Origin of the sequence: Paracoccus amoyensis (genome assembly GCF_014490725.1) — a bacterium.
Lineage (GTDB): Bacteria > Pseudomonadota > Alphaproteobacteria > Rhodobacterales > Rhodobacteraceae > Paracoccus > Paracoccus amoyensis.
Genome location: NZ_JACOQL010000001.1, coordinates 55493 through 170835, shown reverse-complemented (window position 1 = coordinate 170835; position 115343 = coordinate 55493). Strand labels below are relative to the sequence as shown.

106 protein-coding genes, 3 tRNA genes and 2 pseudogenes (2 of these 111 running past the window's edge) are annotated in these 115343 nt (G+C 60.9%); 46 read left to right on the top strand and 65 right to left on the bottom strand.

Translation table 11 applies throughout. The features are described from left to right. The 7 genes and pseudogenes from H4P12_RS00840 to chvE form a co-directional block, all read right to left on the bottom strand. Positions 1 to 1429: the 5' portion of an aldehyde dehydrogenase (NADP(+)) gene (locus H4P12_RS00840; RefSeq protein ID WP_187791703.1), read on the bottom strand. The gene continues 77 nt to the left of window position 1, outside the view; 1429 of the gene's 1506 nt are visible here — the first part of the coding sequence; the start codon lies at positions 1427 to 1429; its stop codon lies off the left edge, out of view. A gap of 9 nt (positions 1430 to 1438) precedes the next feature. After that, a complete protein-coding gene (locus H4P12_RS00835; protein WP_187791702.1) occupies positions 1439 to 2353 on the bottom strand; it encodes a Gfo/Idh/MocA family protein in 915 nt (304 codons plus the stop codon). Continuing rightward, entirely contained in the window at positions 2353 to 4095 is a 1743-nt protein-coding gene (araD, locus tag H4P12_RS00830; protein WP_187791701.1) for an L-arabinonate dehydratase, read from the bottom strand. The genes H4P12_RS00835 and araD overlap by 1 nt, the downstream gene beginning before the upstream one ends. Before the next feature lie 9 nt (positions 4096 to 4104). Further along, positions 4105 to 5094: an AraD1 family protein gene (gene araD1, locus H4P12_RS00825; protein ID WP_187791700.1), complete on the bottom strand. Its 990-nt coding sequence runs from the start codon at positions 5092 to 5094 to the stop codon at positions 4105 to 4107. A gap of 3 nt (positions 5095 to 5097) precedes the next feature. Next, the gene (gene mmsB / locus H4P12_RS00820; RefSeq protein WP_187791699.1) at positions 5098 to 6291 is read right to left on the bottom strand and encodes a multiple monosaccharide ABC transporter permease; all 1194 of its coding nucleotides are present in this window, start codon (positions 6289 to 6291) and stop codon (positions 5098 to 5100) included. A 15-nt stretch (positions 6292 to 6306) separates the two neighbouring features. Then, positions 6307 to 7826, bottom strand: a pseudogene (gene mmsA / locus H4P12_RS00815) (multiple monosaccharide ABC transporter ATP-binding protein). 51 nt (positions 7827 to 7877) lie between these two features. Beyond that, positions 7878 to 8933 carry a multiple monosaccharide ABC transporter substrate-binding protein gene (chvE, locus tag H4P12_RS00810; RefSeq protein WP_187791698.1) on the bottom strand — a complete coding sequence of 352 codons (1056 nt, stop codon included), beginning with the start codon at positions 8931 to 8933 and terminating at the stop codon, positions 7878 to 7880. Positions 8934 to 9058: 125 nt separating this feature from the next. Here chvE and H4P12_RS00805 point away from each other — a divergent pair, with 125 nt between their 5' ends. Beyond that, on the top strand, positions 9059 to 10009 hold the full coding sequence (locus H4P12_RS00805; protein ID WP_187791697.1) for a LysR substrate-binding domain-containing protein: 951 nt from the start codon (positions 9059 to 9061) through the stop codon (positions 10007 to 10009). Here H4P12_RS00805 and cysW read toward each other — a convergent pair whose 3' ends face one another. From cysW to H4P12_RS00785, 4 genes are read right to left on the bottom strand one after another with little or no spacing between them, the layout of a single operon-like run. Further along, positions 10010 to 10849, bottom strand: coding sequence for a sulfate ABC transporter permease subunit CysW (cysW, locus tag H4P12_RS00800; RefSeq protein ID WP_187791696.1), 840 nt, complete (start codon positions 10847 to 10849; stop codon positions 10010 to 10012). It abuts the gene before it with no gap. Continuing rightward, the gene (gene cysT / locus H4P12_RS00795; protein ID WP_187791695.1) at positions 10846 to 11703 is read right to left on the bottom strand and encodes a sulfate ABC transporter permease subunit CysT; all 858 of its coding nucleotides are present in this window, start codon (positions 11701 to 11703) and stop codon (positions 10846 to 10848) included. The genes cysW and cysT overlap by 4 nt, the downstream gene beginning before the upstream one ends. Continuing rightward, positions 11700 to 12698 (bottom strand): sulfate ABC transporter substrate-binding protein, encoded by a 999-nt coding sequence (locus tag H4P12_RS00790; RefSeq protein WP_187791694.1) that lies wholly within the window; start codon positions 12696 to 12698, stop codon positions 11700 to 11702. The genes cysT and H4P12_RS00790 overlap by 4 nt, the downstream gene beginning before the upstream one ends. Beyond that, positions 12695 to 13804: a sulfate/molybdate ABC transporter ATP-binding protein gene (locus tag H4P12_RS00785; RefSeq protein ID WP_187791693.1), complete on the bottom strand. Its 1110-nt coding sequence runs from the start codon at positions 13802 to 13804 to the stop codon at positions 12695 to 12697. Before H4P12_RS00785 ends, H4P12_RS00790 begins: the two co-directional genes overlap by 4 nt. A 213-nt stretch (positions 13805 to 14017) precedes the next feature. On the opposite strand from H4P12_RS00785, the gene H4P12_RS00780 reads away from it, so the two are divergent. Then, entirely contained in the window at positions 14018 to 15196 is a 1179-nt protein-coding gene (locus tag H4P12_RS00780) for a serine hydrolase domain-containing protein (RefSeq protein WP_187791692.1), read from the top strand. Here the strand turns inward: H4P12_RS00780 and H4P12_RS00775 are convergent. From H4P12_RS00775 to H4P12_RS00730, 10 genes are all read right to left on the bottom strand, one after another. After that, complete coding sequence (locus H4P12_RS00775) at positions 15193 to 15951, bottom strand: TIM barrel protein (protein ID WP_187791691.1); 759 nt, start codon at positions 15949 to 15951, stop codon at positions 15193 to 15195. The genes H4P12_RS00780 and H4P12_RS00775 overlap by 4 nt on opposite strands. Continuing rightward, positions 15948 to 16601, bottom strand: coding sequence for a 3-oxo-tetronate 4-phosphate decarboxylase (gene otnC, locus H4P12_RS00770; RefSeq protein ID WP_187791690.1), 654 nt, complete (start codon positions 16599 to 16601; stop codon positions 15948 to 15950). Before otnC ends, H4P12_RS00775 begins: the two co-directional genes overlap by 4 nt. Then, complete coding sequence (gene otnK, locus H4P12_RS00765; protein ID WP_187791689.1) at positions 16598 to 17851, bottom strand: 3-oxo-tetronate kinase; 1254 nt, start codon at positions 17849 to 17851, stop codon at positions 16598 to 16600. The genes otnC and otnK overlap by 4 nt, the downstream gene beginning before the upstream one ends. Positions 17852 to 17910: 59 nt before the next feature. Next, positions 17911 to 19308, bottom strand: a complete 1398-nt coding sequence (locus H4P12_RS00760; RefSeq protein WP_187791688.1) for an NAD(P)H-dependent oxidoreductase — start codon at positions 19306 to 19308, stop codon at positions 17911 to 17913. Between the two features lie 12 nt (positions 19309 to 19320). Continuing rightward, positions 19321 to 20826, bottom strand: coding sequence for a tripartite tricarboxylate transporter permease (locus tag H4P12_RS00755; RefSeq protein ID WP_187791687.1), 1506 nt, complete (start codon positions 20824 to 20826; stop codon positions 19321 to 19323). 14 nt (positions 20827 to 20840) lie between these two features. Next, positions 20841 to 21353, bottom strand: a complete 513-nt coding sequence (locus tag H4P12_RS00750) for a tripartite tricarboxylate transporter TctB family protein (RefSeq protein WP_187791686.1) — start codon at positions 21351 to 21353, stop codon at positions 20841 to 20843. An 87-nt stretch (positions 21354 to 21440) separates the two neighbouring features. After that, complete coding sequence (locus H4P12_RS00745) at positions 21441 to 22436, bottom strand: tripartite tricarboxylate transporter substrate binding protein (RefSeq protein WP_187791685.1); 996 nt, start codon at positions 22434 to 22436, stop codon at positions 21441 to 21443. A 62-nt stretch (positions 22437 to 22498) separates the two neighbouring features. After that, the gene (locus H4P12_RS00740; protein WP_187791684.1) at positions 22499 to 23560 is read right to left on the bottom strand and encodes a 4-hydroxythreonine-4-phosphate dehydrogenase PdxA; all 1062 of its coding nucleotides are present in this window, start codon (positions 23558 to 23560) and stop codon (positions 22499 to 22501) included. Between the two features lie 177 nt (positions 23561 to 23737). Beyond that, positions 23738 to 25456: a dihydroxyacetone kinase family protein gene (locus tag H4P12_RS00735; protein ID WP_187791683.1), complete on the bottom strand. Its 1719-nt coding sequence runs from the start codon at positions 25454 to 25456 to the stop codon at positions 23738 to 23740. Then, entirely contained in the window at positions 25449 to 26393 is a 945-nt protein-coding gene (locus H4P12_RS00730) for a sugar phosphate isomerase/epimerase family protein (protein WP_343069743.1), read from the bottom strand. The genes H4P12_RS00735 and H4P12_RS00730 overlap by 8 nt, the downstream gene beginning before the upstream one ends. 209 nt (positions 26394 to 26602) lie before the next feature. Between H4P12_RS00730 and H4P12_RS00725 the strand changes: the two genes are divergently transcribed. Further along, positions 26603 to 27298: a GntR family transcriptional regulator gene (locus H4P12_RS00725; protein ID WP_343069742.1), complete on the top strand. Its 696-nt coding sequence runs from the start codon at positions 26603 to 26605 to the stop codon at positions 27296 to 27298. Between the two features lie 3 nt (positions 27299 to 27301). Here the strand turns inward: H4P12_RS00725 and H4P12_RS00720 are convergent, their stop codons facing one another. Genes H4P12_RS00720 through H4P12_RS00710 form a run of 3 tightly spaced genes read right to left on the bottom strand, consistent with a single transcriptional unit; the run spans position 27302 to position 29902 of the window. Further along, a complete protein-coding gene (locus tag H4P12_RS00720) occupies positions 27302 to 28570 on the bottom strand; it encodes a cytochrome P450 (protein ID WP_187791681.1) in 1269 nt (422 codons plus the stop codon). Continuing rightward, positions 28567 to 29640, bottom strand: coding sequence for a sulfotransferase family protein (locus H4P12_RS00715; RefSeq protein WP_187791680.1), 1074 nt, complete (start codon positions 29638 to 29640; stop codon positions 28567 to 28569). The genes H4P12_RS00720 and H4P12_RS00715 overlap by 4 nt, the downstream gene beginning before the upstream one ends. A gap of 10 nt (positions 29641 to 29650) precedes the next feature. Continuing rightward, a complete protein-coding gene (locus H4P12_RS00710) occupies positions 29651 to 29902 on the bottom strand; it encodes a hypothetical protein (RefSeq protein WP_187792502.1) in 252 nt (83 codons plus the stop codon). Here H4P12_RS00710 and H4P12_RS00705 point away from each other — a divergent pair. The 7 genes from H4P12_RS00705 to H4P12_RS00675 all read left to right on the top strand — a co-directional run bounded on the left by H4P12_RS00705 (position 29891) and on the right by H4P12_RS00675 (position 39140). After that, on the top strand, positions 29891 to 31081 hold the full coding sequence (locus H4P12_RS00705) for a hydroxymethylglutaryl-CoA reductase (RefSeq protein ID WP_246448766.1): 1191 nt from the start codon (positions 29891 to 29893) through the stop codon (positions 31079 to 31081). The genes H4P12_RS00710 and H4P12_RS00705 overlap by 12 nt on opposite strands. Beyond that, on the top strand, positions 31078 to 31995 hold the full coding sequence (locus H4P12_RS00700) for a UbiA family prenyltransferase (RefSeq protein ID WP_187791679.1): 918 nt from the start codon (positions 31078 to 31080) through the stop codon (positions 31993 to 31995). Before H4P12_RS00705 ends, H4P12_RS00700 begins: the two co-directional genes overlap by 4 nt. Next, positions 31992 to 34445 carry a PEP/pyruvate-binding domain-containing protein gene (locus H4P12_RS00695; RefSeq protein ID WP_187791678.1) on the top strand — a complete coding sequence of 818 codons (2454 nt, stop codon included), beginning with the start codon at positions 31992 to 31994 and terminating at the stop codon, positions 34443 to 34445. The genes H4P12_RS00700 and H4P12_RS00695 overlap by 4 nt, the downstream gene beginning before the upstream one ends. Beyond that, the gene (locus tag H4P12_RS00690; RefSeq protein WP_187791677.1) at positions 34438 to 35538 is read left to right on the top strand and encodes a BtaA family protein; all 1101 of its coding nucleotides are present in this window, start codon (positions 34438 to 34440) and stop codon (positions 35536 to 35538) included. Before H4P12_RS00695 ends, H4P12_RS00690 begins: the two co-directional genes overlap by 8 nt. Further along, positions 35535 to 36863 (top strand): diacylglycerol/polyprenol kinase family protein, encoded by a 1329-nt coding sequence (locus tag H4P12_RS00685; protein ID WP_187791676.1) that lies wholly within the window; start codon positions 35535 to 35537, stop codon positions 36861 to 36863. Before H4P12_RS00690 ends, H4P12_RS00685 begins: the two co-directional genes overlap by 4 nt. A 185-nt stretch (positions 36864 to 37048) precedes the next feature. Then, positions 37049 to 37705, top strand: coding sequence for a hypothetical protein (locus H4P12_RS00680; RefSeq protein WP_187791675.1), 657 nt, complete (start codon positions 37049 to 37051; stop codon positions 37703 to 37705). Beyond that, positions 37698 to 39140 (top strand): AMP-binding protein, encoded by a 1443-nt coding sequence (locus tag H4P12_RS00675; protein WP_187791674.1) that lies wholly within the window; start codon positions 37698 to 37700, stop codon positions 39138 to 39140. The genes H4P12_RS00680 and H4P12_RS00675 overlap by 8 nt, the downstream gene beginning before the upstream one ends. A 224-nt stretch (positions 39141 to 39364) precedes the next feature. Here the strand turns inward: H4P12_RS00675 and H4P12_RS18980 are convergent, their stop codons facing one another. Continuing rightward, a complete protein-coding gene (locus H4P12_RS18980) occupies positions 39365 to 39499 on the bottom strand; it encodes a hypothetical protein (protein WP_281390343.1) in 135 nt (44 codons plus the stop codon). A 323-nt stretch (positions 39500 to 39822) separates the two neighbouring features. On the opposite strand from H4P12_RS18980, the gene H4P12_RS00670 reads away from it, so the two are divergent. The 10 genes from H4P12_RS00670 to H4P12_RS00625 all read left to right on the top strand — a co-directional run bounded on the left by H4P12_RS00670 (position 39823) and on the right by H4P12_RS00625 (position 50348). After that, a complete protein-coding gene (locus H4P12_RS00670) occupies positions 39823 to 40851 on the top strand; it encodes a substrate-binding domain-containing protein (protein ID WP_187791673.1) in 1029 nt (342 codons plus the stop codon). Positions 40852 to 41017: 166 nt separating this feature from the next. Further along, positions 41018 to 42283 carry an ABC transporter substrate-binding protein gene (locus tag H4P12_RS00665; RefSeq protein ID WP_246448765.1) on the top strand — a complete coding sequence of 422 codons (1266 nt, stop codon included), beginning with the start codon at positions 41018 to 41020 and terminating at the stop codon, positions 42281 to 42283. A 92-nt stretch (positions 42284 to 42375) separates the two neighbouring features. Further along, on the top strand, positions 42376 to 43335 hold the full coding sequence (locus H4P12_RS00660) for a carbohydrate ABC transporter permease (RefSeq protein ID WP_187791672.1): 960 nt from the start codon (positions 42376 to 42378) through the stop codon (positions 43333 to 43335). Further along, positions 43335 to 44168: a carbohydrate ABC transporter permease gene (locus H4P12_RS00655; protein ID WP_187791671.1), complete on the top strand. Its 834-nt coding sequence runs from the start codon at positions 43335 to 43337 to the stop codon at positions 44166 to 44168. The genes H4P12_RS00660 and H4P12_RS00655 overlap by 1 nt, the downstream gene beginning before the upstream one ends. A gap of 4 nt (positions 44169 to 44172) precedes the next feature. Next, complete coding sequence (locus H4P12_RS00650; protein ID WP_187791670.1) at positions 44173 to 45180, top strand: ABC transporter ATP-binding protein; 1008 nt, start codon at positions 44173 to 44175, stop codon at positions 45178 to 45180. Between the two features lie 78 nt (positions 45181 to 45258). Beyond that, on the top strand, positions 45259 to 46044 hold the full coding sequence (locus H4P12_RS00645; RefSeq protein ID WP_187791669.1) for a ThuA domain-containing protein: 786 nt from the start codon (positions 45259 to 45261) through the stop codon (positions 46042 to 46044). After that, positions 46044 to 47099: a Gfo/Idh/MocA family protein gene (locus H4P12_RS00640; RefSeq protein WP_187791668.1), complete on the top strand. Its 1056-nt coding sequence runs from the start codon at positions 46044 to 46046 to the stop codon at positions 47097 to 47099. Before H4P12_RS00645 ends, H4P12_RS00640 begins: the two co-directional genes overlap by 1 nt. Before the next feature lie 169 nt (positions 47100 to 47268). Then, positions 47269 to 48162: a putative selenate ABC transporter substrate-binding protein gene (locus H4P12_RS00635; RefSeq protein WP_187792429.1), complete on the top strand. Its 894-nt coding sequence runs from the start codon at positions 47269 to 47271 to the stop codon at positions 48160 to 48162. A 4-nt stretch (positions 48163 to 48166) separates the two neighbouring features. After that, positions 48167 to 48829, top strand: a complete 663-nt coding sequence (locus H4P12_RS00630; RefSeq protein WP_187791667.1) for an ATP-binding cassette domain-containing protein — start codon at positions 48167 to 48169, stop codon at positions 48827 to 48829. Beyond that, positions 48810 to 50348: a PhnE/PtxC family ABC transporter permease gene (locus H4P12_RS00625; protein WP_187791666.1), complete on the top strand. Its 1539-nt coding sequence runs from the start codon at positions 48810 to 48812 to the stop codon at positions 50346 to 50348. Before H4P12_RS00630 ends, H4P12_RS00625 begins: the two co-directional genes overlap by 20 nt. Here H4P12_RS00625 and H4P12_RS00620 read toward each other — a convergent pair. Further along, on the bottom strand, positions 50345 to 51610 hold the full coding sequence (locus tag H4P12_RS00620; protein ID WP_187791665.1) for a glutamate-5-semialdehyde dehydrogenase: 1266 nt from the start codon (positions 51608 to 51610) through the stop codon (positions 50345 to 50347). The two genes, H4P12_RS00625 and H4P12_RS00620, sit on opposite strands and share 4 nt — an antisense overlap. A gap of 101 nt (positions 51611 to 51711) precedes the next feature. Between H4P12_RS00620 and H4P12_RS00615 the strand changes: the two genes are divergently transcribed. Further along, the gene (locus H4P12_RS00615) at positions 51712 to 52179 is read left to right on the top strand and encodes a DUF1203 domain-containing protein (protein ID WP_187791664.1); all 468 of its coding nucleotides are present in this window, start codon (positions 51712 to 51714) and stop codon (positions 52177 to 52179) included. 147 nt (positions 52180 to 52326) lie between these two features. Here H4P12_RS00615 and H4P12_RS00610 read toward each other — a convergent pair. The 3 genes from H4P12_RS00610 to H4P12_RS00600 all read right to left on the bottom strand — a co-directional run bounded on the left by H4P12_RS00610 (position 52327) and on the right by H4P12_RS00600 (position 53735). After that, positions 52327 to 52403, bottom strand: a tRNA-Asp gene (locus tag H4P12_RS00610). Positions 52404 to 52430: 27 nt separating this feature from the next. Beyond that, a tRNA-Asp gene (locus tag H4P12_RS00605) sits at positions 52431 to 52507 on the bottom strand. A gap of 127 nt (positions 52508 to 52634) precedes the next feature. Further along, positions 52635 to 53735 (bottom strand): anhydro-N-acetylmuramic acid kinase, encoded by a 1101-nt coding sequence (locus H4P12_RS00600; RefSeq protein WP_187791663.1) that lies wholly within the window; start codon positions 53733 to 53735, stop codon positions 52635 to 52637. Between the two features lie 56 nt (positions 53736 to 53791). Here H4P12_RS00600 and tyrS point away from each other — a divergent pair, with 56 nt between their 5' ends. Both tyrS and H4P12_RS00590 read left to right on the top strand, forming a co-directional pair. Continuing rightward, positions 53792 to 55036, top strand: a complete 1245-nt coding sequence (gene tyrS / locus H4P12_RS00595; protein ID WP_187791662.1) for a tyrosine--tRNA ligase — start codon at positions 53792 to 53794, stop codon at positions 55034 to 55036. 126 nt (positions 55037 to 55162) lie between these two features. Further along, positions 55163 to 55315, top strand: coding sequence for a hypothetical protein (locus H4P12_RS00590; protein ID WP_187791661.1), 153 nt, complete (start codon positions 55163 to 55165; stop codon positions 55313 to 55315). Positions 55316 to 55380: 65 nt separating this feature from the next. Here the strand turns inward: H4P12_RS00590 and H4P12_RS00585 are convergent, their stop codons facing one another. The 6 genes from H4P12_RS00585 to H4P12_RS00560 all read right to left on the bottom strand — a co-directional run bounded on the left by H4P12_RS00585 (position 55381) and on the right by H4P12_RS00560 (position 60889). Further along, a complete protein-coding gene (locus H4P12_RS00585) occupies positions 55381 to 56346 on the bottom strand; it encodes an SPOR domain-containing protein (RefSeq protein ID WP_187791660.1) in 966 nt (321 codons plus the stop codon). Positions 56347 to 56413: 67 nt separating this feature from the next. Beyond that, entirely contained in the window at positions 56414 to 57049 is a 636-nt protein-coding gene (gene upp / locus H4P12_RS00580) for a uracil phosphoribosyltransferase (protein WP_187791659.1), read from the bottom strand. Continuing rightward, complete coding sequence (locus H4P12_RS00575) at positions 57046 to 58005, bottom strand: adenosine deaminase (protein ID WP_187791658.1); 960 nt, start codon at positions 58003 to 58005, stop codon at positions 57046 to 57048. Before H4P12_RS00575 ends, upp begins: the two co-directional genes overlap by 4 nt. Then, a complete protein-coding gene (locus H4P12_RS00570; protein ID WP_187791657.1) occupies positions 58002 to 59189 on the bottom strand; it encodes a phosphopentomutase in 1188 nt (395 codons plus the stop codon). The genes H4P12_RS00575 and H4P12_RS00570 overlap by 4 nt, the downstream gene beginning before the upstream one ends. A 9-nt stretch (positions 59190 to 59198) precedes the next feature. Further along, complete coding sequence (locus H4P12_RS00565; RefSeq protein ID WP_187791656.1) at positions 59199 to 60479, bottom strand: thymidine phosphorylase; 1281 nt, start codon at positions 60477 to 60479, stop codon at positions 59199 to 59201. Beyond that, positions 60476 to 60889 carry a cytidine deaminase gene (locus H4P12_RS00560; protein WP_343069762.1) on the bottom strand — a complete coding sequence of 138 codons (414 nt, stop codon included), beginning with the start codon at positions 60887 to 60889 and terminating at the stop codon, positions 60476 to 60478. Before H4P12_RS00560 ends, H4P12_RS00565 begins: the two co-directional genes overlap by 4 nt. A gap of 106 nt (positions 60890 to 60995) precedes the next feature. Here H4P12_RS00560 and H4P12_RS00555 point away from each other — a divergent pair, with 106 nt between their 5' ends. Continuing rightward, on the top strand, positions 60996 to 63275 hold the full coding sequence (locus tag H4P12_RS00555; protein WP_187791655.1) for an NADP-dependent malic enzyme: 2280 nt from the start codon (positions 60996 to 60998) through the stop codon (positions 63273 to 63275). A 395-nt stretch (positions 63276 to 63670) separates the two neighbouring features. Next, entirely contained in the window at positions 63671 to 65560 is a 1890-nt protein-coding gene (locus H4P12_RS00550; protein WP_187791654.1) for an AMP-binding protein, read from the top strand. Positions 65561 to 65595: 35 nt separating this feature from the next. On the opposite strand, the gene aroA is transcribed toward H4P12_RS00550, so the two are convergent. Next, positions 65596 to 66927, bottom strand: a complete 1332-nt coding sequence (gene aroA / locus H4P12_RS00545; protein ID WP_187791653.1) for a 3-phosphoshikimate 1-carboxyvinyltransferase — start codon at positions 66925 to 66927, stop codon at positions 65596 to 65598. 115 nt (positions 66928 to 67042) lie between these two features. Here aroA and H4P12_RS00540 point away from each other — a divergent pair, with 115 nt between their 5' ends. Beyond that, positions 67043 to 67717 carry a DNA alkylation repair protein gene (locus tag H4P12_RS00540; RefSeq protein WP_187791652.1) on the top strand — a complete coding sequence of 225 codons (675 nt, stop codon included), beginning with the start codon at positions 67043 to 67045 and terminating at the stop codon, positions 67715 to 67717. Here H4P12_RS00540 and H4P12_RS00535 read toward each other — a convergent pair. Further along, complete coding sequence (locus tag H4P12_RS00535; protein ID WP_246448760.1) at positions 67705 to 68226, bottom strand: hypothetical protein; 522 nt, start codon at positions 68224 to 68226, stop codon at positions 67705 to 67707. The genes H4P12_RS00540 and H4P12_RS00535 overlap by 13 nt on opposite strands. A 120-nt stretch (positions 68227 to 68346) precedes the next feature. On the opposite strand from H4P12_RS00535, the gene moaA reads away from it, so the two are divergent. Continuing rightward, entirely contained in the window at positions 68347 to 69360 is a 1014-nt protein-coding gene (gene moaA, locus H4P12_RS00530) for a GTP 3',8-cyclase MoaA (RefSeq protein ID WP_187791651.1), read from the top strand. A 55-nt stretch (positions 69361 to 69415) separates the two neighbouring features. Here moaA and ispG read toward each other — a convergent pair whose 3' ends face one another. The 5 genes and pseudogenes from ispG to H4P12_RS00505 all read right to left on the bottom strand — a co-directional run bounded on the left by ispG (position 69416) and on the right by H4P12_RS00505 (position 73287). Continuing rightward, positions 69416 to 70549 (bottom strand): flavodoxin-dependent (E)-4-hydroxy-3-methylbut-2-enyl-diphosphate synthase, encoded by a 1134-nt coding sequence (gene ispG, locus H4P12_RS00525; protein ID WP_187791650.1) that lies wholly within the window; start codon positions 70547 to 70549, stop codon positions 69416 to 69418. A gap of 78 nt (positions 70550 to 70627) precedes the next feature. After that, complete coding sequence (locus H4P12_RS00520) at positions 70628 to 71278, bottom strand: thiamine diphosphokinase (RefSeq protein ID WP_343069741.1); 651 nt, start codon at positions 71276 to 71278, stop codon at positions 70628 to 70630. 11 nt (positions 71279 to 71289) lie between these two features. Next, positions 71290 to 71502: a DUF2842 domain-containing protein gene (locus H4P12_RS00515; protein ID WP_187791648.1), complete on the bottom strand. Its 213-nt coding sequence runs from the start codon at positions 71500 to 71502 to the stop codon at positions 71290 to 71292. Positions 71503 to 71578: 76 nt separating this feature from the next. Beyond that, positions 71579 to 72870 (bottom strand): annotated as a pseudogene (locus H4P12_RS00510) (adenylosuccinate synthase). 183 nt (positions 72871 to 73053) lie between these two features. Beyond that, positions 73054 to 73287: a SlyX family protein gene (locus H4P12_RS00505; protein WP_187791647.1), complete on the bottom strand. Its 234-nt coding sequence runs from the start codon at positions 73285 to 73287 to the stop codon at positions 73054 to 73056. 52 nt (positions 73288 to 73339) lie between these two features. On the opposite strand from H4P12_RS00505, the gene hisS reads away from it, so the two are divergent. From hisS to hisG, 3 genes are read left to right on the top strand one after another with little or no spacing between them, the layout of a single operon-like run. Continuing rightward, the gene (gene hisS / locus H4P12_RS00500; protein ID WP_187791646.1) at positions 73340 to 74821 is read left to right on the top strand and encodes a histidine--tRNA ligase; all 1482 of its coding nucleotides are present in this window, start codon (positions 73340 to 73342) and stop codon (positions 74819 to 74821) included. Further along, positions 74821 to 75879, top strand: a complete 1059-nt coding sequence (locus tag H4P12_RS00495; RefSeq protein WP_425498200.1) for an ATP phosphoribosyltransferase regulatory subunit — start codon at positions 74821 to 74823, stop codon at positions 75877 to 75879. Before hisS ends, H4P12_RS00495 begins: the two co-directional genes overlap by 1 nt. Next, positions 75876 to 76559 carry an ATP phosphoribosyltransferase gene (gene hisG, locus H4P12_RS00490; RefSeq protein WP_187791644.1) on the top strand — a complete coding sequence of 228 codons (684 nt, stop codon included), beginning with the start codon at positions 75876 to 75878 and terminating at the stop codon, positions 76557 to 76559. The genes H4P12_RS00495 and hisG overlap by 4 nt, the downstream gene beginning before the upstream one ends. A gap of 64 nt (positions 76560 to 76623) precedes the next feature. Here hisG and ftsY read toward each other — a convergent pair whose 3' ends face one another. From ftsY to H4P12_RS00460, 6 genes are all read right to left on the bottom strand, one after another. After that, positions 76624 to 77658, bottom strand: coding sequence for a signal recognition particle-docking protein FtsY (gene ftsY / locus H4P12_RS00485; RefSeq protein ID WP_187791643.1), 1035 nt, complete (start codon positions 77656 to 77658; stop codon positions 76624 to 76626). Between the two features lie 109 nt (positions 77659 to 77767). Next, positions 77768 to 79378 (bottom strand): glucose-6-phosphate isomerase, encoded by a 1611-nt coding sequence (pgi, locus tag H4P12_RS00480; RefSeq protein ID WP_187791642.1) that lies wholly within the window; start codon positions 79376 to 79378, stop codon positions 77768 to 77770. 19 nt (positions 79379 to 79397) lie between these two features. Further along, complete coding sequence (gene pgl, locus H4P12_RS00475; protein ID WP_187792426.1) at positions 79398 to 80069, bottom strand: 6-phosphogluconolactonase; 672 nt, start codon at positions 80067 to 80069, stop codon at positions 79398 to 79400. 2 nt (positions 80070 to 80071) lie between these two features. Beyond that, entirely contained in the window at positions 80072 to 81532 is a 1461-nt protein-coding gene (gene zwf, locus H4P12_RS00470) for a glucose-6-phosphate dehydrogenase (RefSeq protein ID WP_187792425.1), read from the bottom strand. A 63-nt stretch (positions 81533 to 81595) separates the two neighbouring features. Beyond that, entirely contained in the window at positions 81596 to 82135 is a 540-nt protein-coding gene (locus H4P12_RS00465; protein ID WP_187791641.1) for an RSP_2648 family PIN domain-containing protein, read from the bottom strand. After that, positions 82135 to 83328: an RSP_2647 family RNA methyltransferase gene (locus H4P12_RS00460; protein WP_187791640.1), complete on the bottom strand. Its 1194-nt coding sequence runs from the start codon at positions 83326 to 83328 to the stop codon at positions 82135 to 82137. The genes H4P12_RS00465 and H4P12_RS00460 overlap by 1 nt, the downstream gene beginning before the upstream one ends. Positions 83329 to 83507: 179 nt before the next feature. Here H4P12_RS00460 and edd point away from each other — a divergent pair, with 179 nt between their 5' ends. After that, positions 83508 to 85310, top strand: coding sequence for a phosphogluconate dehydratase (gene edd / locus H4P12_RS00455; protein WP_187791639.1), 1803 nt, complete (start codon positions 83508 to 83510; stop codon positions 85308 to 85310). A 27-nt stretch (positions 85311 to 85337) separates the two neighbouring features. Here edd and H4P12_RS00450 read toward each other — a convergent pair whose 3' ends face one another. Together H4P12_RS00450 and H4P12_RS00445 are read right to left on the bottom strand one after the other, a co-directional pair. After that, positions 85338 to 86915: a class I SAM-dependent methyltransferase gene (locus H4P12_RS00450; RefSeq protein ID WP_187791638.1), complete on the bottom strand. Its 1578-nt coding sequence runs from the start codon at positions 86913 to 86915 to the stop codon at positions 85338 to 85340. A gap of 79 nt (positions 86916 to 86994) precedes the next feature. After that, entirely contained in the window at positions 86995 to 87861 is an 867-nt protein-coding gene (locus tag H4P12_RS00445; protein ID WP_187791637.1) for a LysR family transcriptional regulator, read from the bottom strand. Between the two features lie 137 nt (positions 87862 to 87998). On the opposite strand from H4P12_RS00445, the gene H4P12_RS00440 reads away from it, so the two are divergent. Both H4P12_RS00440 and H4P12_RS00435 read left to right on the top strand, forming a co-directional pair. Then, on the top strand, positions 87999 to 88229 hold the full coding sequence (locus tag H4P12_RS00440; RefSeq protein WP_187791636.1) for a DUF1127 domain-containing protein: 231 nt from the start codon (positions 87999 to 88001) through the stop codon (positions 88227 to 88229). 162 nt (positions 88230 to 88391) lie between these two features. Then, positions 88392 to 89291, top strand: a complete 900-nt coding sequence (locus tag H4P12_RS00435; protein WP_187791635.1) for a DMT family transporter — start codon at positions 88392 to 88394, stop codon at positions 89289 to 89291. On the opposite strand, the gene H4P12_RS00430 is transcribed toward H4P12_RS00435, so the two are convergent. From H4P12_RS00430 to H4P12_RS00400, 7 genes are all read right to left on the bottom strand, one after another. Next, positions 89288 to 89752 carry an arsenate-mycothiol transferase ArsC gene (locus H4P12_RS00430; RefSeq protein WP_187792424.1) on the bottom strand — a complete coding sequence of 155 codons (465 nt, stop codon included), beginning with the start codon at positions 89750 to 89752 and terminating at the stop codon, positions 89288 to 89290. The genes H4P12_RS00435 and H4P12_RS00430 overlap by 4 nt on opposite strands. Before the next feature lie 7 nt (positions 89753 to 89759). Beyond that, positions 89760 to 90239 carry a UPF0262 family protein gene (locus H4P12_RS00425; protein WP_187791634.1) on the bottom strand — a complete coding sequence of 160 codons (480 nt, stop codon included), beginning with the start codon at positions 90237 to 90239 and terminating at the stop codon, positions 89760 to 89762. Then, complete coding sequence (gene hisD / locus H4P12_RS00420) at positions 90236 to 91549, bottom strand: histidinol dehydrogenase (RefSeq protein WP_187791633.1); 1314 nt, start codon at positions 91547 to 91549, stop codon at positions 90236 to 90238. Before hisD ends, H4P12_RS00425 begins: the two co-directional genes overlap by 4 nt. Before the next feature lie 78 nt (positions 91550 to 91627). Beyond that, positions 91628 to 92131, bottom strand: a complete 504-nt coding sequence (locus H4P12_RS00415) for a GNAT family N-acetyltransferase (protein WP_187791632.1) — start codon at positions 92129 to 92131, stop codon at positions 91628 to 91630. Beyond that, positions 92131 to 92607 carry a DUF2948 family protein gene (locus H4P12_RS00410; RefSeq protein WP_187791631.1) on the bottom strand — a complete coding sequence of 159 codons (477 nt, stop codon included), beginning with the start codon at positions 92605 to 92607 and terminating at the stop codon, positions 92131 to 92133. Before H4P12_RS00410 ends, H4P12_RS00415 begins: the two co-directional genes overlap by 1 nt. 3 nt (positions 92608 to 92610) lie before the next feature. Continuing rightward, positions 92611 to 93882, bottom strand: a complete 1272-nt coding sequence (gene murA, locus H4P12_RS00405; RefSeq protein ID WP_187791630.1) for a UDP-N-acetylglucosamine 1-carboxyvinyltransferase — start codon at positions 93880 to 93882, stop codon at positions 92611 to 92613. Further along, entirely contained in the window at positions 93882 to 94064 is a 183-nt protein-coding gene (locus H4P12_RS00400) for a hypothetical protein (RefSeq protein WP_187791629.1), read from the bottom strand. Before H4P12_RS00400 ends, murA begins: the two co-directional genes overlap by 1 nt. A gap of 135 nt (positions 94065 to 94199) precedes the next feature. On the opposite strand from H4P12_RS00400, the gene H4P12_RS00395 reads away from it, so the two are divergent. Further along, positions 94200 to 94274 (top strand) — tRNA-Thr (locus tag H4P12_RS00395). A gap of 293 nt (positions 94275 to 94567) precedes the next feature. On the opposite strand, the gene pdxR is transcribed toward H4P12_RS00395, so the two are convergent. Next, complete coding sequence (pdxR, locus tag H4P12_RS00390) at positions 94568 to 96037, bottom strand: MocR-like pyridoxine biosynthesis transcription factor PdxR (protein WP_187791628.1); 1470 nt, start codon at positions 96035 to 96037, stop codon at positions 94568 to 94570. 126 nt (positions 96038 to 96163) lie between these two features. Here pdxR and H4P12_RS00385 point away from each other — a divergent pair, with 126 nt between their 5' ends. The 11 genes from H4P12_RS00385 to H4P12_RS00340 all read left to right on the top strand — a co-directional run bounded on the left by H4P12_RS00385 (position 96164) and on the right by H4P12_RS00340 (position 106844). Next, positions 96164 to 97165 (top strand): TRAP transporter substrate-binding protein, encoded by a 1002-nt coding sequence (locus H4P12_RS00385; RefSeq protein ID WP_187791627.1) that lies wholly within the window; start codon positions 96164 to 96166, stop codon positions 97163 to 97165. 98 nt (positions 97166 to 97263) lie between these two features. Continuing rightward, on the top strand, positions 97264 to 97821 hold the full coding sequence (locus H4P12_RS00380; RefSeq protein ID WP_187791626.1) for a TRAP transporter small permease: 558 nt from the start codon (positions 97264 to 97266) through the stop codon (positions 97819 to 97821). Continuing rightward, a complete protein-coding gene (locus tag H4P12_RS00375; RefSeq protein ID WP_187791625.1) occupies positions 97821 to 99161 on the top strand; it encodes a TRAP transporter large permease in 1341 nt (446 codons plus the stop codon). Before H4P12_RS00380 ends, H4P12_RS00375 begins: the two co-directional genes overlap by 1 nt. Before the next feature lie 16 nt (positions 99162 to 99177). After that, the gene (locus H4P12_RS00370; protein WP_187791624.1) at positions 99178 to 99573 is read left to right on the top strand and encodes a nuclear transport factor 2 family protein; all 396 of its coding nucleotides are present in this window, start codon (positions 99178 to 99180) and stop codon (positions 99571 to 99573) included. A 35-nt stretch (positions 99574 to 99608) separates the two neighbouring features. Next, positions 99609 to 101000 carry an NAD(P)/FAD-dependent oxidoreductase gene (locus H4P12_RS00365; protein WP_187791623.1) on the top strand — a complete coding sequence of 464 codons (1392 nt, stop codon included), beginning with the start codon at positions 99609 to 99611 and terminating at the stop codon, positions 100998 to 101000. Between the two features lie 12 nt (positions 101001 to 101012). Further along, a complete protein-coding gene (xsc, locus tag H4P12_RS00360) occupies positions 101013 to 102797 on the top strand; it encodes a sulfoacetaldehyde acetyltransferase (protein WP_187791622.1) in 1785 nt (594 codons plus the stop codon). Between the two features lie 108 nt (positions 102798 to 102905). Then, the gene (locus H4P12_RS00355; RefSeq protein ID WP_187791621.1) at positions 102906 to 103922 is read left to right on the top strand and encodes a YeiH family protein; all 1017 of its coding nucleotides are present in this window, start codon (positions 102906 to 102908) and stop codon (positions 103920 to 103922) included. 166 nt (positions 103923 to 104088) lie between these two features. Beyond that, the gene (gene pta, locus H4P12_RS00350; protein ID WP_187791620.1) at positions 104089 to 105072 is read left to right on the top strand and encodes a phosphate acetyltransferase; all 984 of its coding nucleotides are present in this window, start codon (positions 104089 to 104091) and stop codon (positions 105070 to 105072) included. Between the two features lie 59 nt (positions 105073 to 105131). After that, a complete protein-coding gene (locus tag H4P12_RS18640; RefSeq protein ID WP_246448756.1) occupies positions 105132 to 105341 on the top strand; it encodes a hypothetical protein in 210 nt (69 codons plus the stop codon). Then, on the top strand, positions 105341 to 106429 hold the full coding sequence (locus H4P12_RS00345; RefSeq protein ID WP_246448755.1) for a sulfite oxidase: 1089 nt from the start codon (positions 105341 to 105343) through the stop codon (positions 106427 to 106429). The genes H4P12_RS18640 and H4P12_RS00345 overlap by 1 nt, the downstream gene beginning before the upstream one ends. Before the next feature lie 10 nt (positions 106430 to 106439). Continuing rightward, positions 106440 to 106844: a cytochrome C-552 gene (locus H4P12_RS00340; RefSeq protein ID WP_187791619.1), complete on the top strand. Its 405-nt coding sequence runs from the start codon at positions 106440 to 106442 to the stop codon at positions 106842 to 106844. An 83-nt stretch (positions 106845 to 106927) separates the two neighbouring features. Here the strand turns inward: H4P12_RS00340 and H4P12_RS00335 are convergent, their stop codons facing one another. After that, positions 106928 to 108421 (bottom strand): alkaline phosphatase, encoded by a 1494-nt coding sequence (locus H4P12_RS00335; protein ID WP_187791618.1) that lies wholly within the window; start codon positions 108419 to 108421, stop codon positions 106928 to 106930. Between the two features lie 37 nt (positions 108422 to 108458). After that, the gene (locus H4P12_RS00330; RefSeq protein WP_187791617.1) at positions 108459 to 108722 is read right to left on the bottom strand and encodes a hypothetical protein; all 264 of its coding nucleotides are present in this window, start codon (positions 108720 to 108722) and stop codon (positions 108459 to 108461) included. Positions 108723 to 108981: 259 nt separating this feature from the next. Between H4P12_RS00330 and H4P12_RS00325 the strand changes: the two genes are divergently transcribed. After that, entirely contained in the window at positions 108982 to 109149 is a 168-nt protein-coding gene (locus H4P12_RS00325) for a hypothetical protein (RefSeq protein ID WP_187791616.1), read from the top strand. Positions 109150 to 109384: 235 nt separating this feature from the next. On the opposite strand, the gene iolB is transcribed toward H4P12_RS00325, so the two are convergent. The 5 genes from iolB to H4P12_RS00300 all read right to left on the bottom strand — a co-directional run. Then, complete coding sequence (iolB, locus tag H4P12_RS00320; protein WP_187791615.1) at positions 109385 to 110194, bottom strand: 5-deoxy-glucuronate isomerase; 810 nt, start codon at positions 110192 to 110194, stop codon at positions 109385 to 109387. A 185-nt stretch (positions 110195 to 110379) separates the two neighbouring features. Beyond that, positions 110380 to 111291, bottom strand: a complete 912-nt coding sequence (iolE, locus tag H4P12_RS00315; RefSeq protein ID WP_187791614.1) for a myo-inosose-2 dehydratase — start codon at positions 111289 to 111291, stop codon at positions 110380 to 110382. A gap of 9 nt (positions 111292 to 111300) precedes the next feature. After that, positions 111301 to 113136 (bottom strand): 3D-(3,5/4)-trihydroxycyclohexane-1,2-dione acylhydrolase (decyclizing), encoded by a 1836-nt coding sequence (iolD, locus tag H4P12_RS00310; protein ID WP_187791613.1) that lies wholly within the window; start codon positions 113134 to 113136, stop codon positions 111301 to 111303. Next, the gene (locus H4P12_RS00305; protein WP_187791612.1) at positions 113133 to 115055 is read right to left on the bottom strand and encodes a bifunctional 5-dehydro-2-deoxygluconokinase/5-dehydro-2-deoxyphosphogluconate aldolase; all 1923 of its coding nucleotides are present in this window, start codon (positions 115053 to 115055) and stop codon (positions 113133 to 113135) included. The genes iolD and H4P12_RS00305 overlap by 4 nt, the downstream gene beginning before the upstream one ends. After that, positions 115052 to 115343, bottom strand: partial view of a TIM barrel protein gene (locus H4P12_RS00300; protein ID WP_187791611.1) — the end only. It continues 497 nt past the right edge of the window; only the last 292 of its 789 coding nucleotides appear in the window; its start codon lies beyond the right edge, outside the window — the gene reads right to left on this strand; it ends in the stop codon at positions 115052 to 115054. Before H4P12_RS00300 ends, H4P12_RS00305 begins: the two co-directional genes overlap by 4 nt.

Genomic DNA, 115343 nt, shown 5'->3' with positions numbered 1-115343 from the left:
CCATCGTGCCAACGCTGGTTGCACCGAAATTCGTGCTGGCCGGATAGGGGCCGCCGTGAACCATGGCATCGGCAACCTCGACCCCCGTGGGCCAGCCATTCGCCAGCACCCGGCCTGCCTTGCGTTCCAGGACCGGCATCAGCCGAGCGGCCAGCGGGATGTCGGCATCATCCATTTGCAGGGTCGCGGTCAGTTGCCCCTCCAGCCCGCGTGCCAAATCGATCATCTGGTCGTCATCCTTGACAGTGACGATCAGACCCATCGGGCCAAAGACTTCTTCGCCAAGCGCATGGTCGCGCAGAAAGTCATCGGCGGTCGTGCGATAGACGTTCGGGCGGGCATTGCGCCCATGGCTTTCCGTTCGCGTCACGGTCGCGGCCAGATCGCCAATCCGCCCAGCCCCGTCACGATAGGCCTGCGCCATATCATGGGTCAGCATGACCTGTTCGGCCACGGCGTCTGACGCCCTCGCGGCGGTATCGACAAAGGCGTCGGCGCCGTCTGCCGGCAGAACCAGCAAGCCGGGATTGGTGCAGAACTGACCCGCGAAAAGCGTCAGACTGCCGACCCAGCCTTCTGCGATTTGCGCGCCACGGGTGGCCAACGCCTCGGGCAGCACAAAGCAGGGATTGATGCTGCCCAATTCGCCATAAAACGGGATCGGCTCGGGCCGTGCCGCGCACAGATCGAACAATGCGCGACCGCCCCGCAGGCTGCCGGTAAAGCCAACGGCCTTGATCAGCGGATGTTCGACCAGCGCCTTGCCCACCGCGTTGCTATCCCCGTGGATAAAGGAAAAGACGCCCGCGGGCATACCGGTTTTCTGGATGGCCGCGTGGATGGCTTCGGCGATGATTTCACCCGTGCCCGGATGGGCCGGGTGGCCCTTGACGACGACAGGACAGCCCGCCGCCAGCGCAGATGCCGTGTCGCCACCTGCTGTTGAGAACGCCAGCGGAAAGTTGGACGCACCAAAGACCGCGACCGGGCCGATCGGGCGCTGGATCAGACGCAAATCAGGACGTGGCGGCTGGCGATCCGGCAATGCACCGTCGTGTCGGCGATCCAGATAGTCGCCATCCCGGATATGCTGCGCAAACAGGCGCAACTGCCCCGTCGTCCGGCCGCGTTCGCCCTGCAACCGCCCGGCAGGCAGCCCGGATTCCTGTGTCCCGATTTCGGTCACATCATCGCCGCGTGCGTCGATCTCATCCGCGATGGCATCCAGAAATGCGGCCCGTTCCGCCCGGCTGGTATAGCCATAAACCTCGAACGCCTGCTCGGCCGCCCAAACCGCGCGATCAACCAGCCCCTCGTTGCCCGAGGCGAATTCATGCACCGGACCATGAGCTGGCGAGGATGCGAAGGTCTTGTCCCCGTCGATCCATTCGCCTGCGATCAGATGTTTCCCTTTCGGAGTGTAGGTCATCGTTCTTCCTTAGAATTCAAAATCTTCGACTGTGTTTCTGCGGCCAAGCGTGAAAGCATCGGCGACCAGAACCATGGGGGACAGGTCAACGTCGCAACGCTTTTCGCCGATCAACTGCGCCATCTGCGCGTAAAGCGTGGGATATTCCGCGCCCAGTATCTTGTCGTCGCCCTCTACCGCCTTGCCATCGATTTCCAGCTTGTTGCCGCCATTGCGCAGCGCAAGATGTCCGCCATCGGTGACAAATTCCATGTCCCATGTCTGCGGGCCTTGCTCGCGGAAATCAAAATCGGCGGTGATATTGCCGCTGAATTGCAACCGCGCGGCAATCGGGGCCTGACGGTTGCCGGGAATGTCGATTTCGGCGCCTGTCAGGTAGATTGGCATAGGCAGAATTTCGGTCAGGATCGAGGTGGCGTTGATACCGGGGTCAAAGACGCCCATGCCGCCGGCCTCGAAGATCCAGTCCTGACCGGGATGCCATTTGCGCACATCCTCGCGCCAGATCACGCGGCCTTCACGGATGGTCCGGTCGGCTAGCCACGCTTTCGCGCTGGCGACGCCATGAGCACAGCGCGAATGCCATGTCGCAAACAACGACACGCCCTGCGCCCGCGCCAGATCATGCAGGATATGCACCTCGGCCAAGGTGGCGCCCGGAGGTTTTTCCAGCATCACATGCCGCCCGGCCAGCAACGCGGCCTGCGCCGCCTGAAAGCGCGGAACGGGTGGCAGGCACAGGCTGACGGTGCCGATGTCGGGGCGTGCCGACAGCATATCTTCGATGCTGGTAAACGCCTCGACCCCATCGACCTTGCCGCTGCGCGAAACAGTGGCCGCCAGTTCCCAATCCGGACCACCCGCAATCGCCGGGACATGCTGATCCACGGCGATCTTTCCAATGCCGACAAGCGCGATCTTCATCAGTGGCTGTCCTTTCCGACGTCATTGCCGCGACATCCTTTCAGGAAGTCCAGATCGGCCCCGGTATCCGCCCCCATCACATGGGCCTGATGCAACCATGCGTAACCGCCGGTCGGTTGGTCGGGCAGCGGCGTCCATTCGGCCAGCCGCGCGGCCAAGTCCTCGTCGCTGATATCCAGATGCAGGCGGCGGTTCGGCACGTCCAATTCGATCATGTCACCGTTGCGCACCACGGCCAACGGGCCGCCCGCCGCAGCTTCCGGGCTGGTATGCAGCACCACCGTGCCATAGGCGGTGCCCGACATGCGCGCATCGCTGATCCGCACCATGTCGGTGATGCCCTTTTTCAGCACCTTGGGCGGCAGCCCCATATTCCCGACCTCGGCCATCCCCGGATAACCCTTGGGGCCGCAATTCTTCATCACCATGATGCAGGTTTCGTCGATATCCAGCGCATCGTCGTCAATCTTCGCCTTGTAGTCGTCGATATCCTCGAACACGACGGCGCGACCCCGATGGGTCAGCAGATGCGGACTGGCGGCGGATGGTTTCAGCACCGCGCCATTCGGGGCAAGGTTGCCGCGCAGCACGGCGATACCGCCCTGTTGGGTCAACGCCTTGTCGGCGGGCAGGATGACATCGTCGTTCCAGTTGACGACATCCTTGACCTCATCCCAGATGGTGTCGCCGCTGACGGTCAACGCATCCTTGTTCAGCAAGCCCGCCTCGCCCAGACGTTTCAGAACGACGGGCAAACCACCGGCATAGAAGAATTCCTCCATCAGGTATTTTCCTGACGGCATCAGGTTCACGATGGTCGCCACGTCGCGCCCGCAACGGTCCCAATCATCCAGCGTCACATCAACACCAACCCGACCCGCAATCGCCAGCAGATGAACAACCGCGTTGGTCGAGCCGCCAATCGCGCCATTCGTGCGGATCGCATTTTCAAAGGCGGCTTTCGTCATGATGTCCGACGGCTTCAGATCATCCTTGACCATCTGCACGATACGGCGCCCCGACATCTGCGCCATCACGCGGCGGCGGCTGTCCACCGCCGGGATCGCGGCATTGCCCGACAGCGCCATGCCCAACGCCTCGGCCATGCTGGCCATGGTGCTGGCGGTGCCCATGGTGTTGCAGGTGCCCGAGGATCGGCTCATCGACTGCTCGGCCTCGAGAAATTCGTCCTGCGTCATCTCTCCGGCCTTCACGGCCTCGCTGAATTTCCACAGATGGGTGCCGGACCCGACACGTTCGCCACGGAAATAGCCGTTCAGCATCGGACCGCCCGTCACGACAATCGAGGGCACATCGCATGACGCCGCCGCCATCAGCAGGCTGGGCGTTGTCTTGTCGCAGCCGACCATCAGCACCGCGCCGTCGATGGGCTGTCCCCGAAGGGTTTCCTCGATCGCCAGGGCGGCCAGATTTCGGAACATCATCGCCGTCGGGCGGAACGTGTTTTCGGAAGCCGAGAACACCGGAACCTCGACCGGGAAGCCACCGGCCTCCCAGATGCCCGCCTTCACTTTTTCCGCAAGTTCGCGCAGGTGCCCGTTGCAGGGCGTCAGGTCCGACCAGGTGTTCATGATGCCGATGATCGGGCGGCCATCGAACAGGTCATGCGGATAGCCCTGATTTTTCAGCCAGCCACGATGATAGATCGTGTCGCGGGAATTGCCGCCATACCAATGCTGTGAACGCAGCTTACGCGGCCAGGGTGCGGGGGTGAAAGTCATGTCGATTTCTCAAAGGGCAGAGACGGCGACCGGGGCCGCGTCATTTGGCAATTGGCTCAGGCCGTTCTGCAAAGGCAGGCCGAACGCGTCGCAGGCAATCTGAAACTGATCGCCAGGCTGCACGGTCACACCATCCGCAAAGGACAGCGTGGCGGTGCCGAAGAAATGCACATGCACATCGCCGGACCGGCGAAACAGGTCATATTTGAAGTGATGATGTTCCAGATTGCCCAGACTGTGCGACATGTTCGCCTCGCCCGACAGGAAAGGTTTTTCCCAGATCACCTTGCCATCGCGGATCACGCGGCTGGTGCCTTCGACATGTTGGGGCAGATCACCGATCAGCATTTCGGGGCCAAAGCTGGCGGGACGCAGCTTTGAATGGGCCAGCCACAGGTAGTTGCCGCGTTCGGTCACATGGTCGGAAAATTCGTTGCCAAGCGCGAAGCCAAGGCGGAACGGCGTGCCATCCGCACCGATCAGATAGATGCCCGCAATCTCGGGCTCTTCGCCCGCATCCAGCGCGAAACCGGGCGAGGTCAGATCGGCACCGGGCGCGATGGCGGCATAGCCATTCCCCTTCCAGAACCATTCCGGCTGAACGCCAACCGCGCCGTGATCCGGCTTGCCCCCTTCCAGACCCATGCGGAACATCTTCATGCTGTCCGTCAGATCGTCGGGATCGGCCTTCTTGTGCATCGAGTTGCGGGTGGCGGCCGACCCCAGATGGGTCAGCCCCGTTCCCGTCAGATGCAGATGCGCGGGATCGGCATGATCCACCGGCAGCAGCATCCGCCCTTCGGCCAGTGCGGCGGCCAGATCAACGGCTGCACCCTGCCCGCGTGCGGCAATTTCGGCGGCCAGGCTGCGGCCCGCATCAATCGCGGCCTGCGCCAGCTCAACCGTCGTGGACACACCCGGCACCAATGTTGCCGTGTCGCCCTGACGCACCGCGACCGCGCGGCTTCCATCGGGCAGTTTCAGTTGCGACAGCAGCATCCTTCAGCCCTCTTTGTTCTTGTTGTAGACGTCGAAGAAAACAGCAGCCAACAGCACCAGCCCCTTGATGACCTGCTGATAGTCGATGCCAATCCCCAGGATCGACATGCCGTTGTTCATCACCCCCATGATGAACGCGCCGACCACAGCGCCGACGATCTTGCCCGACCCGCCAGCCATCGACGCGCCACCGATGAAGACAGCGGCGATCACGTCCAGCTCGACCGCGAAGCCCGCTTTCGGCGTCGCTGTGTTCAAACGCGCAGCATAGATCAGGCCGGCCAGCGCAGCCAGAACGCCCATGTTCACAAAGGTCAGGAAAGTCAGGCGTTCGGTGCGGATGCCCGACAGCTTGGCTGCCTTGGCGTTGCCGCCCACCGCATAGACCCTGCGGCCCAGCGTCGTGCGTTCGGTGATGAACACATAGATCACCGTCAGGATCACCATGGACAGAAGCACGTTCGGCAAACCGCGGAACCATGCCAGCTTCCATGTCACGAACAGCAGGGCGGCGGCGACGATGGCGTTGCGCAGGATGAACAGGCCCATCGGCTCATCCTCGATGCCGTAACGCGCGTTGCGGGCGCGGGTGCGCATGCCCAGCCAGACAAGAACCAGCACGGTGACGAGGCCGACCGCCATCGCCAGGACATTCGGTTTTCCGACGCCGAACAGGTCGGGGATGAAGCCGTTCGACAGCGCCTGAAAACTTGCCGGGAAGGGGCCGATGGACTGGCCCGCCAGCAGCCATAGCGAAAGCCCGCGAAACACCAGCATTCCGGCCAGCGTCACGATAAAGGACGGAATGCGCCAATAGGCCACGAAATAGCCCTGCGCCGCACCGATGATGCCGCCGCAGATCAGACAGGCCACGATTGCCACCGCAACCGGCCAGTCCCAACTGACGATCATCACCGCAGCCAGCGCGCCTACAAAGCCCATGACCGATCCGACCGACAGGTCGATATTCCCGCCCACGATCACCAGCAGCATGCCAAGCGCCATGATGATGATATAGCTGTTTTGCAGGAACAGGTTGGTGATGTTCACCGGTCGCAACAGCGTGCCGCCGGTGACGATCTGGAAAAAGACCATGATCGCGATCAGCGCGAATAGCAGGCCGTATTCGCGCATATGCTTCGCGATATAGGCACCGATTCCGGTGCCGGTGTCCGAGGCGCTTTCGGTATGTGCCATAGCCGCCTTCCTCCCTTATTCTCTGACGATCAGCGACATGATGGCCTCCTGACTGGCCTCGGCCCGGGTCAGTTCGCCGACAAAGCTGCCTTCATTCATGACATAGATCCGGTCGCACATGCCCAGCAGCTCTGGCATCTCGGACGAGATCATGATGACAGCTTTGCCCGCCGCGCTAAGATCGTTGATGATATTATAGATTTCGTATTTCGCGCCGACGTCGATCCCGCGTGTCGGTTCGTCCAGGATCAGCAATTCCGGATCGGTGAACAGCCATTTGCCCAGGACCACCTTTTGCTGATTGCCCCCCGACAGGTTCATCACCTTCTGGAACACCGTCGGCGTGCGGATGCGCAGCGATTTGCGGTATTTCTCGGCCACCTCGGTTTCGCGGGCATCGTCGATGACGCCGCGCTGCGACACGCCTTTCAGATTGGCAAGACTGGTGTTGCGGCGAATGGTTTCCTCCAGGATCAGGCCAAGCGTCTTGCGATCTTCGGTCACATAGGCAAGGCCCGCGTCGATGGCACGGTCCACGGTGCTGACATCGGCAGGCTTGCCATGCATCAACACCTGCCCGCTGATGTCGCGGCCATAGCTGCGGCCAAAAACGCTCATCGCAAGTTCGGTGCGGCCTGACCCCATCAACCCGGCGATACCGACGACCTCGCCTGCGCGGACGTTCATCGACAGGTTCTTGACGACCTGCCGTTCGCGCTGTTCAGGATGCCAGACGTTCCAGTCCTTCACTCGAACACCACATTGCCTGCCCGGCTTTCGCGTTCGGGATAGCGATGCGCCATGTCGCGGCCAACCATGTCGCGCACAATGCGATCTTCGGTCAGTTCACCGCCGCGCGCGTCGATGGTGGAAATCGAGGCGCCGTCGCGGATCACCGTGACCGTATCGGCGACGCGGCGCACCTCGTTCAGTTTGTGGCTGATGATGATCGAGGTGACGCCCTGTGATTTCAGTTCCAGCAGCAGATCCAGCAGGGCCTGGCTATCGGATTCCGACAGTGCCGCCGTCGGTTCGTCAAGGATCAGCAGGCGCACGTTCTTGGACAGCGCCTTCGCAATCTCGACAAGCTGTTGCTTGCCCACCCCAAGGCTGTCAACACGTGTGCCCGGTGTTTCACGCAGCCCCACCTTGGCCAGCAGACCTTCGGTTTCGCGGAATGTTTCGGGCCAGTCGATGACGCCATGGGACGCGCGTTCATTGCCCAGAAAGATATTCTCGGCGATGGTCAGCAGCGGGATCAGCGCCAGTTCCTGATGAATGATGATGATGCCGCGATCTTCGCTGTCGCGAATGCTGCGAAAGGCGGCCGTTTCGTTGTCATAGACGATATCCCCGTCGTAACTGCCATGCGGATAAACACCCGACAGCACCTTCATCAACGTGGATTTACCGGCGCCGTTCTCACCACAGATCGCGTGAATTTCGCCCTCGCGGACGGCGATACTGACATTGTTCAGCGCCTTCACACCCGGGAATGTCTTGGTGATATTGCGCATTTCCAGAAGTGTGGACATGGCGGACTCCGTCGGTCAAAGGCCGCCCGCGCGGGGCGGCCTTATTGCCTGTTATTTCAACTGATCTTCGGTGTAATAGCCCGACCCGATCAGCACGGATTCGATGTCGCCTTTTGTCACCGGAACCGGCTGCAGCAGATAGGAGGGAACGACCTTGACGCCGTTGTCATAGGTTTCGGTGTCGTTGATTTCCGGCTCTCCGCCTTTCAGCATCGCATCGACCATGCCCACGGTGACTTTCGCCAGTTCGCGGGTGTCCTTGAAGATGGTCGCATATTGTTCATCGGCGCGGATGGATTTGACCGACTGCACTTCGGCGTCCTGCCCCGACACGATCGGCATCGGCATGTCGCCCGAGCCGTAGCCCACACCTTTCAGCGACGACAGGATACCGATGGACAGCCCGTCATAGGGCGACAGCACGGCCTGAACCTGCTTGTCGGTGTAATTGGCCGACAGGATGTTATCCATGCGGGCCTGTGCCGTCGCCGGATCCCAACGAAGCGTGCCGACGGTATCCATGCCCATCTGCCCCGACGGGATCACGACCGAGCCATCGTCGATCAGCGGCTGCAGAACCGACATCGCGCCATCATAGAAGAAATAGGCGTTGTTGTCGTCCGGGCTGCCGCCGAACAGTTCGACATTCCACGGCTTCGTGTCCGGGAAACGCTCTTTCAGGCCGGCGACCAGCGTGTTTGCCTGTTCGACGCCGACTTTGAAGTTGTCAAAGGTCGCATAGTAATCGACATCCGGCGTGTCGCGGATCAGGCGATCATAGGCGATGATCTTGATGTCGGCGGCTTTGGCATTGGCCAGCGCGTTCGACAGCGTCGTGCCGTCGATGGCGGCGATCACCAGCACATCCACGCCTTTGGTGATCATATTCTCGACCTGCGCAAGCTGGTTGGGAATGTCATCTTCGGCATATTGCAGATCGGTGTCATAACCAGCTTCCTGGAACTGCTTGACCATGTTGTTGCCATCGTCGATCCAGCGGGCCGAGGACTTCGTCGGCATCGAGATCCCGACGGTTTCGGCCATTGCACCAACGGCGCACCAAGACACACCGATCGCAAGCGCGATCGCGGCGGTATTCAGCTTCATCAGTATAATCCTCCCTGCGCAGCGTCTTTGCGCCTGCGGTTCCCTTGTTAGGTGGCGCGAAGACTAGCAATGGAAGTTCATATCGGTAAAATGAAATTTTAAGCCATCCGTATATCAAGGATGATATGTCAAATTTCCGCCTTGCCCTGAAGCCCGCACAGTTGCGCCTGATCGACCAGATCGACCGCCACGGTCAATTGCAGGTCGCCGCCGATGCCTTGGCCATGACACAGCCCGCCGCATCCCGCATGCTGGCCGAGGTCGAGCGGCAAATCGGCTCGGCCTTGTTTCAACGCACACCCAAGGGAATGGAGCCGACCGAATTTGGCGTATCCTTTCTGCGCCGCGCCCGCGTGATCCTGCGCGAAATGGAGAGCATCGCCACCGATATGCGCGATCTGCGCGAGGGCTATGCCGGCGCGGTTCGGGTGGGGGCGGTGACAGGTCCGGCCGTCAGCCATCTGGTTGCCGCCGTGCGCCGCGTGAAGCAGGAAGCACCGGAAGCCCAGATCAGCATCGACGTGATGCCATCCCGTGAGCTGCTGAAACAGTTGACCGCAGGAGAGATGGACTTCGTCCTTGGCCGCATCCTGCCCGAATATGACAGCAAGGCGTTCAACATCCTGCCCATGCACGACGAAAAAGTAACCATGATCGCGCGTGTCGGCCATCCGCTTGGCCGTGCATCTGTCGTGACGCTAATGGAAATGGTCGGCCATGAATGGGTGCTGCAACAGCGCGGATCGCCCATCCGCGAAGCCACCCTGGCGGCCTTCGCGGGCGTCGGACTGGCCGAGCCGAAGAATATCATCGACAGCCCCTCGATGCTGCTGACCATCGCCTATCTGGCGCAAAGCAATGCCATCGCCGCCGTCTCGGATGAGGTTGCGCAACTGCTGATCCAGCCGCCGATCTCGGCCAGGTTCACGGTGCTGAAAACGGCGCATGACCTGCGCGTGCCGCCCTATTACCTGCTGGATCTGGTGCGCCGTCCGCTGTCGCCCTTGGCCCTGCGTCTGCGGGAAGAGTTGGTGACCATGTCGCGTCGCCCGATCCTTGATCTGACGACGCGCTGATCAGTCGCTTTTGGTGCGCCCCTCGACCAGGGTTTTGATCAGCATGGTCACCAGCGCCAGCAAGGTCAGCGTCGAGGCCGCCGCAAACGCACCAACGATGTTCAGATCATTGAACAGCAGCTCGATCTGCAAGGGCAGTGTATTCGTCTGCCCCCGGATGGAACCCGACACGACCGAGACGGCGCCAAACTCTCCGATCGCGCGGGCGGATGCCAGAACCGCGCCATAGACCAGCGCCCAGCGGATATTTGGCAGCGTCACCAGCCGGAAAATCTGAAATCCCGACGCGCCCAGCGTCAGGGCGGCCTGTTCCTGTTCCGACCCTTGCGCCTGCATCAGGGGCAGGACTTCGCGCGTCACGAAGGGCGCGGTGACGAACAGCGTGACCAGCACGATCCCGGGCAACGCGAACAGGATCTGGATATCGGCATCTGCCAGCATTGGCCCAAGCAGCCCCTGACGACCGTAAAGCAGCAGATAACAGACGCCCGCGATGATCGGAGAGATTGAAAATGGCAGCTCGATCACCGTCAGCAGCAGCTTGCGGCCCGGAAAGGTAAACCGCGCGATCAGCCACGCCGCAGCAAGACCGATGACGATATTCACCGGCACGGTGATCAGCGCGACCAGCGCCGTCAGCCAGACCGCATGCAGCGTGTTCGGGTCAAGGATGTTTTGCGCAAAGACGCCAAAGCCATCGGCCAGCGCACGCCAGAAGATATAGATCAGTGGCACCACGATGATGACGGCAGTGACCGCGACCGCCAAGCCGATCAGAAGACGGGAAGCGGTCTGTTTTTCGCGTGGCGCCAGCGCACCGGGGACGACAGCCGGTTTCACGTCACACCCCCTTTGCGCTGCATCCGCGATTGAAGCCAGTTCGACAGCGCCAGCAGGATCAGCGCAATCAGCATCAGCGTCAGCGCGATTGCGGCGGCCCCGTTGTAGTCATATTCCTCTAGCCGGATCATCGCCAGAAGCGAGGCGATTTCGGTCTTCATCGGCAGATTGCCCGCGATGAAGATGACGGCGCCAAATTCGCCCAGCGAACGGGCAAAGGCGATGGTCGCGCCGACCAGAAAGGCCGGTTGGATCGCCGGAAAGATCACCCGGCGAAAGATGGTGAAGGGCGACGCGCCAAGGCTGCGGGCGGCCTCTTCGACCGCCGGATCGAGGTCCTCCAGAATCGGCTGCACCGTGCGCACGACGAAGGGCACGGATGTAAAGCTCATCGCGATCGCGACGCCCCAGATGGTATAGACGACGCTGATCCCCGCCGGGGCAAGGATCGACCCATACCAGCCATTCGCGGAAAACAGCGCGGTCAGGGACAGACCAGCCACCGCCGTGGGCAACGCAAAGGGAATATCCATCATCGCGTCCAGCAGCCTGCGCCCCGGAAAGCAATAGCGGGTCAGCACCCATGCCATCAGCAACCCATAGGCCGCATTGAACAGCGTTGCGATTGCGGCCGCCGTCACGGTCAGCCGCAGCGCCGCCAGGGTGCGCGGCGAGGTCACGATTTCCCAATAGCGGACAGGGCCGATTTCCGCCCCTTTCAGCACCAGCGCCAGCACGGGCAGCAGCACGATGATGCCGACATAGCTAAGCGTCAGCCCCATCGTCAGCCCAAAGCCGGGAAGAACGCGCCGCGTTCTGCCGCTGCGAGGTATCGCGACCGCCACCGAGGTCATTGGTTCACAAAGACCTTGTCCAGAATACCGCCTTCGGCGAAATGTTCGGCCTGCGCCTGATCCCAGCCACCAAAGACATCATCGACGGTCACCAGTTCGACTTCAGGAAATTCCGATGCGAATTCGGCAGCGATTTCTTCGTTGTTCAGGCGATAGAAATGCTTGCCCAGAATGCGCTGCGCTTCGGGCGTATACAGATAATCCAGATAGGCCTTTGACACGTCTTCTGTGCCTTTGCGTTCGGCATTCTCGGTCACGATGGCGACCGGAAATTCAGCCAGAACGGACAGCGATGGCGTCACGCGCTGAAATTTCTCATCGGCATATTGCCCCGCAATGCCTCCGGTTTCGGCCTCGAAGGTGATCAGCACATCGCCCAGACCACGTTCGGCAAAGGTCGCCGTCGCAGCGCGCCCGCCAGTGTCAAAAACCGGCACGTTGGCAAAGATCTTGCGCACGAATTCCTGCGCCTTTTCCTGATCGCCACCATTCTGTTTCAACGCATAGGCATAGGCTGCCAGATAGGTGTAACGGGCGTTGCCGCTGGTTTTCGGGTTCGGAAAGATCACCTGAACGCCTTCCTGCGTCAGATCGTCCCAATCCTCGATCCCCTTCGGGTTGCCTTCGCGGACCAGAAAGGCGGGCAGCGAATAATAGGGCGAGGCTTCGTTCGGGAACGCCTCGCGCCAGTTTTCATCAACCATGCCGCCCTCGGCCAGCACGTCGATATCCGTTACTTGGTTGAAGGTGACCACATCGGCTGGCAAGCCTTCCAGAATGGCGCGGGCCTGTTTCGACGACCCGGCATGGGATTGCTCGACCTCGACCGTGCGGCCGGTATCGGCCTGCCACTTGGCGGCAAAGGCCGGATTGATTTCAGCGAACAGTTCGCGGGCAACGTCATAGGACACGTTCAGAATGGAATCGTCTTGCGCGAAGGCCGGGCCGGACAGGCCAAGGATCAAAGCAAGCGCAGTCGTCAAACGGGTTTTCACAGCCGGTTCTCCTTGAGGGCGTGAGGTGTTGTTTCTGCGGCAACCGGGCTGGATGCGCGCTGCGACGCGAGGCCGGGGAATATCTGTCCCGCGACCGCGCAAAGGCTGACATTCATGCCGGTTTCCAGCCCGTGACCGTCACGACGCGGAACCTCGGCTTCAATGCGACAGCCACTGTCGGATTCGGCCACCACGCGCAGCAGCGCGCCGGTAGAGCTGATTTCTGTCAGGTGAAAGGGCGCCGCCGGATCGGCAACAGGTTGAATATCGGCGGGGCGCAGGAACAGCGTGGCAGGCCCTTCGGGCAGGGCACGGCGCGGCAGCGCGGTCAGATCAAAGCCTGCAGCCTCGGCCCTGCCCGCCTTCATCACCACCGGCAGTTCGACCGTCAGGCCAAGGAAGCGGGCGACAAAGGGCGTCGCGGGGTGGTCATAGATCTGATCCGGGCGGCCGATCTGTTCGATCACGCCGCCATTCATCACCACCACACGGTCGGCCAGCTCAAACGCCTCTTCCTGATCGTGGGTGACGAAAATCGTGGTGATGCCGGCGCTGTCATGGACGCTGCGCAACCAACGGCGCAGATCACGGCGGACCTGTGCGTCCAGTGCGCCGAAAGGCTCATCCAGCAGCAATACGCGCGGTTCAATCGCCATGGCGCGCCCCAGTGCCACCCGCTGACGCTGACCGCCCGAGAGTTCAGACGGATAGCGATCAGCCAGCTGCGAGATTTGCAGAAAGGTCAGCAGGCGCTGAACAGTTTCGGCGATCTGTGCCTTGCCGGGGCGCTGCGCACGCGGCAGAACGGTCAGGCCAAAGGCAATGTTTTCGCGCACCGTCATATGCGGAAACAGGGCGTAGTGCTGAAACACCATGCCGATCTTGCGCTGCGCCGCCGTTTTCAGCAGCCAGTCCTGCCCTTCAAAGGACAGATTCCCGGCATCGGGCCAGTCCAACCCGGCGATGATCCGTAAAAGTGTCGTCTTGCCCGACCCTGATGGCCCCAGAAGCGCGATCAGTTCGCCCTTGGCAACGTCCAGATCAATACCGCGCAACACCTCGGTCTGGCCAAAGCGGCGGGTGATATTCGACATGGCAAGCGACATGATGCGTCCTTTGTGACTTGGCTGAACAGTTAACAACCGCCCATCCCCTTGCCAAGGAACGGCGATTGGCGACCTTTGGCCAGAAAAGAGAATATTATTCTATGCCGATACTGCGGGCTTGCGCCTTGCTGAAAGTCGCTACAGCTTGCCGTTGATTGCGGGCCGATTTTCGCCTTGCCTCGGCGTGGCGGCCCTGCCCGAAAGGAAGCCAGAATGCCAGAGAACTTGTCGATCAATGACCACGCCCTGACCGATGCGGAACCGAACATCACGGTGCGCATGGATGCTGCCATCGACCTTGCGATCAGGGAAAAGCGCATCGTTGGCGCGGTGGTGCTGATCGCCCGAAATGGCAGAGTTTTCTATCGCCGCACCGCCGGGATGAATGACCGAGAGAATGGCATCCCGATGACCGAGGATGCTGTTTTCAGATTGGCCTCGATCACCAAGCCCATCGTAACTGCGGCGCTGATGAAGCTGGTCGAGGATGGCCGGGTCTCATTGGATGATCCAGTCACAAGATTTCTGCCGGATTTCCTGCCCAGGACGGCGACAGGCGACACCCCCGCCATCTCCCTGCATCAACTGCTGACCCATACATCCGGCCTTAGCTATGGCTTCATCGAACCCGCAGGCAGCGAATATGAACGGCTGAATATATCTGACGGGCTGGATCAGCCGGGATTAAGCCTCACGGAAAATCTGGACCGTTTGACACAAGCCCGATTGGTTTATGATCCGGGCAACGGGTGGCGCTATTCGCTGGGCATGGACGTGATCGGTGCGGTGATCGAAAAAATGACCGAACTGCCGCTGTCACAGGCAGTCCGTCAGATCATTCTTGACCCGCTGGGCCTGACCAAGACCGATTTCATTGCGCCGGCAGGGGTTGCGCTGGTCACGCCTTATCGTGATGGCAGCCCGGCCCCCCTTCGGATGACCGAGCAGACGGATATCTTCACGGGTGCCAGTTTCGCGCGTTTCGATTTGGGTCGCGCGCTGAACCCACGATCCTATCCATCCGGTGGCGCGGGCATGATCGGGACTGCCAGTGAGATTTTGCGCTTTCTGGAAGTGATCCGGCAGGGTGGCGGCCCCATCCTGAAGCCCGAGACGGTCACGACCATGATGGCCGATCAGGTCGGCCCGCAGTCGCAGACCCAGGGTCCGGGTTGGGGCTTTGGCTATGGCTGGGCGGTTCTGGTCGATCCCCGGGCCGCGCATACGCCCCAATCGGTGGGCACGGTCCAATGGGGCGGTGCCTATGGTCATTCGTGGTTCATCGACCCGGTGCAAAATCTGACGGTGGTTGCGTTGACCAACACCGCCTTTGAAGGCATGGGCGGCAAGTTCGTCTTTGACATCCGCGATGCGGTTTACGCCGAAAACTAGACTGCCCGCAGCAGGTCCAGCCAGCCCAACGAAGCATCTGTCGGTCCGCTTGGTTTATATTCTGCACCAAGCGGGCGATCCCAGCCAAGATCGCGCAGCACGCCCACGATATGGCGATAGTCCACCTCGCCATGGTCGGGCGGGCCACGATCGGGAACGGCGGCGATCTGGACATGTCCGATCAGTGGCAGCAGTTTTTCCAGCCGCCGCGACAGATCGCCTTCCATGATTTGCAGATGATAGCAGTCAAACATCAGCCGCAGGTTGGGCTGGTGGGCCTTGATCATCAGATCGGCGGCCTGCGCCGTTCCGGCCAGAAAATAGCCCGGTGCGTCATAGCGGTTCAGCGGCTCGATCAGGATGGTCAGTTCGGGCGCTGTCTGACAGGCATAGGTCAGGTTACCGATAAAGATGGCGTCCGCCACTGCGCCTTTGCCATACCCCGCCATGACATGAATTGCGCCGCAGCCGATCGCGCGCGCATAGGCGATGGCGCGGTCGATCTCGGCCCGGGCCTCGACCTCTCGGCCCGGCAAAGCGGACAGGCCATTCTCGCCGGGTTTGCCGCGATTGGTGTTCAGGCCCAGCATTGCCAATCCGGTTTCATCCAACGCGGCTTTGACCGCTGCGGGATCAAAATCATAGGGCCAATGGCATTCCACCGCGTCGAAGCCCGCGCGATGCGCGGCGCGGATCGCATCGGGCAAGGGCAGATCGGCCCATAGAAAACCCAGATTGGCGGAAAATCCGGTCACGCGTCCCCCCAAGCCATGTCGTGCAGTTTAACCAACGCCTCAACCTGCTGTGGGTTCAGCATGTTGGGCGTTGTCCCGCGCAGAAGCAGGGCCAGACGCGATGTCGCTTCCAGTTCTTCAATCGCGTTGCAGGCGCCCTCCAGATCCAGACCTGCAACAACCGGGCCGTGATTGGCCAGCATCACAGCGGATCGTTTGCCCGCCAAACCGCGCACCGCATCGCCGATGGCCGGATCGCCGGGGCGGAAATAGGGCAGCAGCCGCACCCGGCCCAACTGCATGAAGGCATAGGGCGTGATCGGCGGCAGAAAATCATCTTCATTCGCGCCGGGCAACGTGGACAGCGCGACCGCGTGACAGGAATGCAGATGCACCACCGCCGCCGTCCGCCCGCGCGTGTCATAGAACGCGCTATGCAAGGGCATTTCCTTGGTCGGACGGTCGCCGCCGATATGATGGCCCTGCGCATCAAAGCGCGACAGCCGCGCCGGATCCAGCCGCCCGAAGCTGGCGCCGGTGGGCGACACCAGCAGCCCGCCATCTTCGGTCCGGGCCGAGATATTGCCGGTTGATCCGCCCGTCAGGCCACGATCGAACATCGACCGGGCAAGGTCGCACATCTGTTCGCGCAGGCGTGCGTCAGAACTCATCCCTCATCGCCCAGCATGCGGGCAGCCTTGTCGAAGAAGTCCCTGGCCCCGAAATTGCCGGATTTCAGCGCCAGAACCAAATCCTCGCCCGCACGGATCGCCGGCACGCCGGGGTCGATCTCGGGGCCGATTTCCAATTGGCTGATGCCCAACCCTTCCACCACCGCACCGGATGTCTCGCCGCCCGCCGTGATCAACCGCGTCACGCCGCCATCCACCAGATAACGGGCAACATCGGCAAAAAAATCCTCTAGCGCATGTGCGACGGTTTCCGTGCCATATTCCGACTGAATCGCGCTGACCGCCTTGGGGTCGGCCGAGGAATAGATCAGCGGCACGCCGTCCTGACCCAAGGCCCATTCGGCGGCATCGATCGCGCTGAAGGTTTCGGCCAGAATTTCGCGCGGATCAATTTCCAGCGCCGGTTGGCCCAATCCGATATGATGGGCCACCTGTCCCCGCGTCGCCCGCGAGCATGACCCTGACAGCGCCACGACACGCCCGACCTGTCCTTCCCAGACCGGGCCTTCGGGCGACAGCAACCCCTGACGCCGGAAGTTATCGGGCAGGCCAAGCGCGATGCCGGACCCGCCTGTCACCAGCGGCAGGCCATCCACCGCGCGGCCAAGGGTCAGCAAGTCATCGTCGCGGATGGCATCGCAAATGACAAACGGATTGCCCGCGTCCGCTTCGGCATCCAGACGTTCGCGGACGGCATCGGCACCCTGCCAGATCGTCGCGGCGTTTACGTGGCCCACGCCAACCGTGCTTTGGATCGCCAGCCAGCGGCGCAGGTCGGCATCGGTCATCGGTGTCAGCGGGTGGTTTTCCATGCCGCTTTCGTTCAGCAGCTTGTCACCGACAAACAGATACCCCTGATAGATCGTGCGCCCCGTCGCCGGAAAAGCCGGGCAGAAGATCACGCGGTCGGCCTCTAATTCACGCGCCAAAGCTTCGGCCACGGGACCGATATTGCCTTCGGGCGTGGAATCGAAGGTCGAGCAGTATTTGAACAAAATCTGCTGGCAGCCCTGATCCTGCAACCACTCCAACGCCTCCAGCGACAGGCGCACGGCCTCTTCCACGGGCAGGGATCGCGATTTCAGTGCGACGATCCCGGCCTCGACATCTGGATCGGCGGGATCGGTCGGGGTGCCGCTATATTGCACAGTCCGCATCCCGGCCTTGACCAGCGTGTTCCCCAAATCGGATGAGCCGGTGAAATCATCTCCGATGCAGCCAAGCAGCATATTCTGTCCTTTTGCTAAAGCGTCGCCCTGGATCGGCCCACCCTGTGCCAGTCAGCCGATCAAGTCCAGTCGCCCGGCGCAATCGCATCCTGCATCCGGCGCAGACGCAGCAGTTCCGATGCTTCATCCAGATCGACATCGCCGCACAGGATCGGCTGCCCGGCTGGCACGTCGCGCAGAAGCGCACGCCCCGCCGCCAGGTAATAGGGGATCGGCGCATCATCGGTGACAGGCCGCGCAGGCGTCATCCGGCCCGAGACCTTCGCGATGCTGTGGTGATGCCCTTCAGCGTGCAACACCGTCCCGGCTTTCAAATCGGCATCGGCAAACGCGGTCAGGTCGATCACCGGGCGTGGCTTTTCTGCGCCCGACGACGCGCCCAGACGCGCGACCTCGAACACGGTCGTCGCGGCTTCCAATCCGAGCAGGTGACGCGGCAGGCCGATCATGGCCGTGCGACCATTTCGCGCAACGACATGGCCTTTTTCTCGCAGCATGTCCCATGTCTCATCATCGCGACAGGTCACGGTGACAAATACACCGCCGGCAAAGCTGGGTTCACCCGGCAGGCGCAGGCAATGGAACACATCCAGCACGGCGGGCTTGTCCAATACACCGCCATTTTCGCGGACCGCCATCAGATCGGCGACCTCGGTGATCCGCGCAATCGGGGCATGCAGATCGGCACGGTCGGGATGCAGGCCAAGAGCGTTGGCAACGACCGTCATTTCGCACAGATCGGGAACGGCACGTTGGGGCAAGGCTGCGGCGATCCGGGCGCGTGTTTCCGTCACATCCGTCCAATCGCGGGCTTTCGCGTCAATCCAATCCGCAAACCCTGCCACCGACACGGTTTTGCCATTGCTTGTGATGCTGTCCATCGCGGGATCAAAGACGAAATCATATTCGCTGGATTTACCGGCTGCCACGATCTCAAACCCGATGGCTTCGGCCCATGTCGCAAGGCCGATCAGCAGGCTGGGCTGATCGCCGTCCACGGGTGACACGACACGCCCCCGTTCGCTCGCAAGCCGCGCAAGGATCGGTCCGATCACGCTGTCGGTTTCCTTGGTCACCATGATGACGTGCTTGTCAGCCTCGATCGCAAGGCGGGCGTGGCGGGCACCTGCCTCGGGGTTGCCGGTGGCTTCCAGCACCACGTCGAAGGGCAGATCGGCGACCACCGCCAGATCGGCGGCGGCGATGGATTGCCCGGCCTGCCACGCGATGCGTGCGGCGGCGGTGTCAGCGCATTCCGCGATCAGGGCGGCGCCGACGCCGACCGAATGCAGCGCCCGCGCGGCGATGCCGATTTCGCGGTCCACCGCAATCCGGCAGCTTAGCCCCTTCACATGACGTGCCTGGGACAGAAAGCTTCGCCCAAACCCGCCGGTCCCGATAATGGCGCATTCGACCTGACGGGGGTCGCGCCCCTGGAAATAACGCAGATGGTTCATCGTCGCCCCCGTTTATTCGACCGGCATTTTGCGGCGCAGGCGTCCACCCAGTTGCAGCATCTTGGGCAGGATCAGCAGCGCCAGCCCCAACACCATGATCGAGCTGACCAATGTGTTGGAAAAGAAGATGCCCAGCGATCCGTCCGACAGGACCATCGATTGATGGAACGCGTTTTCAGCCTTGTGGCCCAGCACCATGGCCAGAACCAGCGGCGCCAGCGGATAGTCCAGCCTGTTGAACATATAACCGACCAGTCCGAAGACCAGCACCAGCCACAGATCGAAGGTCGAATTCGACACCGTATAGGCGCCGACAAAACAGATCGCGACGATCATCGGCCCGATGATGGCAAACGGAATGCGCAGCAGGGCCGCAAACATCGGCACCGTCGCCAGCACGAGGATCACCCCCACGATGTTCGAGATATACATGCTGGCAATCAGGCCCCAGACGAAATCGGGCTTGGTCGCGAACAGCATCGGACCCGGTGTCAGCCCCCAGATCATCAGCCCGCCCATCATCACCGCCGCCGTGGCCGAAGATGGCACGCCAAGCGCCAGCATGGGCAGCATGGCGCAGGTGCCTGCGCTGTGGTCTGCGGTTTCGGGGGCCACGATTCCTTCGGGGCGACCGGTGCCGAAGGGTTGCCCCTTGCGGGACGCCTGCCGGGCGATGCCATAGCTCATGAAGGATGCCGCCGTCGGGCCGCCGGGCGTAATGCCCATCCAGATCCCGATCAGGCCGGAACGGATCGTCGTGGCCCAATAGCGCGGCAGTTCCCTGATCGTGCGTAGCACGTCGCGCAGGTCGATCCTGGACGATACGCCACGGAAGCGCAGCCCTTCCTGCACGGTCGACAGCAATTCACCAATGCCGAACAGACCGATCACGACAACCAGAAAGCTGATCCCGCTTAGCAATTCGTCATAACCGAAGGTCAGGCGAACCTCGCCCGTCACGGTATCCATGCCCACGGTGGACAGGATCAGACCGGTCGCCAGCGAGACCAGCGTCTTGGCGGGTGACGCGCTGCCCATGCCGATAAAGGCTGCGAAGGCCAGGAAGTAGACGGCGAAATATTCGGGTGCGCCGAATTTCAGGGCAAAGTTGGATGCCCAGCCGGCCAACAGCGTGATGACGATGATGCCCAGCAACGCGCCGATCCCGGCCGACATGAAAGCCAGCGTCAGCGCACGGGTGGATTCCCCTTTTTGCGCCATCGGATAGCCGTCAAATGTTGTCGCGACCGAACTTGGCTCACCGGGGATATTGAACAGGATCGACGTTGTAGATCCCCCGAACAATGCACCCCAATACATTGATGACAGAAGAATAATCGCCGATGTCGGGTCCAGTGCAAAGGTCAGCGGGATCAGCAGCGATACGCCATTTGGCGCACCAAGTCCCGGCAGCACGCCGACGATCAGCCCCATCAACACACCCGCAACCATCAGCATCAGGTGCATCGGTGTGATGGCGATGCCGAAGCCATGCATCAGAAGGTCGAAATTGCCCATGATCCACGCCCCTCTCAGTAGATGCCAAGCATGTTTTCGATTGGTCCCTTCAAAAGCGGAATTTTGAAGATCACCTCGAAAATCACGTAAAGTGAGACGGAAAAGCCCAGACCTATGGCCAGCGACAGCGGCAATTTGTAACCGCCCTTTCGCCACGCGCTATAGGCGATGTAGCCTGCCGCACCGATATAGATGCCCAACCAAAGCGTCGCGACGACAAAGGCCAGCATCGCGCCAAGAAAACCGCCCAGACGCTGAACCTTTTCGCGATCCAGAAACGGCTCTTCGGCTTCGGCACCGTTGCTCGCATCCAGCGTAGCCTGTCGATGTTTCACAAAGGCAGAGGCCAGATTCCACAGGCTGGCCGCAATCAGGATCAGGCCGACGTAAAAGGGAAAATACCCCGGTTGCGGTCCACTTTCGGACCATCCCAATCCGAGTTCTGTCGCCCCGATGACGGCTGCGATGCCCAATGCACCAGTGCCGATAGCCGTGGCGATTTCGGCGTGAAAGCGTGTGACGGCCATACCCCCTCCTGTCGTCGTCAAGAATCCAGAGGCCCCTCTGCCTCCTTTCAAGCAAAGGCCCCCGGACAGCCGGGGGCCGATCAAGTCTTATTCGCCGGTCCAGCCTTCAGCTTTGAAAACGGCAACCGTACTGGTTTCGTTTTCGTCGATGAAGGCTTTCAGTTCGTCACCGGCCAGAAACGCGCCCGATTGCGAGGTTCTGGTCAGATAATCTTTCCACCCCTCGGATTCCGAGACTTTTTGCAGCGCATCGCGGTAATAGGCCACGGCTTCTTCCGGCAGGTCGGCAGGAACCCAGACGGTGCGCGGCATGCGATAGCTTTCGATGTCCAGGCCAGCTTCTTTGCAGGTCGGGATATCCTGCCAGCCCATATCGCCGCTGATCGCCTCGCTTTCGGCCATACGTTCGGGCGCAAAGACGCAGAGCGGGCGAACCGCGCCGGCCTGCCACTGACCAAGGTTTTCGTTGGGATTGTTCACGTTGGCCGCGACATGACCACCGGCCAGCTGCACGCCAACCTCGCCACCGCCGTTGAACGGAACGTATTTGAAATCAGCGCCCGATGTCTGTTCGATCAGCGCAACCAGCGTTTCGTCAGTGTCTTTCGACTGACTGCCGCCGAAAACGATCTGACCCGGTTCGGCCTTTGCGGCCTCGATCAGGTCGGTGATGTTTTCATAGGGCGAGTCCGCCTTGACCCAGACCAGAAATTCATCCAGCGCCAGCGCGGCGACGGGCTGAAGATCATCGGTGGTGTAGGCCAGCTTCGCCACATGCGGCAGCAGGTAGACGTTGTTCGTGCCGAAGATCAGCTTGTTCGCGTCGCCCTTGTTCTGTTTAGCGTAAAGGAACGCCTCGGCGCCCGATCCGCCGCCTTTGTTCAGCACGACGATGGACTGATCCATGATGCCATCACGGCTAAGCACGGATTGGATCGTGCGGGCAAAGTTGTCGGTTCCGCCGCCTGCACCGGATGCCACGACAAATTCGACGGGGCGGTTGTTCGGCTCCCACTGGGCCATTGCGGGGGCGGCTGCCATGACGGCGGTCGCGGCGATCAGTGCGGTTGTCAGTTTGGTCATTTCTCTCTCCTCCACAGATTTCCGCCCAAGCGGGCCGGAAAACTCCCTTAGTCGTTGCGGCCCTACTCGGCCGCCATCCCCGGTTCTGCGACCGGCGCTGTTGCCCAATCCGCGGCCAATGGCTGCGTTGCGGATTTTGCCGGGTTCAGCTTTGCCAGATCCGCGCCCAGACGAGCGGCCGCCAGCGTGGCCCCCAAATCTGCCTTGCCCTGACCGGCGATGTCAAAGGCCGTGCCATGCGCGGGCGTCACGATTGGAAAGCCGTAGCCCGCGATCAGCGTGACGCCGCGGTCAAAGCCCATCAGCTTCATCGCGATCTGGCCCTGATCGTGATACATGGTCAGAACCGCATCAAATTCACCCCGGATCGCGCGAACGAAGACCGTATCGGACGGGATCGGACCCTTGGCGTTCAGCCCTTCCGCCACCGCCGCCTCGACCGCGGGGGCGATGATATCCTCGTCCTCATCGCCGAAGTTGCGGCCGTCGCCCGCATGCGGGTTCAGCGCAGCCACGCCAATACGCGGGGCTTTCTTGCCCGCGCCTTCCATCACTTCCGTGGTCAGGCGAATGCTGTCCAGAATGCGTTCGACGCTTAGACGGGCAGCGACCTCGCGCAGCGGGATGTGAGAGGTGACGCGTGCGTTCCAGACCTCTTCCAGCACGTTGAATTCCCGACCGCTGCGCGATGCATCGATGGTGGCGTCGATGAACCCGATCTCATCGACATAGCTGGGGCGTGAGAGGCGCATCGAATGCTTGTTGTAAGGTGTGAACATCACCGCATCGGCAATCCCTGCCTTGGCCAGACGCAACACGGCGGCAAAGTTCTGCAAGGACGCGCCGCCATTCGCAGCTGCTGAATCGCCCAATGTCACCTGATCGGCCGGGCAGTTCGCCAGATCCAGCAGCACCTGGCCGCTGGGCAGTTCGCCCTGCAATTCGTCGGCGCGGATGACGGGCAGGTTCAGTTCGACACCCGCATGCCGTGCGCCCATTGCCAGAACGCTGGCATCCCCGACCACAATGAAATCGCGGTCCTGCATATCCTGATGCGCCAGAAGCTTGGCGGCCAGTTCAGGGCCGACCCCTCCGGCATCCCCGATGGCAAGTGCAATGCGCATGATGCGAATCTCCCCAATTCTCTATTCAGCATTCTGTATACAATATTCGACATCAGTCCAGATTTTTCAGCGCCGGATCAGCCCGTGCAGCAGGATTGTGATGTGCGAAAGCGAAGATTTTGATCTTGCCACAATCACCAGTTGCGCGCGACAAGATCGGTTCCTATCAGTCACGGGTCAGCCGCTTGATAATTGCTTGCCCACGACCCGCGCACATAGCGCCAGCGAAATGGCACCCGCATCCGGATGCCCGACGCTGCGTTCAGCCAATGGGCGTGCGCGTCCCAGCTTTGGCACAAGATCGGCAGTGGCATCTGCGGCGCTGGTCGATGCCGCCGCCGCCGCCGCCCAAGCTGCGACAAGGTCGTTGCCTGCGGCCACCTGCGACTTCAGCGTTTCCACGAAGGGCGCAAAGGAGTCGATCAGCGTCTTGTCACCCGGTTTCGCCCCGCCCAAACGCACCACCGCCTCATAGGCCGCCTGCGCCCCGTTTGCGACCGTTGCGGCATCGGGGCGCGCGGTATCCGCAAGCTCTTGCCCCCAAGCCCGCAGCGCCACACCCCAAAGTGCGCCAGAGGTTCCACCGGCACGATCCGCCCAGGCATCACCAGCCATGGACAGCACGGTTCCGGCCCCTGCCCCGGCCTCGGACACACGTTTTGCTTCTGCCGCAGCGGCGGCCGATCCGCGTGCCATGCCCTGACCATGATCACCGTCGCCCGCCTGCGCGTCGATGCGGCCCAGCTCATCTTCGGCTTCGGCCAAAGCCGCCGCCATGTATTCCAGGATCGAGGCGAGGCAGACCGCCGATTGCTGCGATTGGACCGATCCCTTGATGATCGACGCGGCGACAGGTTCGGCACTGACCGGTTTTACTTCGGCTGCGGGTGCCACATGCGCAACGCGACCTTTGCGGAATGCAGGCGCGTCGGCGGGTGCCTGCCACAATTCGGCCAGTTCGTCGTCCAGCCACATGATCGACAGCGAACATCCCGCCATATCCAGACTGGTGACAAATTCACCCACCTCTGGGTCTACAAGCGTCAACCCATGGGCATCGAACATGCCGGTCAGATGGTGCCACAGAACGAACAGTTCTTCATATTTCGTGCGGCCAAGCCCGTTCAGAATGACGGCCACGCGGCCATCATGGCCCGCGGGACGTTCGGCAATCAGCGGATCAAACAGCATCTTCGCCAGATCGACGGCGGGTACCATTTTCTCGGTCCGGATCCCCGGCTCGCCGTGAATACCCAGACCGACGCCGACATGACCCGCGTCGACCGTGAACAGCGGGCTGCCCTGCCCCGGCAAGGTGCAGCCGTCAAAGGCCACGCCGAAGGAAACCGAATTTGCGTTGGCGCGCTTTGCCACAGCCTCTACCGCGTCGATATCCATTCCGGCTTCGGCAGCCGCGCCGGCGATCTTGAACACCAGCACATCGCCCGCAACACCGCGCCGCTTTGCGACCTCGTCCTTCGAGGCGCTGGCAACATCGTCGGTCACCGCCAGAATTCGGGCATCTATCCCCTCACCACGCAGACGTTCGGCAGCTGCGCCGAAGTTCAGCACGTCGCCCGCATAGTTTCCGAACCCAAGAATGACACCGCCACCGCGATTGGCGGCCCGCGCCACCCCGGCGACCCAACTGGTCGAGGGCGAGGCGAAAACATCACCTGCGACCGCAGCATCGGCCATGCCTGTGCCGATATAGCCAAGAAAGGCGGGATAGTGCCCCGACCCGCCGCCAACCACGATGGCGACCTTGCCATCCGCGCCGGGCACCGCACGCACCGCGCCATGTGCCACGGGCTGGACCCGATCAACATTGGCCGCGCAGAAACCGGCAAGAGCCACAGCGGCAAATTCGTCAGGTTTGTCGAATACCTTAGTCATTCTGAATCGTCCTTCCCGCAAGAATGGTCCGGATATAGTCGCGGTTCTGGGCGCAGATATTCAGCCCGTCTCCGCCATAATGCTCGACCAGGAACGGGCTGTCGAAACCCAGTTCCAGCACCCGGCGGATCGCCGCGCGATAATTGATCGTCCCGCCCAGCAGCGGCGCCGGATGGGTCATGACCTGCCCTGTCGCAGGCTCCTCGATCCTGTAGTAGTTCTTGACGTGCCAATAACCGGCATAGGGGGCGCACAAGTCGATCATTTCGGCCCAATGTTCGACGGGGCGATGCAGGCGGATCAGGTTGCCGATATCAAGGTTCAGCTTGACCGCGGGGTGATCCAGATCCTGCATGAACTGCACCGCATCGCGGGCCGTGCCGATATAGGTGTCTTCATACATTTCCAGCGAAATCTGTATGCCCAGACGCTGGGCGTGATCGCCAAGCTCGCGCATGCGCATGATTGCCAGCGTGTAGATTGCAGGATCGGATGGGTTCTTGACGCCATCCGCCGTCCAGAACCACAGCATCTTTTGCTGCTGCGGCGTCAGAGGACCAAAGAAGCCGAAACTGACATAGCCGACCCCCAGTTCTGCCGCCGTATCCAGAACACGGTGGCTATAGGCCAGATATTCGTCGCCATGTTCTGGGTCGATCACACTACGACGCGAGGTGGAAATCGCCGGAATGGACAACCCAAGATCCTTGCAGATCGCCACAAATTCGGCGCGTTGCCCGGAATCAAGGTCCGCCACACGCAGCCACGAATCCGTTGGATCGACCGCATCGAAGCCTGCATCGGCCACATCGGTCAGATCACGTGCCCAGATGTCGGGCCCGGCATCCTGCACCAGACGTCCATCGGGCAGCTTGCCCGGAAAAGGAATCATCGCCGCGGCAATCGGCCACGTCCTGGCGGTCCATCGGGTTGTCACTGTCCCCTCCTCCCTTGAGCTGCGCTGCACGAAATCTGCAGCGCGGCAAACAGGCGCAAGCCGAACCCTCTCTCGAATCGCGCCGTGATGATTGGCTAGCATATAGTTTTTTCTCCATCAAGTATTCTGTATACAGAATACATATGCTATGACTGACTTGCGCTTATCCGGGCCTGACCGGTAAGTTGATCATATTTAAGGAGGTGCAGGTGATCGCGCCCAATTCAGAACTGGACCAATCGCCGACCGGGGCAATCAAGATTGAGCGGCAATCGCTGCACGATGCGATCCTGAACCGCTTGCGCGACATGATCATCGAGGGGCACCTGCCGCCGGGAATGCGGCTGAACGAAGGCCAGATCGGCGCCCAACTTGGTGTATCGCGAACCCCCTTGAGAGAGGCGATCAAATTTCTGGCCAGCGAAGGGCTGGTCGAGCTGATCCCCGCCCGTGGCGCAGTCGTAAAGAAATTCAGCGCCAAGGAAATCTCGGACATGCTGCAGGTGATCAGCACGCTGGAACAACATGCAGCGCGGCGCGCCTGCGAGATTGCGACGACCTATCAGATTTCAGCGATCCGTGATCTGCACGACCAGATGATCGACCGCTACGAACACGGCGACCGGCTGGCCTATTACAAACTTAACCAGGCCATCCATTCCGGCCTTGTCGCGCTGGCCGATAATGCCGCGCTGGTGGACGTCCATACGCTGCTGCAAACACGGGTAAAGCGCATTCGGTTCATTGGCCATGAAGGCCCCGACAAATGGGCTAGCGCCGTTGCAGAGCATGAAGAGATGATGACCGCGCTAGAGGCGCGCGATGCCGACCGGCTGGCTGCGATCCTTGGCAAGCACCTGCAACTGGCCTGGGAACGTGTAAAGCCCGGACTGGACGATAGATAGGTTTCAGATCGCCTGAACGCCCATTTGAAAATTTACCTTATGCCGCAATGTAATGCCGGGAAATATCTGCGGTTGCTGCCCCGGCAGTGGAATAAGGCGAAAGCGTTCATTGATATTTGCAATCACCCGCGTCGCAATCGCCCGGGCCATATACAGGCCGACACAACGATGCGCACCAAGCCCGAACGGTATGTAAGCATGCCTTGGGCGCGTGCCGTTCTGTTCTGCGAAACGACTGGGGTCAAAGCGGTCAGCGTCAGGCCAGAAACCGGGATGACGGTGCATCAGATAGGGCGAGATCAGGACACTGCTGCCTTGCGGAATATCATAGCCACCAATGTTTCGCGGATGAATGGCCCGCCGTTCGACAATCCAGATCGACGGATAAAGCCGCAACGTTTCACTGAAGAAATCATCGACCATCGCGGGATTGTCCAGAGAGAATTTCCCCAGCAAATACATTGCCCAAGATAAAGAATTAGCAGTGGTTTCATGCCCTGACAGCAACAAGGTCACGGTCGCGTCACGCAGCTCTTGGTCTGACAGACGGGTTTCGCCTTCCGCTTCATGCGCGGAAAGCAGAAGCGTCAAAAGATCATCTGGCACAGCTTTGTCACATCGTCTTTGCTGGATGATCGCAAAAACAATGTCGTCAATCGCGGCGCGGGCTTCTTTGAAATCGGCGCGATGAAAGCGTTCGGAAAGCATTGACGGGTCAATCAGCGCCTCTAACCTTCGCCACGTGTCGTCCAGAAGGATGCTCAATGCGGCCTCGATCCGCCCGGCATCCACGTCGGCGGTGAACAGTGCCTTTGCCGAAACCGCAATCACAAGCCGAATCATTTCGGGAACCACGTCGATCGTGCCTCCTGCCGCCGCGATCTGTTGCCAGCGGCTTAGCATCGGCTGCATCTGCGCATCCGTGATCGCGTCCAAGCCCCCAAGATGCCGGGGCTGAAAGACGGGCTGTATCAACCGCCGGTGACGTTGCCACGTTTGCCGGTTTCCAGACAGCAGACTGTCCCCGCAGGTGGCGTGAATACATCGCGCACTGCGGGTTTGCTTGTCGTATTGCACCGCATCACGCGACATGACTTGTTGAATATGATCAGGGTGATTGACGATATGCGCGGTGACCGGACCAAAGCGCAGACGCACGATATCGCCGTATTCCGCAACGGATCGCGACAGCAGGCCAAGGGCATCCCGTTTGAATTCGCTGAGCATCCCCCAAATGAAATCACCCTTGGGACCGGGGGCGCGATTGCTCATACCGGGTAGTTCCACCGGTCAAAATTTCGCCGCCAGCGCTGCGCGACAATGGCTTTCGTCGCCGCGTCCAGATCACCGAAATCGTTCTTTTCATATCCATCAAGCGTGTCGACATAGCGTTGCAATTTTGGCTGAAACGCCGCGAATCCCGGCAGTGACAGCTGCTCATAGACGCGGCCAATCTGTCCCACCGGATCAGCCTCTAACTGGTCGAAGCGAAGCTCGCACAGCCGGTCCTTGGGGATCAGCGACACATCATCGAAATAGGCGTCATACATGGTCTGATAGCGTTGCAGGATACCTTCATCTATCGCGCCAAGATCCGGGCGTTGCAGATAGGTGTGCCAGCAGACCGTATCAAAGAAATGCCGCTGCGACTGGAACACGCGATAGGGGTCGCGGTGAATATGGACAAACCGAGCATCAGAAAAAATTTCCAGCAATGTCCTGATCCGGCCTGTATGTGGCGGCGATTTCAACAGCAAAGCACGATCGTCATTCAAAGACAGCTTCTTGCAGAACAAAAGCAAGGCGGCTTTCCACCGGGCAACCTCATCCGAAGGCGTATCCCTGAAGGTCAGATGCTTTTCGTAATCCGGCGTGCTGTCGGGAAAACTGATCCCGAAGTAAACCGATTTCAGCGACATCAATGCAGGCGCAAACTCGTCCTCCTGCGGAGAGGTGAATTTCAGCGCCATGTTGTCCATCGGACGCTTTGGCGGCACCATCCATGAAAACATCCGCGTCAGCAAACCTTCGGTCGTCAGGAAGGTATAGGGGCTGACCACCTGATAGGTATTGGGAAAATTGAACTGTATATCGTCCTGCGCCAGCAGATCATGCAGCAATGTCGTTCCGCTGCGCCAGTGGCCAAGGATAAACAGGGGCGGTGTCGCAATCGTCGCATGCCTGATCGCCCTGCCAAACCGGAGCTTTTCAACCATCGCAAAGGCGGAATTGGAAAGACTGGCCAGCGTAATGAACGCCGCCCGATGCCAATAGGCTGGTGATACGCGAAAACGGTTATCCGCCAAAAGCCGAAGCCATTTCCCGGCTGTGATGCCCGTCATGTAATTGTGGCTAAAGCTCCACCGGTGTTTCAATGGTGACGACACAAAAACCTTTCTGCTTTCCGTCAGCAAGCATTCGCGCGCAGGCTGATTGCCAAACAAAGCCTATCTTCTTGCCTTTTAGCTTTAATTTCTGTTGGTTGGTATCGGTGTTTTGACAGGACCATAACGCGTGATCATTCCGTCCCACGTCACTGACATGCTGCGCAAGGTCAGAGCCCGCTTCGCCACCGAGCCGGTCAAGGAACGCATGCTGCCGCATGATGATGCCTTTGCCGCCATGCGGCCGATGCGCAAGATCAGCAAGCAATCCATCGACGGCTACTGGAAACGGCTGATGGATGGCCCTGCCCGGCAAACCGACAAGGATCAGCTTGCCGATCCGCAGACGATAGAGAATGCCGAAGGTTTCAGTGCGAACATCGAAAACTTTATCGGCACGGTCAAACTGCCGGTCGGCGTCATTGGTCCGCTTCGGATCAACGGATTGAATGCGCATGGCGATTTTCATGTCCCGCTGGCCACGACAGAAGCCGCACTGGTCGCTTCTTACGCGCGCGGGGCCTTTGCCGCGACGCAATCGGGCGGGATCAGCACCGCGCTGCTTTACGAAGGCGTCATTCGCACGCCAGCGTTCGTTTTTGACAACCTGTTCAATGCCGGGCTGTTCGTCGAATGGGTCGTGACCAACAGCCAGCACCTGAAACAGATTGCCGAGGCAACCACCCGTCACGGCAAGCTGATCGCGATTGAGCCGATCATCGACAACAACATCGTCTTTCTGATCTGCCGCTACACCACTGGCGATGCCTCGGGGCAGAATATGGTCACGATTGCAACCGACGCGCTGTGCCACGAGATTGTTGGCAATTGCAGCGTCCCGATTGGGAACTGGTATGTCGAGGGCAATTTTTCGGGCGACAAGAAGGCGTCATTTCTGGGCATGGTCACCGGGCGCGGGCGCAAAGTCAGCGCATCGGTCACTCTGACCGCCGAGGTGATCGAGAAAACACTGGCCACCACGGCCCAGGCGATGCTGGATTATGGCCGCGTCGCCAATCTGGGCGCGCATCTGTCGGGACAGATCGGGGCGCAGGCGCATTTCGCCAATGGGCTAGCCGCGCTTTACATCGCAACCGGACAGGACGCCGCCTGCGTGGCGGAAAGCGCCGTTGGCATCACGCGGATCGAGCCGCGCGGCGATGGCCTGTTTTGCAGCGTGACGCTGCCCAATATTCTTGTCGGATCGGTCGGCGGGGGCACATCATTGCCCAGCCAGACAGCCGCGCTGAATATCCTGGGCCTGAAAGGAGCCGGTAACGGGGCCGCCCTGGCCGAGGTCGCAGCCGCCACTTGCCTTTGCGGCGAAATCTCGATCGTGGCGGCAATGGCGGCGGGACACTTTACCCGCGCCCATGAAAATCTGGCCCGCAAAAGATGACGAAATCCATTGTCCGGCGATTGTGGATCTATCAGGCGGAACGATTTCCGTTACAGAAAACCGTCCCGTTGCTGGCCGTCTTTTCCGCAGCCAGCATCGCAGTTTCTGCCACCTTGGCCGACCGTCCCTTGCCCGGCATCGGCGCCTTTGCCACGGGCTTCATTCTTGCCATTGCGATCTTTTTTCAGATGCGCGTTTGCGATGAACATAAGGATCTTGAGGACGATTTCCGCTATCGTCCGGACCGCCCAATTCCGCGCGGACTGGTCTCGCTGCGGCTGGTTTTTGCGCTTGGGCTGCTATCCGCCCTGGTCGCTGTGGTCGCGGCCTGGATCTGGCATCCGCAGGTTCTTTGGCTGCTGGCACTGGTCTGGCTGTGGCTTGGGCTGATGACCGTGGAATTTGGTGCGCCGGCGTTTTTGAAAGCCCGTCCTGTTCTGTATCTGGTCAGCCACATGGCGATCATGCCGTTAATAGACCTGCTGTTGACGGGTATCGAATGGGTGCCAGCCGGATCGATGTCGCCGCATCTGTGGCTGTTTCTGGCGCTATCCTTCGTGAATGGTTGTGTGCTGGAAATCGGCCGCAAACTATGGGCGCCGGAAAATGAAATTCCGGGGGTCGAGACATATTCCGGCCTGTGGGGGCCGCGCACCGCCACGCGCATCTGGCTGGGCTGCGTTGCTCTGTCCTATCTGCTGCTGATCGGGGTCGGCTTTGCGACGGGCAATCCACTGATCAATGCCGCTACCGGTGCATTGGGATTTGCCATCATCCTGAATGCCGCTTTCCGCTATATCCACAATCCAACGCCGCAGGCGCAAAAGACGGTCGACAACGTGGCAGGACTTTGGGTGTTTCTTTGCTACGCTGTGGCCGGATTCGCGCCGCTTGTTTCAAGGTTGTTTTCGTGACGCAAATAATCTCGCAGGAACAGGCGACTGATGTGGCCAAAGTCGGTGGCAAGGCTGCATCGCTGGCGCGTCTGGCCGCCGCCGGGTTCAATCCGCCGCGCTTCTTTGTCATCCCCGCGACTGCCTTTCAAGCCGGCGAAAACGGCCCGCTTCCATCACCAGCGCTGGCCAGCGATATCGCTGTGGCTCTGGCATCTTTGGGCAATGGTCCCTTTGCCGTCCGCAGTTCCGCGCAATCCGAGGATTCGGCCCAGCACAGCCATGCAGGTCAGTTCGATACCTATTTGAACGTGGCAGCCGATGATGTTCTTGCCGCCGCCGGTCAGGTCTGGTCGTCTGGCTTTGGCGATCGTGTCGAAACCTATCGCCAGATCACAACGCAAGAAACGGCTGCGGCGCCGGCGATCATCGTTCAGCAAATGCTTGACGCAATCGCCGCCGGGGTCGCATTTTCGGCCGATCCGGTCAGTGGGCAGCGGGGGCGGGTCGTCATCTCGGCCATTGCCGGGCTGGGCGACAAGCTGGTTTCCGGCGAGGAAGACGGCGAAGATTGGCTATTGGGCGCGGGCAATACGGTCATCGACGCGCCGGATCTCCCCACGGTTCTGACCGATGCGCAAGCGATCCAGATCGCCGATCTGGCCCGCCGGATCGAGCATACCTTTGCCGCGCCGCAAGATATCGAATGGGCAATTGACGCAGAGGGGCTGCATATTCTGCAAGCACGGCCAATCACGACAGAATTGCGCCCCAAGCCCAAGCCCGACAATGCGCTGATCATCTTCGACAATTCAAATATCGTCGAAAGCTATCCCGGCATGGTCAGTCCGCTGACATATTCCTTTGCAGTTCACGTTTATGACCGCGTCTACCGGGCGTTCGTTGCGTTGCTGGGCCTGCCGCAAAGCACGATTGCGGAAAATTCCGTCGTGTTCGGCAACATGCTGGGCCGCGTTGATGGCCGGGTCTATTACAATCTGGTCAACTGGTATCGGGCACTGGCGCTGCTGCCCGGATTTTCGCTGAACCGCGCCTATATGGAAACCATGATGGGCGTTTCAGAGCCCCTCCCCGCCGAGATCACCGCATCGATCGGCCCGCCACCCGCGACAGGGACAAGGCGGGTCGTCGAATACCTGCGTTTGTCCCGTGTCGCTGGCGGTCTGATCTGGCAGGCGATCCGCCTGCCCCGAACCAAAGCCGGTTTCTATGACCGGCTGAATGCGGCGCTGGACAGCGGTTTTGATATCAAAGCCGCCAACGCAACCCAGCTTGCCGCAGAATACCGCAAGATCGAAAGTTCACTTCTGGATCGGTGGGACGCGCCACTGGTGAATGATTTTCTGTGCATGATCGCCTTTGGCGCATCGCGGAATCTGATGCAGAAATGGTTGGGCGAAGATGGTCTGCGCCTGCATAACGACGTCATGATCGGGCAAGGCGACATCATTTCCGCCGAACCCGCGCAACGTATTTCCCGCATGGGTCGGATGGTCCGGGCCGCGGGCTTGCAGGATGCGTTGACGGTGCAGGGTATCCACGCCCTTCAAAGCCAGCCGGAAATCCAAGCGGAATTTCAATCATATCTGGATAAGTTCGGGGATCGCTGCACCGAAGAGCTGAAGCTGGAAAGCATCCCATTGGGCGATGATCCGGCGCCGCTGATCCAGGCCATTGCCGCAAGTGCGGCGCGTGGCAGCGCCCCTCACCACATTGCGCCGGCACCCGATTGGCAGGCCTTGTTCAAGGGCAGACCGATCAGGGGCTTTCTTGCCCGCCGGATCATTGGCTGGACCAAGGCCCGCGTGCGCGACCGTGAAAACCTGCGCTTTGAACGGACCCGGATATTCGGCCTTGCCCGCAGGGTCATGCTGGCGCTTGGCGCCGATTTTGCCGCCCGCGGCCTGATCGATACACCCCGCGACGTGTTTTATCTGACCACGCAAGAGGTTCTGGGCGCGGTCGAAGGCTTTGGTCTGTCGCCTGATCTGTCGTCACTGGTGGCCCTGCGCAAGGCCGAAGATGCCGCATCTGCCAAGCGCCCCGATCCGCCCGAGCGTATCGAAATCCGTGGTCCGGCGATTGCCCCCAATTGGGCCCCCAAGACGCCCCACCCTGAGGATGACAGCCGCACCCGGCAAGGAACGGGCTGTTCGGCAGGCATCGTTACGGCAACGGCCCGCGTTATTCGTGACCCGCGCCGCGAACACTTGAACCGCGGTGAAATTCTGGTCGCAAGACACACCGATCCGGGCTGGATCGCGGTGTTTTCCAATGCGTCTGCGATCGTGGTCGAGCGCGGGTCGCTCTTATCCCATTCGGCCATCGTCGCGCGCGAATTGGGCATTCCCTGCGTCGTCGGGTTGAAAGATGCAACGACATGGATCGCGGATGGCGAAATGCTGGATGTGGACGGCGCAACAGGCCGGGTAAGGCGTCACGATGACTAGATCCGAGATCGAGGACAAAGCGGATTTCGGGCAAATCCGCTATGCGCAATTGTGGGAAGATGCCGATGTGCTGACCGAAGCCCTGGGCGATTGCGTGGGTGGCACGCTGGTTTCCATCTGCTCTGCCGGGGATAATGCGCTGGCCATGCTGACGCTGGACCCGGCACGGGTTGTCGTGGTGGATCTGTCGATGGCCCAGATCGCCTGCCTGCGCCTGCGGATTGGCGCGTTCAGCATGCTGGGCCACACGGAATTCCTTGAACTGATGGGCGCCCGGCCAAGCAACCGGCGCACGGCGCTGCTGATGCGGGCATTGGCCGGTCAGGACGCCGAAACACAGGCCTTTTGGACCGCCCGCGCGGATCAGGTTCAAACCTTCGGTGCAGGCGGTGTCGGCAAATTTGAACGCTATTTCCGGCTGTTCCGCCGCTATTGCCTGCCTTTGGTCCATTCGCAGGGCACCATCGACGATATTTTTGTATCGCGCCCTGAACCGCAACGACAGGAATTTCTGAATAACCGTTTCAATACATGGCGGTGGAGGCTTTTATTAAACGTCTTTTTCAGCCGTTTCGTGATGGGGCGAATGGGCCGCGACAAGGCGTTCTTCGATCATGTCGATGGCAGCCCCGCCCAGCATGTCGCGCGTCGCATCAATCAAGCCGCCGTCGCCAATGATCCAGCCGATAATCCCTATCTGCACTGGATCATGAAGGGCACGCATGGCAATGCTTTGCCGATGACGTGGCGGGCAGAACACTATGAAACGATCCGCGGCCGTCTGGACCGGTTGCAGATCATGCCCGGCTCGCTTGAGGCTTTTATCGCAACCGGTGACAAGGCTGATGGCTTTAATCTGTCCGATATCTTCGAATATATGTCGCCGCAGGTCTTTACCGCAGTCTACGGCGCGATTCTGAACGCCGCCTCGCCCGGTGCGCGGTTGGTTTACTGGAACATGATGGCCCCACGCCGGGTGCCCCCCGCCTATCGCCCACGTGTCAAAACGCAGACTGACCTGCAGGACCGCCTGAAAGCGCGGGACAAGGCATTTTTCTATTCGGATTTTGTTGTCGAACAGGTGAAGGCTTGAATGCCAGCCTGCAGATCGGCTTTGCCATCGGGTCAGTCGCGGTTCTGCTGGGGCTGATGGCCCTGATCCGGCATGGCGCCAGCACATACGGCCTGAGCGCCGAGGTTCAGCGCAAACTGATTCATATCGCCACCGGACTTTATGCGCTTAGCTGGCCTTGGCTTTTCCCGGATCGCTGGCCCGCCTACATGCTGGTCGGCATCACATTGATCGTGCTGATCGTTCTGCGCGTATCGCGCATTGCAAAGGCCGGCGTCGGGGCGACATTGCATAGCGTCGACCGGCGTTCATATGGCGACATTCTTTTGGCTGTCGCGGTCGGGCTGTGCCTGTTTCTGGCCCGCGACGACCTGATCTTTTACGTCCTGCCCATTGCCGTCCTGACCCTGTCGGACGCCGCCGCCGCACTGGTCGGAGGGGCCTATGGCAAACGCGTTTTTCACGTCGAAGACGGCGTGAAAAGTGTCGAAGGTTGCGTTACCTTTTTCGTGGTGACGTTGGTTATCGCACTGATCTGCCTGCTAATGATGAGCACGCTGCCTGCGACACGGATCATCACCATCGCCCTGATCGTCGCAGGCTTTGGCGCATTGGTCGAGGCTGCCAGCTGGCGCGGGTTCGATAACCTTTTCCTGCCGATTGGCATCTTGATCGTGCTGGCCGACACCATGCACAGTGATCTGTTGCGCCTGTTCGGGCTAATCGTGATATTCGGCCTGACGCTTTTGGCGTTTCGCGTTCTTTTCGCGCGCCTTGGTGTTGGCCTGCATGTGTCACGCGTCAATGTGACCATGATCTTCCTGCTGCTGGCCGCGACGTCCTATCAACATGCGGTCACGCCCATCCTTGCGCTGGCCATCCATATCTGGAGCAGACAGACCAACCCGTCCGAGGATCGTTTTCCCGATCTGGATATGGTCGCCGGACTGACGCTGGCAAGTATTGGCTGGCTGGTGATCGGCGAGGCGGTCGGATGGAACGCCATCCTGTTCTATGGCATGACCTCCATGGCCTTTGCTGCTGGCCTTGCATCCCTTGCGCTTGCAACGGCACCGGTGGCGACGCGCGTCGCCGGACTGGCCGTCACCGTTTTCGCTTTGCTGGCAATCCGACTGTGGACCGTGGCCATCAGCACGGACACATCTGGTTGGGCAGGACCAATGTGGGGTGCAACCGTCGCGACCCTCTTGCTTGCAATTCTTCCAACAAGCCTGTGGCCCGGCGCATTTCGGAAAGATCGCATTCTTAAGTTGACTTTTCTCTCGCTGCTCTTGCCTTTTGTGTCTTATGTATATGCAACTGAACTTTTTGGACTGCTGGCATGAGACAAGAAAGTTTCAAAAATGACCAAGCGGCGATTACCATTTTTTTTGATGGACCTCTTTGGGACAATCAGCCGACTGCCACTTTGGGCGGATTTCGCAGCCGCAACGCAAAGGCCGGACAAGCCGTCCTGTCGCAAGCGATTGACTTTGCCCGAACAAAAGGCGTCAGCCAAATAATCGGCCCGATGGAGGGGGACACGTGGCACAGCTATCGTTTTGTCACTGACAGCGATGGCAGCCCGCCCTTTCTGATGGAGCCGACCAATCAGGCGCATGAACTGGACGTATTCAAACTGGCCGGGTTTCGCCAGATCGGCAGCTACTTCTCGGCCCGCGTCCCGTTGCAACAAATGCGCGCGCCCCAGCCTACGCGGACAGACGAATTCAAGATAGAGATCTGGGACGGCAAAGATGCCGAGGGAATGTTTCAACAGGTCTATGATCTGTCGGCGGCAGCCTTTGCAAACAACCCGTTCTACAAGGCCATCACACGCAATGCTTTCATGGCGATGTATATGCCGATTGTGCCCTTGATCCGAAAAGATCTGGTGCTGTTCGCACGCAAGCCTGATGGCGCATTGACCGGTTTTTTGTTTGGAATCCCGAACTACGCCGAGGCGCAGACCCCAAAATCCGTCATTCTGAAAACCTATGCCAGCCTGACCAAGGGGGCTGGCCGGCATTTGTCGCACACCTTCCACACGGCCGCTGCGAAAGGTGGCTTTCAAACGGCGATCCACGCCCTGATCCATGATGAGAACTTATCGGCATTGCGCAGCGCCGCTGAGGGTGCCGAGGTGTTTCGCCGCTATGGCCTGTTCGGGCTAAGGCTGAATGGATAGCCTGCTTGGCGTTTTTGCCAAAACGGTGGATCGCCACCCTGACCGTGTGGCGATCATTGATGGCAAAGGCCGCAAGGTCACTTTTGCCGCCCTGATGTCGCGTATCAACAGCCTTGCCGCCGCATGGCAAAGGCAAGGCATCGGTGCAGGAGATCGCGTTCTGATGGCGATGCCCTTGGGCAGCGATCTCTATGCCAGCCTTGCGGCATTGTGGTCATTGGGCGCGACAGTGGTTCTGCCGGAACCGGCAATGGGCATCGCCGGGGTTCGGCACGCGGTCCACACGGCGGGCGTTACGGCGTTTTGCGCGTCGGGCGGCTATCGGGTCTTGCGCATGCTTCTGCCGCGACTGTGGCTGACGCGTCAGTTACGTCTTACCGACACCAGGGGGGCATTTGTCCCGGTTGTGACATCGAAAACCGATATCGCCCTGATATCATTCACCTCGGGTAGTTCGGGCAAGCCCAAGGCAATTCCGCGAAGTCATGGCTTTCTTTTGGCACAGCACAAGGCACTGGCACCGCTGCTGGACAGTGCGTCAGACGAACGCGATCTGGTTGCCTTTCCGGTCTTTGCGCTGCTGAATCTGGCCGCCGGACGGACATCAATCCTGCCAGACTGGAAGATGAGCAATCTGGCAGAACTTACCCCCGAGCAACTGCACAACTGGATCGCACGACAAGGCGCGACCCGTGCACTGCTGCCGCCATCGTTATGTCAAAAGCTTGGGGGAATTGCCCTGCCCCCCCGCCTGCACAGCATCTTTACCGGAGGCGGCCCCGTGTTTCCCGATATGATTGCCCGCCTTCAGACGACCAATCCCCGCCTGAACGTCACCTGTGTCTATGGCTCGACCGAGGCAGAGCCTATCGCAATTCTGGACACCGCCACGGTGACCGCCGACGATCATCAGGCCATGCTGGCAGGGGCTGGTCTGCTGGCAGGCCCCCCGGTCGCGGGTTTGCAGCTGCGCATCATGAATGATGAAATTCAGGGCGCGGGACCGCATGTCAACGAAGGCTATCTTGACCCTGCCGACAACGCCCAGAACAAAATCCGGGTCGACGAAACAATTTGGCATCGGACAGGCGATGCGGGTCGTTTGGACAGTCAGGGACGCTTGTGGTTATGGGGCCGAACCGGCACCCAGGTGACGATCGCCGAAGGGCAGGTCTACCCCTTCGTGATCGAAGTTGCGGCCCATCAATGGCCGGGTGTTCAGCAATGCGCGTTGATGTACATGGCGACCAAGCCCGTTCTGGTGATCGAAGGAGATCGCACCGCATTCGCTATCTGGCAGGAAAATGCGCAGACGCTTGGCATTCATCACCTGCATCACATGACCCGCATCCCAATGGACCGGCGGCACGCATCCAAGATTGACCGCAAGGCACTGGCGAGGGTCCTGGCCAAGCATCTTGCGAAAACCCGCTAGAAATGGATTTCACGCCGGCATTCATGCGCGAATGACGCGGGAAGGCAACTGTCAGAAGTTCAGCTTGGCCCGAAATGCTTTTCAGTTCATCCGGCGCTGCCACGCAGAATATCCACCAAGGCACGCGAGGCCGTCGGCATTTGCCCTCGACTGGGGTGATACAGGAAGAAACCCGGATAAGGGGGGCAATAGTCCTCTAGCACGCTGACCAACTGCCCGGTCTCTCATTGTTGCCGTCCATATTGTTCAACGGGATAAGCGACGCCAACCCCGTCCAAAGCAGCGGCGATGGTCAGGTCCATGTCATCAAGGACGACAAACGCCGCCAGTTCCCCCAGATCTCTGGTTCTTATGCTCATGATTGATGAATATGAGCCAATGGACAGCGCTCAGCGGGACGACCTCCTCACCATAAGGCAATTCGCCCCTTCGACGTTCAGGCAAGATGGCGATTGTGACAGGCGGCACTCGTCCCGACGTCAGGGCGATCGCGAACATCTCACTCTGACTGGATGATCCCCGTTCGACGCGCAGGTTCGGTCGTGATTGATGGTTCGCGGACTGGCGCTGCAGAAAAGGCGGGCGCTGAAACCCCCTTGCTGAAACTGGCTTCCCTCGTCCCGAAACTGCGATACAAGCAGAGAACCGAAAGGTTTCGGTATAGCGGAGGAGGTCAAATCTGATGACAACGCTGAAGGATGTCGCGAAAAAAGCCGGGCTGTCGATTACGCAAACCAGTCGGGCACTGAACGATCATTCGGATGTCAGCGCCGCCACACGTGAACGCGTCAAAGAAATCGCGCTGACGCTGCAATACCGGCCGAATCTGTCGGCACGCAAGCTGGTTTCCGGCAGGTCCGGACTGGTCGGGCTGGTCGTTCCACGCACGAAGGATCTGGCATCGGACGGCCTGTTTATCGAGGTGGTTTCAGGCCTTTCCACTGAATTTTCCTTGCGTGACATGCAGTTCGTTCTGCATGTCACGCAACCGGAAGAACCGATCATTCCCGTCTACAAACGTCTGGTCGGAAACGGCGCCATTGACGGCTTCGTGTTGATCGACCCACGCGAAGATGATCGACGGGCCGCATTTCTGTCCAAAGCCAAAGTGCCCTTTGTCGTCCATGGCAGGATCGGCCCCAACCCCAAACATGCCTATTTTGATATTGATAATGAAAAGATTTTTCGCGGCATCACGCGCCATCTGTCGGCTTTGGGCCATCGCCGTATCGTATTGCTGAACGGAATCGAAGATCGAACCTATGCCGAAGCGCGAAGCTGTGGTTATCGGCATGCGCTTGTCGATTCGCGAATCGATCCGTCCGAGGCGATTATTCGGTCCGGCGCGATGACGGAATCCTTTGGTTTGATTTCAACCGTCGATCTTTTTTCGGGCCCCGAACCACGTCCGACAGCGATTATCTGTGGCAGCGTCCGCATCGCCAAGGGGGTCTATCAGGCGCTGAATGCCCTGGGTCTTTCCATCCCGCGCGATGTATCGGTTTTTGCGCATGATGATCATATTGCACAAATACAAACAGAGGCTTTTTACCCCGCTCTTAGTGTCACGGACGCCCCGATGCGCGACAGCTGGAAGCCCTTGGCGGCCTGTCTTGAGGGGGCAATTTCCGGCGCGCCACTGTCAGAATTACAGGTAGTTGGGCCGTATCGCACCATCCTGCGGCAGTCGACGGCGGCCCCTTGCCAGTAAACTCACCCTCTGCGAGAATATTCATTGACCAGTTCAGATGTTCGCGCTAACAAAACCGAAACGTTTCGGGGGCGTCTAAAGATTGACTGAGTGATCCGCACAAGACGGATCAAGGGGAGAATGCCTGTCAGAGATGATCAGGCAATACTGGGAGGGAATGCCAGATATGACTACCAAACTATTCAAGACAGGTCTGTCCGCCTTGGCGATGAGCACCATTCTGGGTGGATCGGCCTGGGCTGATGAGGTCAGCTATGTCATCGGCGCGGTCGGCAATGCCGTTCAAGTCCTTGAAGAGATGGTCAAGCCCTGGGAAGAGCAAACCGGCCACACGGTCAAGATCGTGACGATGCCGGCTTCGACCTCGGATCAGTTCGCCCAGTATCGCCTGTGGCTGGCGGCGGGCACCACCGATATCGACCTGTATCAGACCGACGTGATCTGGGCACCGCAGTTGGCTGATCATTTCGTCGACCTGACCGAGGCTGCAAAAGACGTCCTGCCACAGCACTTCCCATCGATCATCGAAAGCCAGACTGTCGATGGCAAACTGGTTGCGATGCCGCTGTATACCGATGCGCCGGCACTGTATTATCGCAAGGATCTGTTGGAAAAATACGGCAAGGAAGTTCCGACCACATGGGAAGAACTGGCCGCAACCGCGCAGGAAATCCAGGACGGAGAACGCGCGGCGGGCGCCAATGATCTTTGGGGTTATGTCTGGCAAGGCAACGCCTATGAAGGCCTGACCTGCGACGCGCTGGAATGGGTCAAGTCATTTGGCGGCGGTCAGATCGTCGAAGCGGATGGCACCATTTCGATCAACAATGAAAATGCCGCAAAAGCCATTGATACTGCGGCAAGCTGGGTCGGAAGCATCAGCCCGCCCGGCGTCCTGTCCTATCAGGAAGAAGAATCCCGCGGCGTCTGGCAGACCGGCAATGCGGTCTTCATGCGCAACTGGCCCTATGCCTATGCCTTGTCCTCAGGCGACGACAGTGCGGTGAAGGGCAAGTTCGACGTGGCTCCGCTGCCTTCGGGCGGGGAGGGTTCGGCGGCCACGCTGGGCGGCTGGAACGTCGCCGTGTCCAAATACTCGGACAATCAGGACGCGGCGATCAGCCTTGCGCTGTTCCTGTCCAGCGCAGAAGGCCAGAAGTTCCGTGCCTTGGAAAGTGGCCACCTGCCCAGCATATCTGCCCTGTATGAAGATGCTGAAATTGCAGAAAAGGTTCCGCTGATCCCGCGCTGGAAAGAAGTGTTCGAAAGCGCGGTTCCGCGTCCTTCCGCCCCGACCAAGGGCAAGTATAACGAAGTTTCGGCCAAGTTCTGGTCAGCCGTGCACGAAACATTGTCGGGCAACGGCACTGCCGCCGAAAACCTTGAACTGCTTGAGCTGGACCTTGAGGACGTCAAGGGGTCGGCGTGGTAATCTGACGCGCTGACATCTCTGCGCATTCGGTTGGGCGTTCCTCGCGCCCGACCGTCATCGGCCCCACCGGGCCATGTCGAGGAGATTTTTCAATGACCGACCAAGTTATGGCCCAAGCCAGCGGTCCCAGTCTGCAGCAACGCAGACAAAGGGCAGCGTTCTGGTTTCTGGCACCGATGCTGGTTGCGCTGTTTTTTGTGGCCGCATGGCCGCTGCTGCGCACAATCTGGTTCTCCATGACCGACGCCACGCTGTCGAACCTGTATGACGCAGAGTGGATCGGTTTCGGCAATTATCTGCAAGTGCGCGAGCTGTCTTCGGGGCGCACCGTCTATCGCGGCACGCTGGTTGATCCCGACTGGTGGAACGCGGTCTGGAACACGGTCCGCTTCTCGTTCGCATCGGTCTTTTTCGAAACCATCTTCGGCCTGATCGTCGCACTGGTGATGAACGCCGAATTCAAGGGGCGCAGCATTGTTCGCGCCGCCATCCTGATCCCCTGGGCCATTCCGACCATCGTTTCCGCGAAAATGTGGGGTTGGATGCTGAATGACCAGTTCGGGATCATCAACGATATCCTGCTAAACCTCGGCCTGATCGACCAGAAGATCGCCTGGACCGCCAGCCCGGAAACGGCCATGACGGCTGTGCTGATCGTGGATGTCTGGAAAACGACGCCCTTCATGGCGCTGCTGATCCTTGCCGGTCTGCAAATGGTGCCGCGTGACATTTACGAAGCGGCGCGCATCGACGGCATCAACCCGGTCAAGGTGTTCTTCAAAGTCACCCTGCCCTTGATCAAGCCGGCACTGATGGTCGCAGTGATCTTCCGTCTGCTGGACGCGCTGCGGATCTTTGACCTTGTCTATGTGCTGACGCCAAATTCCTCGGCGACAAAAACGATGTCGGTCATCAGCCGCGAAAACATGATCGACTTTGACAAATTCGCCTATGGCGCCGCGCAGTCGACATTGCTGTTCGCCATCATCGCAGTCTTCGTCAGCCTGTATATCTGGATTGGCCGCGTCGATCTTTCAGGGGGGCGTGACTGATGCAACAGCATAAGCTTCTGAAGAACATAGCGTTCTATGCTCTGGTCATCGTGATTGTCGTCTTTGCGGTCTTTCCGTTCTATTACGCCATCGTGACCAGCTTCTCGACGGGATCACAGCTGTTTCAGGTCAATTACTGGCCAAAGGCGTTCAACTGGGCCAATTATGAAGCAGTTCTGGGCGGCCGGAATTTCCCGCGCTCGATCATGAACTCGCTGTTCATTGCGGGCTGCACGGTGGGCTTTTCCCTGTTTCTGGCTGTGACGGCGTCCTATGCGCTGGCGCGGGTTCGGTTCCGTGGGCGGGGCCTGCTTCTGATGACAATTCTGGCTGTATCGATGTTTCCGCAGATTGCCGTTCTGGCGGGTCTGTTCGAACTGGTGCGCTTCCTTGGCATCTTCAACACGCCTTGGGCGATGATCCTGTCCTACACGATTTTCACCCTGCCCTTCACCGTTTGGGTGTTGACCACCTTTATGCGTGATCTGCCGGTCGAGATCGAAGAGGCGGCAATCGTTGATGGCGCAAGCCCGTGGGTCATCATTACCCAAGTATTCCTGCCGCTTTTGTGGCCGGCATTGGTGACAACGGGCCTGCTGGCCTTTATCGGGGCCTGGAACGAATTCCTGTTTGCGCTGACCTTTACCAGCTCGGAATCCCAGCGAACGGTGCCGGTGGCCATTGCCATGCTGTCGGGCGCTTCCGCGCAAGAAATTCCGTGGGGTCCGATCATGGCGGCCTCGGTCATCGTGACCGTTCCGCTGATCGTCCTCGTCCTTATTTTCCAACGCAAGATCGTAGCGGGCCTGACCGCTGGCGGCGTGAAAGGCTGAACCCATGGCCAGAATTGAACTGAAGAACGTCAAGAAATCCTATGGTGCCGTCGATGTTATCAAGGGCGTAGACCTTGATATCAGAAAAGGTGAGTTCATGGTTTTTGTCGGCCCGTCGGGCAGCGGCAAATCTACCCTTCTGCGCCTGATTTCGGGTCTGGAAGACATCACCTCGGGTGAGATGCGGTTCGACGACCAACTGGTCAACAACCTCGTTCCATCCGATCGCGGCATTGCGATGGTGTTCCAAAGCTACGCGCTGTATCCGCACATGAAGGTCTATGACAACATGGCCTTCGGGATGAAGCTGGCCAAGGCGGAAAAGGCGGAAATCGACCGCCGCGTTCGTGAAGCCGCAAAGATGCTGCAGATCGACCACCTGTTGGATCGCCTGCCCAAGCAGCTTTCCGGTGGTCAGCGTCAGCGCGTCGCCATTGGTCGTGCCCTTGTTCGCGATCCGCGCGTGTTCCTGTTCGACGAACCCCTGTCGAACCTGGATGCGGGCCTGCGTGTCGCAACACGTCTGGAAATCGCCAAGCTGCATCACAGCATGGAAGACACGACCATGATCTATGTGACGCACGATCAGGTCGAGGCGATGACCCTTGCCGACCGGATTGCGGTTCTGCGCGACGGCCTGCTGGAACAGGTCGGCACCCCGGCCGAGCTTTACGAGCGGCCGAACTCATTGTTCGTTGCCGGTTTTATCGGCAGCCCGAAAATGAACTTTCTCACCGGAAAGTTCGCCGAGGCGAAAGGCTGCAAGACATTGGGTATCCGTCCCGAACATATCAACGTCGTTGCAGAGGGTCAGGGCGAATGGAGCGGCGAGGTTCTTCATGCCGAAGATCTTGGCTCGGACAACTTCCTGTTCGTCGAGATCGGCGCGGATGAACCCCTTATCGTGCGTCAGCCGGGCAAGCTGAAGATCGCGCTTGGCAGCCAGGTCTCGTTGCAGCCGCGCCCCGAAAAACTGCATCGCTTCGATCACAACGACGCCCCTATTCGCTGACCTCCACAAGCAGCGATTTACCTAACCACCGTAAAAAACCCGCGGACCAACTCCGCGGGCACGAAACAGGAGTGCAAGATGACCATTCGCGTGACTGTGTGGAACGAAAACGTCCACGAGCAGGAAAACAAGATTGTCGCTTCGGTTTATCCCGATGCGATTCATGGCACGATTGCCAATGCCCTGAACGCAGATCCGGGCATAACCGCGACAACCGCGACCCTGCAAGAAGCGGACCATGGCCTGACCGAAGAAAAACTGGCCAAAACGGATGTTCTGTTCTGGTGGGGTCACAAGGCGCACGGGCAGGTCAGCGACGCCATCGTCGAACGCGTCTGCAATGCCGTCTGGTCGGGTATGGGCATGGTTTTCCTGCATTCCGCCCATTTCTCGAAACCGTTCAAGCGGTTGATGGGCACGCCCTGCAACCTGACATGGCGCGAAGCCGGTGAGCGTGAGCGTCTTTGGCTGACCTCTCGCAATCATCCGATCGCTGCCGGTCTGCCGGATCATTTCGAGTTGGAAAACGAGGAAATGTATGGCGAACCCTTTGGCGTGCCAGAGCCGCTGGAAACCGTTTTCCTCAGCTGGTTCTCGGGTGGTGAAGCTTTCCGGTCCGGCCTGACCTACAAGCGCGGCGCGGGCAATGTGTTCTATTTCCGCCCCGGCCACGAAACCTATCCAACCTATCACAACGACAACGTGCAGCGCGTGCTGCTGAACGCGGCGAAATGGGCTTATAATCCCGCCCCGCGTCTGGCCGACCCGAATGCTGCCCCGAACGTTCCGGTGACCGAGGCGTTGGAGCCGATCGAAGAACGCGGCCCGCGTCTGCATCAGGCCGGCGAAGCAGGTTATCGCTGATGAAACCGATCCGTTTGTTGATCCTTGGCACCGGCGGCATGGCGAAAAACCATGCCGAAGGTTTCGCCCAGATCCCCGGCGTCGAACTGGTTGCGGGCGTGGATACACGCCCCGAACAATTGGCCGCCTTCTGCGAGGCCCACAATATCCCGAACGGCTTTGCCACGCTGGATGAGGCTTTGGCCTGGGGCCAATTCGATGCCGTCACCAACGTGACACCGGATGCCGCGCATTACCCGACGACCATGCCACTCTTGGCGGCGGGCAAGCATGTGCTGTGCGAAAAGCCCTTGGCGACGCGGGCCGACCATGCCGAGGAAATGGCCGCCGCCGCTGCCAAGGCAGGCGTCGTCAACATGGTGAACCTGTCTTATCGCAATGTCCCTGCCCTGCAGATGGCCGCCCAGATGGTCCGCGCAGGCGATATCGGCCGGGTCCGTTATTTCGAGGCCTCCTATCTGCAAAGCTGGCTGACTCAGCCCGCTTGGGGCGAATGGAGCACGGAAAGCCAGTGGCTGTGGCGTCTGTCGACCGCGCATGGATCAAAGGGCGTTCTGGGCGATGTCGGCATCCATATCCTTGATTTCGCGACCTTTATCGCGGGCGAGGATGCGACGCAGGTGTCCTGCTTGCTAAAGACCTTTGACAAGGCACCGGGCGGCAAGATCGGTGACTACACGCTGGATGCCAACGACTCGGCCACGATGCAGCTTGTGCTGGAAAATGGCGCTTTGGGCACTGTTTCGGCGACCCGCTTTGCCAGCGGCCACCTGAACGACCTGCGGCTTAGCATCCATGGCGACAAAGGCGGGTTGGAGGTTTATTTCGAAAACCGTGTCAGCCGCCTGCGCGCCAGTCTGGAAGCGGACCTGCAAACCGCCGAATGGCACGAGATCGAGACCCCCGAGGTCGAGCCGATCTATCCCCGCTTCATCGCCGCCATTCGTGGCGAAGGCGCGGCAGATCCTGACTTTGCCCGCGGGGCGGCGTTGCAACGCCTGCTGGATCGCGCCGAGGAATCCGCCCACCAGAACGGTCTGTTACTGTCCGTTTGAGGGGCATGATGGTGGCGCCACTCCTTCTGGCGCCGCCAACTTTGTCGCAATTCATTGTGTCCGATTTTCACCTTGTCTAAGGTTGTCATGCCGTCATTTCAACGGCACGGATTTCATGGACAGGATGGACAAGATGAAACGGACCACGTCTGGCAAGGTAAGTGTCGGCATGGCTACCCCCTTCCACTTCGCCGCTTTCGCGCTGGCTTTGGCAACGGCAACCATTGGTCTGCTTGGGGCGAGCCGGGCTGATGCGCAGGATACGGCCCCCACACTCTATTTCTCGGCAATCCCTGACGACGATGCGACCAAGCTGATGCAGCGGTTTTCCGGCGTCGCCGATTATCTGGAAGAACAGCTTGGCGTTCCGGTCGAATATGTCCCGGTCAAGGATTACGCGGCATCGGTTGTGGCATTCCGCAATGACCAGATCCAGCTTGGCTGGTTTGGCGGCCTGACCGGTGTGCAGGCGCAGCTTGCCGTGCCCGGCTCGCAGGCAATTGCGCAGGGCGATGAAGACATGGCCTTTGTGTCCTATTTCATCGCCAATGAAAGCACGGGTCTGGAAAAAAGCGATGCCTTTCCAATGGCCGCCAAGGGGATGAGCTTTACCTTTGGTGCGCAGACCTCGACCTCGGGTCGCCTGTTTCCAGACTACTATATCCGCAAGGAAACAGGTGAGGCCCCCGATGAATTTTTCTCGAAAGTGGGCTTCTCGGGCGATCACGCCCAGACTCTGCGACTGGTTTCAACCGGCGCCTATCAGATCGGCGCCCTGAACTATACCGTCTATGACGATGCCGTGGCGCAAGGGCTGTCCGAGGTCGAAACGACACGTGCCATCTGGCAAACGCCGCCCTACCCTGACTACAACTGGACCATTCGCGGCGATGTCGATGCCCGCTATGGCGAGGGCTTCACTGAAAAGGTCAAGGCTGCGCTGATCGGGATGGATGATCCCGACTTGCTGTCATCCTTTCCGCGCAAGGCATTTGTCGAAACCTCGAACGAGGCGTATGTGCCGATTGTCGAAACGGCCCGCGAACTGGGCCTGCTGGACTGAGGCAATGCTGCATCTGGATGGCGAAACGCTTGCCTATGGCAAGACCGTCGTGTTGTCGGACGTGGATTTCCATCTGCGCCCGGGCGAGCGTGTCGTCTTGCTGGGTCGCAGTGGCAGCGGCAAAAGCACGTTGCTGAACGCGGCCTATGCGCGGCTTGTCACCCAGATGCCCGGCAATGTCGCCCTTGTGCCCCAGGAGAACGGCCTGGTGCCGCAGCTTTCGGTATTTCACAACACCTATATGGGTCGTCTTGATCAGCACAGCGCGGCCTATAACCTGCTGAACCTGATCTGGCCGCTGGCATCACAACGAAACCGGGTGGATCAGGTCTTGCAAGATGTCGGCCTTGCGGGGATGGCACGCAAACCCGTCGTCTCACTGTCGGGGGGGCAGAAACAGCGGACGGCGCTGGCCCGCGCGATCCATCGAGGTGGTCATATCCTGATCGGCGATGAGCCGGTATCGGCCGTCGATGAACGCCACGCCGCGCAGCTGATCCAGACGCTGGCAGACCGATTTGAAACGATGCTGCTGGCGCTGCACGACATCGCCCTGACACGACAGATTGCGACCCGCATCGTCGGTATCAAGAATGGGCGGCTGATCATCGACAGGCCCGCCGCAGAGGTTTCGGATGACGCGCTTGATGCCCTCTATCACCGCTGAGGCGGGCGCGGGCTTGCGTCCACGCATCAGCATCGCGCTGGCCTTTCTGTTTCTGGCCATTGCGTTGCTGCCTGTCGCGGATCTGAACGTCGCGGGCCATGATCCCTGGGCCGAATTGGGCCGCATGGCGACGGGGCTGCTGTCACCGGATTTTGCGGCCATCGGATATCTAAGCTATACCGCCGCCCTGACCGTCGCCTTTGCCATCTGTGGCGTGGCGGTCGGTGCGGGCGCGGGATTTTTGTTGACGCCCCTCTATCACATCCTGCCCATCAGACTGTTCTGCGTGGCGATCCGTTCGATCCACGAACTGTTCTGGGCAATCCTGTTGATGCAGATCACCGGGCTGTCCGCGACAACCGGTATTCTGGCAATCGCCATTCCTTATGCGGGCATCTTTGCCAAGGTCTTTTCCGAGTATCTGGACGAGGCCGACCCCCGCCCCGTCCGTTCCATACCTGCGCGCACCGACGTGATTTCGGCCTTTTCCTATGCCAGATTGCCCTTGGTGCTGCAAGAATTCGGCACCTATACGCTTTACCGGCTGGAATGTGCGCTCCGCTCCAGCGCGGTTCTGGGTTTTGTCGGACTGCCGACATTGGGCTTTCAGCTTGATACCTTCTTCAAACAGGGGATGTATGGCGCGGTCGCGGCTGTGCTGATCATCTATTACCTGCTGATCGCCACCATGCGCCTGTGGATGCGCTGGCCGCTTGCGCCGCTTTACCTTCTGGCTTCCATCGGCTTTCTGGCATCGCTTCAGACGCCCCCGATGGCCGCTGGAATGCTAAGACGGTTTCTGACCTACGACATCGTGCCGGCACCATTGCGCAACGGCGATCTGTCGCAAACGGAAACGTGGCAGCGCTTTGGCGAGTGGTTGCACATGCTGACCTTCGATCAGGCGCTGCCCGGCCTGGCTGCCACCATGATCGTTGCGCAATTGGCGCTGGTTCTGGCTGGCATCGTGGCACTGATCGGCTTTCCGCTGATCCTGCCCTTGATCGTTGGCCGAGCGGGCGCATGGGCCGGTCATATCGGTCTGGTCATAGGACGTTCGACGCCAGAATATATGCTGGCTTATGTCCTGCTCCAGATCTTTGGTCCCTCGATGCTGCCCGCGATCCTCGCGCTTGGTCTGCATAACGGGGCCATCATCGCCCATCTGATGGGTCACCAATCCCGGCACCTTTCCAAGGATCTGCGCCCCGATGCGCCGAAAGGCATAAACCTTTACGCGTGGGAAGTGTTGCCGCGTATCTATGGAAATTTTCTGGCCCTGTGCTTTTATCGCTGGGAAATCATCGTCCGAGAATCCGCCATTTTGGGCCTGCTGGGCGTGTCCACCATGGGATATTATATCGGCACCGCGATTCAGGAATTGCGAACCGACCGGGCAATATTCCTGCTATTGGTCACGATGATCGTCACCATGGTGATCGACGTGATCTCGAAACGATGCCGCACCTCGCTTGGGCTGGACGGATTGTCCAGCCACGCCAGCACGAACCGCTGCTAGCTGCGGATCGCTCCGTCGCCGGTGACCAGATACTTGAAACTGGTCAGTTGCTCGGCTCCGACCGGGCCACGGGCATGCATCTTGCCGGTGGCGATGCCGATTTCCGCGCCCATCCCGAATTCCCCGCCATCAGCGAATTGGGTCGAGGCATTGCGCATCAGGATCGCACTGTCCAGACCACGGAAGAACCGGTCCGCAGTCGCATCATTTTCCGTCAGAATTGATTCCGTGTGCTGGCTGCCATAGCGGCGAATATGCGCAATTGCCTGATCCACACCTTCCACCAGCTTGGCCGCAATGATCATGTCCAGAAACTCGCGCCCGAAGTCATCGGGCTGCGCCACAACGGTGCCGGGAACATTCGCCAGATCACCATCCGCGCGAACCTCGACCCCTGCCGACAGCAGATGGTCAATGATCGTCGGGCCGTTCTTGTCATAGAATGCCCGGTCGATCAGCAAACATTCCGCTGACCCACAAATTCCTGTGCGCCGTGTCTTGGCATTCAGCACCACGCGACGCGCCTTTTCAGGATCGGCGTCTGCATCGACATAGACATGACAGATCCCCTCCAGATGCGCAAAAACCGGCACCCTCGCCTCGCGCTGCACCAACCCGACCAGCCCCTTCCCACCACGAGGGATAATCACGTCGATCAAGCCCTGTGCCTGCAACATCGCGGTCACTGCCGCGCGGTCACGCGTCGGCACCAACTGGATCGACGCCTCGGGCAGTTTCGCCTGACGCAAACCTTCGACCATACAGGCATGGATCGCCTTGGAACTGTGCAGGCTTTCCGACCCGCCACGCAAAATCACGGCATTCCCCGACTTCAACGCCAACGCACCTGCATCGGCAGTAACATTCGGACGGCTTTCATAAACCACACCGATAACCCCGATCGGCGTACGCACACGTTGGATATGCAATCCATTCGGACGATCCCATTCGGTGACGACCTCGCCCACCGGGTCGCGCTGTTCGGCTACCGCGCGCAAACCATCTTCGATGCCGCGCAGGCGGTCTTCGTCCAACTTCAGACGATCCAACATGGCATCGGACAGACCCTTCTGCCGACCGAACTCCATATCTTTTTCGTTGGCTTCAAGGATTTCCGGCACACGATTCCGGATTTCATGGGCCGCGCCAATCAGCGCGGCGTGTTTGCGATCCGCTGTTGCCTGCGCAAGCTCAATCGCTGCTGCGCGTGCCGCTTCGCCCATCTGGATGATCAGGCCCTGCGCCTCGATCTCATCCTTCATGCCAACCTCCTTGGCGCCGTTGTGAATGTGACGCCCGATCTGACGGCCCCTGCGGGCCGGGTCTTTGCATAGCCTTAATCACGTTCAAACAGGAGTCCCAAATGAACATCCGCTTCGCCGCAATCCCCACCGACATCGCCCGCCTCTATCGTCAAGGCAAGCCAGACGCCTTCGGACTTTCGCCCGAATATCAGGCAGCATCCAGCGGCACCGGCACACCCTGCCGACATTGCTTGCAACAAGTCCCGGCAGGCAAACCTTATCTGCTTCTCGCGTATCGTCCGTTCAAGGGGCTGAACCCATATACGGAAACCGGACCGATTTTTCTTTGCGCCGACGATTGTCCGGCCGCAAGCTCAGTATTTCCCGATAAAATCCTGACCGCCGCGCATTATATCGTTCGCGGCTATTCGGCGGACGAACGTATCATCTATGGTAGCGGGCAAATCGTAAACACAGTCGACATTCCGCTGATCTGTCACGACCTGCTCGAAAACACGGAAATCGCTTTCGTTCACGTCAGATCAGCCAGCAATAATTGCTTTCTCTGCCTGGTCAGGCGCGCCTGATCCTGCTTGGGTCGGGAAATATCCTCGGGGGGTGCGGGGGGCAGAAAGCCCCCCGGCTCATCGCGGGACGCAATTTGCATCACAAGACATAATCGATCATGGGCCAAAGATGGTCATGGATCGAAAACCAGTCTGAAAAAGAAGAAATGGCGCGGTTGACGGGGCTCGAACCCGCGACCCCCGGCGTGACAGGCCGGTACTCTAACCAACTGAGCTACAACCGCGCTATATTTTGGGCGACAAGGTGTAAGTGGCGCGGTTGACGGGGCTCGAACCCGCGACCCCCGGCGTGACAGGCCGGTACTCTAACCAACTGAGCTACAACCGCACACTCACCTTTCCCGGCTGATCGCCCGCCGGGGTGAGGGGCGGTTTACGCAGACACTGCGTCCCCGTCAAGGGCGCGTTACAAAAATATCGTTCCCGGCGATGCGAAAATTCGCGATGCGTGATATTTACCTTGGATAGCTGATCCGACCCCCACAACAGGGCGCAGGAACGCCGGTTGTCAGCGGGCCAGAGGTCGGCAATCCACGCAGCACGCGAACGGCCAACCATCCAAAGGCCTGCGCCTCCAACATGTCGCCGTCAAGCCCGGCAGATTCGACCGGCTCCACCCGTGACGGCAATACGGCCTGCAGCGCCGCCATGATCGTCTGATTATGCCGCCCCCCGCCACAGACCAGAACCGTTGCGGGCGTCGAGGGCAAGAAACGAAATCCCGCAGCGACAGAATGGGCCAGCGCCGCAACCAGCGTTGCAGCGGCATCTGCATCAGACAGCGTGGCGACAGCATGAACCAGACCGCTGAACTGGTCGCGGTCCAGCGATTTGGGCGGCTGCCTCTCAAAGTAAGGATGCGCCAGAAAATCGGTCACGATCGCCGGGTTCGCCCGCCCGGCTGCGGCCAGCAGGCCATTGTTATCGCGGCTCTGGCGCAGGCGGGTGCGGACAAGATCATTGATCGGCGCGTTGGCTGGGCCTGTGTCAAAGGCCAGACAGGCGCCCGCAGCATCTGGTGCAGCCATCGTTGGATCGACCCAGGTGATGTTGCCGACGCCGCCAAGGTTCAGAAACGCTACCGGTTCGGGCGGCAACTTATCCTGCTGGATGGCCCATTCCGCACAGGCCCAATGAAACAACGGGGCCAGCGGCGCACCTTCGCCACCCTGCCGCACATCTTCGCTGCGAAAATCCCAAACCACCGGACGCCGCACCCTGCGCGCAAGATCGGCGCCGCTTCCAGCCTGATGTGTACCAGCGCCCTGCGGATCATGCGCCAGGGTCTGACCGTGATATCCAATCAGCTGCGCCTCGGGGAAATCGACCGCGAGCGCTGCGTGACTGGCAACGGATATCTCGGCGGCCTCGGCGACGCCATCCCCGCCCTGCCAGCGGCCAAGTGCGCCGTGCAGCACTGCACCTTCGTTATCTGAATAGGCGCGAAAGCCGCTGCGGCCAAATCCGCCGATGCGCATGCCATCCGTGTTGATCAGCGCCGCATCGACCCCATCAAGCGACGTTCCCGACATCATCCCAAGTGCGGTAATCATCATGCTTTCCCTTCACCTTCGCAGCCGGTATATCCGCCACGACCAGAAGGAAACAGCCCATGACCTATCAGCCCAAGTCCGATTTCCTGCGCGTGATGATCGAACGCGGTTATGTCGCCGATTGCACCGATTTCGAAGCGCTGGACAATACCCTGCTTTCTGGGGCTGTGACGGCTTATATCGGCTATGATGCGACGGCGGCCAGCCTGCATGTCGGGCACCTGCTGAATGTCATGATGCTGCGCTGGTTCCAGAAAACCGGCAACAGACCGATCACCCTGATGGGGGGCGGCACGACCAAGGTGGGCGATCCGTCTTTCCGCTCGGACGAACGTCCCTTGCTGGATGATGCCGCGATTCAGGCCAATATCGACGGGATGCAGCAGGTCTTTGCGCGCTACTTGAATTACGGTGACGATGCGGCTCTGATGCTGAATAATGCCGAATGGTTGGACGATCTGAACTATCTGACCTTCCTGCGTGATATCGGCCGTCATTTCAGCGTCAACCGCATGCTGTCCTTTGAATCGGTAAAGTCCCGGCTCGACCGCGAACAATCGCTGTCTTTCCTGGAATTCAACTACATGATCCTGCAAGCCTATGATTTTCTTGAACTTAACCGCCGATACGGCTGTCAGTTGCAAATGGGCGGATCCGATCAGTGGGGCAATATCGTCAACGGGATCGACCTGACCCGCCGCGTCGATGATACGGTGATCTGGGGGCTGACGTCGCCCTTGCTGACCACCAGTGACGGGCGCAAAATGGGCAAATCTGCGGGCGGCGCGGTGTGGCTGAACGGCGAGATGTTGTCGCCCTATGAATTCTGGCAATTCTGGCGCAATACGACGGATGCCGATGTCGGCCGTTTCCTGAAACTGTATACAGAGCTTCCGGTCGAGGAGTGTGAACGCCTGGGCAATCTGCAGGGATCCGAGATCAACGACGCCAAGATCCGCCTGGCCAATGAGGTGACAACTTTGCTGCACGGCGCCGACGCTGCGGCAAGTGCCGAAGCAACGGCCCGCGAGGTCTTTGAACAAGGCGGCGCAGGTGGCGATCTGGAAGTCGCGACCCTGCCCGCTGCGGCTCTTGATGGCGGCCTTTCCGTGGCGCAAATGCTGGTTCAAACCGGGATCACGTCATCGGGAAAAGAGGCAAAGCGTCTGATCAGTGAGGGTGGCCTGCGCCTGAACAACGAAGCCGTAACCGATCCGCAACTGATTGTTGATGCCGCACTGATTGGCGAAGGCTTGAAAGTTTCAGTCGGCAAAAAGAAACATCGCATGGTTCAAATCGGCTAAGCGAATACTGCATGGCAGCATTGTCAGCACCTTTACGCTGCGTCGCAGCACTGGAAAAGACGGCTGACATACTCTAAATCCCCGGGTTGGGAGAGGACCATCAACTCGACCCGGAGAAACAGAACGATGGCACAAGACCAGAAAAAACCGCTGAGCATCGCCGACCGCAAGTCACAGGCCGAGGCCGATGCTGTTCTGGCGCAAATGTTTGGTTATTTCTCGCGCGAGGATGCTCCGCGTGAAGTGAAAACCGAATACGATGCCCTTTACGCTGCCTAAGCAGCCAGTATCGAAGCAAGATTTTCTGGGGGCGTATTCGCCCCCTTTTTATGTGCAAGTCCAGCTTAGCGCGCAATGGCATTTGGGTATCCTGCCGCCCGCAGATGGTTCAGCGCCATGATCAGCGTCTGTCGATCCGCGAAAGGTCCTGCCATGATTACGCGCGCTTGCCGGTAATCCTGCCGGACGTGGTTTTGCGCCACGCGATAGCCCAGCTGCGACAGTTTTCGAATCGCAATCGTCGCGTTCTGATCATCCACGAATGAGCCGATCTGCACAAAACGCGCGCCCGCCGGGATCATCTCGACCGTGGGTTGGCGTGGGTCGGCCACGTGCAGGCGCCGCGCGATGACGGATGATGGGGCAGTCTTTTCCGGCCTTGCTTGCTCCGCCGGTCTTGCTTCCTGGGGGCGCCGGTCAGGAACCGCAGCCGAAGACGCAAGGTCTTGCTGCACAGGCGCGGTCAACCGGACGACGGGCGGAGAGATCAGTCGTTCCTCTGGCAGGGGGGCACGCATTCCCGGACACAGGCCCTGCGTGACATCGGTGCCGATGATCGGATCGGGCTGCGCCGTCGGCACATAGCCCAACTGCCCGCAAAGTTGCGAGGACCGTGGGCTGGCCGCTGCGACGGCGGTTCTGACAGCCTCGACCGCTTTGACCTGCTGTGCCACCCGGTCCTGCAGGGCGGTCTGAGCAGGCTCGACCATCGGCGCATTACGTTCTTGCAGACCGCGACGGTCCGCAGCCAAATCCCCGTCCCGCAGCCCATCGGCCAGCGCAGTTTGCAACCGCTCTCCTGCGTTTTTTGGCGTCGGCTCATCATGTGAACCGGTCATTCTTGTCGGAGGAAAGCCACAAATCTGTTCGCCATCGCGATCCAGGCGGGCGGACCACCGACCGTTTTCCTGAGCAAACACGCAGCCTGACGCATCAATGAATTGCGCACCCCGAAAGCCATCGGGGACATCCTGCGACCATGCAAGCCAAGGCCAAAAGACCAGCCCCAGAATCGCAATCCATCCCCGCATCATTCACCTTCGAATCATCTGTCAGATCACAGGGATAAGACAGAATGTTGAAACGCAGGTTAATGGCTTATTTCGTGCCGAACATCCGGTCGCCGGCATCCCCCAGACCCGGAACGATATAGCCGTGGTCGTCCAGACCTTCATCCAAAGCCGCCGTAAAGATCGGCACGTCGGGATGGGCTTCCTGCATGCGCCGCACGCCCTCTGGCGCCGCCAGAAGGCACAGAAAGCGCAGGTTTTTCGCGCCGCGCGCCTTGAGCATGTCAATCGCCGCGACCGACGAATTTCCCGTGGCCAGCATCGGATCCACCACGATGGTCATGCGCACGTCCAATTCGCCCGGAACCTTGCAATAATACTCAACCGGTTGCAGGGTTTCAGGATCACGATACAGCCCCACAAAACCGACCCGAGCCGAGGGAATCAGTTCCAGAATTCCGTCCAACAGGCCGTTCCCGGCACGCAGAATCGAAATCAACGCCAGTTTCTTGCCTTCCAAGGTCGGTGCTTCCATTTCCTGCATCGGGGTTTCGATGCGGGTGGTGGTCACCTCCAGCTCTCGCGTGACTTCGTAGGCCAGCAACAGGCTGATTTCGCGCAACAAACGCCGGAACCCCGCGGTCGAGACATCCTTTTTTCGCATGATCGTCAGCTTGTGCTGAACCAGCGGGTGGTCGATGATGGTCAGGTGCTGCTTGGTCACGGGAACTCCTTTCTCAGCCGGTCGCGAGTGGCCTTGTCACAAAAGGCGGCATCGACGGCCCAGCGATTTATCTGGGTAAACTCGGTATCGCCCCAGCCAAAGGTTTCCGCAAGCCGATCATATTCCTGACGCAAGGTCGTGTGGAAAAAGGGCGGGTCGTCGGTCGACACCGTCACCCGCACACCCGCATCCGCCAGCCGCGCAATTGGGTGGCTGGCCCAGTCGGGGTAAACTCCGAGTGCGATATTTGAACCGGGATTGACCTCTAACGTGATGTCCCGTCGCACCAGTTCGGCAACCAGCGCGGGATCTTCGACGGCACGGACACCATGGCCGATCCGGGTCACCCCCAGATCCAGCGCCTGACGCACGCTTTCTGGTCCAACCCATTCCCCCGCATGACAGGTCAGGCCCAGCCCAGCTTCACGGGCGCAATCGAAACTCCACATATAATCCGTGGCTTTGCCGTTGGTTTCCTGGCCTGCCAGCCCGAAACCAGTCACCCATTCCCCCGCCGTTTCAGCCGCACAAATCGCGGTTTTCTTGGCCCGCTCATGCCCCAGATGACGCAACGGGGTCACGATGGCACGGCTGTCGATGCCATTCTTGCGGCCGGCTGCAGCAGATTCGGTCATCGCGGCCAGATAGTCGCGCCAGGCGGACAGATCGGCCTCTCCACAGAATTCCGGTGAGACGAAAAGTTCGGTATAGATCACGCCTTCTTCGGCGCTACGCTCCAACACCTCGGTCAGCAGGCGGGCGTAATCGCGCGGTGTTTTCAGCACGCTGGTCGCGCCGTCATAGCACCGCAGGAAATCATCGAAATCGGTATAGGAATAATCCCCCCGCTCGTCGAAAACGCCGGTCAGGTCGATCTTTTTTTCGGCGGCGATGCTGCGAATAAAGGCGGGCGGGGCCGCCCCTTCCAGATGCAGGTGCAGTTCGATTTTCTTCACAGGAACGACTTTCCACGATAGGTTGCAGGCAGACCCAGATGCGCCATGATCGAGGCTCCGATATCGCTGTAGCCCACCTGCCCAACGGCACGCGCGCCCAAACCATATCCAAGGACCGGCACGCGTTCGCGGGTATGGTCCGTCCCGCTCCAACTGGGGTCGTTGCCGTGATCGGCGGTGAAAATCGCCAGATCGCCGGGGCGCAGCGTCTCAAGAAAGCGGCCAACAACACCGTCGAACCATTCCAGTTGCGCGGCATATCCCTCGACATCACGACGATGGCCGAAATTCGTATCAAATTCAACGAAGTTGGCGAATGTCAGACTGCCTGAATCAGCCTCTTTCCCAAGACGGATCAGGTGTTCACCCAGATCGGCGTCGGATTTTCCCTTGTGCAGATGGGTGATGCCGCGATGGCTGAAGATATCGCCGATTTTGCCGATGGCGTGGGTCACGCGCCCCGCATTGCTGGCGATGTCCAGAATCGTGTCCTGGGGTGGGGCAATCGCAAAATCGCGGCGGTTGGCTGTGCGGGTAAACTCGCCCGGTTTTTCACCGATGAAGGGACGCGCAATGGCGCGCCCGACCTTCATCTGATGCAGCATCGGTGCAATCGCCTCACACAGGTCAATCAGCCGCTTGAGACCGAAATGCTCTTCATGCGCGGCGATCTGTAACACGCTGTCGACCGAGGTATAGCAGATCGGCCAACCGGTCCTGATATGCTCGACCCCGTAATCGTCGATCACCTGCGTCCCCGAGGCATGGCTGTTCGCCAGAATGCCATCCGTTCCGGCCAGCTCGCAGATCCGGCGGGTTATTTCATCGGGAAATGTTGGCACGGTGTCGGGGAAATAGTGCCATTCCCACGGGACCGGAACACCGGCGATTTCCCAATGGCCTGATGGCGTATCCTTGCCGGGCGAAATTTCCGTCGCGGCCCCCCACAGGCCCTGCGGCGTGGCATCCAGGCCGGGCGCATCTTCCCCCGATGCGAGCCTGACCGCGGCCCCAAGCCCAAGCCGGTCCAGATTGGGCATCAACAGCGGACGTGCCTGCGCGATATGGCCAACTGTATTCGCGCCAGTATCGGGCAGGTCGCGATTAAAGAATTCGCCTGCGTCCGGCGCGCCGCCAATACCGACGCTGTCCATGACAATCAAAAACGCTCGGGGAGAGGGCATATCTGTTCCTCAGGTAATTTTTGCGCGGACCAATGGGCCACGTTGCGGGGTAGCGCCCAGTTTATAGGCCGCCTGCACCGCAGCTATCGCGATATCGGCAGCAATTTCATCGGCGGCATGAACCATGCCAAGCGGCCGGTCAGGGCCAACGGCTTCACCCAGCTTGGCCAGACCGGACAGGCCGACAGTCGGGTCGATCTTTTCGCCCGCCTGCACGCGCCCGCCACCAAGCGCGACGACGGCATGGCCAAGTGCCGTGACCTCGATCTTTGCGACGTGGCCTTGGGGGGCAGGCACCGGGCGAATGATATGCGCCTTGGGCAAATAATTCCCGGGATTTTCAACCAGATCGGTGGGGCCGCCCTGGGCTGCAACCATCTGCCCGAAAATCTCGGCCGGGCGACCGCTGTCCAATATCGCGGCCAGATCACCGTGTTTCTGCTCCGCGACGGACAGACATTCCTGCGCCAGCGCCAGCGTCAGGTCGCGAAGCGCGCCCGAACCGCCCTGCAGCACGGCAATGGCTTCGGCCACTTCCAGCGCGTTGCCTGCGCTGCGGGCAAGTGGTTGATCCATATCGGTGATCAGGGCGACGGTCCTGCACCCTGCCCCGTTGGCGGTCGTCACCAAGGCCCGCGCCAGCTTTTCAGACGCCTCGGTCGTGCGCATAAAGGCGCCCGAGCCGACCTTCACGTCCAGAACCAGCGCGTCCAGCCCGGCTGCAAGCTTTTTCGACAGGATCGAGGCGGTGATCAGATCAATCGATTCAACCGTGCCGGATTCGTCGCGGATCGCATAAAGACGCCGGTCCGCCGGGGCCAGATCGCCGGTTGCCGAAACGATGGCACAACCGACTTGCCGCACGACCTCGCGGAACTGTTCTTCGGTCAGATCACAATTGTAACCCGGAATCGCCTCTAACTTGTCCAATGTCCCGCCGGTATGACCCAACCCGCGCCCGGAAATCATCGGCACGAAGACACCGCAGGCCGCCAGCAGCGGGGCCAGAACCAGACTGACCGTATCGCCAATTCCGCCGGTCGAGTGTTTGTCAACCACAGCACCGGGTAAATCCCATTGCAGCACCTGGCCGGAATCACGCATTGCACGGGTCAGCGCGATGCGGCCATCATCGCCGACACCGCGCAGCAGGATTGCCATGGCAAAGGCCGCAGCCTGCGCATCGCTGACCCCGCCATCGGCCAGACCTTGCGCCATCAAGGCGGCACCCGGTCCGTCAACCCCCCGCCCGTCGCGCACCGAGGCGATGACTTGTCGCGGATCGCTCATCCGGCGTTGCTCATGTGGTCATTGCCGAACCGTCCCGGCAAAAGCTGGCCGATCGTGGTCTGCAAAATCTGACCGCCCGTCGTGGCCAAAGTGACGGGTGTGCCATCGTCGCCAAATTCGGCCAGCTTCTGACGGCACCCCCCACATGGCGGCACGGGCGTTGGCGAATCTGCGATCACGACAACCTCGGTCAGTCTGGTTTCACCTGACGCAACCATGGCAGCAATGGCGCCAGCCTCGGCGCAAGTCCCCTCGGGGTAGGCGACATTTTCGACATTGCAGCCGCGATAAACAGTGCCTGACGCGCCCCGGATCGCGGCCCCGACCTTGAAGTTGGAATAAGGCGCATATGCAGCCTCGCGGACCTCGCGGGCGGTATCCAGAAGTGACAAAGCTATTCTCCCCGTGATGTTGATGCAGTTTTGCGCCTTGGCCCGCTTCAACGCAAGCCGAACCCGCCTGTTCCCCGTCGCCGAAATGGTTTAACGCTGAACTAAGGAAGCGGAGGGGCAGATTATGGAAGACCGCAGGCAGGACAGCGCCAAGCAGGCCGCACTGGATTATCACGAATTTCCGAAACCGGGTAAGTTGGAAATCCGGGCAACAAAGCCAATGGCAAATGGTCGCGACCTAAGCCGGGCCTACTCGCCCGGCGTCGCCGAAGCCTGCCTGGAAATCAAGGCAGACCCGGCGAATGCGGCACGCTTTACCACGCGCGGCAATCTGGTTGCGGTGGTCAGCAACGGAACGGCGGTTCTGGGCCTTGGCAATATCGGGGCGCTGGCATCGAAGCCGGTGATGGAAGGCAAGGCAGTCCTGTTCAAGAAATTCGCCAATATCGACTGTTTCGATATCGAGGTGAACGAAGCCGATCCCGAAAAGCTGGCCGATATCGTCTGCGCGTTAGAACCGACTTTCGGCGCCATCAACCTTGAAGACATCAAGGCACCGGAATGCTTTATCGTTGAAAAGCTTTGCCGTGAACGGATGAACATTCCGGTCTTTCACGACGATCAGCATGGCACGGCCATCGTGGTTGGTGCGGCGGCAACCAATGCGCTGCATGTCGCGAACAAGAAGTTCGAGGATATCAAGGTCGTCTCGACCGGCGGTGGCGCGGCCGGCATTGCCTGTCTGGACATGTTGCTGAAACTGGGCGTCAAACGCGAAAACGTCTGGCTCTGCGATATTCACGGTCTGGTCTACAAAGGCCGGCACGAGGATATGACAGCCCAGAAAGCCGCCTATGCGCAGGAAACGGATCTGCGCACGCTGGATGACGTGATCGACGGCGCGGATCTGTTCCTTGGCCTGTCGGGACCGGGCGTCCTGACACCGGACATGGTTGCCAAAATGACGGATCGGCCCATCATTTTCGCGCTGGCCAACCCCACGCCTGAAATCCTGCCCGATGATGCACGCGCGGTAAAACCCGACGCAATCATCGCCACGGGGCGCAGCGACTTTCCCAATCAGGTGAACAACGTCCTGTGCTTCCCCTTCATCTTCCGGGGCGCGCTGGATGTTGGCGCGACGACCATCAATGATGAGATGGAACTGGCCTGTATCGAAGGCATCGCAGCCCTTGCCCGCGCAACGACTGCGGCCGAGGCCGCCGCCGCCTATCGCGGCGAAACGCTGACTTTCGGGGCGGAATACCTGATCCCGAAGCCCTTTGACCCGCGCCTGATGGGCGTCGTGTCATCGGCTGTGGCGCGTGCGGCGATGGCCTCGGGCGTGGCGACGCGTCCGCTGCCCGATGTCGATGCCTACAAGCGCACCCTTGACGGTTCGGTGTTCCGTTCCGCGATGATCATGCGCCCGGTATTCGAGGCAGCCGCGACCGTCGAACGTCGCATCGTCTTTGCCGAGGGCGAGGATGAGCGTGTCCTGCGCGCTGCCAACGCGATGCTGGAAGAAACGACCGACGCGCCGATCCTGATCGGGCGTCCTGACGTGATCGCCGTGCGGGCAGAACGTGCGGGTCTGCCGATCCGCCCCGAACGTGACTTTGAAATCGTGAACCCGGAAAACGATCCGCGCTATCGCGATTACTGGGAAACCTATCATCAGTTGATGGCGCGTCAGGGCGTCAGCCCCGACATCGCCCGCGCCATCATGCGCACGAATACGACGGCAATTGCATCCGTCATGGTGCATCGCGGCGAAGCCGACAGCCTGATCTGCGGCACATTTGGCCAATATGCGTGGCACCTGCGCTATGTTCGCGAAATTCTGGCCCGCGATGGCCTGCACCCGGTCGGCGCGCTGTCCATGATCATCATGGAAGACGGCCCGCTGTTCATCGCGGATACCCAATGTCACAATGATCCGACACCCTTGCAGGTCATGGAAACCGTTATCGGCGCAGCGCGTCATGTCAGGCGCTTTGGCGTCATGCCGAAAATCGCGCTTTGCGCCCATTCGCAATTCGGCAATCTGGATACCTATACCGGGCGCAAGATGCGCGATGCGATGGCGTTGCTGGATCAGCAAGGCGTCGATTTCATGTATGACGGCGAAATGCATGTCGATGCGGCGCTGGACCCTGCCTTGCGCGAACGCATCTTCCCCGGCTCGCGTCTGGAAGGCGTGGCCAATGTGCTGGTCTTTGCAGGCACGGATGCTGCATCTGGCGTGCGAAACGCGCTGAAGATGCGTGCCAACGGGCTGGAGGTCGGGCCGATCCTGATGGGCATGGGCAACCGCGCCCATATCGTCACCCCCTCGATCACGACACGCGGTCTGCTGAACATGAGCGCGATTGCAGGCACCCCGGTCTCGCATTACGAATAGGCAAATCGGCGGCCCGAAGACCGCCGAGCTGACCCTTGCATCCGCCGGATGCAGGGGTCGCGTGCATATCTGCGGTGATCGCGCCGCCGCTCAGGCGATGTGGTAGAGCCGAAGGTATATATCGGGCCGCCCGAAATGATGTTCTGGTTCCGCTCACTCACGATGCTACTGAAAATGCTGCTAAAAAGTGCCAAGATCCTTGCTCCTCAATCAAGAACGGCACCGGCCTGAAAACTGCTCACGTAACATCAAATGCGATCAGCCTGCCTTTTCAGGAAAGTTTTTCGCGTTTCTTTAACACGATTGCGCAAATATCCGACAATTGACGCAATGATCTTGCGCAAGTTCCGATCTCGGCCCTAAAAGAAAAACCCTGTGACAAGCTGGAGGCCGCCATGGGTTATCGCGAGGTCTATGAGGGCTGGAAATCCGATCCCGAGGGTTTCTGGATGGCGCAGGCCGACGCCATCGACTGGGACCGCAAACCAAGCCACGCCTATTTCGACCAGGGTCCGGTCGGCGAATGGTTCGCAGATGGCATGGTCAACACCTGCTGGAACGCAGTTGATCGCCATGTCGCGGCCGGGCGCGGCGACCAGATCGCGATCATGCATGAAAGCCCGATCACGCTCTCGACCAAGGGCATCACCTTCAGGCAGTTGCAGGATCGCGTCGCCTCGCTGGCCGGTGCGCTACGCGCCAAAGGGATAAAGAAGGGCGACCGCGTCATCATCTACATGCCGATGATCCCCGAGGCGTTAGAGGCGATGCTGGCCTGCGCCCGCCTTGGCGCGGTTCATTCGGTTGTCTTTGGGGGCTTTGCCGCGAATGAGCTTGCCGTGCGCATCGACGATTGCCAGCCCAAGGCGATCATCGCCGCCTCTTGCGGGTTGGAACCGAACCGCGTTGTCCATTACAAACCGCTGCTGGACGCCGCAATTGATCAGGCGCGGCACAAGCCCGACTTCTGCGTCATCTTTCAGCGTGAACAGGAAGTCGCCCAGTTGGTCGAAGGGCGCGACGTCAGCTGGCACGGCTTTCAATATGGCGTCACACCAGCCGATTGCGTCCCGGTTGAGGGCAATCATCCCGCCTATATTCTGTATACATCGGGCACCACCGGGCAACCCAAGGGCGTCGTGCGAGACACGGCGGGCCATCTGGTCGCACTGCAATGGTCAATGAACAATATCTACAACATCCACGAGGGCGACCGCTTCTGGGCGGCCTCGGACGTGGGTTGGGTCGTGGGTCACAGCTATATCTGCTATGGCCCGCTGATCGCAGGGGCAACGACCGTGGTGTTCGAGGGCAAGCCCGTTGGCACGCCCCATGCCGGGGTCTTCTGGCGCATCATCCAGAACCATCGGATCAAAAGTTTCTTCACCGCACCGACCGCCTTGCGGGCAATCCGCCGCGAAGACCCGACCGGCGAATGGATCAGGCGCTACAAGCTGCATGATCTGCAGGCGCTGTTTCTGGCCGGCGAACGCGCCGATCCCGAAACGGTCAAATGGGCACAAAATCATCTGGGCATCCTGGTCATCGATCACTGGTGGCAGACGGAAACCGGATGGGCCATTGCCGCAAACCCGATCGGGGTTGAAACGCTGCCAACCAAGCTGGGCAGCCCCTCGGTTCCGATGCCCGGCCATGACGTGCAGATTTTTGACGATGAGGGGCACCCCCTGCCCGACGGCACGCTGGGCGCAATCGCCATCAAACTGCCCCTGCCCCCCGGCACCCTGCCGACGCTGTGGAACGCCGAGGACCGCTTTCGCAAAAGCTATCTGGACCATTTTCCAGGATATTACGAGACAGGCGATGCAGGCTATATCGACGAAGACGGCTATCTTTACATCATGGCGCGCACCGATGACGTCATCAACGTCGCGGGTCACCGCCTGTCCACCGGCGCGATGGAGGAGGTGCTTTCCAGCCATCCAGACGTAGCGGAATGCGCGGTGATCGGCGTCGCCGACAGCCTGAAAGGTCAGTCCCCCATCGGCTTTCTATGCCTGAAAAGCGGCGTCAACACGCCGCACGATCAGGTGGTGAAAGATGTCGTCAACATGGTGCGCGACAAGATCGGTCCGGTCGCGGCCTTCAAGACTGCCTGCGTCGTGGACCGGTTGCCCAAGACCCGGTCGGGCAAGATCCTGCGGGCAACCATGGCCAAGATAGCCGATGGCGAGGCGTTCAAAACCCCCGCCACCATCGAAGATCCGGTGGTGCTGGATGAAATCACCGTGGCGCTGAAATCAATCGGCTATCCGCAGACCTAAATCGCGGCTGGCCACCGTGCGACCAGCCGTGACGTTCAGCCCAAATCGCCGCCCAGCCCCTGCATCAGCGGCAGGAAATCAGGGAAAGAGGTCGCAATCGGGCTGCCATCATCAACCGAGACTGGCTGTTCACTTGCCAGACCAAGCACAAGGAACGACATGGCGATCCGGTGATCCAGATGTGAAACCGCCGTGCCTCCGCCCGGAACCGCTGCCATGCCGTGAACCGTCATGCTGTCCTTGGTTTCCTCGACCGTGACGCCATTGGCTTCCAGACCGCGGGCCATGGCATCGATGCGGTCGCTTTCCTTGACCCGCAGTTCCGAAACGCCATTCATCACCGTCTTTCCCTCGGCGAAAGCGGCGACCACGGACAGGATCGGAAATTCGTCTATCATGCTGGCGGCGCGATCCGCCGGGACGCTGACGCCTTTCAGTTTGCCATAGCGCACGACCAGATCGGCGACAGGCTCTCCACCCTCATCGCGCTGGTTTTCGAAGGTGATATCCGCGCCCATTTCCAGCAGTGTCGTATAAAGCCCGTCACGCGTCGGGTTGCGGCTGACGCCAGGCACGCGGATTTCGGACCCCGGCACGATCAGCGCCGCAGCCACGGGGAATGCTGCGCTGGAGGGATCACGCGGCACGGCAACCGGCTGTGCCTTCAATTCGGCACGACCGGTCAGGGTGATGACATGACCTTCGGCTGTCGTCTCGGATGTGATCTGCGCGCCAAAGCCCGCCAGCATCCGTTCGGAATGGTCGCGGGTCGGCTCTGTTTCGATCACGACCGTATCGCCTGGCACGTTCAGACCGGCCAGCAGGATCGCCGATTTGATCTGTGCACTGGCCACAGGCGTGCGATAGGTCAGCGGGATCGGATCGGTCGCGCCCTTGATGGTGATCGGCAATCGCCCGCCTTCGCGTGTCGTGAACTGCGCCCCGAACATCGCCAGCGGGTCCGTCACCCGCGCCATCGGGCGGCGCGACAGGCTGGCATCGCCGGTAAATGTCGCGGTAATCCCGGTGGTCGCCATCGCCCCCATGATCAGGCGCACGCCGGTCCCCGAATTGCCACAGTCGATCACGCCTTCCGGGTCGGAAAACCCGCCGACGCCCACGCCGTTGACCGTCCATTCCCCCGGCCCATGCCGTTCAACTTTGGCCCCGAATGCCGCCATCGCCTTGGCCGTGTCCAGCACGTCCTGCCCTTCCAGCAGGCCGGTGATCTTCGTCTCACCCACCGACAGCGCCCCAAGGATCAGCGCACGATGGCTGATCGACTTGTCCCCCGGCACTTGTGCGATTCCGGCCAACGGCCCGGAACGACGAGAGGTCATTGGCGTGGGTTCGGCAGAGTGCGACATGGGAAAACCTCGTATTTTGCCCAGACCTTTTATCGCTACCATCCGCCTGCCGCCACCACCTTCTTGAGGGTTTCCGGCACGGCTTCTAAAAGACCTGAACACAAGGAGAAGCCTGATGACGGAACTGGACAGCCTGATCGCCTTGGCCGATCCCGAAAAAGCGCAGCAAATGGCACATTATCACAAGGTAGACCGTCGTTATCTGGGCGTCACCAACCCCCAGATCGACGAATTGGTGCAGGGCTGGCGGGCCGAACGTGATCTTGACGCAAGGCTGCAACTGGCCTCGGACTTGTGGGAGAGCAATATCCACGAAGCCCGTGTCGCAGCGGCCAAGCTGCTGACACAGGCACGCATCAGGCCAGATAAAGAGGCGTGGACGATGATCGCCGCTTGGGCCCAAGACTTTGACGGTTGGTCGATTGCCGACAGCACGATGATCGCCGGTCAGAAACGCCTGATCGCAGATCCCGACCGGCTGGATCAGGTGCAGTTCTGGCTGGAACATCCAAACATGTGGACCCGCCGCGCAGCATTGGTCGGCACCCTGCCATGGGCCAAGATGAACAATCCGAAACAGGCTGAACTGCAGCAACGCGAACGCATCCTGGGCTGGGCCGCATCGCTGGTCGATGAACGTGAATGGTTCATTCAGAAAGCCATCGCATGGTGGCTGCGCGATCTGTCAAAACGCGACGCGCCCCGCGTGACGGCCTTTCTGACCGAATACGGGGCACGAATGCAGCCTTTCGCACGGCGCGAAGCGACGCGACTGATTCAGGACCGGTAAACCTCGATCGTCGGCAAGTCGGTCAGCGAAATTCCCAACAACTGCATCGCTGGCAATGACACCTGCGACCCGGTGCCGGCCCCCTCCAGCGGGATCAGATCGACTTTGGCGGATTTGCCATTGGCCGGGTTGACGATGCGTCCGATGCCACGTTCCTTGACCAGCGGCGTCTTGATCCAGAAACCACCCTCGCTCGGGTTGCCCAGGGAGGCGACAGTCGTGCCCAGCTTGCTTTCTGCAGCCTCGCTGGGCTTTGCCGCCGCCGCACGCTGTTCCGCAGTCGTCGTATCCAGTTGCGACGCCGTCGCGCGGGCCGCAGCACGCGGCGCAGGTGCGCGGGTGATCGCCGTTGCCGCCGCAACCTGCGCGGGCGTCAGATCAGTTTTCGGCGCCTCTGCCGGCGCGCTTTGCGATGCAGGGCGGCTGGAGCTGGTCGTCGCACCCGGCGTGCAGGCGGAAAGGACTGCGGCAAAAGCCGTCAAGGTCAGCCCGGTGGTCAAGTTACGCATCTTGTTCCTCTTGAGTCCGCGATTTGCCTCAGCCTAACCGCTGCGACAAGACAGCGCCACCGGCAGTCACGTGATCGGCAGAACTTGTGCCTATGGGGCGTCACGCCCTATATTAAAGCCATGGATCACGCAGCCGCCGCCCCGCTTATCGACCCCTTCGCACGACCGATCACCTATCTTCGTGTCTCGGTGACGGATCGCTGCGATTTTCGCTGCGTCTATTGCATGTCCGAACACATGCAATTCCTGCCCAAGGCAGAGCTTCTGACGCTCGAGGAACTTGACCGCCTGTGCAGCGCCTTTGTCGGGCTGGGCGTGCGAAAGCTGCGGATCACGGGCGGCGAACCATTGGTCCGTCGCGGCATCATGAGTTTCTTCCAGAACATGTCCCGGCATCTGGACAAGGGCCTTGATGAACTGACCCTGACCACCAATGGCAGCCAGCTAGGCCGTTTCGCAGATGAGCTGGTCGATTGCGGCGTGCGCCGCGTGAACGTCTCGCTGGATACGCTTGACGATGACAAATTCGCCAGGATCACCCGTTGGGGCCGCCTGCCACAGGTGCTGGACGGCATCCAAAAAGCGCAACGGGCCGGATTGCGCGTCAAGATCAACGCCGTCGCGCTGAAAGGTGTGAACGACGACGAATTGTTCGATCTGGTGAAATGGTGCGGCGACGAAGGCCACGACCTGACCTTCATCGAGGTCATGCCGATGGGCGATCTGGGCAATGAGGACCGGTTGGACCAATACTGGCCGCTGACTGACCTGCGGACACAACTTGCCGGCCGCTATACGCTGGTCGATCTGGCCGAACGCAGCGGCGGCCCTGCCCGCTATGTCCGTCTGCAAGAAACGGGCCAGAAGATCGGCTTCATCACGCCGCTGACCCATAATTTCTGCGAAAGCTGCAACCGCGTCCGCGTCACCTGCACGGGTGAGCTTTTCATGTGCCTGGGCCAGGAAGACCGCGCCGACCTGCGTGCGCCCCTTCGCACCAGCCAAGATGATGAACCGCTACGCGCCGCCATCCGCTCGGCCATCGCCCACAAACCCAAAGGCCACGATTTCGATTACTCGCGCCAGACGATTGGCGGCCAGATGACCCGGCATATGAGCCATACCGGCGGCTAGGCTTGTTCTGCTTTGCTGAAATACCCTCGGGGGTCCGGGGGCGAAGCGCCCCGGCTTACTCGGCCGCCGTCTCGGTCGCCGCGTTTTCGGCTTCGATCTTCCGGGCCCGCTCCTCGACCAATCCAACGATCTGATCGATCATCTGATCGTTCGACATCTTGTGGCTTTGCTTGCCAGCCAGATAGACCATCCCACTGCCCGCACCGCCGCCGGTAAAGCCGATATCGGTCATCAGCGCCTCGCCGGGGCCATTCACGACACAGCCGATGATTGACAGGCTCATCGGCGTCTTGATGTGTTCCAACCGTTTTTCCAACGCCTCGACGGTCTTGATCACGTCAAAGCCCTGACGTGCGCAGGACGGGCAGGAAATGATCTGCACACCGCGCGTCCGCAGCCCGAGGGATTTCAGAATTTCGAAGCCGACCTTCACTTCCTCGACCGGATCAGCAGACAGACTGACGCGAATCGTATCGCCAATGCCCATCCACAACAGATTGCCCAGACCGACAGCCGACTTGACCGTGCCGCCGACAAAGCCACCCGCTTCGGTAATCCCCAGATGGATCGGCGCATCGGTCGCATCCGCCAGCTTCTGATAGGCTGCGGCTGCAAGGAAAACATCCGACGCTTTCACGCTGATCTTGAATTCGTGAAAGTCGTTATCCTCAAGGATCTTGATATGATCCAACCCGGATTCGACCATCGCATCAGGGCAAGGCTCGCCATATTTTTCCAGCAGATGCCGCTCCAGAGAGCCCGCATTCACGCCGATCCGCATCGAGCAACCATGATCGCGCGCCGCCTTGATCACCTCGCGGACGCGCGTCGCATCCCCGATATTGCCAGGGTTGATCCGCAAACAGGCCACGCCAGCCTCGGCCGCTTCAATCGCGCGCTTGTAATGAAAATGGATATCCGCAACGATCGGCACAGGGCTTTCGCGGCAAATTTCTTTCAGCGCCCGCGTCGTTTCCTGGTCGGGGGCCGAAATGCGGACGATATCCGCGCCCGCCTCTGCCGCCCGGATCACCTGATCCAGCGTCGCCCTGACATCGTGACCATTCGTGTTGGTCATGGTCTGCACCGAAATCGGGGCATCGCCCCCAACGGGAACATTCCCAACCATGATCTGACGGGATTTCCGCCGCTCGATATTGCGCCATGGGCGGATCGGGTTCAGCGACATTTTTCGACCTCCGGGTTCGGCCTTGCAGATAAGCCATCCTGCGCCCATCGGCAACCGCCCCACAAGGCTGTGATCGCGCTACGCCGCGCGCAGGCCCAGTGCGGTCAGAACAATGCCCAGCGTATCGCGTGGCAGCATCACCAACATGGGACCGTCAATCTCCAGACAGACGGCGCCTTCCGCACGGTTCGACGTCCCGACGCGACCATCCGGGGCAAACTGCAATCCGTCGATCGGCCAGACCAACCCGCGGCTTTGCCCACGGGCTGGCCCCATCGGATACAGCGATACCCGCGTTCCCGGCAACAAAGGCAGATCGATTCGAGAAGGCGCCAGAAACACCAGATCATCTGAAGACAGCATGATCACCGGTGGCCACCCGCTCCGCACCATCACCGACAGCGCCGCAAGCGTGTGGTCCAATCTCAGCCCGGCAAAACCGACGGCAATGACAAAGGGCGCAGAAATACGGCTCAGGCATTTCTCAAAGTCGGTGCTGTCCTGCTCGGCCACCACGACAATCTGCATGGCCGGTATGACATGCCGCGCTGAATCGCTCAGGCTGTCCAGATCACCAATCACCCAATCGGGCATCAGACCAAATTCAAGCAGATGATCGGCACCACCGTCGGCGGCAACAAGAACCGGTGCCACATTCAGGGCATCACGCAAATCCGATCGTGCCAGCAGACCACCGCCGACCACGGTCACGCCATGATCTGCGCTCACCACGGCCGTCGTCATTCTTCCCGACCTATGCCGGTAAAAACACGCTTCAGCGGCACGATCCAAATGATGCCCAGAATGACATAAACCAGCAACTCGACCCAAATCGGCTGGCGCCCCCAACGGGCGTCCATCCAGTTCACCAGCGTTACCGCCACAATGATATATGCCGGCAAACCCAGAATAAGGATCAGCAGCGACAGCCGCTTGCGCGTCTTCAGGTTCATGCACCGCTCCTTGATCTTCTGTGTTCAAATATCCTGCCGGGGGTCTGGGGGATGCAAAATCCCCCAGCCTGACAGATCAATCCGCAAAGGGATCGGTAACCAGAATCGTATCGTCGCGTTCAGGACTGGTCGACAGCAAGGCGACCGGGCACTGAATCAGTTCTTCGACACGGCGCACATATTTGATCGCCGCCGCAGGCAACTCTGCCCAGCTGCGCGCGCCAGCGGTCGATTCCGACCAGCCTTCCATCTCTTCATAGATCGGCTTCACCTTGGCCTGCAAAGCGGCGGCGGTCGGCAGATAGTCGTATTGTTTGCCGTCGATCTCATAGCCCACGCAGATTTTCAGCGTCTTGAACCCGTCCAGAACATCCAGTTTGGTCAGCGCAATTCCGTTCACACCAGAGATCGCACAAGTCTGGCGCACCAGCACGGCATCGAACCAACCGCAGCGGCGCTTGCGACCGGTGACGGTGCCAAACTCATGGCCCCGTTCGCCCAGGCGCTGACCATCCTCGTCGAACAACTCTGTTGGAAACGGGCCTTCGCCCACGCGGGTCGTATAGGCCTTGACGATACCCAGCACAAAGCCGATCGCCCCCGGCCCCATGCCGGTGCCCGAAGCGGCCATTCCCGACATGGTGGTCGAACTGGTGACATAAGGATAGGTGCCGAAATCAATATCCAGCAAGCTGCCCTGCGCGCCTTCGAACAAAATCCGCTTCCCGGCCTTGCGCGCATCGCCCATGATCTTCCAGACAGGCTGCGCATAGGGCAACAGCTTGGGCGCGATCTCCAGCAGCTTGGCTTTCAGATCGGCGCGGTCGATCGGCTCGGCGCCCAGCCCCTGACGCAACGCATCGTGGTGCGCCAGCAAACGGTCAAGACGCGCATCCAGCGTTTCTTCATCGCCCAGATCGGCGACGCGGATGGTGCGACGGCCAACCTTGTCTTCATAGGCAGGGCCGATGCCGCGGCCTGTGGTTCCGATCTTGGCTTTGCCTGCGGCTTCTTCGCGCAGCTTATCAAGATCCTGATGCAACGGCAGGATAAGAGCGTATTCTCTGCGATCATCAGGTTATCGGTCGTGATCTTGACGCCCTGACCTGCCAGCTTGTCGATCTCGGCGAACAGCGACCACGGGTCCAGAACGACGCCATTGCCGATCACCGCCAGCTTGTTTTCCCGCACGATCCCCGAAGGCAACAGCGACAGCTTGAAAACCTTGTCACCGATGACCAGCGTATGGCCCGCGTTATGTCCGCCCTGAAAACGCGCGATCACATCGGCACGTTCGCTGAGCCAATCAACGATTTTGCCTTTGCCCTCATCGCCCCATTGCGCGCCGACTACCACCACATTGGCCATGACCGGTCCTTCCATTGCCCGAAAAATGTCCGCGAAATGATCTAGCCCAAGCAACAGCCGGGGGAAAGCGGCGATTTACCGGTAAGGAATAAAAGGGGGCGCTGCCCCCAGCCTTGTCACCCCCTCAACGGGGGGTGACAAGGCTTCCCCGGGGTATTTCGGCAAAGAAGAAAAAGCGGGCGCTCACCAATGGGGCGGGCGCTGGTCAGCCAAGGGGATCGTGCCGGATTCGGCATCTGCCTGTTGTTCGGCGGCATGGCGCCACAGCATTTCCACCCGCTGCGTCAGACGGGTGATTTCGGCATCCTGACGGGCGATCACCTCGTTCAGCTCTTCGGACAAGCGGCTCATATGGGCGATTGTTTCCTCTAATTGCTGGATTCTGGCCTCGACATTTGTCCCCGAGTTCTTGTTCATCGCGGCCCCTTCCGTTAGAGCAACCACGGATTGGCCGGAAAGGCGCAGGACCATGGCAAAAGATCAGAAAAAACAGCCCCGTCCCAAGGCGGAGACGCCAAAGGGCTTTCGTGACTATTTTGGCGCGGATGTGACCGAACGCAAGCACATGCTTGACCGGATCGCCGAGGTTTATCATCGCCATGGCTTTGACCCGCTGGAAACCAGCGCCGTCGAAACGGTCGAGGCCCTGGGAAAATTTCTGCCCGACGTGGACCGTCCGAATGCTGGTGTCTTTGCCTGGCAGGAAGAGGCTGTGCCGGGGGGCGGCACGGGCGATTGGCTGGCCCTGCGCTATGACCTGACCGCACCGCTGGCGCGGGTAGCGGCACAATTTCGCAATGACCTGCCCAGCCCCTATCGCCGGTATGCGATGGGCCCTGTCTGGCGCAATGAAAAGCCCGGACCGGGGCGGTTCCGGCAGTTTTATCAATGCGATGCCGATACGGTCGGCAGCGCCTCGGTGGCCGCCGATGCGGAAGTATGCGCCATGCTGGCCGATGCGTTGGAAGCCGTGGGCATTGCGCGTGGCGATTACATCGTGCGGATCAACAACCGCAAGGTATTGAACGGCGTGCTGGAAGCAGCGCAGGTTCGTGAAGATCAGGCCGATGATGTGCTGCGCACCATCGACAAGTTCGACAAGGTAGGGCGCGACGGGGTGCTGGCGCTGCTGACCAAGGGCCGCAAGGACGACAGCGGCGCGTTCATTGATGGCGTTGGCCTTGATGAAGCACAGGCAGCGCCGGTTCTGGCCTTTCTGACATCGAAGGGCAGCGACAACGCCGCGACGCTAAAGAACCTGCGCGCGGCTGTCGGCGAAGCTGTCATCGGCCGCGAGGGCGTGGATGAACTGGCGCAGATCGCCGATATGCTGGCAGCCATGGGCGTGGGTGCGGATCGGGCCGTGATTGATCCGTCCATCGTGCGCGGTCTTGGCTATTACACGGGTCCGGTTTTCGAGGCCGAACTGACTTTTGAAATCCTCGACGAAAAGGGTCGCAAGCGCCAGTTCGGCAGCGTTGCCGGCGGTGGTCGCTATGACGGGCTGGTTGAGCGATTCACCGGCCAGAAGGTTCCGGCGACTGGTGTCAGCATTGGCGTGGACCGTCTGCTGGCGGCGCTGCGGGCCAAGGGGCTGGCCGGACAGACCGAACAGGGGCCCGTCGTCGTGACGGTCATGGATCGCGACCGGATGGCCGATTATCAGGCCATGGCAGCCGAGTTGCGGGCAGCAGGCATCCGCGCCGAGATTTATCTGGGCAATCCCAAGAATTTCGGCAATCAGTTGAAATATGCGGACAAGCGTGGCGCACCCGTTGCCATCATTCAGGGCGGGGATGAGGCAGATCGCGGCATGGTGCAGGTCAAGGATCTGGTTCTGGGTGCAAAGATCGCGGCCGAGGCCAGCCACGACGAATGGAAGGCGCAGCCTGCGCAGACAGAAGTCCCTCGGGCCGAACTGGTCGCGGAAGTGAAGCGAATACTGGGATGATCGCCAAGCGCGACAAGCAACGGATCGGGCAACGCCTGCTGGATGGTTTCCGGGCTGCGGGCGCGGTCGAGGTTGCGCCGGACATCCTGCTGCCTGCCGAAACCCTGCTGGATCTTTATGGCGAAGATATTCGCGCCCGCGCCTATGTCACCATCGACCCGATCCGTGGCGAAGTGATGCTGCGCCCGGATTTTACGGTGCCCGTCGTTCAGATGCATATGGAGCATGGCGCCGAACCTGCCCGTTACTGCTATCTGGGCGAGGTTTTTCGCAAGCAGGATATGGGCGATCTGCGCCCTGAAAATGCGCGCGACAATGAATATCTGCAATGCGGGTTCGAATTGTTCGCCCGTGATCCTGACGCCGACGCCGAGGTTTTCGCGTTGTTTCACCGGCAGTTGCAGGGCTATGACCTGTCCGCCGAGACGGGCGATATGGCCCTGCTGATGGACGCGGTGCGTGGCCTGCCCCTGTCAACGGCGCGAAAGGACGCGCTGTTGCACCATGTCTGGCGGCCCCGGCGTTTTCAGCGGATGCTGGATCGCTTTTCGCGCCCGGCACGCGGGTTGGGCCTGTCGGACAGTCAGGCAACATGGTCAGGCCTTCGCAGCCCCGAAGAAATGACGGTTCGGATCGCCCGGCTGATGGCCGATCGCGACGAGCCGCCCTTGGCCGCGGAATGGGGCGACAGGCTGAACCAGCTTTTCAACCTGCGTGCCTCTGCCCCGGAGGCGGTGACACAGCTGCGCGGCTTTGCCGAAGACTTCCCCGCGATTGCCCCTGCGGTCGAACAGATCGCGTCGCGTTTCACAGCGATAGCTGGGTTAGGGATAGATCCGGCAAGCATCATCTTTGATGCCAGCCATGGCCGCACGACGATGGAATATTATGACGGCTTCACCTTTACCTTTACAGCAGCGCGTGCGGACTGGCCGCCGGTTGCCTCGGGCGGTCGCTACGACGCGCTGATGGCCGTGCTGGGCAAGGGGCGCGCCATTCCGGCGGTTGGCGGCATCATTCGCCCGGGCCTGATCGCGGAACTGGAGGCTGTTCAATGATCCGTTTGGGCGTGCCCTCGAAGGGGCGGTTGATGGAACAGACATTCGACTGGTTCGCGGATCGCGGCGTGCGGCTGTCGCGCAGCGGGTCGGATCGAGAATATGCAGGCCGGGTCGAGGGGGCCGACGATGTCTCTCTGGTGCTGCTGTCTGCGGGCGAAATTCCGCGGGAACTGGTTGCCGGACGGATCGAGCTGGGCGTGACCGGCACCGATCTGGTGCGGGAAAAGCTGCCGGGCTGGGCGTCGGATCTGATTGAAATTACGCCGATGGGTTTTGGGCATGCCGATCTGATCCTTGCCGTGCCGGATTGCTGGCGCGATTGCGACAATCTGGATGATCTGACCTCGATCGCGCGTGATTTTCGCGCCGCACATGACTTTCGCCTGCGGATCGCAACAAAATATCACCGGTTGGTTCGGGCATGGCTGGCCGAACATGAGGTCGCGGATTATCAGTTGGTCGACAGTCAGGGTGCGACCGAAGGAACGGTTGCAAACCAGACGGCCGAGGCGATTGCCGATATCACCAGTTCGGGCGCGACCTTGCAGGCCAACAACCTGAAGATTCTGTCGGAGGAACCGATTTTAAGGTCGCAGGCGACCCTATTCGCAAATCGTGTGGCAGCAGATGGCCCCGAGATGGCCCGGTTTCTGGCGCAACTGGGCGTGGCAGTCTGATCGGGGGCTTTCGCCCCCCGGCCCTTTCAGGGCCTCCCCCGAGGGTATTTGGGCAAAGAAGAAATCAGAGCCCGACGAGGGCGCGGGCGAAATCTTCTGCGTCGAAGGCATCAAGATCGTCGATCTGTTCGCCCACGCCGATTGCATGGATCGGCAGGCCGAATTTATCGGCCAGCGCCACCAGAACCCCGCCGCGTGCCGTGCCGTCCAGTTTCGTCATGACAAGGCCTGACACGTCCGCAAGCTTCTGGAAGGTTTCGACCTGATTCAGCGCGTTCTGCCCCGTCGTCGCATCCAGAACCAGCAAGGTATTATGCGGTGCGGACGGGTCTTTCTTACGGATAACACGGACGATTTTAGCCAGTTCTTCCATCAGGTCCTGACGATTCTGCAACCGTCCGGCCGTGTCGATCAACAGCAAATCGGCGCCATCGGCCTCGGCCTTGGCCATGGCGTCAAAGGCCAGGCTGGCAGGGTCCGATCCCTGAGCGGCAACCATGACCGGAACACCGGCGCGCTGGCCCCAGACCTGCAACTGTTCGACTGCGGCGGCGCGGAATGTATCGCCTGCGGCGATGACGACGGATTTCCCCGCCGCACGGAACTGGCTGGCCAATTTGCCGATGGTCGTGGTCTTGCCAGCGCCATTGACACCAACCACCAGAACCACCTGTGGCTTTTTCGGATAAAGCGGTAGCGGACGTGCGACGGGGGTCATGATCCGGGCAATCTCGGCCGCCAGAAGCTCTTTCAGCTCTGTCACGGAAAGGCGGCGGCCCATGCGCCCTTCGGCAATATTGGCTGTCACGCGCAGCGCTGTTTCAACGCCAAGATCGGCCTGGACCAGCATATCCTCAAGCTCTTCCAGCATGTCATCGTCAAGCGCGCGGCGCGGCTGTTCCGGGGTGCCATCTGCGCGGCCAAACAGACGCCCGACCAGACCCGAGGCTGGCGCGGCAATGGCAGGATCATTTTGCGGCTGAGGCTGCTTTGCCGCGACATCTTCGGGCGTGCCTTCGGACACGATATCATCCAGCCCCTCACCGATTTTCGATGAAGACCGTGTCAGCCGCTCGCGCAGTTTGGTAAAAAACGACATTTCCGCTTCCTTGTGATCGGCAAGAACCTAAACATTGCGAGGACCGAGGGAAAGCCCGGACCCAAGCGGATGGATGGGATCCAAAGAAAAAGGGGCCGAAGCCCCTGTTTTATCCGCGCATCTGCCGGAATACCTGCGCCAGATGTTCCGTAGACGGATCGTGATCGGGCGACGGTTTGCCCTCCAGCAAGGGTTCGACCTTCAGCGCCAGCTCCTTGCCAAGCTCGACCCCCCATTGATCAAAGCTGTTGATTCCAAGGATGACCCCTTCCACAAAGACGCGATGCTCATACAGCGCGACGATCTGGCCCAACGTATACGGCGTCAGTTGCTGGATCAGCAGCGTGGTCGAGGGGCGGTTGCCCGGAAAGACGCGGTGACGGGCCTGACGGTCCAGTTCCGCGCCGGTCAGGCCTTTGGCCGCCATCAGCGCCCGCGCCTCGTCCAGGCTGCGGCCACGCATCAATGCCTCGGACTGGGCCAGACAGTTGGCCGCCAGCAGGATGTGATGATGCGCCAGATCGGGTTCATGCCCGCGTGCCGCAAGGACGAATTCGCAGGGCACGGGCATCGTGCCCTGGTGGATCAGCTGATAAAAGGCATGCTGACCGTTGGTGCCGGGCTCACCCCAGACGACGGGGCCAGAAGGCTGCGTCAGGTCGCTGCCGTCCATGGCGACGCGCTTGCCATTCGATTCCATTTCCAGCTGTTGCAGATAGGCGGGCAAACGCAGCAGGCGATTGTCATAGGGCAGCACCGCGCGTGTCGGATAGCCGCAAATCTGATGGTGCCAGACGCCAACCAGCGCCAGTAACACCGGCAGGTTTTCCGCCAGTGGGGCTGTGCGGAAATGCGCATCCATCGCCGCGCCGCCGGCCAGAAACTCATCAAAGCGCTCTGGCCCGATGGCCAGCATCAGCGACAGACCGATCGGCCCCCAGACGGAGTAACGCCCGCCGACCCAATCTTCGAAACCGAAAACGCGGGATTCGTCGATGCCGAAGGCGGCCGTTTTATCCACGGCCGATGACAAGGCCGCGAATTGTGCCGCCGGATTGCTGACCGATTTGGCCATCCAGTCGCGCGCGGTTTTCGCGTTGGTCATCGTTTCGATGGTGGTAAAGGTTTTCGAGGCCACGATGACAAGTGTCGTCGTCGGGTCCAGACCCTTCAGCGTATCGGCAATATCCGCGCCATCGACATTGCTGACAAAATGGGTGCGCGGGCCATCGTGATAAGGCGCCATCGCCAGCGTCGCCATATACGGCCCAAGATCCGATCCGCCGATGCCGATATTGACCACATCGGTGATCTTGCCGCCCTGCCCTTTGAACGCTCCAGAGCGCACGTCATTGGCAAACGCGGCCATCAGATCATGGATGCGGCGGACCTCGGGCATGACATCCTGACCATCAACCGTGACGCTGGCTTGCAGGTTGCGCAGGGCGGTGTGCAGAACGGCGCGGCCTTCGGTTTCGTTGATCTTTTCGCCCGCAAACATGGCGTCACGGCGGGCTTCGACATTCGCCCCCTTCGCAAGATCCAGCAGCAGATCGCGGGCGCCCGCGTCGATCATGGTCTTGGACCAATCGAACAGCATGCCATCAGCTTCGGTGCTGAACGCCTGCGCACGGTTGGGATCGGCATCGAACAAGCCGCTTATACGCGCATCTCCCTGCGACTTTCGCAAGGATTTCAGCCGGTTCCAGATATCGGTCATTATGGAAATCTCCTTCGGCTTATTCCGCCCAATGAACGGTCGCGTTATCAAGGAAAGCCCGGATCGGTGCTTCGCTTGGATCAAGCTTCAACGCACGCTCCAGCGTTTCGCGCTTGTCCCGACCCATAATCAGCAGGTGGATATTCATCGAATTCTCCAACGCGCGACGAGTCAGCGTGATACGTGGCTCGCCCGCGCCATCGGCCCGGATCGCCATGACCAGCGGCGCATCTGCGGCCATGGCCTGCGCCAACTGGTCAGCATCGGGAAACAGGCTGGCGGTGTGCATGTCATTGCCCATGCCCAGCATCGTCACCGTGATCGGGAAAAGCGGCGTCAAAGCCTCGGCCAGCTTGCTTTCGGCCTCTTCGGGTTCGGCATCCCTCGTATACAGGTCGATGTAAGTCGCCGCCGCCGCCTTGTCTTTCAGCAGATGCCGCCGCAGCAAGCGGCTGTTGGAGCGCGGATGTTCCCCATCGACCCAGCGTTCATCACCCAGAAAAACCGTGATGCGATCCCATTCCAGATCAGTCCCGCTAAGGGTTTCCAGAACCGGTATCGGCGTGGTACCGCCCGGCAGGCACAGGCTGGCCCCGTCATTCGAGCGCAGGTTTTGCGCCAATTGCGAGGCAATCCGGTCTGCCAGCGACAGCGACAGCATTTCGCGATCGGGATATTCCACCAACTCCATGGTCATGCGCGAATCTCCTTCCATCGGCGATTGTCGCGGTGCATCAGGCGCAACGCCTCTTCCGGGCCGGACGATCCCGAATCATACGGCTCGGGGCGGTTTTTGCTTTCTTCCCAGGCATTGATGATGGGATCGGTCCATGCCCATGCGGCCTCGACCTCATCCCCGCGCATGAACAGGGTCTGGTTGCCGCGAATCACATCCATGATCAGGCGTTCATAGGCGTCAGGCATATCCGCGCCTTCGGGGCCAAGCGCATCCGCAAAGGTCATGTCCAGCGGCACCTGAACCAGACGCATGCCGCCCGGACCCGGTTCCTTGATCATGACCTTCAGGTTCATGCCTTCGTTGGGTTGCAGGCGAATGACAAGTTCATTCGCCTTGGGTGCACCCGAGGTGCCTGCATCCTCGAAAATCGAATGTGGCGGTTCCTTGAAGGTGATGGCAATTTCGCTGGTCCGTGCACGCAATTTCTTGCCCGTGCGCAGGTAGAAGGGCGTGCCCTGCCAGCGCCAGTTCGAGATGCGAACCTTCATCGCGACATAGCTTTCGGTGCGGGAATCGGGATTTTCGGAATCGGCCAAATAGCCGTCGCCATCCTCATCCGCCTGATACTGGCCGCGAACGATGTCGATGGCTTCGACCGGTTCCAATGCGCGAATGACCTTCAGTTTTTCATCGCGAACCGCGTCGGGATCGAAATGATAGGGCGGCTCCATCGCGATCAGGCACAGAAGCTGCATCATGTGGTTTTGCACCATATCGCGGATCGCGCCGGATTTATCATAGTAACTGCCGCGCCCCGCCACACCCACGGTTTCAGCAACCGTGATCTGGACATGGTCGATATATTGCGCATTCCACAGCGGTTCGAACAGGATATTCGCAAAGCGCACGGCCATCAGGTTCTGGACGGTTTCCTTGCCCAGATAGTGGTCGATGCGGTAAATCTGCTCTTCCGCAAAATACTGCGCCAGCATCTTGTTCAGCGCCCGCGCCGTTTGCAGATCGCGGCCAAATGGCTTTTCCACCACGATCCGGCTTTTCGAATCCGCGATCCCGTTCTTTGCCAGACGTTCAGCGATGTCGCCGAACAACGCCGGCGCGACCGAGAAGTAAAAGGCGTGGATCGCTCGCTTGCGCATCCGGGATTTCAGCTCTTTCCAGCCGCCATCGCCTTTTGCATCAATCGGGACATAGCTCAGCAACGGCAGAAACTGGGCCAGCGCCGGATCATCCTTTTTGACACCACCAAATTCGACAATCGACTTCGCCGCCTCGGCGCGAAAATCATCGTCGCTTTGTTCGGTGCGCGCCGCACCGATGATTTGCGCGGTATCGGGGATTTGCCCGGCCACGAAACGACGGAAAAGACCCGGAATGATCTTGCGATGTGCCAGATCGCCGGTTGCCCCGAAAATCACCAGATCAAAATCATCCACCGGAATGACGCGAGAGACCATGCTGTCCTCCATTTCGTCAGCACTTTCGACTTAAAAGTTTGTTAGCGATAACGGCAACCCGTTTCAACCTCTCACCGCCTTGGCAAGTCGCGGCAGGCGCGAACGCTTCAACATCTCGGCAACAGTCATGTCACCGCCCAAACGCGCCGCCTTGTCGCGGGCCGACTGCACCGCAGTTACAACCTGCCGTGGATGGTGTTTGTGGTGTTCTATCAGAAAGGCATCCGGATGAATTGCGCGGATGGCAAGTGGCGCCAACAGATGCGACGGAAAATCCCGCAGATTCGCGGTGACTATATGCGATGCGCGGCCAGACAGTGCAGCCTCGACGACATGACGGTCTGCCGGATCCGGAAAATTCAGATCAATTGTCAGATCACCGTCATCCGGCATGGCTGCGTCCGGGAACTGATAGGTCAGAAGTGCGATTTCCGCGCCCGCGACCTGTTCCTGATCGGGGCCAAGTCGCGCCGCAGCGTGCCGCCATTCCTGCAGAATACGCCCGGACCACAAAGGCTGAAACAACCCTATCCGCGCCAGATCCATCAAAATCTCGCGCAGGATCGTCGGAAACAGCACATTGGCGTCCAGAACCGCCCGCATCAGTCCAGCCTGAAAAACAGTGCTTTCAGATAGCCAGTTTCAGCAAGTTGCGGCAAGGTCGGGTGATCGGGACCAGCCCCGCCGCTGTGGATCAACACCCCACGTCGTCCGCCACGACCGATTCCCCGCGCCGAGACATTGCGAAACTGCGTCAGATCAACAGCATGGCTGCAACTGCAAAGACCCAGATAGCCGCCCGGTTTGACCAGCGGCGCGGCCAATTTGGCAACGCGTTCATACGCACGCAAACCCGCCTCAAGCGCCTGTTTCGCAGGCGCGAATGCAGGCGGGTCGCAGATCACGACGTCGAATTGGCGACCCTCTTCGGCCAGCTTTTCCAATGCCTTGAAGGCGTCCGATTGCAGGACCGTCAAGCGGCTGTCGGCAGACATTTCCCGGGCACCGCCCTTTGCCAGATCCAGCGCCGCGGCGCTGCCGTCAACACAGGTCGCGCTTTCTGCGCCAGCAGCCAACATCGCCAAGCCAAAGCCGCCAACATGACTGAACACATCCAGCACGTCGCCCCCGCTGACCAGACGCTGCGCAAAGGCCTGGTTCGGGCGTTGATCGTAGAAGATCCCGGTCTTCTGACCGCCCATCACATCGGCCAGATAGACCGCGCCATTCATCTGCACCTGAACCGGTGCGGCGGGCGTGGCGCCACGAATGACCTCCATCCGCTCATCCAGCCCTTCCAGACTGCGTGCCCGCCCCTGCCCATTCAGAACAACGGTCGAAACGCCAACAACACTGACCAGCGCATCAGCAATCTGGTCGGCCATGGCATCGGCCCAAGCGGCGTTGGGCTGCATGACCGCAACATCACCAAAACGGTCGACGATCAGCCCAGGCAAACCATCAGCTTCCGCATGCACCAGCCGATAGAACGGCGCATCATACAGCCGTTCGCGCATCTGATACGCGCGCGTCAGGCGTGTGCGCAGCCATTCGCCGTCAATCACCGCGTCCGGCGCGGCATCCATGACGCGTGCAACGATCTTTGAGTTGGTGTTGACCGTGACCGTCGCCAGCGGCTTACGCTCGGCATCCTCAAGAAGCGCGAAACTACCTGGTTGAAGATTGCGCGTGCGGCGGTCCAGCACGGCTTCATCTTCATATACCCATGGAAAGCCGTGGCGGATCGCCTGTGGCTTGGATTTCGGGCGCAGCCGTATAACGGGGAGATCGGTCATGGATGGTATCCTTTCATGGCTGATCTGGCACGACGCCCGCGCCGGCACAAGCGTGCCAGAGTTTGCAATTGCCGAATATTCGCTTCGCACTGGCAATTGATTGGGTTCAGTCCACAAGTGATAGTTGAACTGTTATCGCTAACGGGCTATACTGGTCACAAGCTAGGGGAGCCAATCTTATGAGCCTTCACGCCACTATTGATCGTGTTACCGACCGCATTCGAAATCGTTCGCATTCCAGCCGAGATGCATATCTGAAAAAAATCGCCCGTGCCGCCGAAGAAGGGCCGCGCCGCGCACATCTGTCCTGCGGCAATCAGGCCCATGTTTATGCCGCGATGCCCGACAAGGAAGATTTCGTCGCGACGCGCAAACCCAATATCGGGATCGTGACGGCCTATAACGATATGCTGTCGGCCCATCAGCCCTACGAGCGTTATCCCGACCTGATCCGCAAGGCTGGCCATGCCGCGGGCGCGACCGTGCAGGTGGCTGGTGGCGTTCCCGCAATGTGCGACGGCGTCACCCAAGGTCGCGCAGGCATGGAACTGTCGCTGTTTTCGCGCGACGTGATCGCGCTGGCTGCGGGTGTCGCGCTGTCCCATGATTGCTTTGACGCGGCGCTGTATCTGGGCGTTTGCGACAAGATCGTGCCCGGGCTGGTAATGGCGGCAGGAACCTTTGGCCATATTCCGGCCGTATTCCTGCCCGCCGGTCCGATGCCTTCGGGCTTGCCCAATGACGAAAAGTCGAAAGTGCGTCAGCAATTCGCATCGGGCGAAGTGGGCCGCGACGTGCTGATGGCGGCCGAAATGGCATCCTATCATTCGCCGGGCACCTGCACCTTCTATGGCACCGCCAACAGTAATCAGATGCTGATGGAATTCATGGGCATGCACCTGCCCGGCAGCAGCTTCGTGAACCCAAATACCCCGCTGCGCGAAGCCTTGACGATCGCCGGCGTCGAACGCGCCGCCGCCATCACCAAACTGGGCAACGACTATCTGCCGGCTGGCGAAGTCCTTGATGAAAAAGCCTTTGTCAACGGCATGGTCGGACTGATGTCCACCGGCGGCTCGACCAATCTGGTCATGCATATTCCGGCCATGGCAAAAGCCGCTGGCATCCTGATTGATATTGAGGATTTCCACGACATTTCCGAAGCCGTGCCGCTGATGGCCCGCGTTTATCCCAACGGCCTGGCGGATGTGAACCACTTCCACGCCGCTGGCGGCATCGGCTACATGATCGGCCAACTGCTGGAGGCTGGCCTGCTGCACCCTGACGTCAAGACCATCAACGGGACGGGTCTGGATGGCTACACGGCCGAGCCGAAACTGGATGGAGCACGCATCCGTTGGGATGCAGGCGCCAAGGATACGTTGAACGACAAAATCCTGCGTCCCGCCTCGGAACCGTTCGCCAAGACGGGGGGGCTAAAGCAGTTGGAGGGCAATCTGGGTCGCGGTGTGATCAAGGTCAGCGCAGTTGCCCCCGAACGCCACATCATCGAAGCCAAGGCCCGTGTTTTCAGCGATCAGGAGCAGGTCAAACTTGCCTTCAAGAACGGCGAATTTACCGAAGACACGATTGTCGTCGTGCGTTTTCAGGGGCCACGCGCCAACGGCATGCCCGAACTGCATTCGCTGACGCCAATGCTTGCCGTGTTACAGGATCGCGGATTGAAGGTTGCTTTGGTCACGGATGGCCGCATGTCCGGCGCATCGGGCAAGGTTCCGGCAGCAATTCATATTTCTCCCGAAGCCTCGGTGGGTGGTCCGCTGGCCCGAGTGCGGGACGGAGATGTCATCCGGCTTGATGCGGTGATGGGCGTGATCGAAAACCTGACGGACACCTTCGCGGATCGCAAACCCGTGCCATTTGACGGCTCGGACAATGCCGAAGGGATGGGCCGGGAAATGTTTGCGGTGTTCCGCGCCGTTGCCGGACCCGCGACCGAAGGCGCAGGCGTCGTGGTCTGACACATTGCCGACGGCCAGTCGCTTTGATCAGCGGCTGGTCGTCTTTTGCAAAACGTCCAATGCGTCGGGATCATCCGGCGTATATTCAAGCAGCTTTTCGGCGACGCGGCGGGACGCCTCCGGTTTCTGTTTTGCACGGCAAAGTTTCAGCAAGTCCTGAAGCCGCTTGGCCCTTGCGTGCGGTCTGGTAAGTTCGACACATATTTCATGCAGTTGGATCCCGCCATCCACATCGCCTTTCGCGACTTTAAGGCTGGCCAACCCATTGATGATCGGCATTGCACGGGGCATCTTCTGATAAGCCGCACTCAGCATATCGTGGGCCGCGTCCACACCATCCGTGAAGCGAAGTCCACGGGCCAGATTTGCACTGAACTGTGGATCGTCCGAATGATGTTGCAGGGCCTCCCGCCCCAAAGATACCGTCTTGGTCCAATCATTCTTCGCCATCGCGCTGGCTATGGCCAAACGATAATAACGGCGATCCGTCGATTTCAGCGCCGCCAACCGCTCTATATATTCATCGCAATTCTGGACTTGCTGCATTTTCTGACTCACGGAAAGATACATCAGAATACCGTTGGCTGTTGCGGCCTCATCCTGAATGGCTTGGGCCATTTCCGCGATCGCTGAAACGACTCTGGGATTGGCGGTATCAAACGCGAAGTTCGACGGATAGTCGTTATCGCCTGCCACCAGAACTGCCTGCCCCGGATACACCGCCATCGAAATGACAGATTTTGCCGCGTCATGGATGGGTGCGGTCGGGAAATGGACCCTGATCTCGCGATGATCTATGTGCAGGAACAATTCCTGCAAAAGCCGACAGTCCCGTTTCTCGCCATGGACAATAGCAACCTGCCCGTCGTCACAGGAATCGGCCAGTGCGTTCAGCCTGTCCGCGTCGATGAAAACGTCGGGCGATGCGGTGTGGCGAGCCAGTCCGGCCTCGTCCGCCGATCTGACATACCGATTGTCTTCCGCCGTCGGCCCTCGCCCTTGCGCATCCCGTTTGTGAATAACGATGATATTGTGAAACCGCTCGATCGCGGCAACGTCGCCAAGGTCTTTGCCGTTGAACAAACCTTCGGCCATGGCAGCAAAAAAGCCGACCATGTTCGGCTCGCTCAGCTCTAACGATCCTCCGTATTTCGGAAAGGTCGCGGTCTGCACATCTTCGACGATATAAATCCCACCGGGCGCCAATGTCGGGAACAGCAGGCCGAAAGTCTCGACCACATGTTCATTCAAATGGCTGCCATCGTCCAGAATGACATCAAAGGGACCATAGGTCTTGACGGCATCTGCCAAAAATTCTGCGTCCACCTGACTGCCCTGCAGAATTTTCACACGCGGACCAAGGTCCATCGTCTTTGGTTGGATGTCGATACCGACAACGAAAGCATTGGGCAGAAAATCGCGCCATGTCGCCAGCGACTCGCCGCCGCGATCAGGATAGCCATAGCCGCCCACGCCAATTTCCATCATTCGCAGCGTCTGATCCTGCAAATCCTTCAGAAGATCGAAGTAAACCGGGGTATAGTCATGCAAACCGAACTTGTCGGTGCCATTCAATATCGCCAGGCGCGAGAGGTCATCGATCATGGAAGTTCCCCAAAAGTCGCCGGCACAATGACCGGTATCAACTTATGAGGGAAGTCATTTCTTGGTCGATATCGCTGGACTATGCGGCGACGGCGGTCACTTCGCAGACCGCGCGGCGCAGAAAACCCGCGAATTCGGCTGCGGCTGCCTTGGCTGGTCCATCGGTGATGTAGATATTCAACCACGTCGCTGGCAATGGCGGCAAAGATCCGCCATGGTCAATCACCTCCAGCCCCGGCTGTGGCAGCGCGCGCGGGTAAATATTTACCCCCAGATCGGCCGCCGTCAGCACCTGATTCGCCTCGCAATCGCCGATCCCGGGAACATGTTCCCACTTGATGCCAGCAGCCTCCAGCGCGGTAAGGCCTTTGGGAAAATATGCGCAGGATGGTGAGTTCGCCAGCGGCAGCGGGCGTTTGGTCCAGGCATCGCCGCCAACGGCGCCAAACCACGCCAGATCGGCCTTTAACAGATGCTGCGCCCCGGACGGGCAGTCGAATTCCGTCGTCAGGATCAGGTCCAGATCGCCCTGCCGAAAAAGCTGGCGCAACACGCTGGTGCGGCCGTCGCTGATTACGACTTCAATGTTAGGATTAGCTTCACGAAAATGCCGCACGGCCTTGGGAACATGAACAAACATCCAGTCGGTCGTCAGCCCAAGCCGTAGACGGCCCGAGGGCTGCTGCCCCGCGAAACGGGCAAGGATCGCATCATTCTGTGCCACCAGCTTCCGACTTTCCGTCAGCAACTCCTGAGCGAAAACCGACAGCACGACCCCACGACCCTGCTTTTCCAAGACCGGGCGCTGAAACTGCGTTTCCAACCGCTTCATCTGCATCGATAACGCGCTTTGCGTCATGTTCAGCGCATCAGCGGCGCGGGTGACGGTGCCATATTCCGCAACCGCCTGAAGCGACCGCAGCGTGGCGATATCCAGATTGCGCATCGATCAGTTCCTCTGATGTTTCAGATCAAAACCATTCGTTTTTAAAATACATCAAACCGGCCCATATATCAATTACTGAAATCAAACAGAGGACACCCATCACTTGTCGTGATGCGACGGATAAACGGAGCAGATCAATGACTGACAAATGCAATGCTGTGCCGAATGTAGCTGCCGGATACGCTGGCATCCCGCGTTCGAACTGGATCCAGCGCATTCGGACGATGCTGGCTCTGCATCGAACCCGGGTCGACCTGTCGCAGCTCAGCGACGATCAGCTTTACGATATCGGCCTGACCCGTGATGATGTCGACGCAGAACTTGAGCGTCCGATGTGGGACGTGCCGTCAAACTGGCGTCGCCACTGAGTGGCTTGCCAGCGCAAACACCTCGCCCTATCTGAGGGTTGCGGCCATATGGCTGCGATCTTGGGGCGGGGTGCAGATCCTTTCCGGCAGCCGCGCCGGAACGCATAAAAGCGCTTCTGTCTGCCTTTGATCAGGCCAAGACGTATGACAGGAGCCGTGCGAATGACCTCTGCCCCCTCAAGATCCGGTCCCGCGATGCAGGGCGCACTGCTGATGATCGGCGCGGGTGCGTTGTTTGCATGCGTCAACACATTGCTGCAATTCGTGACGATGAAATTGGGCGTGGCCGCGCCAACGGCGACCTTCTGGCAATACGGCATCGCATTGATCGCGCTGCTGCCATGGCAGGGCGTCGGGCTGGCCGCATTCAAGACACGGCACCTGCCCGCCCATATTTTGCGCGTGGCGTTTGGCGTGGGCGGGGTGCAGCTTTGGACATTTGGCCTTGCCCATGTCCAGATCTGGCAGGCCATTTCACTGATAATGCTGTCGCCGTTCTTCGTCACCATCGGGGCATCGCTTTGGCTGCAGGAGCGGGTGACCCTCGCCCGCTGGCTTGCGGTGATCGTGGGTTTCATTGGCGGGTCGATCATCCTTGCGCCCTGGTCCGAGGCTTTTACCCCTTGGGCGCTGGCCCCGGTCGGCGCCGCAGCCCTGTGGGCAGCCGCCTCGCTGATGACCAAACGCATGACCGCCACCGAAACCCCCGAGACACTGACCCTGTATCTGTTGGCGCTGATGACGCCCCTGAATGCGGTTCTGACAGTGGTGCCCGGCGCCGGCGGCTTTGCTGTGGCAGGGCTTTACGCCATGTTGGCGCTTCTGATTGCCGGTCTGCTGACGGCTTTGGCGCAATATGCGCTGGCCCGCGCCTATTCCGTCGCCGATGCTGCGTTTCTGCAACCGTTTGACCATGTCAAACTGCCGTTCAACGTCATTCTGGGCGTTCTGGCATTCGGCTTTGTGCCACCGGGATCAATGTGGCTGGGCTCGGCGCTGATCATTGGCGCATCGCTGTGGCTGCTGGCCGAAGAAAACCGCGAATCGAACGCGCAGGCCTAGTCCTGCGGTTCGGTCGGCGGGCCAAAGCGTTCGATCATCTTTGCCTGTATCTGATCGCGGGTCTGCCGATAAACGGCGAGTTTCGCCGCTCGCCCCTCGGCCAGACCGGTCGGGTCCATGATCGGCCAATATTCGACATCCAGATGAAACACTCGCGTCATTTCCAACGCCAGACGCTGACTTGCAGGGGACAGGGCCACAATCAGATCGAAGCCTCCCAAATCGTCGCCCCAATCCTGCATTTCCTCGAAACTGCGGCTGCGATGGTTGGCAATCTTCACCCCGATTTCGTCACAGACGGTAATGGCAAACCCATCCACCTCCATGTCGTTCTTGACGCCCGCCGACTGCACATAGGCGGCACGGCCATAGAATTTCTTCATCATGCCTTCCGCGATAGGAGAGCGGATGGCATTGTGATCGCAGCAGAACAGAACCGAATGGGGGAACTTGCCCTGCATCATCGGATCAGGCCTGCGGGATAAGCGCGCAAATCAAGGTGAACAGCCGTCTTGCCGTGTCGATATCCAGCTCGACCTTCCCCTCAAGCCGTTCTTGCAGCGTCCGCGCCCCTTCGTTGTGAATGCCACGTCGTGCCATGTCGATCGCTTCGATCTGGGCGGGTGGCAAGCGCTTTACTGCGTCGAAATAGCTTTCGCAGATCTGAAAGTAATCCTTCACGACCTGCCGGAACGGGCCCAGCGACAGATGAAACTCTGCCACTTTTTCGCCGTTTTCGGTCTGCACGTCGAACACCAGCCGTCCTTCGCGGATCGCCAGATCCAAAGCGTAGGGCCCCGCCATCATCGGCTGATCGTCACGACCCGGGACCGTGAAACTGTTATCTTCGATCAGATCGAACACCGCCACGCGGCGCTCTTGCTCCATCTGGGGGGTGGCGGGCGGAATTGCGGAATCGTCGATTGCAATGCGGGTGATACGGCTCATCCAGCCTCTCTTTCATTCAACGTCGCCAGACGTGCATTCACCGATGCGCCATGCGCCTGCAAGCCTTCGGACGCGGCCAAACGAACCGCAGCCGGTCCAATCGCGGCCAATGCACCGGGCGTCAGGCGGGCCATCGTGGTGCGTTTCAGGAAATCCAGCACCGACAAACCCGATGAAAAGCGGGCCGAGCGGGCAGTTGGCAAAACGTGGTTCGGACCACTGACGTAATCGCCCACGGCCTCCGGGGTATAGGCCCCAAGGAAAATCGCACCGGCATGGCGACATTTCTTGGCCAGACCTTCGGGATCGTCCACGCAAAGTTCCAGATGCTCGGGGGCGATGCGGTTTGACAACCGGGCCGCTTCATCCAGATCGCGGACCACAATGATTGTGCCGTAATCACGCCAGCTTGCGCCCGCAATCTGGGCACGCGGCAGTGTTGGCAGAATACGATCGACCGCGCCCGCAACGGCATTCGCCAATCCCTCGTCCGTGGTGATCAGGATCGACTGGGCATCGGCATCATGTTCCGCTTGCGCCAACAAATCCCATGCAAGCCAATCGGGGTTCTGATCCCCTTCGGCGATCACCAGCACCTCGGACGGCCCGGCGATCATGTCGATCCCAACCCGGCCAAAGACCTGCCGTTTGGCGGCAGCGACATAAGCATTGCCCGGCCCGGTGATCTTGTCCACCGGCGCGATCGTGTCAGTGCCATAGGCCATGGCCGCAATCGCTTGCGCACCACCGATGCGATAGATTTCCTCGACCCCGGCCAGTTGCGCGGCCAGCAACACCAACGGGTTGACGATCCCGTTGGGCGTCGGAACGCAGATCACCAGACGCTCAACCCCTGCAACCCGCGCCGGAATGGCGTTCATCAGCACGCTTGAGGGATAAGCCGCCTGCCCGCCCGGCACATACAAGCCCGCAGCCGACACGGCCGACCAGCGCCAGCCAAGGGTCGCACCGTCCGGGTCGGTCCAGTTCATATCTTCGGGCATCTGCCGGGCGTGATAGGCGCGGATCCGTTCGGCGGCCAAAGCAAGCGCCGCCCGATCCTCGGCCGAGACTTTGGCGGTTTCGGCCGCAATCTCCTGCTTCGAGAAGCGCAATTGATCGGCAGTCAGGTCCATGCCGTCAAATTTCGCCGTCAACTCGGACAGGGCTGTATCACCACGCCCGCGCACATCCGCGATGATCCCCGTCACGACCTCATTCACATCGGCGGAATCTTCGCGCTTGGCCGACAGCATGTCGACAAAGTGGGCCTCGAAATCGGCATCGCGGCTGTTCAGCTTGACCGGCATGTTCTTCCTCGCGCAGGGCAGCGACGGCGGCTGCATCACGTCTTGTTAGCGATTGCGGGGATCAGCCTCAAGGCGGTGTTACCATAGCGGGGCAGAAAGCGGCGACAGGATCATCTCGATTTCCGGGGCGCCACGGGCATTGGTGACGCCCTGCCGGTTGGTCGGGCGAAAGCCAAGGCGATGATACAGCCGTTGCGCAGACAGATTCGACGCAACCACGTTCAATCCCATAGACGTCGCGCCCTGTTGCAGCGCATCGCCCATGACCGCCTTGATTGCGGCCCGCGCATAACCCCTTCCCCGGGCTTGTGGCAGACAGAAGACGGCAAACAGCCAGCCCCTGTCGGGGTCGCGGTCATCCAGACCTGCCCCCCAGGAAGCAACGGCCAACGGCGTGCCCCGCGTATCGCCCGCCGCAAAGGTTGGCAGTTCAGCCAGCCGGTCGGCAAAATCGATCAAGGGGCGATCCTGCCAATCGGACAGTTCTGCGTCAAACGCCTCTGGCGCAAGGCGCAGGGCGGCCAGTCGGATATCGCGCCATTCCGCCGCGCGATCAGGGCCTAGCTGCCAGATTTGCACCATCAATCAGGGTGCGAAGGCGCCTTGCCGGACACAGCCAGATAGGGCTGCGTCACGTCGCGCAGATCCAGATTGATACATTCGACATTGGCAACCAGCGTGCCGTCGCCCGCAAATTCCAGCGCCAGTTGCCCGGTGCCATCCGGTCCTGCGTTCCAGCCAAGCGCCAGCAGCTCCAGAACCGTATCGGCGTCGCGATCAACGCCGTCGCTGGCCAGCTTCATCACATCGCTGATGACCAGAACAGAACGCACGCGCTCGAACGCACGCCCTTCGGCCCGCGCCGTATCGGCGTCCTCCCAACGGAAGCGATTGATCAGCAGGGCCAGCCGGCGGCCCTTGGCATCATAGGAAATCTCGGACGCTGGCAGAATCGCATCCTGCAACAAGGCGGAAATCACCCGAAGATCGTCCGGGTCCTCGGCCTTCAACGCAAGGGGGCGTGGATCGGCATCGGCAAAACGGGCGTCTTCGACCATGATTTACTCCTCTTTGATACGTTCGATATCGGCACCAACACCGCGCAATTTGCGCACGACATGTTCATACCCGCGGTCCAGATGATAGACCCGGCTGACCGTGGTTTGTCCTTCTGCCGCCATCCCGGCCAGGATCAAACTGACCGAAGCGCGCAGGTCCGTCGCCATGACCGGCGCACCGCGCAGGTTTTCAACGCCCGTCACCGTCGCATGACCCCCATGCACCTCGATATTGGCGCCCATGCGGATCAGTTCCGGCGCGTGCATGAAGCGATTCTCGAAAATCGTTTCTTCCAGGACGCTGGTGCCTTCGGCCACACACATCAGCGCCATGAACTGGGCCTGCAAATCGGTGGGAAAGCCGGGGAAAGGCTTGGTGACGACGTTGACCGCCTTGACCGGGCCATCCTTGCGGCTGACCTTCAGCCCGCGGGCGGTTTCTTCGACGCTGATCCCTGCCTCGTGCAGCTTTTCGCAGAAAGCAGCCAACAGGTCGATGCGACCGCCCAAGCACTCAACTTCACCGCCGCACATGGCGGGGGCCAGCATATAGGTGCCAAGCTCGATCCGGTCGGTGACAACGGGATGCGTCGCCCCGTTCAGGGTTTCGACGCCCTGAATGGTGATCGTGCTGGTCCCCTCACCTTCGATCTGCGCACCCATACGGCGCAAACATTGGGCCAGATCAACGATCTCTGGCTCACGCGCGGCGTTCTTCAGGACAGTGGTGCCCTTTGCCAGTGTCGCCGCCAGCAACGCGTTTTCGGTCGCACCAACGGACACGACCGGAAAATCAACGACGGCGCCTTTCAGCCCGCCCGCCGGGGCCTTGGCCCGCACGTAACCATCGCGCAAATCCAGTTCAGCGCCCATCGCCTCGAACGCGCGCAAATGGAAATCAACGGGTCGTGCGCCAATCGCGCAGCCACCCGGAAGCGACACTTCAGCATGGCCGTAACGCGCCAGCAACGGCCCCAGAACCAGGATCGAGGCACGCATCTTGCGCACGATCTCGTAATCTGCGTGCTGACTGGTCAGGGCATGGCTGGACATGGCCAGCACCTGCCCCTCTTGCAGGGGCGCCACCTCGGCGCCCAGACTTTGCAGCAAAGAGGTCATTGTGCGGATATCCGACAGACGCGGAGCATTGGTCAGCGTCAACGGTTGATCAGTCAGCAGCGTCGCAGGCATCAGCGTCAGGCAGGCGTTCTTTGCACCCGCGATCGGAATTTCACCCTTCAGCGGGCCGTTGCCCTGCACAATGATCTGGTCCATCAGCTTTCGTCTCCGCCTGTATCGCTGCCCGCTGTATCGCTGCCCGCGTCATTATCCTGATCCGGCTTATCAGCGCGTGCGCGTGCCTGCGCCTTACGGCGCTGCAGATTCGCACGCAAGGCGGCACGCAGCCTGTCCTCGCGCGATTCCGCTTTTTTCTTGTCACCGGATCGTTCGCTCATTCAATCCTGTTAGCGTCGGACGCATTGACAGTCCAGCAATGCTGCCACGCAAACGCGTGTTTCAGCGAAATGAGGGAAATTGTCACGACCCCCTTGCGCGCCGCGCGATGTTTGTCTAAACGCCCCTCCACCGGCGCTGTGGTAGCTCAGTGGTAGAGCACTCCCTTGGTAAGGGAGAGGTCGAGAGTTCAATCCTCTCTCACAGCACCATCTTAAGCTTATGAATACTCTGATAGATTGGCGGCACAAGCCATCGATTTTGCTGCGCCCAGGAAGTCGCTGGGCGTTCAGATGGACGCAAAGCCACCAAACGGCGCAGCAATCGGGAATACGTTGACCGCCTTGCGGACCATCGCAGCGGTCACCCGCAGCAGGCCGCTCTCGCATTCGCCAAAAGACGCCTAGCCGCGATCATCGGCGGATTGCGACCTGTCCCGGCCTTTTCCGAAGCCGCGACCGGCGCAGCCGAAAAGCCGGGGGCGACCGTGGGCGGCCCGGTCGGCTCAACGCCCGGCGCGTTCGGCGATCAGGCGGATGCCGGGGGCGATCCTGTCTTCGGCGATAGAGCCGTAGCCGAGGCGGAAATAGGGACAGGGATCGGGCGGATCCTCAAAGAAGACCGCGCCCGGTTCGATCAGCACGCCATCCTCGCGCAGGGCCAGCGCCAGCGCCGTGCTGTCGGTGCCGTCCGGTCCGCGCACCCAGATGCTGGAGCCGCCGGCAGCGGGCGCGCCCGCGATCTGCAACCGGGTCCCCTGCAACGCCTGTTCGATCGCCCCGCGTCTTCGCCGCAGCGTTTCGCGCAGCCGCAGGATATGCGCGTCATAATGCCCAAGCGCCAGAAAATAGGCGGTGATCCGTTGCAGATGGCTGGGTGGGTGGCGCAACATGAAGCCGCGCAAGGTGCGCGCCTGTTCGATCAACTCGGTCGGCCCGACCATGTAGCCGATCCGCAGGCCCGGAAACAGGGATTTGGAAAAGCTGCCCAGATAGATGACCCGCCCGTCCAGATCCAGCGATTTCAACGCCGGGGCGGGCGGCGACAGATAGCTCATCTCGAAATCATAATCGTCCTCGATGATCAGGAAATCGCTGGCCGATGCGCGGGCGATCAATTCGTGCCGGCGCGGCAATGGCATGGTGACGCCGGTCGGGATGTGATGGCTGGGCGTGACGATCACCAGCCGGGTGTTGACGGGCAGAATCGTCGGATCGAGGCCCTTGTCGTCCACCGGCTGAAAGATGGTCGGGCTTTGCGCCCGCCGCAGGGTTTCGGCAAAATCGGGATAGCCGGGCTCTTCGGTGACGGCCAGCCGGTCGGCGCGGGACAGCAGTTCGATCGCCAGATACAGGGCGTTCTGCGCCCCCAGGGTCACCAGCACCTCGTCGCTGCGGGCATGGATGCCGCGGCGGGGCAGCGTGTTGGAACAGATGTAATCGACCAGCAGGGCGTCGTCGGCGCCATAACGGTCGGCAGCCAGTTCGGCGAAATCGCGTGTTCCCAGGGCGCGCCGCGCGCAATCGCGCCACGCATTATGATCGAACAGCGCCGGATCCGCCTGTCCGTAGATGAACGGATACCGGTAATTGCGCCAGTCCGCGGGCTTGCGGATCACCCTGCTGGGTCGTCGATGATCCCCCATCCACTTCTGCCAGTCGGGCGGCCGGCGCGACTGTCCCACCGGGCGCGCGGCGCGCAGCCGCCCGTGCGGCACGGTTTCGGCGACCGATATGCCCGATCGCGGCGCGGTGGTCAGATAGCCCTGGCTGATCAGTTCCTGATAGACCAGCGTGACCGTCATCCGCGACAGACCCAGGGCGGTGGCCAGCTTGCGGCTGGAGGGCAACCGCGTTCCGGGCCGGGCGCGGCTTTCCAGAATCGCCCGCACCACCGCCGCCGCCAACTGGCCCTGCAGGGTCGGCGCCTCATCGGTGCGCAGGAAGATGGTGTCCGGCGAGATCCGGGCGCTCATGGCAAACTGGACCTAATTTCCTCTCGATCTGGACATACCCCAAGGGAAGCTTTCCTGCAACAACTCGGCGCAGAAAAAGACCGCGCCAAAGTGCGGCGTTCCATTACATAACCACGGGGAAAAACCATGACCATCATCACACGCTTTCTGACCTCGACCGTGGCGGTGCTTGCACTGGCGCTGCCGGTCGCCGCCAAGGAATACCGCATCGCCGTCGGCGATGGCGCGGGCGGCACGCAAGAGGCGCTGGGCAACGCCTTTACCGCCGCACTGGCCGAACAGTCCGGCGGCGAGATGACCGGCAAGCTGTTCCTGAACGGCCAACTGGGCAGCGAGGAAGACACCGTCACCGCCGCCGCCACCGGGACGCTGGATTTCTCGATCCTGGCCATCAACAACATCACGCCTTATTCGCCCACGGTCGGCACCCTGACGTTGCCCTATGTGATCTTGTCGCTGGAGGATGCGGAAAAGATCACCCAGGGCGAGATCGGCCAGCAGATGATCGAGCAGACCATTGAAGATACCGGCGTGCGCATCATCGGCTGGGGCTATTCGGGGTTCCGCGTGCTGACCAACTCGAAAAAACCGGTCTCGACCGTGGCCGATCTGAAGGGTCTGGTCATCCGGGTGCCGAAGAACGAAATCATGATCGAGACCTACAAAAGCTGGGGCATCAACCCGACGCCGATGTCGTGGAACGAAACCTTCGCCGCGCTTCAGCAGAAGGTCGTGGACGGTCAGGACAATCCCTACATGACCGTCTATGCGATGAAGTTCGACGAGGTTCAGAAATACATCACCAACCTGCGCTATCTGTTCTCGATCGAGCCGCTGATCGTATCCGAGGCGGTATTCGCCGATCTCAGCGAGGAAGAACAGCAGCAGGTGCTGGCCGCGGGCGAAGCCGCGACCAAGGCCTCGGCCGAGTTCCTGCGCACCGAAGAGGCCAAGATCCGCGATGAACTGGTCGCGCGCGGGATGGAGATCACCGAGCCCGCCGATGGCGAAAAGGAATTCATTGATCTGGCGACGGCGGCGGTCTGGCCGAAATTCTATGACCAGATCGGCGGCAAGGAGGTTCTGGACAACGTCCTGACCTCGCTGGGCCGTCCGGCGGCGCCGTAAAGGTCCCTCCCCGACTGGCGCGCGGGGCGCGGTTCCCGTGCGCCACTTTTTCCCGCCCTTCCGCCTTTCTCGCAAGCCCTCAGACCCGGAGGTCCGCCATGTCCGCTTTCTGGTCCTTCATGGACAAGTTCGAAAGCCATCTGTGCCGAATCCTGCTGGCCGTGTTCGTGTCACTGCTGTTCGTGCAGATCGTTGCCCGCCAGATCTTCGGATTCTCGATCACCTGGATCGAGGAACTTTCCGTCATCCTGTTCGTCTGGTTCGCCTATTTCGGCGCGTCCTACGCCGCCCGGATGGCCGCGCATAACCGCGTCACCTTCCATCTGAATATGATGCCCCGCAAGACGGCCCGCATCGTCGAGGCCATCGGCGACGCCTTCTGGATCGTCTTCAACCTTGTCTTCATCTGGTATGCGATCGAGTTCATCAGCCGTCTGAAACCCTTCGTCAAGGCGCAGACCCTCGGCTGGGAGATGCGCTACGTCTATCTGGCGCTGCCCATCGCCTTCGCGCTGATGACCATCCGCATCATCCAGGTGAACTATCTGAAACTGGTCCGTGGCGTCGACCCGGCCGATCCCGACAAGGTCACCGTCGAGGCCGTGCTTGAACTGGCCGAAGACGAACAACGCGCCTATGACCGGAGGAACCACTGATGGACAGCCTGCTGATCGAAATCCTCTTCGGCTCGTTCTTCGCGCTGATGATCCTTGGCGCGCCGATCACCGTGGCGCTTGGCGTCTCGGCGCTGGCCGCGATGCTGTATCTGGGCGACAACCCGATCAAGATGGTGCAGATGGCGTGGTCTTCGGTGGGGTCGTTCCCGCTGATGGCGCTTCCCGCCTTCATCCTTGCCGGTGCGCTGATGGAGGCCGCGGGCCTGTCCCGCCGGCTGATCGCCGTTGCCGAAAGCCTGGCCGGCCCGTTCACCGGCGGGTTGTCCGCCGCGACCATCATCGCCTGCCTGTTCTTCGGCGCGATATCGGGCTCGGGCCCAGCCACCACCGCCGCCGTGGGGATGCTGATGATCCCGGCCATGGTGCGCCAGAATTACGGCGCGGGCTATGCCGCATCCGTCACCGCCGCCGCCGGGGGTCTGGGCATCATCATCCCGCCCTCGATCCCGATGGTCATCTATGGCATCTCGGCCATGGGCATCGCGCCCGATCCGCAGGCGGTCGAAACCTATGGCCCGTTCCAGTCGGTTTCGATCTCGAAGCTGTTCATCGCCGGTTTCCTGCCCGGCGTGGTGATGGCGGGCGGCCTCTTGATCATGAACTACATCCGCTGCCGGGCGCGCGGCTTCCACGGCTCGGACGAACCCCTGTCGCTGCACAAGATCGCTTGCGCCTGCTACAAGGGCTTCTGGGCGCTGCTGGCCCCGGTGGTGATCCTTGGCGGCATCTATTCCGGCGCCTTCACCCCGACCGAGGCCGCCATTGTCGCGATCTTCTATACCCTGTTCGTCGGCATCTTCATCTATCGCGAACTGGACGTGACCGAGGTGGTCAAGTCGCTGGACACCACCACATGGCTGGCCGGTCGCGTGCTGCTGGTGCTGTTCGCCGCCACGATCTTCGGCCGGATCCTGGTCGAGAACAACGTCCCCGGCGTGATCGCCGGCGGCATCCTCAGCCTGACCGACAACCTCTACATCATCTGGGCGCTGGTCATCGGGATGCTGCTGATCGTCGGCATGTTCATGGAAACCCTCGCTGCGATCATGATCCTCGTGCCGGTGATGCTGCCCGTCGCCTACATGATGGGGATCGACCCGATCCATTTCGGCATCGTCATGATCTGCACCCTGTCGGTGGGCTTCCAGACCCCGCCTCTGGGCGAGAACCTGTTCATCGCCTCGGGCATCTCGGGCGTCTCGATCGAGCGGATCAGTCTGCGGGCCCTGCCCTTCGCCGCCGCCTCTGTCTGCGCCATCTTCATCATCGCCATCTTCCCGGAAATCGCCCTGTGGCTGCCCCGGCTGATGGGCTACTAAGGAAAGGACCATCCCCATGTCGAACAAGCTGACCGCACAGGATCTGAAGGACACTTTCGACGCCTTCAACCGCCACGACATCGACGCCGTGATGACCCATTTCGCCGATGACTGCGTGTTCTTCACCGTCGCGGGCGACAATGAATACGGCAACCGGATCGACGGCAAGGATGCCATCGCCAAGGCCTTCGTCAACGTCTGGACCTCGATGCCCGACGTGCAATGGGCCGAGCATGAGCATTTCATGTCCGAGGACGGCTCGCGCGGGGTCAGCCAGTGGACCTTCCGCGCCACCAATCCCGACGGCACCCGCACCGAGGTTCAGGGCGCCGACCTGTTCCGCATCCGTGACGGCAAGATCGTCGAGAAACAGGCGATCCGCAAACAGCGCCCCGCCATCCCCGCCAAGTGAGCCCAAGTGAGCAAAGTGAGCCAAGTGAGGTTGCCATGCAGGTGATCGACAAACGCCCAGGATCGGTTCCCTTCGATCCCTTCTACGATCCGATGAAGGCCCGCAGCCTCGGGCCGGGCAGCGACTATGCCCCGACCTACTGGATCGGGACCGCCGGTCCTGCCCCCGAGGATGACGGCCCGGTCACCGCCGACATGGATGCCGATGTGGTGGTGATCGGTTCGGGCTATACCGGCCTTTCCTGCGCCATCCATCTGGCGAAAATGCACGGCATCAAGGCGGTGGTGCTGGAGGCGAATGGCGTCGCCTATGGCTGCTCGACCCGCAATGGCGGTCAGGCGCAGATCAGTTCGGGGCGCCTGAAGCGCAGCCAGTGGATCGAACGCTGGGGCCTCGACGTGGCCAAGGGCCTGCATGCCGAGGTGGCCGAGGCCTTTGCGCTGTTCCGCGACCTGATCCGCGATCCCCATATCGACTGCGACCCGCAGGACGGCGGCCATTACTACATCGCCCACAAGGCGTCGGTCATGCCGACGCTGGAGGCCGAGGCGAAGCTTCTGCGCGACACCTTCGGCTATGACGCCCGGATGCTGTCGCGCGACGAGTTGCACGACACCGTCGTCCGCGACATGGAGGCCCATGGCGCCATGTGGGAGGCGGACGGGGTCGGCATCCACGCGGCGAAGCTGGCTTTCGGCTATCTCAAGCTTGCCCGTTCGCTGGGCGCGAAGGTCCATACCGACAGCCCGGTCCAGACCTGGGAATACCGCAATGGCGCGCATCTTCTGCGCACCCCCGGCGGCACCGTCCGCGCCAAGCGCGTGGCCGTCGCCACCGCCGCCTATGCCCCGCGCGGGCTGAACCCGCGGGTCCGCGACCGGCTGATGCCGATCATGTCGAACAGCATCGTCACCCGCGTGCTGAGCGATGACGAACTGGCCGAGATCGGCGTCAAGAAACGCTCGCCGCTGACCGACACGCGGACGCTGCGCCATTACTATCGCCTGCTGCCCGACAACCGGTTGCAGATCGGCTCGCGCGCGGCGATCACCGGCCGCGACGCCGCCAATCCGGCGCATCTCAACGCGCTGCGCGAAGGCATGGCCCGCAAGTTCCCGGCCCTGCGTGGGGTCGATCTGGATTACAGCTGGTGGGGCTGGGTCGATGTCAGCCATGACATGATGCCCCGTATCACCGGGCTGCCCGACATGCCGGGGGCGTTCTATGCCCTGGGCTATGGCGGCAACGGGGTCATGTATTCGGCGATGGCCGGTCGCCGCATGGCCCAGCTTGTGGCGGGCGAGGCGGTGCCGGACCTGCCGATCTTCAACACCGAATTGCCGCATGAGGGCTGGAAAACCCCCTTCCGGCGGCTGGGCCAATGGGGCCTCTACCACCTTTACCATTACCGCGACGAACGCAAATAAGGAGCGACGCCGATGAAAATGACCACCGAAGAAGCCTTCGTCAAAGTCCTGCAGATGCACGGGATCGAGCATGCCTTTGGCATTATCGGCTCGGCGATGATGCCGGTGTCGGACCTGTTTCCGAAGGCCGGGATCACCTTCTGGGATACCGCGCATGAAACCAATGCCGGGCTGATGGCCGATGGCTTCACCCGCTCGACCGGCAAGATGTCGATGGCGATCGCCCAGAACGGGCCGGGCGTGACCGGCTTTGTGACCCCGATCAAGACCGCCTATTGGAACCACACGCCGCTGCTGCTGGTCACCCCGCAGGCGGCCAACAAGACCATCGGCCAGGGCGGCTTCCAGGAAATGGAGCAGATGCGGCTCTTTGCCGACTCTGTCTGCTATCAGGAAGAGGTCCGCGACCCGTCCCGCATCCCCGAGGTGCTGAACCGGGTGATCATGCAGGCCTGGCGCAATTCGGCCCCGGCCCAGATCAACATCCCGCGCGACATGTGGACCCAGGTGATCGACGTCGATCTGCCGCAGATCGTTGCCTTCGAGCGCCCGGCGGGTGGCGAGGAGGCCGTGGCCGAGGCGGCGAAGCTGCTTTCGGAAGCGAAGTTCCCGGTCATCCTCTCGGGCGCCGGCGTGGTTCTCTCCGGGGCGATTCCGGATGTGGCCAAACTGGCCGAGCGTCTGGATGCGCCGGTCGCCTCGAACTACCAGCACAATGACAGCTTCCCCGGCAGCCATCCGCTGGCCGTCGGCCCCTTGGGCTATAACGGCTCGAAAGCGGCGATGGAACTGATCCAGAAGGCCGATGTGGTCTTGGCACTCGGCACCCGCCTGAACCCGTTCTCGACCCTGCCGGGCTACGGCATCGACTATTGGCCGAAGGAGGCGAAGATCATTCAGGTCGACATCAATGCCGACCGGATCGGGCTGACCAAGAAGGTGACCGTGGGTATTCAGGGCGATGCCGGCAAGGTGGCGCGCGGGATTCTGGCGCAGCTGTCGGACGGCGCGGGCGATGCCGGCCGCAAGGACCGCAAGGACCTGATCGCGACGACGAAGTCGCGTTGGGCGCAGGAACTGTCCAGCCTCGACCACGAGCAGGACGATCCCGGCACCGAATGGAACGAGGGCGCGCGCAACCGCGACGCCGACCTGATGTCGCCGCGTCAGGCCTGGCGCGCGATCATGCAGGCGGTTCCGGCCGATGCCATCGTGTCCTCGGACATCGGCAATAACTGCGCCATCGGCAATGCCTATCCGACCTTCGAGGGCGGCCGGAAATATCTGGCGCCGGGCCTGTTCGGGCCCTGCGGCTATGGCTTCCCGGCGATCCTGGGCGCCAAGATCGGCAATCCCGACACCCCGGTCATCGGCTTTGCCGGCGACGGCGCCTTTGGGATCTCGATGAACGAGATGGTCTCGGTCGGGCGCGAGGACTGGCCGGCGATCACCATGGTCATCTTCCGCAACTATCAATGGGGCGCCGAAAAGCGCAACACGACGCTGTGGTATGACAACAACTTCGTCGGCACCGAACTGGACCGCGACACCACCTATGCCGGGATCGCGAAAGCCTGCGGCGTCAACGGCGTGCAGGTGCGCACGCCCGAGGAACTGACCCATGCCCTGCATGACGCGGTCGAGGCGCAGATGAAGAAAGGCGAGACCACCTTCATCGAGGTGCTGCTGAACCAGGAGCTGGGCGAACCCTTCCGCCGCGACGCGATGAAGAAGCCCGTGCCGGTGGCCGGCATCGACGCCTCCGACATGCGCCCGCAGAAAGGCGCCGCGGCCTGAAACGCAAGGGCCTGACCCGGCCGCCTTTCGGGGCGGCCGGCACATCACCATCCTTCGGCGCGGGCGCGGCTCCGCGCCGGAAGCTTCCGCACCAGCCCGGAGATGACGATGCTGACCACCATGATCCCCTCGCGCGATACGCTGACCGACGCCTTTCCGGGCTTTGCCGTCTCGGTTCTGGTCGCGGCGACGGCGCAGTTCCTCTCTGACCATTACGGCGCCCCCGCCATGCTGCTGGCGCTGCTCCTGGGACTGGCGCTGAATTTTCTGGCCGATGAGGGCACCCGCACCGCGCCGGGCATCGCCTTCACCGCCCGCACCGTCCTGCGGCTGGGCGTCGCGCTGTTGGGCGCGCGGATCTCGGTCGACATGCTGGCGGAACTGGGCGGCGCGTCGATCGCGCTGGTGGTGGCGGGGGTGATCCTGACCATCCTGTTTGCGCTGGTGGCGACGCGTTTTGTCGGGCGCGGCTGGCGGTTCGCGCTGCTGACCGGCGGCTCGGTCGCGATCTGCGGCGCCTCGGCCGCCATGGCCATCGCCGCCGTGCTGCCCAAGCACGAGAAATCCGAGCGCGATCTGGTCTTTACGGTGCTGTCGGTCACGGTGCTGTCGACCGTGGCGATGGTGCTTTACCCGATGCTGTCGAACGCCTTTGGCTTTACCCCGCGCGACAGCGGGGTGTTTCTGGGCGGCACCATTCATGACGTGGCGCAGGTGGTCGGCGCGGGCTTTTCCATCGGTCCGGAAACCGGCGAGACGGCGACGCTGGTCAAGCTGATCCGGGTGTCGATGCTGGCGCCGGTGGTCTTGTGCTTCTCGCTGGTGATCCGGGCGCGCGGTCTGGCCGATACCGAGGGCGGCAAGGCGCCGCCGCTGCTGCCGAGTTTCGTCATCGGCTTCATGGTGCTGGCGGCGCTGAACAGCTTCGGGCTGATCCCGCAGGCAGTGTCCGATCTGGCCGGCGATCTGTCCCGCTGGGCGCTGCTGATCTCGATCGCCGCGGTCGGCATCAAGACCTCGCTGAAGAAGATGCTGGCAGTCGGCGGCGGGGCCATCGTGCTTCTGGTGGCCGAGACCGTGTTTCTGGGGGTGTTCGTCGTGGCCGGTCTGCACCTGCTGGGATAGCCGAGGCCGCGCACCCCGACCCGATCCGTCACGCCGTGCGGCCTCCTTGTGCGGCCTCCTTGTGCGGCCTCCTTGTGCGGCCTCCTTGTGCGGCCTCCTTGTGCGGCCTCCTTGTGCAGCCCTCTGCGGCCGATACCGATATTGAGCAACAGAAAGGTCCGTTGCCATGAAACCTCTTGATCGCATCTTCGAGATGGCCCGCGCGAACCCGCGTCACATCATCCTGCCCGAAGGCAATGACCCCCGCATCGCCGAAGCTGCGGTCCGTCTGACCGCCGAGGGGCTGGCCCGCATCACCCTGATGAACGGGCCGGATCTGCCCGGTGTCGAGACGATGGATCCCGCGCAAGCACCTGATCTGGAAGAGCTGGCAGCGGTCTGGCACGGGATGCGCAAGGCCAGGGGGCTGACCCCGGAACAGGCACTGGTGGACATGCGCGACCCGATCCGGCAGGCCGCGATGCGCGTGCATCTGGGTCAGGCGGACGGCACCGTCGGCGGCGCGGTCGCCACCACCGCCGACACGGTGCGGGCCGCGTTGCAGATCATCGGCCGCGCCGAGGGGGCCGGCATCGTCAGCAGCTTCTTTCTGATGCTGGCCTGCGATTCCCAGACCCCGATCAAGGGCGGCATGATCTTCGCGGATTGCGGTCTGGTGGTCGAGCCTGACGCGAACGAACTGGCCTCGATTGCGCGTTCGGCGGCGCTGTCCTGCCAGCAATTGCTGAACGAACCGGCCCGTGTCGCGCTGTTGTCCTTTTCTACCGCCGGGTCCGCCAATCACCCCAGCCTCGACAAGGTGCGAGAGGCACTGGCGCTGATCCGCGCCGCCGAGCCGGATCTGGAAGTGGATGGTGAGTTGCAGTTCGACGCCGCGCTGGATGATGCGATCCGGGCCAAGAAGGCGCCGCAGAGCCGGCTGACCGGGCGACCGAACGTGTTCATCTTCCCGGATCTGGCGGCGGGCAACATCGGCTACAAGATCGCCCAACGCCTGGGTGGCCTGACCGCAGTCGGCCCGATCCTGCAAGGTCTTGCCCGTCCGGCCAACGATCTGTCCCGCGGCTGTTCGGTCAGCGATATCGTCGCGGCCTGCGCGGTCACCGCGGTGCAATCGTTGACCACTGGGACCGAAAATGGTGCAGGATAGGAAAACCGGCCGGTGAGTTTCGCCGCGCAACTGATGCCCAGAGGAGGGGGAATCTGAAGATGTCTGAGAATGCTGACACATTTGAGAACGGCGCAATCGAGGGAACCGGACTGTCCGAGCCCGGACCGGACCGGGGGCGGCGTGCATTTCTGCGTGCGACGGGGGCATCGGCCTTTGGGGCGGCGCTTGGCATGACGATCCCCTTCGAACGCAACCTGCCGCATGGGCTGATCCCGGTCGCGCTGCCCAGGATACCGGTCAGGATCTGATGGTCGACAAGGACGGCCTTGTCGTGCTGAGCGACCGGCCGCTTAACGCCGAAACCCCGGCCTATCTCTTGGACGCCGATGTGACCCCTTATGAGCATATGTTCGTGCGCATGAACGGGCTGGTGCCACAAAGCGCCCTCGATGCCGACGCCACAGGCTGGACCCTGACCATTGATGGCGAGGTGGACAAGCCGCTGGAGCTGAGCATCGACGATCTGAAATCCCGTTTCGAGAATGTCACGCGTGCGCTGGTGGTGGAATGCGGCGGGAACGGGCGCGCCTATTTCAATCCCGGCTCGTCGGGAAACCAGTGGACGATGGGCGCAGTCGGCTGTCCCGAATGGACCGGCGTGCGGCTGCGTGACGTGCTGGCCGAGGCGGGTGTCCGAAACAGCGCCGTCTATACCGGCCATTACGGCAATGACGTGCATCTGTCGGGCGATACCGAAAAAGACGTCATCTCGCGCGGTGTCCCGATCGAAAAGGCGATGGCCGAAGATGGCGTGATCGCCTGGGCCATGAACGGGCAGGAGATCCCGGCACTGCACGGCTTTCCCCTGCGGCTGGTGATTCCGGGCTATCCGGCATCGGTCAGCCAGAAATATCTGACCCGGATCACCATTCGCGACCGCGAACACGATGGCGCCAAGATGACCGGCGATTCTTATCGCTTGCCCGCCTATCCGGTTGCGCCGGGCACAGAGGTTCCCGAGGAGGATATGGTGGTGATGACCGAAATGCCGGTGAAGTCGCTGGTGACATTCCCCCGCACCGGCACCGAGGTCGCATCGGGTTCGCCGACCGAGGTGCGCGGTCATGCCTGGGCGGGCGACGGCGATGTGGCGGCGATGCATGTCTCGGTTGATTTCGGGCAGACCTGGCAGGAAGCGCAACTGGACCCGCCGCCGAACCGTTTCGCCTGGCAACGCTGGCGCGCCAATATCACCTTGCCTCAGGCGGGGTATTACGAGGTCTGGGCGCGGGCGACCGACCAGAAGGGGATCAGCCAGCCGGTCACGACGCCGGGCTGGAACCCGCGCGGATATGGCAATAACATGCAGCACCGCATCGCATTGATCGCGACGTGAGGGGGGTGACATGCGTGCCATTACGAAAGCAGTGATCGCCCTTGCGTTGCTGGCCGGTCCGGCAGATGCGCAGGCCCGGCCGGACCCGATGCGCGACGCAAGCTTGCAGGCAGGGACGATATCGCAGACCGATCCGATGGTGGCCCTGCGCGCGCCGACGGAGGCGGCCCCGGACGGGCCCGCCGCCAATGCCGAACTGGGCGGGCTTCCCGATGCACCGGGGGCCGAGGAGACCTATTACCAGTGCGTCGCCTGTCATTCGACCGATATCATCAAGCAGCAGCGGATCACCGATGCCCGATGGGATGAACTGTGGCAATGGATGGTCGAGGAGCAGGGCATGTTCGAACCCGATCCGGAAACGCGGGACGTGATCCTCGCCTATCTCAAAACGCAGTTCTCGTCTGAAAGATAGGGTTGTCCAAGGCACATCTTTCCGGGACAGACAGGGCAGGCCGCATAGCGGCCTAGCCCCTTCTTGTCATCGCAGATCAGGGATTATTCTGCGGTCACGGCGCGGTGCATGACGTGGAAGATCAGGTTCTGCTCGATCACGCCGCGGAACAGATGCGACCAGGGGCCGTTGGCCATGACCGCGACATCCTCGCCCGAATGCGATTCCGAGGTCATCGGAACCAGCGCCTGTTGCAGATAGTCGATATCGGTCGCCTGTTCCTGCGTCAGGTCGGGGCGCGTGCCGGTATAGTCGTTCGCGCCTTCTTCCTGATGCATGACCGAGCCGGGGCCGTTCAGGTAGCCCGCGACGGTATAGGGCTTGCCATCAAGGCCCCGCGACGGCGTGCCGGTATGGGTGTTGCCCTGTTCGTCGATCTCGTAGCAAAGACCGGTGATCGGGGTGCCGATACCGCAATAGCCGTTGAAGGCAATGGCATGTTCATGGTCTGCGGTGACGATGATCAGGGTTTCGCTCAGATCGACCATCGAGACGGCCTTTTCGATCGCCTCGGCAAAGGATGCGCCATCGGTCACCGCCCGGTGCAGATTGCCGTCGTGGTTCGCGTGGTCAACCCGGCCCGCTTCGATCGACAGATAATAACCTTCGGCATTGTTCGACAGGTTGTTGATCGCCATTTCGGTCATCTGCGCCAGTGACGGCTCATCGGTGCGCTCGTCCTCGTATTGCATGTGGCTGGCCTCGAACAGGCCCAGAACCGGCTTGGTCGGATCGGCGGCGGCGGCGGTTTCGTCATTCCAGACATATTGCCAGCCCTTGGCCTGAATTTCCTCGATCAGGTTGCGGTCATCGGTGCGCCGACCCTCGGCGCCCTCGTCATCGGTGACGCCATTGGGCAGGAAGTGCTGGCGGCCACCGCCCATGACGAAATCCAGCGTCCCGGCATCCACGGCATCGACCAGCTGCGCTGCGATGTCCTTCTGGGCGCAGTTTTCCGGCAGCGCGGTATTGTCTTCCCAATCGCGGTTGGTGGTCTTGGCATAGACCGCCGCAGGGGTGGCGTGGGTAATGCGCGCGGTCGAGACGACGCCGACCGACTTGCCCATATCCGAGACGATCTCGGCGAAGGTGGTCAGTCCCGCTGTCGCTGCGCCCTCGCAATTGTCATAGCCGCCTTCGTCACCCACGTTGATCGTGCCATTGCGCGACTTGATACCCGTGTTCATGGCGCTGGCGGTCGGTGCGGAATCCGGGGTTTGACCATTGGTGGTATAGGTCTTGACCAGCGCCAGATTGGGAAAGGCTTCCTGCGGCAGCACGTGATCATCGCCCGGACCGCCCGCCTGCTGACCGACCCACAGGCGGGTCGCATAGTTCGTGCCGACGCCATTCCCATCGGCGACGAACAGGATCACGTTCTTGGCGCGATTGGTATTGGATTGAATCGCTGCGAGTTCGTCGATGCGTTCCTGCGCATCGGTATACCATTGGCTATCCTGTTGGGAGATGGACACCTGGGCCGAGGCCCCCGATGCGATGACAAGACCGATTGCCGTGCCGGCAGTGCGAAGGAACATAATGACCTCATGGATTGGTTCTGTCTGCCGATCCCATTCACAGGCGACAGACATATGACCCTTGGGTGAAACTTTTGTGATTCTCGTCCCGGTCGGCCAAGGCAGGCGTAACGATCGGCTGGACCACGATCTGGTCTGGCAGGTCGCACCGTTCCGGCGTCGGCAGACCATCCGTGCCGGGAATATCGCCGGTGGTCCGGTGCCGATTCCGACCCGGGCAAGAGATCTTTCGAAACGGCAGGATGCCACTTAAGTCTTTGTTGTTTACTTTGAACATGCCGTCACCACCGTCGATTTCCACAGATGATCTTGAAAGCCTTCCGGCCGGGTCATGCGGCAGATAACGGTTAGATAACGGGCGGCGTGTGAAAATGATTCGGCATTTGGAAGAGCGCGGACATCCAGATTGATGAACCAGTTTGTCGTAGCCAGGTATGTTTTTTTCCGGTGGCTCGCTCTCATCCAGACCGGTCGGACGTGTTGAGCGGTCGGCCTGGTCAAACGGCGATCACCCTGTTTTCCCCCCCGTCGCTCTTCCAAATGCACCCGAAAAAACCGACATGATCGAAACGGCCGACAGTCACGGTCCGGTCGCGCAGTTGTTTCTGCCGGGGCCGTTCGAGCTGCTTCGCGGCCAATCTGAAAGTGGCGCACCGCGGTTCAAGACGGCGCAGACGCTTCTGGCGCTTGCGCCGCGCAGAGAACGCTACCGGTCTATAAAAGCCTGAACCGCCGCAAACTTATCGTTTTGCCGCTGTAACGTTTCCGACCCTTGTCACGCAGGCGCTGGCCGAAAGACAAATGAGCTGTCGCTTTCGGCAGGCCATTTTACGAAAGGGCCGAACCTTGCTGGCATGCGGCATGACCGGCTTAGCAGCCGGATCCGCTGCCAAATAACACAAACTTTCGCAGGCCGATTGGTATCAGATCACAACCGCGGCCGGGGCGATCATCCCCGGCATTTTACTCCGCTTCCTGCGCAACAATCTGCTCCACCTCTGGTGCCAGCACAAATCTCCAAGCCCTGCGCGGTCCGGCCATGACGTTCAGGTAATACAGTTCAAAGCCATGGGGTGCGCCGCAGGGATGGTGGCCACGCGGCACGCAAACCACATCACCGTCCTTTACGACCATGACCTCATCAAGCCCGTGGTCATCCGTATAAACACGCTGCACAGCCCAGCCGTTTTTTGGGTTGATACGGTGATAATAGGTTTCCTCAAGATAGGTGACGCGCGGAAAATCGTCCTCGTCATGGCGATGGCTGGGATAGCTGGACCAGTTGCCCGCCGGCGTAAAGACTTCGGTCACCAGCAGACTGTCGGCGTAATTTTCGTTTTCCATGGCGATATTGTTGATGAACCGGGCATTCGGGCCCTTCCCCCGTTGGGTCAGGCTGATGCCGTCAGGGCCGATCCGGCGCGCGGGATGTTGTCCATGACCGGGTGCTGCGCAAACCGCAATCGTGCAATCGGTGGCCGCCGTCGCCTGCCAAGCTTGAGCGTTTGGCACATAAAGACAATGCGGCGCTGTCTTTTCGAACACATCCATTCTGTCACCCAGAATGCCCCAATCCTGTCCGGCCGCCTCGATCTGCGCCTTGCCTTCGACCAGAACCAGAATAACCTCGTTATCCCCTGTGCTCTCTGCCACGGTCTCACCCGCTCGCAACCGATACACCGAAAATCCAACATAGCGCCAACCCGCATTTGCCGGGGTAATCTGATGCACCTTGCCATGGGTCCCGAAGGGCTTCTTCAACAGATCTGACATTTCATCTCCTTTAGGTCACGGACTTCGCCGCAGGCACATATCTGCTGCGCGCCAGTGGAAAAATCTTTGGCGGCGGCCGCGGGTGACAGCCCACCCCCCTGTTCCCGATCCCTGACTGCATTGGTCGTCAAATATCCTCGGGGGGAAGGGCCCGGCACGGGACCGGGGGGCGGAAGCCCCCGAAATCACGTCCGCGCATCACGATCCAGTCCCGCTTCGCGCGCTGCAGCCTTCAGCGACTTCAGACCCAGCGACTGATACTCCAGAGGCGATCTGATCTTGGGGTCCTGCTCGGCTTCGATCACCAGCCAGCCATCATAACCCGCCTCCGCCAGGACCCGTAACAGCGGGACGAAATCTATGGCCCCTTCCGGATCTCCCGGCACGGTGAAGGCCCCGGCCATCACCGCATCAAGGAACGACAGATCCTGGGACCGCACCTGCTCGGTCACCGGGCGGCGGATGTTTTTGGCATGAAAATGCGCCACACGGGAAACATGTCGTGCAAGAACCGCCGACGGATCCCCCCCACCAAAGGCACAATGCCCCGCATCAAACAACAGCCGCGTTGCAGGCCCGGTTGCCGCCATAAAGGCGTCGATGTCTTCGGGAGTTTCGATCACGGTGCCCATGTGATGATGATAGGCAAGCGTGATTCCCTCGGATGCGAGATAGGCCGCGAAAGCTTCTATCTTCGCCCCGAAAGCCGTCATTTCCTCGGCGCTCAACCGCGGGCGATTGTTCACTGCCATGTCTGGGATGCCATGCACAGCGTTGGAACATTCACAGGTTATACACACCTTGCAATCATTCGCCTTCAGCTTGGCCAGATGTGGCTGAACCGCCGCAATCTCATCCTCGACCGAGCGGCTCAAAAGCTCGGTCGAATACCAGCCCGAGATGAACTGCAACCCATAAGCGCTCAGCAACTCTTTTAACGCCAGAGGATCGTCGGGCCAGCGATGGCCATTCTCGATCCCGTCAAAGCCGATAATCCGGCCGGCCTCATTCAGTATCTGCTCAGTCGGGATATGGGCGCCGATCGACTGATCGTCGTCATTGGCCCAGGCAATCGGATTGGTGCCGTAAAGGATCATGTTCGCCTCTCAGTTCAAAAGCCGCTGTCGGGCGGCATTGGACAGATAATCTTGATACGCGGTCCTCAATCGATCGGTATCGCCGATTTCGGGAACAGCCACGTCCCACCAGTGACCGGCTCCGTCCAACCCGTCACCCGGACCCGGAACCGCCGTTGTGTCGATGACGATCACGGTTGGAACATCGCGGGAACGCGCCTTTGCAATCTCTGCCTCCAGCGCGGCGATACCGTCGGCCTTGACCGCATGGGCGCCCATGCTGGCGGCATGGGCCACGAAGTCGATCTGCGGCTGCGCCTCGATCCGGCTGTCGACATAGAGGTTGTTGAACGGCGCACCGCCCGTGCCCGCCTGCAACCGGTTGATGCAGCCGTAACCGCGATTGTCGGTCAGCACGACGGTGAAGGGGATCTTGCGCATCACCGCCGTCGCCAATTCGGCATTCATCATCATATAGCTGCCATCGCCGACAAAGCAGATGACCTCGCGATCCGGTCGGGCAAGTTTCAGCCCCATGGCGCCGGCGATTTCATAGCCCATGCAGCTATAGCCGTATTCCATGTGATAGCCTCCCTGCGACGGCTGCCACAGCAGCTTCAGCGCACCGGGCATGGTGCCGGCGGCGCACATGGCGATGGCGTCCTCGCCGGTCGCGCGCTGCACGGCGCCGATCACCTGCGCATCGGTGGGCAACCGGTTGCTCTCTGCCGGCGCCGCGCAATGGGCGTCGACCGCCGCCAGCCAATCCGTGCGCCACGCCGGATCGGCGCCGCTGGCGCGATAATCGCCCAGTTCGGCGTCAAGTGCCGCCAGCGCCACCTGCGCATCGGCGACCAGACTGACCGCGTCATGCTTGGCCGCGTCATAGGGCTGGACGTTGATGCCGATCAGCTTGGCATCGCCGAACAGCGTCCGCGAGCCGGTGGTGAAATCCTGCAGCCGCGTGCCGATGCCGATCACCAGATCGGCCCCGGCCGCCACCGCATTGGCCGCCGCCGCGCCATCGACCCCGGCCGCACCGAAATTCATCGGATGTGCTTGCGGCAGCGCCGATTTGCCGGCCTGCGTTTCGATCACCGGAATATTGTGGCGGCTGGCAAAATCAGCGAGCGCAGTTTCCGCGCCGGAATAGATCACGCCGCCGCCCGCGACGATCACCGGCGCCTTGGCCTTGCGGATCAGCCGGGCCACCTCGGCCAGCTCGGCGGCATCGGGCGCGGGGCGGCGGATGCGCCAGACACGCGGGGCGAAGAATTCCTCGGGCCAGTCGTAGGCCTCGGCCTGGACGTCTTGGCAGAAGGCCAGGCAGACCGGCCCGCAATTGGCCGGATCGGTCATCACCCGCAGGGCACGGGGCAGCGCGGTCAGCAGGTGTTCGGGCCGGGTGATGCGGTCGAAATAGCGCACCACCGGGCGGAAGCAGTCATTGGCGCTGACGGTGCCGTCGTCGAAATCCTCGATCTGTTGCAGGACCGGATCGGGACGGCGATTGGCGAAGACATCGCCCGCGATGATCAGCAGCGGCAGCCGGTTCACATGCGCCAGCGCCGCAGCCGTCACCACATTGGTGGATCCCGGCCCGATCGAGGTGGTCACCGCCTGCGCCCGCCTTCGCCCCTGCCCCTTGGCGAAGGCGATGGCGGCATGGCTCATGGATTGTTCGTTCTGGCCGCGCCATGTCGGCAGGGCGTCGCCCATGCCATGCAGCGCCTCGCCCAGACCGGCGACATTGCCATGGCCGAAAATCGCCCAGACACCGTCGATGAACCGCGTGCCTTCTTCGGTCATCTGCACCGAAAGCCAGCGGGTCATCGCCTGAGCGGCGGTCAAGCGGATGGTCTTCATGCGGCCTCCTTGGCGGCGGACCGGGCGCGGTCCCAGATCCTGCACAGCCCTGCATAGCGTTCGGCCATCTGCGCGACGGCTTCCTGATCGGTCATCTGGCCCAGCATCCAGGCGCGGGCGGCATCGCCGAAGATCGTCCGGCCGACCGCGAAGCCACGCACCAGCGGGAAGGCGGCGGCGACGGCGAAGCTGGCGGACAGTTCTTCTTCCGGCGCGTCGAGGCCGAGGACGACGATGCCACGGGTGTGGCGGTCATGGTCCTCGATCGCGGCGATGGCGTTCTGCCAGGCGGCGGGGGTCTTCATCGGTTCCAGCTTCCACCAGTCGGGATAGATGCCGGCCGCGTAGAACTGCCGGATCAGGGTGGCGGTGGTGTCATTATCGACCGGGCCCAGCTTCGAGGGGATCACCTCCAGCAGGAATTCCAGCCCGTTGCGGCGGGCCGCGGTATACAGCCGCGTGACCGTGGCTTCCTGCGCGGCGCGGGTGGCGGGGTCGTCGCCCGGATGGCAAAAGCACAGCACCTTCACCACGTTTTCGCGCGCCCATTCGTCCAGCGCCCCGCAATCGGCGCCCAGTTCCGGTTCCAGCGTGAGCGGGTAGGATCCCGGCCATTCCGTCGGCCGCCCGATCCACAGCCCGGTGCCCGACGCCCGGTGCAGCGCCGCGCGTCCGATCCGGTTGTCGCACAGGATGCCATGGCCGCCCTGCCCGTCCGCCACCTGCAATGCCGCCTGAAGGCAAAGCTCCTTGAAGGCGGCGCCTTTGGCGGGGGTGAAGCCGGGCATGTCCTCCAGCTGGGCGCGGTGATCGAAGGCGAAGACCCGCATCGTCGTCCAGTCGCCCGCGCCAGGATTGGTGCGGTTGGTGGCCCGGTGGATCTGTTCCAGCGCGGCATCGTTGCGCAGGTCGGGTTGGACCACCCCGCGTTTCAGGAAGAAGTCCAGTTCCGCCAGCGAGGGATAGGCCGGGGTGCAGCCATGCCGGCTGACCGCGAAGGCCCCACAGGCATTGGCGTAAGCCAGCGCGGTCGGCCAGTCGGCCCCGTCCAGCCAGCCCTTCATCAGCCCCGAAAAGAAGCCGTCGCCAGCGCCCAGCACGTTGAAGACCTCGATCGGGAAACCGGGACCGGTCTGGCCGTCATCGAGGCTGTCCGGGATCGCCCCTTCAAACGCCACCGCGCCCGCCGCGCCGCGCTTGCAGACCAGCGTGGCACCACTGACCGCGCGGACATTGCGCAGCGCCTGCAGGGTGTCGGTCGAGCCGCCGGCGATGTGGAATTCTTCCTCGGTGCCCACGATCAGGTCGAACAGATGCAGCACCGACTGCAGTTCCGCCGTCACCGTGGCGCTTTCGACGAAGCGGCTTTCGCCCTCGCCATGGCCGGCCACGCCCCACAGATTGGGGCGATAATCGATATCCAGCGCCGTCTGCGCGCCATGCTTGCGGGCCAGTTCCAGCGCCTTCAGCACCGCCGCGCGGGTGTTCGGATGGGACAGATGGGTGCCGGTGGCCAGCACGGAACGCGCTTCGGCGATGAAGGATTCGTCGATGTCATCCTCGGTCAGGCCCATATCGGCGCAATTCTCGCGGTAGAAGATCAGCGGAAAGCTGTCCTCGTCGCGGATGCCCAGCAGGACCAGTGCGGTCAGCCGGTCGGGGTCGGTCTTGACGCCGCGCAGATCGACGCCCTCGCGGGCCAGCTGTTCGCGGATGAAGCGCCCCATATGTTCGTCGCCCACCCCGGTAATCACCGCCGAGCGCAGCCCAAGCCGCGCCGTTCCACAGGCGATATTGGTGGGCGAGCCACCGATATACTTGCTGAAAGATCCCATATCCTCCAGCCGGCCACCGATCTGGTCGCCGTAGAGATCGACCGAGGAGCGGCCGATGGTGATGAGGTCCAGCGATTTGGTCATGCAAGCCCCTTTCGGATAACGTCCATGCTGGCGCGCAGCGCGGCTTCGGGATTGTCCAGCGCGTGCACGCTTTCGGCGAATGGCTCGAAGCTGAAAGGCCCGTCATAGCCGCCCGCCAGCAGCGCCCGGATCTGACCCAGATTGTCCAGCCGGTCATCCTCGTCGACCAGCACCCGATGGGCGTCCAGCATCCGGGCCACGTCCAGCCCCGGATCGGTCACGCCCGAGATATGCACCAGCCCGGTCCGATGCGGATAGATCTGCGTTTCGCCCGACAGATGGTGGTGG

Bases quoted from the DNA above. Each gene is read 5' to 3' on its own strand.
- H4P12_RS00835 (WP_187791702.1), bottom strand. From the start codon at position 2,353: ATGAAGATCGCGCTTGTCGGCATTGGAAAGATCGCCGTGGATCAGCAT.
- araD (WP_187791701.1), bottom strand. From the start codon at position 4,095: ATGACTTTCACCCCCGCACCCTGGCCGCGTAAGCTGCGTTCACAGCAT.
- araD1 (WP_187791700.1), bottom strand. From the start codon at position 5,094: ATGCTGCTGTCGCAACTGAAACTGCCCGATGGAAGCCGCGCGGTCGCG.
- mmsB (WP_187791699.1), bottom strand. From the start codon at position 6,291: ATGGCACATACCGAAAGCGCCTCGGACACCGGCACCGGAATCGGTGCC.
- chvE (WP_187791698.1), bottom strand. From the start codon at position 8,933: ATGAAGCTGAATACCGCCGCGATCGCGCTTGCGATCGGTGTGTCTTGG.
- H4P12_RS00805 (WP_187791697.1), top strand. From the start codon at position 9,059: ATGTCAAATTTCCGCCTTGCCCTGAAGCCCGCACAGTTGCGCCTGATC.
- cysT (WP_187791695.1), bottom strand. From the start codon at position 11,703: ATGACCTCGGTGGCGGTCGCGATACCTCGCAGCGGCAGAACGCGGCGC.
- H4P12_RS00785 (WP_187791693.1), bottom strand. From the start codon at position 13,804: ATGTCGCTTGCCATGTCGAATATCACCCGCCGCTTTGGCCAGACCGAG.
- H4P12_RS00780 (WP_187791692.1), top strand. From the start codon at position 14,018: ATGCCAGAGAACTTGTCGATCAATGACCACGCCCTGACCGATGCGGAA.
- otnC (WP_187791690.1), bottom strand. From the start codon at position 16,601: ATGAGTTCTGACGCACGCCTGCGCGAACAGATGTGCGACCTTGCCCGG.
- otnK (WP_187791689.1), bottom strand. From the start codon at position 17,851: ATGCTGCTTGGCTGCATCGGAGATGATTTCACCGGCTCATCCGATTTG.
- H4P12_RS00760 (WP_187791688.1), bottom strand. From the start codon at position 19,308: ATGAACCATCTGCGTTATTTCCAGGGGCGCGACCCCCGTCAGGTCGAA.
- H4P12_RS00755 (WP_187791687.1), bottom strand. From the start codon at position 20,826: ATGGGCAATTTCGACCTTCTGATGCATGGCTTCGGCATCGCCATCACA.
- H4P12_RS00750 (WP_187791686.1), bottom strand. From the start codon at position 21,353: ATGGCCGTCACACGCTTTCACGCCGAAATCGCCACGGCTATCGGCACT.
- H4P12_RS00745 (WP_187791685.1), bottom strand. From the start codon at position 22,436: ATGACCAAACTGACAACCGCACTGATCGCCGCGACCGCCGTCATGGCA.
- H4P12_RS00740 (WP_187791684.1), bottom strand. From the start codon at position 23,560: ATGCGCATTGCACTTGCCATCGGGGATGCCGGAGGGGTCGGCCCTGAA.
- H4P12_RS00735 (WP_187791683.1), bottom strand. From the start codon at position 25,456: ATGACTAAGGTATTCGACAAACCTGACGAATTTGCCGCTGTGGCTCTT.
- H4P12_RS00720 (WP_187791681.1), bottom strand. From the start codon at position 28,570: ATGAGCAATCGCGCCCCCGGTCCCAAGGGTGATTTCATTTGGGGGATG.
- H4P12_RS00715 (WP_187791680.1), bottom strand. From the start codon at position 29,640: ATGACGGGCATCACAGCCGGGAAATGGCTTCGGCTTTTGGCGGATAAC.
- H4P12_RS00705 (WP_246448766.1), top strand. From the start codon at position 29,891: ATGCTGCCGCATGATGATGCCTTTGCCGCCATGCGGCCGATGCGCAAG.
- H4P12_RS00710 (WP_187792502.1), bottom strand. From the start codon at position 29,902: ATGCGGCAGCATGCGTTCCTTGACCGGCTCGGTGGCGAAGCGGGCTCT.
- H4P12_RS00700 (WP_187791679.1), top strand. From the start codon at position 31,078: ATGACGAAATCCATTGTCCGGCGATTGTGGATCTATCAGGCGGAACGA.
- H4P12_RS00690 (WP_187791677.1), top strand. From the start codon at position 34,438: ATGACTAGATCCGAGATCGAGGACAAAGCGGATTTCGGGCAAATCCGC.
- H4P12_RS00680 (WP_187791675.1), top strand. From the start codon at position 37,049: ATGGAGGGGGACACGTGGCACAGCTATCGTTTTGTCACTGACAGCGAT.
- H4P12_RS00675 (WP_187791674.1), top strand. From the start codon at position 37,698: ATGGATAGCCTGCTTGGCGTTTTTGCCAAAACGGTGGATCGCCACCCT.
- H4P12_RS18980 (WP_281390343.1), bottom strand. From the start codon at position 39,499: ATGAGCATAAGAACCAGAGATCTGGGGGAACTGGCGGCGTTTGTCGTC.
- H4P12_RS00670 (WP_187791673.1), top strand. From the start codon at position 39,823: ATGACAACGCTGAAGGATGTCGCGAAAAAAGCCGGGCTGTCGATTACG.
- H4P12_RS00665 (WP_246448765.1), top strand. From the start codon at position 41,018: ATGACTACCAAACTATTCAAGACAGGTCTGTCCGCCTTGGCGATGAGC.
- H4P12_RS00660 (WP_187791672.1), top strand. From the start codon at position 42,376: ATGACCGACCAAGTTATGGCCCAAGCCAGCGGTCCCAGTCTGCAGCAA.
- H4P12_RS00655 (WP_187791671.1), top strand. From the start codon at position 43,335: ATGCAACAGCATAAGCTTCTGAAGAACATAGCGTTCTATGCTCTGGTC.
- H4P12_RS00650 (WP_187791670.1), top strand. From the start codon at position 44,173: ATGGCCAGAATTGAACTGAAGAACGTCAAGAAATCCTATGGTGCCGTC.
- H4P12_RS00645 (WP_187791669.1), top strand. From the start codon at position 45,259: ATGACCATTCGCGTGACTGTGTGGAACGAAAACGTCCACGAGCAGGAA.
- H4P12_RS00640 (WP_187791668.1), top strand. From the start codon at position 46,044: ATGAAACCGATCCGTTTGTTGATCCTTGGCACCGGCGGCATGGCGAAA.
- H4P12_RS00635 (WP_187792429.1), top strand. From the start codon at position 47,269: ATGGCTACCCCCTTCCACTTCGCCGCTTTCGCGCTGGCTTTGGCAACG.
- H4P12_RS00630 (WP_187791667.1), top strand. From the start codon at position 48,167: ATGCTGCATCTGGATGGCGAAACGCTTGCCTATGGCAAGACCGTCGTG.
- H4P12_RS00625 (WP_187791666.1), top strand. From the start codon at position 48,810: ATGCCCTCTATCACCGCTGAGGCGGGCGCGGGCTTGCGTCCACGCATC.
- H4P12_RS00620 (WP_187791665.1), bottom strand. From the start codon at position 51,610: ATGAAGGATGAGATCGAGGCGCAGGGCCTGATCATCCAGATGGGCGAA.
- H4P12_RS00615 (WP_187791664.1), top strand. From the start codon at position 51,712: ATGAACATCCGCTTCGCCGCAATCCCCACCGACATCGCCCGCCTCTAT.
- H4P12_RS00600 (WP_187791663.1), bottom strand. From the start codon at position 53,735: ATGATGATTACCGCACTTGGGATGATGTCGGGAACGTCGCTTGATGGG.
- tyrS (WP_187791662.1), top strand. From the start codon at position 53,792: ATGACCTATCAGCCCAAGTCCGATTTCCTGCGCGTGATGATCGAACGC.
- H4P12_RS00590 (WP_187791661.1), top strand. From the start codon at position 55,163: ATGGCACAAGACCAGAAAAAACCGCTGAGCATCGCCGACCGCAAGTCA.
- H4P12_RS00585 (WP_187791660.1), bottom strand. From the start codon at position 56,346: ATGCGGGGATGGATTGCGATTCTGGGGCTGGTCTTTTGGCCTTGGCTT.
- H4P12_RS00570 (WP_187791657.1), bottom strand. From the start codon at position 59,189: ATGCCCTCTCCCCGAGCGTTTTTGATTGTCATGGACAGCGTCGGTATT.
- H4P12_RS00565 (WP_187791656.1), bottom strand. From the start codon at position 60,479: ATGAGCGATCCGCGACAAGTCATCGCCTCGGTGCGCGACGGGCGGGGG.
- H4P12_RS00555 (WP_187791655.1), top strand. From the start codon at position 60,996: ATGGAAGACCGCAGGCAGGACAGCGCCAAGCAGGCCGCACTGGATTAT.
- H4P12_RS00550 (WP_187791654.1), top strand. From the start codon at position 63,671: ATGGGTTATCGCGAGGTCTATGAGGGCTGGAAATCCGATCCCGAGGGT.
- aroA (WP_187791653.1), bottom strand. From the start codon at position 66,927: ATGTCGCACTCTGCCGAACCCACGCCAATGACCTCTCGTCGTTCCGGG.
- H4P12_RS00540 (WP_187791652.1), top strand. From the start codon at position 67,043: ATGACGGAACTGGACAGCCTGATCGCCTTGGCCGATCCCGAAAAAGCG.
- H4P12_RS00535 (WP_246448760.1), bottom strand. From the start codon at position 68,226: ATGCGTAACTTGACCACCGGGCTGACCTTGACGGCTTTTGCCGCAGTC.
- moaA (WP_187791651.1), top strand. From the start codon at position 68,347: ATGGATCACGCAGCCGCCGCCCCGCTTATCGACCCCTTCGCACGACCG.
- ispG (WP_187791650.1), bottom strand. From the start codon at position 70,549: ATGTCGCTGAACCCGATCCGCCCATGGCGCAATATCGAGCGGCGGAAA.
- H4P12_RS00515 (WP_187791648.1), bottom strand. From the start codon at position 71,502: ATGAACCTGAAGACGCGCAAGCGGCTGTCGCTGCTGATCCTTATTCTG.
- H4P12_RS00505 (WP_187791647.1), bottom strand. From the start codon at position 73,287: ATGAACAAGAACTCGGGGACAAATGTCGAGGCCAGAATCCAGCAATTA.
- hisS (WP_187791646.1), top strand. From the start codon at position 73,340: ATGGCAAAAGATCAGAAAAAACAGCCCCGTCCCAAGGCGGAGACGCCA.
- hisG (WP_187791644.1), top strand. From the start codon at position 75,876: ATGATCCGTTTGGGCGTGCCCTCGAAGGGGCGGTTGATGGAACAGACA.
- ftsY (WP_187791643.1), bottom strand. From the start codon at position 77,658: ATGTCGTTTTTTACCAAACTGCGCGAGCGGCTGACACGGTCTTCATCG.
- pgi (WP_187791642.1), bottom strand. From the start codon at position 79,378: ATGACCGATATCTGGAACCGGCTGAAATCCTTGCGAAAGTCGCAGGGA.
- pgl (WP_187792426.1), bottom strand. From the start codon at position 80,069: ATGGAGTTGGTGGAATATCCCGATCGCGAAATGCTGTCGCTGTCGCTG.
- zwf (WP_187792425.1), bottom strand. From the start codon at position 81,532: ATGGTCTCTCGCGTCATTCCGGTGGATGATTTTGATCTGGTGATTTTC.
- H4P12_RS00465 (WP_187791641.1), bottom strand. From the start codon at position 82,135: ATGCGGGCGGTTCTGGACGCCAATGTGCTGTTTCCGACGATCCTGCGC.
- H4P12_RS00460 (WP_187791640.1), bottom strand. From the start codon at position 83,328: ATGACCGATCTCCCCGTTATACGGCTGCGCCCGAAATCCAAGCCACAG.
- edd (WP_187791639.1), top strand. From the start codon at position 83,508: ATGAGCCTTCACGCCACTATTGATCGTGTTACCGACCGCATTCGAAAT.
- H4P12_RS00450 (WP_187791638.1), bottom strand. From the start codon at position 86,915: ATGATCGATGACCTCTCGCGCCTGGCGATATTGAATGGCACCGACAAG.
- H4P12_RS00445 (WP_187791637.1), bottom strand. From the start codon at position 87,861: ATGCGCAATCTGGATATCGCCACGCTGCGGTCGCTTCAGGCGGTTGCG.
- H4P12_RS00440 (WP_187791636.1), top strand. From the start codon at position 87,999: ATGACTGACAAATGCAATGCTGTGCCGAATGTAGCTGCCGGATACGCT.
- H4P12_RS00435 (WP_187791635.1), top strand. From the start codon at position 88,392: ATGACCTCTGCCCCCTCAAGATCCGGTCCCGCGATGCAGGGCGCACTG.
- H4P12_RS00430 (WP_187792424.1), bottom strand. From the start codon at position 89,752: ATGCAGGGCAAGTTCCCCCATTCGGTTCTGTTCTGCTGCGATCACAAT.
- H4P12_RS00425 (WP_187791634.1), bottom strand. From the start codon at position 90,239: ATGAGCCGTATCACCCGCATTGCAATCGACGATTCCGCAATTCCGCCC.
- hisD (WP_187791633.1), bottom strand. From the start codon at position 91,549: ATGCCGGTCAAGCTGAACAGCCGCGATGCCGATTTCGAGGCCCACTTT.
- H4P12_RS00415 (WP_187791632.1), bottom strand. From the start codon at position 92,131: ATGGTGCAAATCTGGCAGCTAGGCCCTGATCGCGCGGCGGAATGGCGC.
- H4P12_RS00410 (WP_187791631.1), bottom strand. From the start codon at position 92,607: ATGGTCGAAGACGCCCGTTTTGCCGATGCCGATCCACGCCCCCTTGCG.
- murA (WP_187791630.1), bottom strand. From the start codon at position 93,882: ATGGACCAGATCATTGTGCAGGGCAACGGCCCGCTGAAGGGTGAAATT.
- H4P12_RS00400 (WP_187791629.1), bottom strand. From the start codon at position 94,064: ATGAGCGAACGATCCGGTGACAAGAAAAAAGCGGAATCGCGCGAGGAC.
- pdxR (WP_187791628.1), bottom strand. From the start codon at position 96,037: ATGAGCGCCCGGATCTCGCCGGACACCATCTTCCTGCGCACCGATGAG.
- H4P12_RS00385 (WP_187791627.1), top strand. From the start codon at position 96,164: ATGACCATCATCACACGCTTTCTGACCTCGACCGTGGCGGTGCTTGCA.
- H4P12_RS00380 (WP_187791626.1), top strand. From the start codon at position 97,264: ATGTCCGCTTTCTGGTCCTTCATGGACAAGTTCGAAAGCCATCTGTGC.
- H4P12_RS00375 (WP_187791625.1), top strand. From the start codon at position 97,821: ATGGACAGCCTGCTGATCGAAATCCTCTTCGGCTCGTTCTTCGCGCTG.
- H4P12_RS00370 (WP_187791624.1), top strand. From the start codon at position 99,178: ATGTCGAACAAGCTGACCGCACAGGATCTGAAGGACACTTTCGACGCC.
- H4P12_RS00365 (WP_187791623.1), top strand. From the start codon at position 99,609: ATGCAGGTGATCGACAAACGCCCAGGATCGGTTCCCTTCGATCCCTTC.
- xsc (WP_187791622.1), top strand. From the start codon at position 101,013: ATGAAAATGACCACCGAAGAAGCCTTCGTCAAAGTCCTGCAGATGCAC.
- H4P12_RS00355 (WP_187791621.1), top strand. From the start codon at position 102,906: ATGCTGACCACCATGATCCCCTCGCGCGATACGCTGACCGACGCCTTT.
- pta (WP_187791620.1), top strand. From the start codon at position 104,089: ATGAAACCTCTTGATCGCATCTTCGAGATGGCCCGCGCGAACCCGCGT.
- H4P12_RS18640 (WP_246448756.1), top strand. From the start codon at position 105,132: ATGTCTGAGAATGCTGACACATTTGAGAACGGCGCAATCGAGGGAACC.
- H4P12_RS00345 (WP_246448755.1), top strand. From the start codon at position 105,341: ATGGTCGACAAGGACGGCCTTGTCGTGCTGAGCGACCGGCCGCTTAAC.
- H4P12_RS00340 (WP_187791619.1), top strand. From the start codon at position 106,440: ATGCGTGCCATTACGAAAGCAGTGATCGCCCTTGCGTTGCTGGCCGGT.
- H4P12_RS00335 (WP_187791618.1), bottom strand. From the start codon at position 108,421: ATGTTCCTTCGCACTGCCGGCACGGCAATCGGTCTTGTCATCGCATCG.
- H4P12_RS00325 (WP_187791616.1), top strand. From the start codon at position 108,982: ATGATCGAAACGGCCGACAGTCACGGTCCGGTCGCGCAGTTGTTTCTG.
- iolB (WP_187791615.1), bottom strand. From the start codon at position 110,194: ATGTCAGATCTGTTGAAGAAGCCCTTCGGGACCCATGGCAAGGTGCAT.
- iolE (WP_187791614.1), bottom strand. From the start codon at position 111,291: ATGATCCTTTACGGCACCAATCCGATTGCCTGGGCCAATGACGACGAT.
- iolD (WP_187791613.1), bottom strand. From the start codon at position 113,136: ATGAAGACCATCCGCTTGACCGCCGCTCAGGCGATGACCCGCTGGCTT.
- H4P12_RS00305 (WP_187791612.1), bottom strand. From the start codon at position 115,055: ATGACCAAATCGCTGGACCTCATCACCATCGGCCGCTCCTCGGTCGAT.